This is a genomic window from Phenylobacterium sp., from assembly GCF_046290725.1.
Taxonomy (GTDB): domain Bacteria; phylum Pseudomonadota; class Alphaproteobacteria; order Caulobacterales; family Caulobacteraceae; genus Phenylobacterium.
Genome location: NZ_JBKBUH010000001.1, coordinates 1 through 109,956, shown reverse-complemented (window position 1 = coordinate 109,956; position 109,956 = coordinate 1). Strand labels below are relative to the sequence as shown.

Annotated in this window: 108 protein-coding genes, 3 tRNA genes, 1 rRNA gene and 2 pseudogenes (1 of these 114 only partly in view); 67 read left to right on the top strand and 47 right to left on the bottom strand. The window is 69.0% G+C overall.

The annotated features are described in order from the left end of the window. The 3 genes from ACK41C_RS00570 to ACK41C_RS00560 form a co-directional block, all read left to right on the top strand. Positions 1–263, top strand: the end of a protein-coding gene (locus ACK41C_RS00570; protein WP_409649066.1) for a response regulator. 838 nt of this gene lie to the left of the window's left edge; only the last 263 of its 1,101 coding nucleotides appear in the window; its start codon lies off the left edge, out of view; its stop codon occupies positions 261–263. Between the two features lie 64 nt (positions 264–327). Next, a complete protein-coding gene (locus ACK41C_RS00565; protein WP_409649063.1) occupies positions 328–951 on the top strand; it encodes a class I SAM-dependent methyltransferase in 624 nt (207 codons plus the stop codon). Positions 952–1,088: 137 nt separating this feature from the next. Next, positions 1,089–2,753, top strand: a complete 1,665-nt coding sequence (locus ACK41C_RS00560) for a M10 family metallopeptidase C-terminal domain-containing protein (protein WP_409649061.1) — start codon at positions 1,089–1,091, stop codon at positions 2,751–2,753. A gap of 261 nt (positions 2,754–3,014) precedes the next feature. Here ACK41C_RS00560 and ACK41C_RS00555 read toward each other — a convergent pair whose 3' ends face one another. Next, the gene (locus ACK41C_RS00555; RefSeq protein WP_409649058.1) at positions 3,015–3,230 is read right to left on the bottom strand and encodes a hypothetical protein; all 216 of its coding nucleotides are present in this window, start codon (positions 3,228–3,230) and stop codon (positions 3,015–3,017) included. A 355-nt stretch (positions 3,231–3,585) separates the two neighbouring features. Here ACK41C_RS00555 and ACK41C_RS00550 point away from each other — a divergent pair, with 355 nt between their 5' ends. Further along, positions 3,586–4,695: a hypothetical protein gene (locus tag ACK41C_RS00550; protein WP_409649056.1), complete on the top strand. Its 1,110-nt coding sequence runs from the start codon at positions 3,586–3,588 to the stop codon at positions 4,693–4,695. A gap of 107 nt (positions 4,696–4,802) precedes the next feature. Here the strand turns inward: ACK41C_RS00550 and ACK41C_RS00545 are convergent. Beyond that, positions 4,803–4,879: transfer RNA gene (locus ACK41C_RS00545), tRNA-Met, on the bottom strand. Positions 4,880–4,975: 96 nt separating this feature from the next. Here ACK41C_RS00545 and ACK41C_RS00540 point away from each other — a divergent pair. The 3 genes from ACK41C_RS00540 to ACK41C_RS00530 are packed head-to-tail and all read left to right on the top strand — an operon-like array spanning position 4,976 to position 8,987. Beyond that, entirely contained in the window at positions 4,976–6,004 is a 1,029-nt protein-coding gene (locus ACK41C_RS00540) for a glycosyltransferase (protein ID WP_409649053.1), read from the top strand. Continuing rightward, complete coding sequence (asnB, locus tag ACK41C_RS00535; RefSeq protein ID WP_409649050.1) at positions 6,004–7,698, top strand: asparagine synthase (glutamine-hydrolyzing); 1,695 nt, start codon at positions 6,004–6,006, stop codon at positions 7,696–7,698. The genes ACK41C_RS00540 and asnB overlap by 1 nt, the downstream gene beginning before the upstream one ends. 41 nt (positions 7,699–7,739) lie before the next feature. Next, the gene (locus tag ACK41C_RS00530; RefSeq protein WP_409649047.1) at positions 7,740–8,987 is read left to right on the top strand and encodes a PQQ-dependent sugar dehydrogenase; all 1,248 of its coding nucleotides are present in this window, start codon (positions 7,740–7,742) and stop codon (positions 8,985–8,987) included. Positions 8,988–9,006: 19 nt separating this feature from the next. Here ACK41C_RS00530 and ACK41C_RS00525 read toward each other — a convergent pair whose 3' ends face one another. The 4 genes from ACK41C_RS00525 to ACK41C_RS00510 form a co-directional block, all read right to left on the bottom strand. Next, positions 9,007–9,213, bottom strand: a complete 207-nt coding sequence (locus ACK41C_RS00525; protein ID WP_409649045.1) for an NF038104 family lipoprotein — start codon at positions 9,211–9,213, stop codon at positions 9,007–9,009. A 61-nt stretch (positions 9,214–9,274) separates the two neighbouring features. Further along, on the bottom strand, positions 9,275–9,781 hold the full coding sequence (locus ACK41C_RS00520; protein ID WP_409649043.1) for a response regulator: 507 nt from the start codon (positions 9,779–9,781) through the stop codon (positions 9,275–9,277). Between the two features lie 116 nt (positions 9,782–9,897). Continuing rightward, a complete protein-coding gene (gene aroC / locus ACK41C_RS00515; RefSeq protein WP_409649039.1) occupies positions 9,898–11,013 on the bottom strand; it encodes a chorismate synthase in 1,116 nt (371 codons plus the stop codon). 34 nt (positions 11,014–11,047) lie between these two features. Then, positions 11,048–11,737 carry a DnaJ domain-containing protein gene (locus tag ACK41C_RS00510; protein WP_409649036.1) on the bottom strand — a complete coding sequence of 230 codons (690 nt, stop codon included), beginning with the start codon at positions 11,735–11,737 and terminating at the stop codon, positions 11,048–11,050. A gap of 105 nt (positions 11,738–11,842) precedes the next feature. Between ACK41C_RS00510 and pdxH the strand changes: the two genes are divergently transcribed. The 6 genes from pdxH (at position 11,843) to ACK41C_RS00480 (ending at position 16,752) form a co-directional block, all read left to right on the top strand. Beyond that, positions 11,843–12,508 (top strand): pyridoxamine 5'-phosphate oxidase, encoded by a 666-nt coding sequence (gene pdxH / locus ACK41C_RS00505; RefSeq protein WP_409649033.1) that lies wholly within the window; start codon positions 11,843–11,845, stop codon positions 12,506–12,508. After that, complete coding sequence (locus tag ACK41C_RS00500; protein ID WP_409649030.1) at positions 12,505–13,998, top strand: AAA family ATPase; 1,494 nt, start codon at positions 12,505–12,507, stop codon at positions 13,996–13,998. Before pdxH ends, ACK41C_RS00500 begins: the two co-directional genes overlap by 4 nt. 22 nt (positions 13,999–14,020) lie before the next feature. Continuing rightward, positions 14,021–14,389, top strand: coding sequence for an EthD domain-containing protein (locus ACK41C_RS00495; protein WP_409649027.1), 369 nt, complete (start codon positions 14,021–14,023; stop codon positions 14,387–14,389). 115 nt (positions 14,390–14,504) lie between these two features. Continuing rightward, positions 14,505–16,202 (top strand): long-chain-fatty-acid--CoA ligase, encoded by a 1,698-nt coding sequence (locus tag ACK41C_RS00490; protein WP_409649024.1) that lies wholly within the window; start codon positions 14,505–14,507, stop codon positions 16,200–16,202. Continuing rightward, positions 16,199–16,576: a hypothetical protein gene (locus ACK41C_RS00485; RefSeq protein ID WP_409649021.1), complete on the top strand. Its 378-nt coding sequence runs from the start codon at positions 16,199–16,201 to the stop codon at positions 16,574–16,576. Before ACK41C_RS00490 ends, ACK41C_RS00485 begins: the two co-directional genes overlap by 4 nt. 41 nt (positions 16,577–16,617) lie before the next feature. Beyond that, positions 16,618–16,752 (top strand): hypothetical protein, encoded by a 135-nt coding sequence (locus ACK41C_RS00480; RefSeq protein ID WP_409649019.1) that lies wholly within the window; start codon positions 16,618–16,620, stop codon positions 16,750–16,752. Here ACK41C_RS00480 and ACK41C_RS00475 read toward each other — a convergent pair. Both ACK41C_RS00475 and ACK41C_RS00470 read right to left on the bottom strand, forming a co-directional pair. Next, positions 16,737–17,630 (bottom strand): MBL fold metallo-hydrolase, encoded by an 894-nt coding sequence (locus ACK41C_RS00475; RefSeq protein ID WP_409649016.1) that lies wholly within the window; start codon positions 17,628–17,630, stop codon positions 16,737–16,739. The genes ACK41C_RS00480 and ACK41C_RS00475 overlap by 16 nt on opposite strands. Before the next feature lie 218 nt (positions 17,631–17,848). After that, positions 17,849–18,259 carry a TIGR01244 family sulfur transferase gene (locus tag ACK41C_RS00470; protein WP_409649013.1) on the bottom strand — a complete coding sequence of 137 codons (411 nt, stop codon included), beginning with the start codon at positions 18,257–18,259 and terminating at the stop codon, positions 17,849–17,851. Between the two features lie 113 nt (positions 18,260–18,372). On the opposite strand from ACK41C_RS00470, the gene oppB reads away from it, so the two are divergent. Both oppB and ACK41C_RS00460 read left to right on the top strand, forming a co-directional pair. Next, on the top strand, positions 18,373–19,296 hold the full coding sequence (gene oppB / locus ACK41C_RS00465; protein ID WP_409649010.1) for an oligopeptide ABC transporter permease OppB: 924 nt from the start codon (positions 18,373–18,375) through the stop codon (positions 19,294–19,296). 44 nt (positions 19,297–19,340) lie between these two features. Beyond that, positions 19,341–20,201 (top strand): ABC transporter permease, encoded by an 861-nt coding sequence (locus ACK41C_RS00460; RefSeq protein WP_409649007.1) that lies wholly within the window; start codon positions 19,341–19,343, stop codon positions 20,199–20,201. Between the two features lie 20 nt (positions 20,202–20,221). Here ACK41C_RS00460 and ACK41C_RS00455 read toward each other — a convergent pair whose 3' ends face one another. Further along, positions 20,222–20,761, bottom strand: coding sequence for a hypothetical protein (locus ACK41C_RS00455; protein ID WP_409649005.1), 540 nt, complete (start codon positions 20,759–20,761; stop codon positions 20,222–20,224). Positions 20,762–20,771: 10 nt separating this feature from the next. Here ACK41C_RS00455 and ACK41C_RS00450 point away from each other — a divergent pair, with 10 nt between their 5' ends. Continuing rightward, positions 20,772–22,436, top strand: a complete 1,665-nt coding sequence (locus ACK41C_RS00450; protein ID WP_409649002.1) for a peptide ABC transporter substrate-binding protein — start codon at positions 20,772–20,774, stop codon at positions 22,434–22,436. A gap of 216 nt (positions 22,437–22,652) precedes the next feature. Beyond that, the gene (locus ACK41C_RS00445; protein WP_409648999.1) at positions 22,653–25,814 is read left to right on the top strand and encodes a TonB-dependent receptor domain-containing protein; all 3,162 of its coding nucleotides are present in this window, start codon (positions 22,653–22,655) and stop codon (positions 25,812–25,814) included. Positions 25,815–26,122: 308 nt separating this feature from the next. On the opposite strand, the gene ACK41C_RS00440 is transcribed toward ACK41C_RS00445, so the two are convergent. Both ACK41C_RS00440 and ACK41C_RS00435 read right to left on the bottom strand, forming a co-directional pair. Continuing rightward, complete coding sequence (locus ACK41C_RS00440) at positions 26,123–26,896, bottom strand: hypothetical protein (RefSeq protein WP_409648996.1); 774 nt, start codon at positions 26,894–26,896, stop codon at positions 26,123–26,125. A gap of 67 nt (positions 26,897–26,963) precedes the next feature. Then, the gene (locus ACK41C_RS00435) at positions 26,964–28,133 is read right to left on the bottom strand and encodes a 2OG-Fe(II) oxygenase (protein WP_409648993.1); all 1,170 of its coding nucleotides are present in this window, start codon (positions 28,131–28,133) and stop codon (positions 26,964–26,966) included. A 93-nt stretch (positions 28,134–28,226) separates the two neighbouring features. Between ACK41C_RS00435 and ACK41C_RS00430 the strand changes: the two genes are divergently transcribed. Next, positions 28,227–29,285: a retroviral-like aspartic protease family protein gene (locus tag ACK41C_RS00430; protein ID WP_409648990.1), complete on the top strand. Its 1,059-nt coding sequence runs from the start codon at positions 28,227–28,229 to the stop codon at positions 29,283–29,285. Here ACK41C_RS00430 and sppA read toward each other — a convergent pair whose 3' ends face one another. Both sppA and ACK41C_RS00420 read right to left on the bottom strand, forming a co-directional pair. Further along, the gene (gene sppA, locus ACK41C_RS00425) at positions 29,286–31,064 is read right to left on the bottom strand and encodes a signal peptide peptidase SppA (RefSeq protein WP_409648988.1); all 1,779 of its coding nucleotides are present in this window, start codon (positions 31,062–31,064) and stop codon (positions 29,286–29,288) included. Between the two features lie 82 nt (positions 31,065–31,146). Next, positions 31,147–32,193: a mechanosensitive ion channel family protein gene (locus ACK41C_RS00420; protein ID WP_409648985.1), complete on the bottom strand. Its 1,047-nt coding sequence runs from the start codon at positions 32,191–32,193 to the stop codon at positions 31,147–31,149. A gap of 139 nt (positions 32,194–32,332) precedes the next feature. Between ACK41C_RS00420 and ACK41C_RS00415 the strand changes: the two genes are divergently transcribed. Next, on the top strand, positions 32,333–33,385 hold the full coding sequence (locus tag ACK41C_RS00415) for a LacI family DNA-binding transcriptional regulator (protein ID WP_409648983.1): 1,053 nt from the start codon (positions 32,333–32,335) through the stop codon (positions 33,383–33,385). Positions 33,386–33,466: 81 nt separating this feature from the next. Here the strand turns inward: ACK41C_RS00415 and ACK41C_RS00410 are convergent, their stop codons facing one another. Continuing rightward, positions 33,467–34,750: an MFS transporter gene (locus tag ACK41C_RS00410; RefSeq protein ID WP_409648980.1), complete on the bottom strand. Its 1,284-nt coding sequence runs from the start codon at positions 34,748–34,750 to the stop codon at positions 33,467–33,469. Continuing rightward, positions 34,728–35,597, bottom strand: coding sequence for a 2-keto-4-pentenoate hydratase (locus ACK41C_RS00405; RefSeq protein ID WP_409648977.1), 870 nt, complete (start codon positions 35,595–35,597; stop codon positions 34,728–34,730). Before ACK41C_RS00405 ends, ACK41C_RS00410 begins: the two co-directional genes overlap by 23 nt. A gap of 140 nt (positions 35,598–35,737) precedes the next feature. Between ACK41C_RS00405 and ACK41C_RS00400 the strand changes: the two genes are divergently transcribed. Next, a complete protein-coding gene (locus ACK41C_RS00400) occupies positions 35,738–37,075 on the top strand; it encodes a polysaccharide lyase family 1 protein (protein WP_409648974.1) in 1,338 nt (445 codons plus the stop codon). 33 nt (positions 37,076–37,108) lie between these two features. Here ACK41C_RS00400 and ACK41C_RS00395 read toward each other — a convergent pair whose 3' ends face one another. Continuing rightward, positions 37,109–37,393, bottom strand: a complete 285-nt coding sequence (locus tag ACK41C_RS00395) for a helix-turn-helix domain-containing protein (RefSeq protein WP_409648971.1) — start codon at positions 37,391–37,393, stop codon at positions 37,109–37,111. 225 nt (positions 37,394–37,618) lie between these two features. Here ACK41C_RS00395 and kduI point away from each other — a divergent pair, with 225 nt between their 5' ends. The 5 genes from kduI to eda all read left to right on the top strand — a co-directional run bounded on the left by kduI (position 37,619) and on the right by eda (position 43,967). Continuing rightward, entirely contained in the window at positions 37,619–38,467 is an 849-nt protein-coding gene (gene kduI, locus ACK41C_RS00390; protein WP_409648968.1) for a 5-dehydro-4-deoxy-D-glucuronate isomerase, read from the top strand. 5 nt (positions 38,468–38,472) lie between these two features. Next, positions 38,473–39,231 (top strand): 2-dehydro-3-deoxy-D-gluconate 5-dehydrogenase KduD, encoded by a 759-nt coding sequence (gene kduD, locus ACK41C_RS00385; protein ID WP_409648965.1) that lies wholly within the window; start codon positions 38,473–38,475, stop codon positions 39,229–39,231. Between the two features lie 179 nt (positions 39,232–39,410). After that, on the top strand, positions 39,411–42,242 hold the full coding sequence (locus ACK41C_RS00380; protein ID WP_409648962.1) for a TonB-dependent receptor: 2,832 nt from the start codon (positions 39,411–39,413) through the stop codon (positions 42,240–42,242). Between the two features lie 79 nt (positions 42,243–42,321). Next, positions 42,322–43,341: a sugar kinase gene (locus ACK41C_RS00375; RefSeq protein WP_409648960.1), complete on the top strand. Its 1,020-nt coding sequence runs from the start codon at positions 42,322–42,324 to the stop codon at positions 43,339–43,341. Continuing rightward, a complete protein-coding gene (eda, locus tag ACK41C_RS00370; RefSeq protein ID WP_409648957.1) occupies positions 43,338–43,967 on the top strand; it encodes a bifunctional 4-hydroxy-2-oxoglutarate aldolase/2-dehydro-3-deoxy-phosphogluconate aldolase in 630 nt (209 codons plus the stop codon). The genes ACK41C_RS00375 and eda overlap by 4 nt, the downstream gene beginning before the upstream one ends. Before the next feature lie 44 nt (positions 43,968–44,011). Here eda and ACK41C_RS00365 read toward each other — a convergent pair whose 3' ends face one another. Continuing rightward, complete coding sequence (locus tag ACK41C_RS00365) at positions 44,012–45,580, bottom strand: carboxylesterase/lipase family protein (protein WP_409653844.1); 1,569 nt, start codon at positions 45,578–45,580, stop codon at positions 44,012–44,014. Between the two features lie 172 nt (positions 45,581–45,752). On the opposite strand from ACK41C_RS00365, the gene ppc reads away from it, so the two are divergent. Continuing rightward, entirely contained in the window at positions 45,753–48,407 is a 2,655-nt protein-coding gene (ppc, locus tag ACK41C_RS00360; RefSeq protein WP_409648955.1) for a phosphoenolpyruvate carboxylase, read from the top strand. Here ppc and ACK41C_RS00355 read toward each other — a convergent pair. The 3 genes from ACK41C_RS00355 to ACK41C_RS00345 all read right to left on the bottom strand — a co-directional run bounded on the left by ACK41C_RS00355 (position 48,404) and on the right by ACK41C_RS00345 (position 49,674). Further along, on the bottom strand, positions 48,404–48,793 hold the full coding sequence (locus ACK41C_RS00355) for a hypothetical protein (RefSeq protein ID WP_409648952.1): 390 nt from the start codon (positions 48,791–48,793) through the stop codon (positions 48,404–48,406). The two genes, ppc and ACK41C_RS00355, sit on opposite strands and share 4 nt — an antisense overlap. An 81-nt stretch (positions 48,794–48,874) precedes the next feature. Then, a complete protein-coding gene (locus ACK41C_RS00350; RefSeq protein WP_409648950.1) occupies positions 48,875–49,201 on the bottom strand; it encodes an RcnB family protein in 327 nt (108 codons plus the stop codon). A 53-nt stretch (positions 49,202–49,254) separates the two neighbouring features. Then, the gene (locus ACK41C_RS00345; RefSeq protein WP_409648947.1) at positions 49,255–49,674 is read right to left on the bottom strand and encodes an EVE domain-containing protein; all 420 of its coding nucleotides are present in this window, start codon (positions 49,672–49,674) and stop codon (positions 49,255–49,257) included. A 131-nt stretch (positions 49,675–49,805) separates the two neighbouring features. Here ACK41C_RS00345 and ACK41C_RS00340 point away from each other — a divergent pair, with 131 nt between their 5' ends. The 3 genes from ACK41C_RS00340 to ACK41C_RS00330 all read left to right on the top strand — a co-directional run bounded on the left by ACK41C_RS00340 (position 49,806) and on the right by ACK41C_RS00330 (position 51,679). Then, complete coding sequence (locus ACK41C_RS00340) at positions 49,806–49,964, top strand: hypothetical protein (RefSeq protein ID WP_409648944.1); 159 nt, start codon at positions 49,806–49,808, stop codon at positions 49,962–49,964. A gap of 171 nt (positions 49,965–50,135) precedes the next feature. Then, a complete protein-coding gene (locus ACK41C_RS00335; protein ID WP_409648941.1) occupies positions 50,136–51,257 on the top strand; it encodes a hypothetical protein in 1,122 nt (373 codons plus the stop codon). Next, positions 51,254–51,679: a hypothetical protein gene (locus tag ACK41C_RS00330; RefSeq protein WP_409648938.1), complete on the top strand. Its 426-nt coding sequence runs from the start codon at positions 51,254–51,256 to the stop codon at positions 51,677–51,679. Before ACK41C_RS00335 ends, ACK41C_RS00330 begins: the two co-directional genes overlap by 4 nt. An 86-nt stretch (positions 51,680–51,765) precedes the next feature. On the opposite strand, the gene ACK41C_RS00325 is transcribed toward ACK41C_RS00330, so the two are convergent. Then, a tRNA-Pro gene (locus ACK41C_RS00325) sits at positions 51,766–51,842 on the bottom strand. A 144-nt stretch (positions 51,843–51,986) separates the two neighbouring features. Here ACK41C_RS00325 and ACK41C_RS00320 point away from each other — a divergent pair. The 4 genes from ACK41C_RS00320 (at position 51,987) to ACK41C_RS00305 (ending at position 53,798) form a co-directional block, all read left to right on the top strand. Beyond that, positions 51,987–52,060 (top strand) — tRNA-Gln (locus tag ACK41C_RS00320). Between the two features lie 141 nt (positions 52,061–52,201). Further along, the gene (locus ACK41C_RS00315; RefSeq protein ID WP_409648936.1) at positions 52,202–52,807 is read left to right on the top strand and encodes a response regulator; all 606 of its coding nucleotides are present in this window, start codon (positions 52,202–52,204) and stop codon (positions 52,805–52,807) included. Continuing rightward, a complete protein-coding gene (locus ACK41C_RS00310) occupies positions 52,804–53,256 on the top strand; it encodes a hypothetical protein (RefSeq protein ID WP_409648934.1) in 453 nt (150 codons plus the stop codon). The genes ACK41C_RS00315 and ACK41C_RS00310 overlap by 4 nt, the downstream gene beginning before the upstream one ends. A gap of 80 nt (positions 53,257–53,336) precedes the next feature. Continuing rightward, positions 53,337–53,798 carry a hypothetical protein gene (locus ACK41C_RS00305; RefSeq protein WP_409648931.1) on the top strand — a complete coding sequence of 154 codons (462 nt, stop codon included), beginning with the start codon at positions 53,337–53,339 and terminating at the stop codon, positions 53,796–53,798. Between the two features lie 10 nt (positions 53,799–53,808). Here ACK41C_RS00305 and ACK41C_RS00300 read toward each other — a convergent pair. Together ACK41C_RS00300 and ACK41C_RS00295 are read right to left on the bottom strand one after the other, a co-directional pair. Then, a pseudogene (locus ACK41C_RS00300) lies at positions 53,809–54,345 on the bottom strand (N-acetyltransferase family protein). A 25-nt stretch (positions 54,346–54,370) separates the two neighbouring features. Then, on the bottom strand, positions 54,371–56,455 hold the full coding sequence (locus ACK41C_RS00295; RefSeq protein WP_409653841.1) for a S9 family peptidase: 2,085 nt from the start codon (positions 56,453–56,455) through the stop codon (positions 54,371–54,373). Positions 56,456–56,615: 160 nt separating this feature from the next. On the opposite strand from ACK41C_RS00295, the gene ACK41C_RS00290 reads away from it, so the two are divergent. From ACK41C_RS00290 to ACK41C_RS00280, 3 genes are all read left to right on the top strand, one after another. Further along, on the top strand, positions 56,616–57,443 hold the full coding sequence (locus ACK41C_RS00290) for a trypsin-like serine peptidase (RefSeq protein WP_409648928.1): 828 nt from the start codon (positions 56,616–56,618) through the stop codon (positions 57,441–57,443). Between the two features lie 78 nt (positions 57,444–57,521). Beyond that, entirely contained in the window at positions 57,522–57,959 is a 438-nt protein-coding gene (locus ACK41C_RS00285) for a CBS domain-containing protein (RefSeq protein ID WP_409648925.1), read from the top strand. Between the two features lie 167 nt (positions 57,960–58,126). After that, on the top strand, positions 58,127–58,345 hold the full coding sequence (locus ACK41C_RS00280) for a dodecin (RefSeq protein WP_409648923.1): 219 nt from the start codon (positions 58,127–58,129) through the stop codon (positions 58,343–58,345). 199 nt (positions 58,346–58,544) lie between these two features. Here the strand turns inward: ACK41C_RS00280 and ACK41C_RS00275 are convergent, their stop codons facing one another. Further along, positions 58,545–58,994: a MaoC family dehydratase gene (locus ACK41C_RS00275; RefSeq protein WP_409648920.1), complete on the bottom strand. Its 450-nt coding sequence runs from the start codon at positions 58,992–58,994 to the stop codon at positions 58,545–58,547. A gap of 105 nt (positions 58,995–59,099) precedes the next feature. On the opposite strand from ACK41C_RS00275, the gene proS reads away from it, so the two are divergent. Beyond that, positions 59,100–60,659 (top strand): proline--tRNA ligase, encoded by a 1,560-nt coding sequence (gene proS / locus ACK41C_RS00270; protein ID WP_409648917.1) that lies wholly within the window; start codon positions 59,100–59,102, stop codon positions 60,657–60,659. Between the two features lie 264 nt (positions 60,660–60,923). Here proS and ACK41C_RS00265 read toward each other — a convergent pair whose 3' ends face one another. Next, positions 60,924–61,343, bottom strand: a complete 420-nt coding sequence (locus ACK41C_RS00265) for a GFA family protein (RefSeq protein ID WP_409648914.1) — start codon at positions 61,341–61,343, stop codon at positions 60,924–60,926. An 88-nt stretch (positions 61,344–61,431) separates the two neighbouring features. Between ACK41C_RS00265 and ACK41C_RS00260 the strand changes: the two genes are divergently transcribed. The 3 genes from ACK41C_RS00260 to ACK41C_RS00250 all read left to right on the top strand — a co-directional run bounded on the left by ACK41C_RS00260 (position 61,432) and on the right by ACK41C_RS00250 (position 64,555). Next, positions 61,432–61,809 (top strand): winged helix-turn-helix transcriptional regulator, encoded by a 378-nt coding sequence (locus ACK41C_RS00260; protein ID WP_409648911.1) that lies wholly within the window; start codon positions 61,432–61,434, stop codon positions 61,807–61,809. A 28-nt stretch (positions 61,810–61,837) separates the two neighbouring features. Continuing rightward, on the top strand, positions 61,838–63,442 hold the full coding sequence (locus tag ACK41C_RS00255; protein ID WP_409648908.1) for an NAD(P)/FAD-dependent oxidoreductase: 1,605 nt from the start codon (positions 61,838–61,840) through the stop codon (positions 63,440–63,442). 84 nt (positions 63,443–63,526) lie between these two features. Then, positions 63,527–64,555: a saccharopine dehydrogenase family protein gene (locus ACK41C_RS00250; protein ID WP_409648905.1), complete on the top strand. Its 1,029-nt coding sequence runs from the start codon at positions 63,527–63,529 to the stop codon at positions 64,553–64,555. Here ACK41C_RS00250 and ACK41C_RS00245 read toward each other — a convergent pair. After that, entirely contained in the window at positions 64,552–66,090 is a 1,539-nt protein-coding gene (locus ACK41C_RS00245; RefSeq protein WP_409648903.1) for an acyl-CoA synthetase, read from the bottom strand. The two genes, ACK41C_RS00250 and ACK41C_RS00245, sit on opposite strands and share 4 nt — an antisense overlap. A gap of 130 nt (positions 66,091–66,220) precedes the next feature. On the opposite strand from ACK41C_RS00245, the gene ACK41C_RS00240 reads away from it, so the two are divergent. From ACK41C_RS00240 to ACK41C_RS00225, 4 genes are all read left to right on the top strand, one after another. Next, positions 66,221–67,105 carry a crotonase/enoyl-CoA hydratase family protein gene (locus tag ACK41C_RS00240; protein WP_409648900.1) on the top strand — a complete coding sequence of 295 codons (885 nt, stop codon included), beginning with the start codon at positions 66,221–66,223 and terminating at the stop codon, positions 67,103–67,105. Between the two features lie 80 nt (positions 67,106–67,185). Then, on the top strand, positions 67,186–68,418 hold the full coding sequence (locus tag ACK41C_RS00235) for a DUF2336 domain-containing protein (RefSeq protein WP_409648897.1): 1,233 nt from the start codon (positions 67,186–67,188) through the stop codon (positions 68,416–68,418). 222 nt (positions 68,419–68,640) lie between these two features. Continuing rightward, positions 68,641–69,066 carry a MucR family transcriptional regulator gene (locus ACK41C_RS00230; protein WP_409648894.1) on the top strand — a complete coding sequence of 142 codons (426 nt, stop codon included), beginning with the start codon at positions 68,641–68,643 and terminating at the stop codon, positions 69,064–69,066. A gap of 191 nt (positions 69,067–69,257) precedes the next feature. Beyond that, positions 69,258–69,749, top strand: coding sequence for a PAS domain-containing protein (locus ACK41C_RS00225; protein ID WP_409648891.1), 492 nt, complete (start codon positions 69,258–69,260; stop codon positions 69,747–69,749). 4 nt (positions 69,750–69,753) lie between these two features. Here the strand turns inward: ACK41C_RS00225 and ACK41C_RS00220 are convergent, their stop codons facing one another. Continuing rightward, on the bottom strand, positions 69,754–70,188 hold the full coding sequence (locus tag ACK41C_RS00220; RefSeq protein WP_409648888.1) for a SufE family protein: 435 nt from the start codon (positions 70,186–70,188) through the stop codon (positions 69,754–69,756). A gap of 44 nt (positions 70,189–70,232) precedes the next feature. Next, positions 70,233–71,018, bottom strand: a complete 786-nt coding sequence (locus tag ACK41C_RS00215) for a sensor histidine kinase (protein ID WP_409648885.1) — start codon at positions 71,016–71,018, stop codon at positions 70,233–70,235. Between the two features lie 195 nt (positions 71,019–71,213). Here ACK41C_RS00215 and ACK41C_RS00210 point away from each other — a divergent pair, with 195 nt between their 5' ends. After that, positions 71,214–72,836, top strand: coding sequence for a sensor histidine kinase (locus ACK41C_RS00210; protein ID WP_409648882.1), 1,623 nt, complete (start codon positions 71,214–71,216; stop codon positions 72,834–72,836). Here ACK41C_RS00210 and ACK41C_RS00205 read toward each other — a convergent pair. Continuing rightward, positions 72,833–73,735 (bottom strand): hypothetical protein, encoded by a 903-nt coding sequence (locus ACK41C_RS00205; protein ID WP_409648879.1) that lies wholly within the window; start codon positions 73,733–73,735, stop codon positions 72,833–72,835. The genes ACK41C_RS00210 and ACK41C_RS00205 overlap by 4 nt on opposite strands. 82 nt (positions 73,736–73,817) lie before the next feature. Here ACK41C_RS00205 and ACK41C_RS00200 point away from each other — a divergent pair, with 82 nt between their 5' ends. From ACK41C_RS00200 to ACK41C_RS00190, 3 genes are all read left to right on the top strand, one after another. Beyond that, the gene (locus ACK41C_RS00200) at positions 73,818–74,150 is read left to right on the top strand and encodes a DUF1491 family protein (protein ID WP_409648875.1); all 333 of its coding nucleotides are present in this window, start codon (positions 73,818–73,820) and stop codon (positions 74,148–74,150) included. 215 nt (positions 74,151–74,365) lie between these two features. Further along, the gene (locus ACK41C_RS00195; RefSeq protein WP_409648872.1) at positions 74,366–74,746 is read left to right on the top strand and encodes a hypothetical protein; all 381 of its coding nucleotides are present in this window, start codon (positions 74,366–74,368) and stop codon (positions 74,744–74,746) included. Between the two features lie 74 nt (positions 74,747–74,820). Beyond that, positions 74,821–76,023: a serine hydrolase domain-containing protein gene (locus ACK41C_RS00190; protein ID WP_409648869.1), complete on the top strand. Its 1,203-nt coding sequence runs from the start codon at positions 74,821–74,823 to the stop codon at positions 76,021–76,023. A gap of 6 nt (positions 76,024–76,029) precedes the next feature. Here the strand turns inward: ACK41C_RS00190 and ACK41C_RS00185 are convergent, their stop codons facing one another. The 6 genes and pseudogenes from ACK41C_RS00185 to sfsA form a co-directional block, all read right to left on the bottom strand. Then, the gene (locus ACK41C_RS00185; protein WP_409648866.1) at positions 76,030–76,824 is read right to left on the bottom strand and encodes a WecB/TagA/CpsF family glycosyltransferase; all 795 of its coding nucleotides are present in this window, start codon (positions 76,822–76,824) and stop codon (positions 76,030–76,032) included. Positions 76,825–76,943: 119 nt separating this feature from the next. Beyond that, positions 76,944–77,210, bottom strand: a complete 267-nt coding sequence (locus ACK41C_RS00180; protein ID WP_409648863.1) for a hypothetical protein — start codon at positions 77,208–77,210, stop codon at positions 76,944–76,946. Positions 77,211–77,372: 162 nt separating this feature from the next. Beyond that, positions 77,373–78,191 carry a type I methionyl aminopeptidase gene (map, locus tag ACK41C_RS00175; RefSeq protein ID WP_409648861.1) on the bottom strand — a complete coding sequence of 273 codons (819 nt, stop codon included), beginning with the start codon at positions 78,189–78,191 and terminating at the stop codon, positions 77,373–77,375. Further along, a pseudogene (locus ACK41C_RS00170) lies at positions 78,188–78,334 on the bottom strand (DNA/RNA nuclease SfsA); the annotation flags it as partial. The gene map and the pseudogene ACK41C_RS00170, both read right to left, overlap by 4 nt. A 24-nt stretch (positions 78,335–78,358) precedes the next feature. Then, positions 78,359–78,916, bottom strand: coding sequence for a hypothetical protein (locus ACK41C_RS00165; RefSeq protein WP_409648859.1), 558 nt, complete (start codon positions 78,914–78,916; stop codon positions 78,359–78,361). Positions 78,917–78,950: 34 nt separating this feature from the next. Further along, entirely contained in the window at positions 78,951–79,652 is a 702-nt protein-coding gene (gene sfsA, locus ACK41C_RS00160; RefSeq protein ID WP_409648856.1) for a DNA/RNA nuclease SfsA, read from the bottom strand. Between the two features lie 62 nt (positions 79,653–79,714). Here sfsA and ACK41C_RS00155 point away from each other — a divergent pair, with 62 nt between their 5' ends. After that, positions 79,715–80,494 carry a competence/damage-inducible protein A gene (locus tag ACK41C_RS00155; RefSeq protein WP_409648853.1) on the top strand — a complete coding sequence of 260 codons (780 nt, stop codon included), beginning with the start codon at positions 79,715–79,717 and terminating at the stop codon, positions 80,492–80,494. Between the two features lie 2 nt (positions 80,495–80,496). Here the strand turns inward: ACK41C_RS00155 and ACK41C_RS00150 are convergent, their stop codons facing one another. Then, on the bottom strand, positions 80,497–80,634 hold the full coding sequence (locus ACK41C_RS00150) for a hypothetical protein (protein WP_409648850.1): 138 nt from the start codon (positions 80,632–80,634) through the stop codon (positions 80,497–80,499). A 214-nt stretch (positions 80,635–80,848) separates the two neighbouring features. Between ACK41C_RS00150 and galE the strand changes: the two genes are divergently transcribed. Together galE and ACK41C_RS00140 are read left to right on the top strand one after the other, a co-directional pair. Continuing rightward, a complete protein-coding gene (galE, locus tag ACK41C_RS00145; RefSeq protein ID WP_409648847.1) occupies positions 80,849–81,844 on the top strand; it encodes a UDP-glucose 4-epimerase GalE in 996 nt (331 codons plus the stop codon). 10 nt (positions 81,845–81,854) lie between these two features. Next, positions 81,855–82,985 carry an AGE family epimerase/isomerase gene (locus ACK41C_RS00140; RefSeq protein WP_409648844.1) on the top strand — a complete coding sequence of 377 codons (1,131 nt, stop codon included), beginning with the start codon at positions 81,855–81,857 and terminating at the stop codon, positions 82,983–82,985. On the opposite strand, the gene ACK41C_RS00135 is transcribed toward ACK41C_RS00140, so the two are convergent. From ACK41C_RS00135 to ACK41C_RS00120, 4 genes are all read right to left on the bottom strand, one after another. Beyond that, the gene (locus ACK41C_RS00135; protein ID WP_409648841.1) at positions 82,964–83,986 is read right to left on the bottom strand and encodes an NAD-dependent epimerase; all 1,023 of its coding nucleotides are present in this window, start codon (positions 83,984–83,986) and stop codon (positions 82,964–82,966) included. The two genes, ACK41C_RS00140 and ACK41C_RS00135, sit on opposite strands and share 22 nt — an antisense overlap. Positions 83,987–83,995: 9 nt before the next feature. Next, on the bottom strand, positions 83,996–85,945 hold the full coding sequence (locus tag ACK41C_RS00130) for a polysaccharide biosynthesis protein (protein WP_409648839.1): 1,950 nt from the start codon (positions 85,943–85,945) through the stop codon (positions 83,996–83,998). Between the two features lie 227 nt (positions 85,946–86,172). Beyond that, positions 86,173–86,862, bottom strand: coding sequence for a TorF family putative porin (locus ACK41C_RS00125; RefSeq protein ID WP_409648836.1), 690 nt, complete (start codon positions 86,860–86,862; stop codon positions 86,173–86,175). Positions 86,863–87,061: 199 nt separating this feature from the next. Further along, a complete protein-coding gene (locus ACK41C_RS00120; protein WP_409648834.1) occupies positions 87,062–87,862 on the bottom strand; it encodes an SDR family NAD(P)-dependent oxidoreductase in 801 nt (266 codons plus the stop codon). A gap of 85 nt (positions 87,863–87,947) precedes the next feature. Between ACK41C_RS00120 and queF the strand changes: the two genes are divergently transcribed. Next, positions 87,948–88,403, top strand: a complete 456-nt coding sequence (queF, locus tag ACK41C_RS00115; RefSeq protein WP_409648830.1) for a preQ(1) synthase — start codon at positions 87,948–87,950, stop codon at positions 88,401–88,403. Positions 88,404–88,683: 280 nt separating this feature from the next. Here queF and ACK41C_RS00110 read toward each other — a convergent pair whose 3' ends face one another. Next, a complete protein-coding gene (locus tag ACK41C_RS00110; protein WP_409648827.1) occupies positions 88,684–89,304 on the bottom strand; it encodes a nitroreductase family protein in 621 nt (206 codons plus the stop codon). 83 nt (positions 89,305–89,387) lie between these two features. Here ACK41C_RS00110 and ACK41C_RS00105 point away from each other — a divergent pair, with 83 nt between their 5' ends. The 3 genes from ACK41C_RS00105 to ACK41C_RS00095 all read left to right on the top strand — a co-directional run bounded on the left by ACK41C_RS00105 (position 89,388) and on the right by ACK41C_RS00095 (position 91,136). Beyond that, positions 89,388–89,999 (top strand): NUDIX domain-containing protein, encoded by a 612-nt coding sequence (locus ACK41C_RS00105; RefSeq protein WP_409648824.1) that lies wholly within the window; start codon positions 89,388–89,390, stop codon positions 89,997–89,999. 28 nt (positions 90,000–90,027) lie between these two features. Then, positions 90,028–90,858 (top strand): serine O-acetyltransferase, encoded by an 831-nt coding sequence (cysE, locus tag ACK41C_RS00100; RefSeq protein ID WP_409648821.1) that lies wholly within the window; start codon positions 90,028–90,030, stop codon positions 90,856–90,858. Between the two features lie 71 nt (positions 90,859–90,929). After that, positions 90,930–91,136 (top strand): DUF3126 family protein, encoded by a 207-nt coding sequence (locus ACK41C_RS00095; protein ID WP_409648818.1) that lies wholly within the window; start codon positions 90,930–90,932, stop codon positions 91,134–91,136. A 115-nt stretch (positions 91,137–91,251) separates the two neighbouring features. Here the strand turns inward: ACK41C_RS00095 and ACK41C_RS00090 are convergent, their stop codons facing one another. Further along, the gene (locus tag ACK41C_RS00090) at positions 91,252–92,028 is read right to left on the bottom strand and encodes a PhoH family protein (protein ID WP_409648816.1); all 777 of its coding nucleotides are present in this window, start codon (positions 92,026–92,028) and stop codon (positions 91,252–91,254) included. A gap of 307 nt (positions 92,029–92,335) precedes the next feature. Here ACK41C_RS00090 and ACK41C_RS00085 point away from each other — a divergent pair, with 307 nt between their 5' ends. The 7 genes from ACK41C_RS00085 to ACK41C_RS00055 all read left to right on the top strand — a co-directional run bounded on the left by ACK41C_RS00085 (position 92,336) and on the right by ACK41C_RS00055 (position 98,920). Then, positions 92,336–92,866: a gamma carbonic anhydrase family protein gene (locus ACK41C_RS00085; protein WP_409648813.1), complete on the top strand. Its 531-nt coding sequence runs from the start codon at positions 92,336–92,338 to the stop codon at positions 92,864–92,866. Between the two features lie 43 nt (positions 92,867–92,909). Beyond that, entirely contained in the window at positions 92,910–93,581 is a 672-nt protein-coding gene (gene plsY / locus ACK41C_RS00080; RefSeq protein WP_409648810.1) for a glycerol-3-phosphate 1-O-acyltransferase PlsY, read from the top strand. A gap of 52 nt (positions 93,582–93,633) precedes the next feature. Then, positions 93,634–94,416: an enoyl-CoA hydratase-related protein gene (locus tag ACK41C_RS00075; RefSeq protein WP_409648807.1), complete on the top strand. Its 783-nt coding sequence runs from the start codon at positions 93,634–93,636 to the stop codon at positions 94,414–94,416. Positions 94,417–94,520: 104 nt separating this feature from the next. Then, the gene (locus ACK41C_RS00070) at positions 94,521–96,173 is read left to right on the top strand and encodes a choline dehydrogenase (protein WP_409648804.1); all 1,653 of its coding nucleotides are present in this window, start codon (positions 94,521–94,523) and stop codon (positions 96,171–96,173) included. A 72-nt stretch (positions 96,174–96,245) separates the two neighbouring features. Continuing rightward, positions 96,246–97,208 (top strand): aldo/keto reductase, encoded by a 963-nt coding sequence (locus tag ACK41C_RS00065; RefSeq protein WP_409648802.1) that lies wholly within the window; start codon positions 96,246–96,248, stop codon positions 97,206–97,208. Positions 97,209–97,256: 48 nt separating this feature from the next. Next, positions 97,257–98,045 (top strand): histidine phosphatase family protein, encoded by a 789-nt coding sequence (locus ACK41C_RS00060; protein WP_409648799.1) that lies wholly within the window; start codon positions 97,257–97,259, stop codon positions 98,043–98,045. Next, positions 98,042–98,920 (top strand): NAD(P)H-hydrate dehydratase, encoded by an 879-nt coding sequence (locus tag ACK41C_RS00055; protein ID WP_409648795.1) that lies wholly within the window; start codon positions 98,042–98,044, stop codon positions 98,918–98,920. The genes ACK41C_RS00060 and ACK41C_RS00055 overlap by 4 nt, the downstream gene beginning before the upstream one ends. Before the next feature lie 4 nt (positions 98,921–98,924). On the opposite strand, the gene ACK41C_RS00050 is transcribed toward ACK41C_RS00055, so the two are convergent. Next, a complete protein-coding gene (locus ACK41C_RS00050) occupies positions 98,925–99,470 on the bottom strand; it encodes a PAS domain-containing protein (RefSeq protein ID WP_409648792.1) in 546 nt (181 codons plus the stop codon). A 183-nt stretch (positions 99,471–99,653) separates the two neighbouring features. Here ACK41C_RS00050 and ACK41C_RS00045 point away from each other — a divergent pair, with 183 nt between their 5' ends. After that, on the top strand, positions 99,654–100,508 hold the full coding sequence (locus ACK41C_RS00045; protein ID WP_409648789.1) for a hypothetical protein: 855 nt from the start codon (positions 99,654–99,656) through the stop codon (positions 100,506–100,508). A gap of 48 nt (positions 100,509–100,556) precedes the next feature. Then, entirely contained in the window at positions 100,557–101,471 is a 915-nt protein-coding gene (locus tag ACK41C_RS00040) for a M28 family peptidase (RefSeq protein WP_409648786.1), read from the top strand. A gap of 4 nt (positions 101,472–101,475) precedes the next feature. On the opposite strand, the gene ACK41C_RS00035 is transcribed toward ACK41C_RS00040, so the two are convergent. The 4 genes from ACK41C_RS00035 to hfaA all read right to left on the bottom strand — a co-directional run bounded on the left by ACK41C_RS00035 (position 101,476) and on the right by hfaA (position 107,023). After that, on the bottom strand, positions 101,476–104,349 hold the full coding sequence (locus ACK41C_RS00035) for a M16 family metallopeptidase (RefSeq protein WP_409648783.1): 2,874 nt from the start codon (positions 104,347–104,349) through the stop codon (positions 101,476–101,478). An 83-nt stretch (positions 104,350–104,432) separates the two neighbouring features. Then, a complete protein-coding gene (hfaD, locus tag ACK41C_RS00030; protein WP_409648780.1) occupies positions 104,433–105,665 on the bottom strand; it encodes a holdfast anchor protein HfaD in 1,233 nt (410 codons plus the stop codon). Next, the gene (gene hfaB, locus ACK41C_RS00025; protein ID WP_409648777.1) at positions 105,595–106,593 is read right to left on the bottom strand and encodes a holdfast anchoring protein HfaB; all 999 of its coding nucleotides are present in this window, start codon (positions 106,591–106,593) and stop codon (positions 105,595–105,597) included. Before hfaB ends, hfaD begins: the two co-directional genes overlap by 71 nt. Continuing rightward, the gene (gene hfaA, locus ACK41C_RS00020) at positions 106,583–107,023 is read right to left on the bottom strand and encodes a holdfast anchoring protein HfaA (RefSeq protein ID WP_409648774.1); all 441 of its coding nucleotides are present in this window, start codon (positions 107,021–107,023) and stop codon (positions 106,583–106,585) included. The genes hfaB and hfaA overlap by 11 nt, the downstream gene beginning before the upstream one ends. 141 nt (positions 107,024–107,164) lie before the next feature. On the opposite strand from hfaA, the gene ACK41C_RS00015 reads away from it, so the two are divergent. The 3 genes from ACK41C_RS00015 to ACK41C_RS00005 form a co-directional block, all read left to right on the top strand. Beyond that, entirely contained in the window at positions 107,165–107,812 is a 648-nt protein-coding gene (locus tag ACK41C_RS00015) for a rhomboid family intramembrane serine protease (RefSeq protein WP_409648772.1), read from the top strand. A gap of 63 nt (positions 107,813–107,875) precedes the next feature. Then, entirely contained in the window at positions 107,876–108,304 is a 429-nt protein-coding gene (locus tag ACK41C_RS00010) for a CBS domain-containing protein (RefSeq protein ID WP_409648769.1), read from the top strand. 1,206 nt (positions 108,305–109,510) lie between these two features. Then, positions 109,511–109,956, top strand: a 16S ribosomal RNA gene (locus tag ACK41C_RS00005); the annotation flags it as partial.

Genomic DNA, 109,956 nt, shown 5'->3' with positions numbered 1-109,956 from the left:
GCTCCGGCCGCTTCGACCTGATCCTGATGGACATCAAGATGCCGCGCATGGACGGGGTGGCCGCCACGCGGGAGATCCGCGGCCTGCCCGGCCGCGCCGGCCGCGTGCCGATCATCGCGCTGACCGCCAACGCCGATCCAGAGGACGCCGCCGGCTATCTGAAGGCCGGCATGAACGGCGTGGTCGAAAAGCCCATGAAGCCGGAAAACCTGCTGCGCGCCCTGCAGGAGAACCTCAGCGCAGGGGCCGCCGCGGCCGCCTGACGGCGTTTGCCTCTGGCCGAACGCCGTTGTTTGCGGAATCCTCCGCCGCTCGAGGGAGGGTTCCATGGCCAGCTTCTATGAACGGCGCATCCTGCCGAAGCTTCTGAGCTGCGCCTGCTCGGCGCCGCCGATGATGAAGCAGCGCGCCAAGATCGTGCCCCAGGCGGAGGGCCGGGTGCTGGAGCTCGGCATCGGCATGGGCCTGAACCTGGCCTTCTACGATCCCGACCGCGTGACCTCGGTCAGCGGCGTCGACCCTTCGCCGGAATTGCGCGCATTGGCCCAGGGCGCGCCGCACGACCCGCGCCTGACGGTGGAGGTGGTGGAGGGCGCGGCCGAGGCCCTGCCGTTTCCGGACGCCAGCTTCGACTGCGTGGTCTGCACCTTCACTCTCTGCTCGGTCCAGGATCCGGCCCGCGCGCTTTCGGAATCGCGCCGTGTGCTGAAACCCGGCGGGCGGTTCCTGTTCTGCGAGCATGGCCTGGCCCCCGACCCGGGCGTCGCCCGCTGGCAGCGGCGGGTGGAGCCGGTCTGGAAGCGTCTGGCCGGCGGCTGCCATCTGACGAGGCCGGTCGCCGGCGCCGTCGCCCAGGCCGGGCTGACGGTGGAGCGGATGGACTCCATGTACCTGCCGCGCACGCCCCGGATCCTCGGCTGGAACGAGTGGGGCGCGGCGACGGCGGCCTGACGCCGAATCGCAACTTCCAGTAAAGGTTGACTGCGCATTATCGTCGCAGACGCCTCGCGTGGGCTTGCCGCCCGTGCGCCCCGACCCGACCTTGCGCCGGCCGGGGGGCTTTCGAAAACGCAGTTCTGTAGGCCGCCATGTGTATTGTCTGTCTCGCGAGCTCCTGGCCGGGCTCCCTGACCGCGGATCTCGGGGACGATGGCGTCTCCGCCAGCTACCTCAACGCCGATGCGCGCGGCGGGACCGCCTCCGGCAAGCCCAGCTACACCATCGATCAGGCGGCCTATCAGATCGTCCGGGGGGAGCCCGGCTGGTCTTCGGCGCTGGGTCAGCCCTTCACGGTGACCTACGCCTTCCGCTCGACGGCGCCGGCGACCATGCCCGACGACACCGGCGGCTTCTCGCGCTTCAACGAGGCCCAGATCGTCCAGGCCGAGCTGGCCCTGACCGCCTGGTCGGACGTGGCCAACATCACCTTCGTGCGCGTTGGGACGGGAACCTCGGGCGAGGGCGCCTATTCGAACAACGCCACGATGCTGTTCTCGAACTATTCGACGGGCTCGGAGGACTCCGTCGCCTTCGCCTACTATCCGGGCTCCACCGCCGCCTCCTCGCGGGCCGGCGACGTCTGGATCAACGTCACCCGCTCCAGCAACGCCACCCCCAGCGTCGGCAACTATGGCGGCCACGTGCTGGTGCACGAGATCGGCCACGCCATCGGCCTGGCCCATCCGTCGGACTACAACGCCGGCGCCTCGTCCCCGACCTACGCCGCAAGCGCGACCTATTACGAGGACACCCGCCAGTACACGGTGATGAGCTATTTCAGCGAGGCCAACACCGGGGCCAATTTCGGCGGCCGCTACAGCGCCGCCCCGCTGATCGACGACATCGCCGCGGCCCAGCTGGAATACGGGGCCAATATGACCACCCGCACGGGGAACACGGTCTACGGCTTCAACTCCAACGCCGATCGGCCGTGGTTCGAGGCGACCTCCAGCGCCACGCGCCTGGTCTTCGCCGTGTGGGACGCCGGCGGCGACGACACCTTCGACTTCTCCGGCTACGCCAACAACCAGACCATCGACCTGCGCGCCGGCCACTTCTCCGACGTGGGCGGGCTGATCGGCAATGTCGCCATCGCCAAGGGCGTGACGATCGAGAACGCCCGGGGCGGCTCGGGCGCCGACAGCATCATGGGCAACGCCGCGAACAACAGCATCTTCGGCGGCTCGGGGAACGACACCGTCTTCGGCGCCGAGGGGCGGGACTATCTGCGCGGCGACGCCGGGAACGACCTGATCTACGGCGGCGCCGACTTCGACGACATCAACGGCAATATGGGCAACGACACGGTCTACGCCGGCGACGGCGACGACTGGGCCGTGGGCGGCCAGGATCACGACCTGCTGTACGGCCAGGCCGGGAACGACATCGTCTATGGCAATATGGGCAACGACACGGTCGACGGCGACGTGGGGAACGACACCCTGCGCGGCGGCCAGGGCGAGGACTGGCTGCTGGGCCTGGCCGGGAACGACTGGCTCTCCGGCGACCGCGGGAACGACACCATCACCGGCGGATCGGGCGCCGACATCTTCCACCTGATCGCCGAATGCGACCTCGACTATGTGACCGACTTCAACAGCGCCGAAGGCGACCGGGTGCGGTTCGAGGTCCCGGGCACGCCCTACACCCTGCGCTTCGAAGGCAGCGACACCATCATCGACCTAGGGGGCGGGCACCGCATGGTGCTGGCCGGGGTGACCCAGAGCACGCTGGGCGACTGGCTGGCGACTTAAGGCCCTCATTCCCGCGCCCCTTCCTCTCCCGCGTGCGGGAGGGGATGCCCGCAGGGCAGGTGAGGGCGAGGCGAAGCCGAGGCCGCCGCCAGGCGGGCGTCGCGAAGCGGCGCAAGAACCTGCTGCGTCTGAAGTTGGCGCCTGCCGGCGCCAGCGGCTCCGCCGCCCTCGCAAGATTCGCCCGCTCGCCCTCACCGGGCCTTCGGCCGTCCTCTCCCGCAAGCGGGAGAAGTAGTCTTATTCGCTACAGCCCCACGCCATTCAGAGCTGGTTGTATTCCCCGCAGCGGCAGCGCACGACCACGTCGCGCACGTCGGCGCGCTCCTGGTCGGTCAGCATCACCTCTTCGCAGGCGCCGCAGACGAAGGCCGAACGCGCCTCGCCGGCCGCCAGGCCCTGCGGCGCCTCGACCGCGCAGATCACCTCGCGCCGCCCCACGAAAAGCCCCGGGAAAACCCGCATCGACGTCATGATCATGGGATACGCCTCGTTCTGACACAGACCAGCCTACGCGCTTACGCAGGTGCAAAAAGCGGGTAGCGCCTATTTGTTGCAATGCAACGAAAGAATGGTGTCGGGACGGGCAAAAGGCGCCGTTTTCGGAGGCGGGGAGGCATTGAGGCTATGATCGCGTGGTCGGCAGTTTCTGATGCATAACCAACCTGCGCTCAGCCCGGAATCTGGGTGGCGCGGTTCCTCCTTTCTACTCTTGATAGAGTTCCCATTGTCACCCAATTTTCGTCCCTAGCGTCAGGCGGTAGTTCTCCCTGATTGGGCGATCCGCCCAGCTCATTCCTTTGATCGGAGAACGAGCATAACCGCTGCGATGTACATGAGTCCGCACGTCGTTCCAGACGATCCGAACTCGCCGATTATGCCCGTGATCGTTGCCGACGCTTTGGTGACTCAGCGAGGCAACGATGAGCAATGGCTCACGCCGGCAACGCTCACTGTTGAGACCGTGGCCCGGCCGTTGCGCTGCCGCTTAGCAAGAAAGGTCCATCCCCTCGGGCGAGCGGCAATTGCGTTCGCCGGAAGTGGTGACCACATCGCCACCTGTTACCAGGATGTTCTCGGTCATCTGCCGACTTGGCTGGAGCAGGAGCGGCCGATGGCCTCGCTCGCGCAACACTCTAACCTCTACACCAATTTGTACGGACCGGGTGCCATCCAAACGCTAGGCTCTTGCCAAGTGCCCAACGGATTCAACACCTGCTACCCCCGGGCGCTGGTGGAGTTTGCACATATTCCTCAACTTGGGATGTGCACAGCCATCGGCAGTGGGCACGCTGATCTAATTGCTCGCGCTCGAGAGGGAGAGCGCGACCTTCAACAAATGGCAGAAGCCCCGCTGTTCGAACGGGTGCGGGGCTTCGTGGCCTCGTTGAATGGTCGCCGGCTGGCTGAGGAGATGTTTACAGAACGCAATCTTCCAAACGCCTGGGGCGGGTACCTTGAGTTCGTTTACTTTGACTTCCGCGTCGGACGTTGGGTGTTTGGTCCAAGCGCCCTCAACCTGTTCGCAATCCTCCATCAGGAACGCCTAGGGGTGAGAAGCCTTCGATTCTATTCGCGTGCCATCGGATATATGCCGGGGGACGAGCTCGGACGTGTTCTCACCCTCTCGTCCACGCCAGGCGGGGAGATTGGAGCGGATTGGACCGTTGCGCGGGGGCACTCGAGATTGACCGTCGGCGAAGCCTCCCTAGACCCCTGGCGGAATTGGATCCCCGAGACGTTTACCGTGACGATCTTGGTGCCAATGGACGACGGTTCGTTGCGCTTCATGATGAGGTCCAACAGCCCAGAGGAGTTGGAGGCGCTACGGTTCGCAATTGATGGAAGTAATGTGCACTATGGATTGAGTAACAAATTCGCTGCCGAGCTTGGTATGGCTGCTTGTAACGTCATCCAAGAGACTTTCATCCAAGTAGCGGACTGACAAGAACTTCAGGGGCGACTTAGCACTTATATGACAAACGGGCTCGCGATCTTGAAGGGGTGAGCCACCAGTCCGACGCCAGCCGTAGGGAAGGCTTCTGGATAAGCTGGTAGCTGGGGGCGGGATCGAACCGCCGACCTGTGGGTTATGAATCCACCGCTCTAACCATCTGAGCTACCCAGCCGCCGGGCCTTTCGGCGAGGGGCGGTTTATAGGGAAACGTCGGCGGCTCTTCAAGCCGCTTGGGCGCGGTGAAAAGCGCGGCTAGGTTGGGCCGCCCATGAGCGTGCTCCATCTCCTCGGAACGGCCGGCGAAGGCGGCGCGGAAACCTATTTCGTCGACCTCGTGGGCGCTCTGGCGCGGGCGGGCGTCGGCCAGGCCGCGGCGATCCGGCCGAACGCCAACCGCCAGGCGGCGCTGGCCGCCGCCGGCGTGCCGACCGAGACCTTCCGATTCGGCGGCCCGGTGGACATCCTCACCCGCCCGCGCGTCGGCGGCTTCGCCCGACGGTCGGAGACGAAGCTGGCGCTTGCCTGGATGAACCGCGCCGCCCGCCATACGCCGAAAGGGCCCTGGGCGCGGATCGGCCGGCTGGGGGGCTACTACAACCTCAAATACTATCGCGGCTTCGACGCCCTGGTGGCCAATACCGAGGACATCGCCGACTGGATCGTCGGCCAGGGCTGGCCGGCGGGGCGGGTGCGCTGCATCCCCAACTTCGCCGCCGCCCCGCCCGAGGTCGCGCCCGCCGACCGCGCCGCGCTCGACACCCCGGCGGACGCGCCCCTGCTGCTGGCGCTCGGCCGGTTGCACGAGGTCAAGGCCCACGATGTGGCCCTGGCGGCCCTGGCCCAGGTCCCCGAGGCCTATCTGTGGATCGCCGGCGCCGGCCCGCTGGAGGCCAAGCTGAAGGCCCTGGCCGCGGCGCTGGGCGTGGACGCCCGCGTGCGGTTCCTGGGCTGGCGCAACGACCCCTCGGCCCTCTATCGCGCCGCCGACGTCTGTGTCTTCCCGTCGCGCTACGAGCCGCTGGGCAATGTGGTGATCCAGGCCTGGGCGCACGGCCTGCCGGTGGTGGCCGCCGCATCCCAGGGCCCCGCGGCGCTGATCCGCGACGGGGAGGACGGCCTGCTGGTCCCGGTGGACGACGCAGACGCCCTGGCGGCTTCCGTCCGCCGCCTGCTCGCCGACCCCATGCTGCGCATCGGCCTCGTCCAGCGCGGCGCCGCGCGGGTGGAGGGCGAGTTCTCCGAAACCGCGGTGGTCGCCCAGTGGCGGCGGCTCTTCGAAGACTACGGCGGCGTCTGATGTGCGGGATCGCAGGCGTCATCGGGTCGGGCGGCTCGGCCCGGCCATTAATCGAGGCTCTCACCCATCGCGGTCCCGACGGAGTGCGGGTCGAGGAGGCTGACGGCCGCTCTCTCGCCCACGCCCGGCTGTCGATCATCGACCTCGAGGGCGGCTGGCAGCCCCTGCATGCGGCCGGATCGACGGTGATCGGCAATGGCGAGATCTACAACTATGTGGAGCTCGCCCGCGACTTCCAGCTCGGCGGCAAGCTTTCCACCGGCTCGGACTTCGAGCCCCTGCTGCACCTCTACGCCCAGGAGGGCGAGGCCGCCTTCGACCGGCTGCGGGGGATGTACGCCTTCTGCCTGATCGGCGCCGACGGCCGGGTGTGGCTTGCCCGCGACCCGTTCGGGATCAAGCCGCTCTACCTGCTGGAGCAGGACGGCGCAGTGGCCTTCGCCTCCGAACCCCGCGCCTTCCTGGCGGCGGGCCTTGTCGGCGCCGAGCTCTCCGAGGACCGGGCGCGCGAGCTGCTGGCCTTCAACTACACCCTGACTGACCAGACCATCTTCCAGGGCGTCCGCCGTCTGGCGCCGGGCGAGATCGTCGAGATCGTGGACGGGAAGATCGTTCCCCGCCGCCGCCGCGCGGCGATTTCCAAGGGCGCGAAGCCCGGCGCCGAAGCCGATGAGAAGGCCCTCATCGCGCGCCTCGATGCGGTGCTGGAAGACAGCGTGCGGGTCCATCAGCGCTCGGACGTGCCCTACGGCCTCTTCCTCTCGGGCGGGATCGATTCGGCGACCATCGCCACCCTGATGGCGCGGCTGAACGAACGGCCGGTGACCGCCTTCACCTGCGGCTTCGAGGCGCCCGGCGCCCGCGACGAACGCGCCCAGGCCGAGCGGGTGGCCCGGGCGCTCGATCTCGACTGGCGCGAGACCAGCTTCGGCGAAGAGGATTTCTGGCGGATCCTGCCGCAGATCGCCTGGGCCCACGACGACCCCACCGCCGACTACGCCACCCTGCCCACCTACAAGCTCGCCGAAGCCGCCAAGGGAACCCTGACCGTGGTGCTGACCGGGGAGGGGGGCGACGAGCTCTTCGCCGGCTACGGCCGCTATCGCCGGGCCCTGCGTCCGGCTTGGCTTGGCGGCCGCGCCGCCGAGCCGCGGGCCGAGGCCGCCGTCGTCGCCCGCTGGCGCGATCAGGCCGCCGCGCCCAAGGGCCTTTCGCCGCTGCAGGCCGCCCAGCACGCCGACATCGCCACCTGGCTGCCCAACGACCTGCTCCTGAAGCTCGACCGCTGCCTGATGGCCCATGGGCTGGAGGGCCGCACGCCGTTCCTCGATCCGGAGGTGGCGGCCTTCGCCTTTCCCTTGCCCGACCGGTTCAAGGTGCGGGGGCGCTATGGCAAGTGGCTCTTACGCAAGTGGCTGGAGGGCGCCTGCCCCGCCGCCGATCCGTGGGGCCGCAAGAAGGGTTTCACCGTGCCGGTCGACGCCTGGATCGCCCCCCGGGCCGCCGAGATCGCCGAGCGGGTCGCGCGCATCGAGGCGGTGCGCCGGGTGCGCTCGCCCGAGGCCGTCCGCGCGGCCTTCGCCAGCGAGGGCGGCGAGCGCTGGCCGCTGCTCTTCTTCGCCATCTGGGCGCTGATCCACTTGGACGGCGCGAGCCCCCACGAAGCCTTGACCGCCGCAGCCGGAACGATCTGAGCCCTGCGGGTTTTTCCCGGGAACTTTTCTTGGAGACACGAATGCGCCGGCCCGCCTTCACCGCCCTCGCCGCCGTCCTGCTCGCCGCCTGCGGCGGGGAAGGCGAGGCTCAGACCGACGCTGCGCCGCCCGCCGCCGCCGCGCCCGCCCCGCCGCTGGAGACGCGAGCGGCCAATGCTCCGGACCAGCGCGCGGCCTTCGAAGGCCAGACCCGCGCGCCGGCCGCGCCCTCCAACGTCGCCTTCGAGGTGGTGACGGTCGCCGAGGGGCTGGCCAAGCCCTGGGCCATCGCCTTCCTGCCGGACGGGCGGATGCTGGTCACCGAAAAGCCCGGCCGCCTGCGGATCGTCGGCGCCGACGGCCGGCTATCTGCGCCCGTGGCCGGCCTGCCGGAAGTGGACGCACGCAACCAGGGCGGCCTGCTGGCGCTGGCCGTCGATCCCGATTTCCGGTCCAACGGCCTGATCTACTGGTCTTATTCCGAGCTTCGGCCCGACGGGACCAACCACACCGCCGTGGCCCGCGGCAGGCTCGCCGCTGACAGCGCCCGCATTGAAAACGTGCAGGTGATCTTCCGCCAGACGCCGTCGCTGGCCTCCACCATGCACTACGGCTCGCGCCTGGTCTTCGCCCCGGACGGCAATCTCTACGTGGGTCTGGGAGAGCGCTCGATCCTGGCCGGCCGGGTCCAGTCCCAGCGGCTGGACGGAACGCTGGGCAAGGTGGTCCGGATCGCCTCGGACGGCTCGGTCCCGGGCGACAATCCCTTCGTCGGCCGGGAAGGCGCGCGGCCGGAGATCTTCTCCATCGGCCACCGCAACATCCAGTCGGCGGCCCTGCACCCGCGCACGAACAAGCTCTGGGTCGTCGAGCACGGCGCCCGCGGCGGCGACGAGATCAACATCGTCGAGGCCGGCAAGGACTATGGCTGGCCGACCATCGCCTACGGCCTGGAATATGACGGCCGCAAGATCGGCGAGGGCCTGACACAGCAGGCGGGCATGGAACAGCCGATCTACTACTGGGACCCGGTCATCGGACCCTCCGGCATGGCCTTCTACGAGGCCGAGCTGTTCCCGGCCTGGAGGGGCAGCCTGTTCGTCGGCGCCCTGCGCGACAAGCAGCTCGTCCGCCTGACCCTGGCCGGCGACCGGATCGCCGGCGAGGAGCGCCTGCTCGCCGACGTGGGCGAACGGATTCGCGACGTGGTGGTGGGGCCGGAGGGCGCGATCTATGTCGCCACCGATAACGAGAACGGCCGCATCCTGAAGCTCGTCCCGCGGAACTGAAGTCCGCCTCGCCGGAGGATCAGCGCTTCCGCTTCCGGTCGTCCTCGTCGTCGCCGTCCGGGATGACTGCGCCGGCGGCCATGCCGACGCCCTTGGCGGTGACGCCGACTGCGGCGCCGGCGACCCCGACCGCCGCGCCCCCCACCGCCATGGCCAGGCAGCCGGACAACGAGGCGGCGAGTGCGGCGGCGAGGCCCATGCGGGCGACGATGCGGACGGCGTTCATGCTGGAAATCCCCTGACTTTCCGCCAGTTACCAGCCAATCGTCGCCAAATGGTGGCGAAGCTCAGCCGCGGCGCAGGGCCTGCGGCCCGTCGCCCGCACGACGCCACGGACCTGCATAGGTCGGGTCGTTCCGCCGGCGCCGGTCCGGTCCGAAATAGTCGCCCGTGCGAATGAAGGCCCGGGGGTGATCGATGGCGAAATGCAGGCGCTCGATCACCGCGCGGGCGGTGATCGGCTTGGCCACGAACTCGCTGACCCCGGCGTCCCGGGCCTCGCCGATGCGCGAGCGGGTGAGCTGGCCGGTGATCATGATCACCGGCACCATGGGGTTTGCGCTGTCGGGCGCGTTGCGGACCAGGCGCACGAAGTCGATCCCGTCCATCGGCTCCATGATCAGGTCGGTGAAGACGATGTCGATGGCGTGGCTGCGCAGGAGCTCCAGGCCCTCGGCGCCGTCCATGGCCTCGAACACCTCGCGCACGCCGACCGCGCGCAGGATCTCCGCCAGCATGACGCGCATGTGCCGGTTGTCCTCGACGATCAGGATCTTCAAGAGCTCGAAGCGCACGGCGCGGCCGATGTCCTTCCCCCGCTGGCGTTGGCTTGTGATTCGCCGCCGACGCGCCGGATTAAAGGCGCCGGACGCCGGCGGTCAATCTGGCGAACCGGCGTTCGGCGACCAAACTAGCGGCTTGCCCCCGGCATGAAGGCGCCGCCGCCGGTCTGGGCGCGGTGGCGCAGGAAGGCGTCGGCCAGCACGCAGGCGGTCATGGCCTCCACCACCGGCACGGCGCGGATGCCGACGCAGGGGTCATGGCGGCCCTTGGTGCGCAGCTCGATCTCCTCGCCGGCCTCGTTCAGGCTCCGGCGCGGGGTCAGGATGGAGGAGGTGGGCTTGAAGGCCACCCGGGCCACCACCGGCTGGCCCGTGGAGATCCCGCCCAGGATCCCGCCGGCGCTGTTCGACAGGAAGAGCGGCCCCTCGTTCCCCATGCGCATCTCGTCGGCGTTCTCCTCGCCGGAGAAGGCCGCGGCGGCGAAGCCGGCCCCGATCTCCACGCCTTTGGCGGCGTTGATCGACATCAGCGCCGCGGCCAGCTCGGCGTCGAGCTTGCCATAGATCGGCGCGCCCCAGCCGGCGGGAACGCCCAGGGCCTCCACCTCGACGATCGCGCCGGTGGAAGAGCCCGCCTTGCGCACCTTCTCCAGGTGCTCTTCCCAGACCGGGACCGTCTGCGGATCAGGGCACCAGAAGGGGTTCTCCGTCCGCTGGTCCCAGTCGAAGCGCGTGCGGTCGACGGCGTGCGGGCCGATCTGCACGACCGCGGCGCGGATCGTCACGTCTTCCAGGATCCTGCGCGCTACGGCGCCGGCGGCCACACGCGCGGCGGTCTCACGCGCCGAGGCCCGGCCGCCTCCGCGATAGTCGCGCACCCCGTACTTGGCGAAATAGGCGTAGTCCGCATGGCCGGGGCGAAAGGCCGTGGCGATCTCGGAATAGTCGCGGCTGCGCTGGTCGACGTTCTCGATCAGCATGGAGATCGGCGTGCCGGTGGTGACCTGGCCGTCCGTCCGCTCGTCCTGGAAGACGCCGGAGAGGATCTTCACCGCATCCGGCTCCTGGCGCTGGGTCACGAACTTGCCCTGGCCCGGCCGGCGCTGGTCGAGCCAGACCTGCACGTCCTCGGCGGTGAGCTTGATCCCGGGCGGGCAGCCGTCGACCACGCAGCCCAGGGCCGGCCCGTGGCTTTCGCCCCAGGTGGTGACGCGGAACAGATGGCCGAAGCTGTTGTGCGACATGGCGGCGCTTTTAGCCCGCCGCCTTGGTCCGTGGCTAGGCCGCCCAGGCGGCGGCGAACCGGCGGAGCAGGGTCTGGGCGGCGGTGTCGGTCCTCGCCGGCTGCGGATGCAGGCGCAGGAAGAGGTGGCCCTGCCGATGCCGGCCGCGGGCCGGCAGCCCCTGGCCGACCAGCCGCACCAGGCCGCGTTCGGCGGCCTTGCGGGTGATCCAGACCACCCGGCGGCCCAGCGGGGTGTCGAGCGCAATGCGCCCGCCCTCGGCCAGCAGCTCGGGGGCCACGGCGACGGTGATCCAGAGATCGTCGCCGCGAACCATCGCCTGGCCGTCGCCGCGCACCGCGACCTCGAACTCGTGACGGCCGGCGCGGACCTTGTCGCCAGCGCGCACGCCGGGGGGCAGGGTGAGCGCGATCCGACGTCCGTCCGACAGGGCGTGCTCAAGCGATCCGCCGGTCAGGGCGATCAGCGGCGGGACGGAAAGGATGCGATCGGCCGCCGGCGCCGGGCGGGCGGGATGTGGCTGCGGCGCCGGGGCCGCTCGAGGGGCGCCGGGTTCCCGCTGCAGCAGGTGATAGGCCTCGACCACGGCGCGGAAGCGGGCCGCGTCGCCGCCCTTGCGGTCGGGATGGGCGAGCTTGGCGGCCTCGCGGAAAGCGCGGCGCAGCTCGGCCTGGCCGGCGCCGGGCGTTACGCCCAGAACCTCGCGCGCGCGCCGCGCGTCCATGCCTGTGGATGATCCCCTCGCCATCGAGGCCGAATCTCGGGCGCCGGGCGTCAATGCCGCGTTAAGCCCCTGCCCACGCGCGCACGCTCGCGCTATACGCCCGGCATGAGCGACAAGGCCGAAATCCCGCCCTCGCCGAGCGAGGACGACTATGTCCGCCAGGTCTCGCAGGCCGAGCCGCCGCCGCTGCTGGCGGCCGAAGACCCGTTCGACCTGTTCGCCGAGTGGCTGCGCGAAGCCGTCGCCAAGGAGCCCAACGACGCCAACGCCATGGCGCTCGCCACGGCCGACGAGGCGGGCCTGCCGGATGTGCGCATGGTGCTCCTGAAGGACGCGGGACCGGACGGCTTCGTGTTCTACACCAACCTCGAAAGCGCCAAGGGCCGGCAGCTGGCCGCCAACCCGCAAGCCGCCCTGCTGTTCCACTGGAAGTCCCTGCGCCGCCAGGTGCGGGTGCGCGGGACGGTGTCAGCCGTAAGCGAGGCCGAGGCCGACGCCTATTTCGCCACCCGCGCCCGGCCGGCCCAGATCGGGGCCTGGGCCTCGGCCCAGTCGCGCCTCCTGCCCGACCGCCTGGCCCTGGAAAGGAAGATCGCCGAGATCGGCCTGAAGTTCGGCATCGGCAAGGTGCCGCGGCCGCCGCACTGGTCGGGGTTTCGCGTGACGCCGGAGGTGCTGGAATTCTGGCGCGACCGCCCCTTCCGCCTGCACGAGCGGCTGGTTTTCCGCCGGGCCGGCGAAGGCTGGACGACGGAGCGGCTGTTCCCGTGACCGACGCCGAGGAGGCCGAGGTCCTGGCCTGGTTCGGCGCACGGGCCGAAAAGCGCATCGAGACCGGCTGCGCCCACGTCTTCCTGGCCGGGGACACCGCCTTCAAGGTCAAGAAGCGCGTCGATCTGGGCTTTCTCGACTACTCCACCCTGGAGTTGCGGCTCTGGGCTCTGGAGCGGGAGCTGAGGTTCAACCGGGCGGCGGCGTCCGACATCTACCGCTCCGTCCGCAAGGTGACCCGCGCGGCCGGCGGCGGGCTTGAGCTGGACGGGCCGGGGAGGGCGGTCGAATACGCCCTGGAGATGCGCCGCTTCGACGAAGACGCGGTGCTGTCCGCCCAGCCGTGGGCGGTTGACGGGCCGCTCGCCGAGGCCATGGGCCGGCTGATCGCCCGCACCCACGCGGGGGCGGAGATCCGGCCGCAGGGGGGCGGCGGCAAGGCGCTGAAATACACCATCGATTCCAACGCCAAGCTGCTGCGCGAACTGGCGCCGCGGCTGGGCGCGGAGCGGGTGGAGGCGGTGATCGCCGCCACCGATGCGGAATACTTCCGGCGCGAGACGCTACTGGACGCCCGCCGCGCCGCCGGTTTCGCCCGCCACTGCCACGCCGACCTGCACCTGGGGAACATCCTGCTGGAGGACGGCCGCCCGGTGCTCTTCGACTGCATCGAATTCAACGACGTGCTGTCGGAGATCGATATCCAGTACGACATAGCCTTCCTGCTGATGGACCTGGATTTCCGTCGCCGGCGCGACGCCGGGGTCCGCGTGTTGTCGGCCTATCTGGATGAGGCTTTGCGCAGTTTCGGGCCCGAGCTGTTGGAGGGGCTCGCCGCCATGCCGCTGATGCTGGCGGTCCGGGCCGGGGTGCGCGCCCACGTCTGGGCGCATAGCGGCGACGATCAGGCGGCCGGCGCCTATCTGGACGCAGCCCTGGAGCATCTTGCGCCGCCGCCGCCCAAGCTGGTGGCGGTCGGAGGGCTCTCAGGGTCCGGCAAGTCGACCTTCGCGCGGCTGATCGCGCCGGGCCTGGGGCCATCCCCAGGCGCCGTCGTCCTGCGCACCGACGAGATCCGCAAGCGGCTGATGGGCGTGGCCCCGGAAGCGCGCCTGCCGGCCAGCGTCTATTCGCCGGCCTTCTACGAGGACGTCTACGCCACCCTGATCGCCGAGGCCCGGGCCCTGCTCGCCGCCGGACGCGGCGTGGTGCTGGACGCCACCTTCATCCGGCCCGAGCTGCGCCGCCGAGTGGAAGAAGCCGCCCTGCTCGCTGGCGTGCCGTTCCACGGAGTCTGGCTGGACGCTTCGCCCCGGGTGCTGGCCCAGCGGATCGAGGGCCGGGAAGGGGACGCCTCGGACGCCACCGTCGCCACCCTCGCCATGCAGCTGGAGCGCGACGTCGGCCAGATCGGCTGGGACCGCATCGACGCCTCCGGCCCCGCACAGGACTCCGCCGAAGCCTGGTCGGCCAGATACGCCTCCGGTTAGGCTAAGGGCGGGAGGACCGCCGATGATCAAGCTCACCTTTGCGCTCACGCGGCTGCCGCACCTCAGCCGCGCTGAGTTTCAGGACTATTGGCTGAACACCCACGGCCCCCTAGTCGCCAGCGTACAGGCGCCGCTGGGCATACGGCGGTACGTCCAGACCCACAGTCTGCCTACGGAACTCTCCGAGGCCCTGCGCGCCAGCCGCGGGGCGCCGGCCGAGTACGACGGGGTGGCCGAGCTCTGGTACGACAGCCTGGAGGACTTGGCCCGCCGGCTGGAGGATCCCGCCGCCCGCGAGGCCGGCCGCCTGCTCCTGGAGGACGAACGCCGGTTCATCGACCACGCCCGCTCACCGCTCTGGTGGGGTCAGGAACAGGTGATCGTGGGTTGAAGATTGCGCGAAAAGCCCGATTTCGCTTGACCTGAAGGACGCTTCGTTGCGGAAAACCCGGAGCGTTACCAGCGTCTAATGCGCACCTCTAAAGAGGGCGGAGCGGGAGGAAGATATGCAGGGCTTGATGCAGGACTGGCCGCTGACGGTCGATCGGATCCTGGACCACGCCAAGGCCTGGCACGGGGAGCGCGAGATCGTCTCCCGCTCGGTGGAAGGGCCGATCGTCCGCACCACCTATGCCGAGGTCCATGCGCGAGCCAAACGCGTCTCCAACGCCCTGCTTGGCCTGGGGATCAAGCCCGGCGACCGGGTGGCGACTCTGGCCTGGAACACCGCCCGGCACATCGAGGCCTGGTACGGGATCATGGGGATCGGGGCGGTCTGCCACACCCTCAACCCCCGCCTCTTCGCCGAGCAGCTGGTCTACATCATCAACCACGCCGACGACCGGATCATCTTCACCGACCTCACCTTCCTGCCGATCCTGGCGGCCATCCGCGACCAGATCCCGAAGGTGGAGCACTTCGTCGTCCTTACGGACGACGCTCATATGACCGACGCCCTGCCGGGCGCGCTGGCCTATGAGAGCCTGATCGAGCAGGCCTCGGCCGACTGCACCTGGGGCGGCTTCGACGAGAACACCGCCGCCGGGCTCTGCTACACCTCGGGCACGACCGGAAATCCCAAGGGCGTGCTCTATTCGCATCGGTCGAACTTCCTTCACACGCTCACCACCATGAGCCGCGACGTGATGGGGATCGGGGCGACCGACGTCATCCTGCCGGTGGTGCCGATGTTCCACGCCAACGCCTGGGGCTTGGCCTTCTCCTGCCCGGCGGTGGGCGCCAAGCTGGTCATGCCCGGTCAGAAGCTCGACGGGGCCTCGGTCTACGAGCTGCTGGAGACCGAGGGCGTCACCTTCTCCGCCGCGGTGCCCACGGTTTGGCAGATGCTGCTGACGCATCTCCGGGAGACCAAGGCCAAGCTGACCACCTTGAAGCGCGTGGTGATCGGCGGCTCGGCGGTGCCCGAAGCCATCGTGCGCGGCTTCCGCGACGAGTTCGGGGTCGATGTGACCCACGCCTGGGGCATGACCGAAACCTCGCCGCTCGGCACACTCTCGGTGCCCAACGCCGCCGTGGCGGCGATGGACGAGGAGGCGCAGCTGCAGTTCAAGCTGAAGCAGGGGCGCGCGCCGCTGGGCATCGAGCTGAAGCTTACCGACGACGCCGGCGAGAGCCTGCCGCACGACGGAACCACCTTCGGCCGGCTGAAGGTGCGTGGCTCCTTCGTGGTCGGGGAGTATTTCAAGGGCGAGGGCGGCAAGATCCTCGACGAGGACGGCTTCTTCGACACCGGCGACGTGGCGACGGTGGACGAGTACGGCTACATGCAGATCACCGACCGCGCCAAGGACGTGATCAAGTCCGGCGGCGAGTGGATCTCCTCCATCGAGATCGAGAACCTGGCGGCCGGCCACCCGAAGGCGGCCATCGCCGCGGTGATCGGCGTGCCGCATCCCAAGTGGGACGAGCGGCCGCTGCTGCTGGTCAAGCTGCGCGAGGGCGAGAGCTCCACCAAGGAAGAGTTCCTGGGTTTCCTGGACGGCAAGATCGCCAAGTGGTGGATGCCCGACGATGTGGTATTCGTGGACGACATCCCGCTCGGCGCCACCGGCAAGATCGACAAGAAGGTGATCCGCCAGGCCTACGAGACCTATGTGCTGCCGAGCGCCAAGCCCGCCGGCGCGGCGGCGCAGGCCGCGGCGCGCGCCCCGAAGCTGACCGCGCCGGACGACGGCGAAGGGTGAGGCGCGGCCAGGCGCGCCCGGGCCTGCGGCGGCTGGCGGGGGGCTATTTCGTCCTGGCGCTGGCCGTGGCGCTCGCCCCCTCGGCGCTGATGACCGCGGCGTTCGCGGGCGTGCAGAGCGGCGCGGCCGACTGGCGCGGCTGGCCGGGGCGTGCGGCGATGGACTGGGCGCCGCCGCTGATCTATGCGGCGGTGCTCGTCGGAATCGGCGGGCTGGTCCTGGCCTTGCTGGCGGGCTTCCGGCGCTATTGGAAACCCGCCCTGGCGGTGCTGGGCCTGACGGCGGCGGCGCTCGCCTTCCACATCGCGCTCATCCAGGCGCCAGCGGCGCGCCAAGCCTTTGTGGAACAGGGTTTGACCTCGATCAAAGCGTGACCGTAAGGCTTTGCTAAGCATGCGGGCAAAGGAGATATCCGATGCCCGACCTTCCCCTCGCGCAACAGATCGTTCTCGGCGGCGTGGTCGTCGCCTTCACCACCTTCATGGTCGCCCTGGCGGGCACCCACATCTACGTGCTGCTGGGCGAGGCCCGGCGTCACGCCAAGCGGTAGGCGCTGTCCAGGCCCGGCTCGCCGTCGGCGACGACGAGTCCGCGCCGCGTGAGGTCGATCATGTGGCCCAGCACCGAGCGGGCCGCCGCCGGGTGCAGCCGCGGATCGACCTCGGCGTAGAGCGCAGGCACCATGTCCTTGATCCGGGTGTGGCCTTGGCTGAGCGCCTGCAGCACCTGGGCCTCGCGGGCGCGGCGATGGGCGATATAGGCCTCGATGAAGGGCGTGACGTCGCGCACCGGCGGACCGTGGGTGGGCCAGAGCACGTCGAAGCCGCGGGCCTTCACCATCTCCAGGCTTTCCATATAGGCGGTCATGTCGCCGTCGGGCGGCGAGACCACGGTGGTCGACCAGCCCATGATGTGGTCGCCGGAGAAGAGGGCGTTCTCCTCCTTCAGGGCGAAGCAGATGTGGTTGGAGGTGTGGCCCGGCGTGGCCACCGCCTCCAGCGTCCAGCCCGGTCCCTCGAACACTTGGCCGCCGCCGCAGATGTCGATGTCCGGGGCGAACCCCAGGTCGTGGCCGGCCTCCGTGATCACGCTGCGGTCGGCGTCGGGCGTCTTGACCGCGCAGCCATAGATCGGCGCGCCGGTCTTTTCCTTCAGCGGCCCGGCCAGGGGTGAATGGTCGGAGTGGTGATGGGTGACCAGGATGTGGGTCACGCGCTCGCCCGCCAGCGCGGCCATCAAAGCATCCAGGTGCTCGGGCAGGTCGGGGCCGGGGTCGATCACCGCCACCTCCCCGCGGCCGACGATGTAGGTCCCCGTGCCCAGATAGGTGAACGGGCCGGGGTTCTTCGCCACCACCCGGCGGATCAGGGGCGAGACCTGGTCGCAGGCCCCGTATTCGAAGGTCAGCTCGCGCACATAGGGGATCATGTTTCCTCGTCCGGTCCGGCGCCGTCCTTGCGCTGAGAGGCCTCGAAGCCTTTCTCCGAGGGTCCCGTCATGGCGGATGCGGCGATTTTTGTCTCAAAACGGCTCCAGCGGGCGGTCTTCGCGCTGATGTGTCTCGTCGCGGTCCAGCTCGTGCTCGCCGTGGCCAGCTGCGAACCCGAGCAGGTGGCCATGGGCTCGGCGCGGGTCGCCTCCGCCCGCTAGCGCGGCAGGACCTGGTCCAGATCGTAGCCGGCCTGGGTCCCCAGGGCGACCAACTCCTCTCGCCCCCGCGCGCCGGCCAGGGCCTCGCCGATCGACCAGGTGACGATGGATCGCGTGCCCGTGCGGCAGAAGGCCAGCACCGGCGCCTCCGCCGCCTGCAGGATCTCCCGTTCGGCCGCCACCTGGTCCGGCGTCGGCGACCCGCGGACCGGCACGTGGTGGTAGGCGAGCCCTCGGGCCCTGGCCGCCGCCTCCAGCTCGGCGTTCGAGGGCTGTCCCGGCTCCTCGCCGTCGGGCCGATTGTTGATGATCGTGCGGAACCCCTGCGCCGCGGCGGCGGCGACGTCCTCGACCGAAATCTGCGGGCTGACGGAAATCTCGTCGGTGACTTTGCGGAACGCGGCCATGGAAACCCTTGATCTTCCAGGAGAGCGGGGGAGCTTTCGTTGACATCATCGGGGGGCGGTGGAAGTTTCGCAACGCCCGGGCCTGCGAAAGCCCTCACCTTGAGCCAGGTTTCATGTTGCGTTTCATAGGCCGCCGCCTGCTGGTGGCCATACCCACACTCTTCCTGGTGATCACGCTCGCCTTCTTCATGATGCGCGCAGCGCCCGGCAGTCCCTTCGACACCGACCGGAAGCTCTCGCCCGAGATCGAGCGCAACGTCATGGCCAAGTACGGCATGGACCGGCCGCTGGGCGAGCAGTACGTCAACTACCTGGCCGGCGTCGTCCGCGGCGACTTCGGACCGTCGCTGAAATACCGCGACAAAACCGTGCTGCAGATCCTCAAGGAGAACTACAAGGTCAGCCTGACGCTCGGGGTCTCGGCCATCGTCATCGCCGGCGCCGTGGGGGTGACGCTGGGCGTGCTGGCGGCGCTGAAGCAGAACGGGCTCGTCGACTACGGGGTCATGACCATCGCCATCATAGGCGTCTGCATACCCACCTTCGTGACCGCGCCCTTGCTCGTCCTGCTGTTCGGCTCGACTCTGCAGATCCTGCCCTCGGGCGGATGGAACGGCGGGGCGCTGCCGAACCTGATCCTGCCGGTGACGGTGCTGGCCCTGCCGCAGATCGCCATCATCTCGCGCCTGACGCGGGCGGGCATGATCGAGGTCCTGAACTCCAACTATATCCGCACCGCCCGGGCCAAGGGCCTGCCGGCCCACCGGATCGTCGGCAAGCACGCCCTGCGCGCGGCGATCCTGCCGCTGGTCAGCTATCTGGGGCCGGCCTGCGCGGGCCTGCTGACCGGCTCGCTGGTGGTGGAGAAGATCTTCAACCTGCCGGGCCTGGGAAAGTTCTTCGTCATCTCCGCCCTGCAGCGGGACTACACCGTGGTGATGGGCATGGTGATCTTCTACGCCGCCCTGATCCTGATCCTGAACCTGATCGCCGACCTGCTCTATGCGGCGCTCGACCCGCGCGTGAGGCTGTCGTGAGCGGCCCGGTCCTGGCTCCCGGCTCGCGCGCCGGGGCGGCAACGATGGAACGCGCCGTCAAGGGACGCAGCCTGTGGGACGACGCCCGCCGGCGACTGTTCCGCAACGGGGCGGCGGTGACCGGCATGGTGGTGCTGGCCCTTCTGGTGCTGGTCGCGCTGATTGGGCCGTCTCTCGTCCCCTTCGGCTATGACCAGATCAACAAGGGCGACGTCTGGGCCCCGCCGCTGACCGGCGGCCACCTGCTGGGGACCGACTCCCTCGGCCGGGACCTGCTGGCCCGGCTGCTGATGGGGCTCCGGGTCTCGCTGGCCATCGGGCTGGTGGCGACGGTCGTGTCCCTGATCATCGGCATCGCCTGGGGGGCGGTCGCCGGCTATGTGGGCGGGGCGGTGGACGAGGCGATGATGCGCTTCGTCGATGTGCTCTATTCGCTGCCCTTCATCTTCTTCGTGATCCTGCTGATGGTGACCTTCGGGTCGAACATCATCCTGATCTTCCTCGCCATCGGCGCGGTGGAGTGGCTGACCATGAGCCGGATCGTGCGCGGCCAGACCCTGGCCCTGAAGCACAAGGAGTTCGTGGAGGCGGCCCGCGCCGCCGGCCTGACGCAAGGGGCGATCATCGCCCGCCACATCGTTCCGAACCTGCTGGGACCGGTGGTGGTCTATGTGACCCTGACAATCCCCGCCGTGATCCTGGCCGAAAGCTTCCTGTCCTTCCTGGGGCTGGGCGTGCAGCCGCCGATGGCCTCGCTCGGCACCCTGATCGCCGGCGGGGCGCAGGACATGGAGCTGGCGCCCTGGCTGCTGATCTTCCCCTCGATCACCATGGTGGTGACGCTGATGTGCTTCAACTTCATCGGCGACGGCCTGCGCGACGCCATCGATCCCAAGGATCGATGACCTCGGCCGGCTCCGAGGCCTCAGCGCACCCGCCGCGCGCGGATCGCCCGCTGGCCGTCGGAGTTGAGGAAGAAGCCGCCCATCGCCGCCTTGCGGATCTCGACGGTGGAGCCCCTACGGGGCCCGCGCATCAGCCGTTCGTTGTCGTTCTGGGCCCAGACCGCCCCGCCTTCCAGCTCGAAGACCCACTTGCCGTCGCCGCCCTGATAGGCGTTGACCACCTGGGCCGTCAGCCGGTCGGCCTCTTCGGCCTTCTCGGCGCGATTGAACACGTCGAGGGTGGGCAGGTTGAAACCGAAGGCCTGGCGGCGGGCGGCGCGGGCCATGTCGCGGTCGACCACCACGATGTCGCCCTTCTGCTCGGCCTCGCCCAGGCCGGCGGCGGCGGCGTCGTAGCAGGCCAGGCGCTCGGCGGGATCGGCCTTTGCGCGGCAGTCCAGCAGGCTCTGGAACACCGAGGCGCGGCCTTCCGCCGCCGGTTGCGCGTCCGCGGCCCCCGCCAGGCCGAGCCAGATCGCCAGGGCGGCGCCCAGCTTTGAGCGGGTGTCAAAGTATGTCATCGGTGACCCTATGAAATCGACGTCGCGCATTGATAAGGCCCTGGCGGCTCTCGGCAATACGGTCGTGCTGGGGCTGGCCCTCCTCACCCTGGCGGCCTGTGGCCAAGGCAAGGCGTCGCGGCCCCCGTGCCCGGCTGGCAAGGTCTGCATCCACGCCGGCAACGGCTCCGAGCCGGTCTCGCTCGACCCGCACAAGACCACCGGCACCTGGGAGGACCGGATCCTCTCCAGCCTGATGATGGGGCTCACCCAGAGCGCGCCGGACGGGACCGCGATCCCGGGGATGGCCGAGCGCTGGGAGACCACGCCCGACGGCTTGACCTGGACCTTCTATCTGCGCGAGGCCGCCTGGTCCGACGGCGCGCCGGTCACCGCCGACGATTTCGTCTTCTCGCTGCGGCGGATCCTCGATCCTCAGACGGCGGCGGAGTACGCCTCGCTGCTCTACTTCATCAAGAACGCCCTCCCGGTGAACGAGGGCAGCGCGCCGGTCGAGTCGCTGGGCGTGCGGGCCGTCTCGCCCCGCGTGCTGGAAATCTCCCTTGAGCATCCGGCGCCTTACCTGCCGGAAATCGCCAAGCACCAGACCATGTACCCCGTGCCCAAGCACGTGGTGGAGAAGGTGGGCGACGCCTGGGTCCGGCCGGCGAACTATGTGGGCAACGGCGCCTTCACGCTCGTCGACTGGCGCCTGGGCGACTATGTGAAGATCGCCAAGAACCCGCGCTTCTACGAGGCCGATCAGGTCTGTGTGGACGAGATCTATTTCTACCCCACCACCGACGCGATCATGGCCGAACGGCGGGTGGCCCGCGGCGAGCTCGACCTCAACACCGACATCCAGTCCAATCGCATCGCCCGTCTGCGCGAGACCATGCCGGGCTATGTGCGCACCCACACCTATCTCGGGGTGACCTACCTGGCGTTCAATTCCAACGTGCCGGCCTTGCAGGACAAGCGTGTGCGCAGGGCGCTGGCCATGGCCATCGACCGGGAGTTCATCGCCGAGAAGCTGCTGCGGGGCGGTCAGACGCCGGCCTACACCTTCGTGCCGCCGGGCGTGGCCAATTATCGGCCCGCCGAACCGCCGGCCTGGGCCGCCTGGCCGCTGGAGCGCCGCCACGCCGAGGCCCGGCGCCTGCTGGCGGAGGCAGGCTACGGCCCGGACAATCCCCTGCGAATCGAGATCAAGCACCGCAACTCGCCCGATCCGATGCTGTTCATGCCGGCCATCCAGGCGGAGTGGAAGGCGATCGGGGTCGACGCGCGGCTGGCCCAGAACGAGGCCCAGATCGCCTACGCCGCCTACCGCTCGCGCGATTTCGAGGTGGCCGACGCCGCCTGGATCGCCGACTTCAACGACGCTTTGAGCTTCCTCTATCTTCAACAATCCACGACGGGTTCGCAAAACTACGGCGACTACAAGAATCCAGCCTACGACGCTCTGATCGCCCGCGCCGACGCCGAGCCCGACGCACGGCGCCGGGCGGAGTATCTCCGCGAGGCCGAGCGGGTGATGCTGGACGATGCGCCGGTGGCGCCGATTTATTTCTACGTGAACAAGAACTTGGTCAGTCCGAGGATCACCGGCTGGGTCGACAACATCGTCGATCACCACCGCTCGCGATATTGGTGCGTGGAGGGGGGCGGCCCGCAGACGGCGTCAAAAGGGTAAATTCGTGCGCATCGCTCGGCGAGCGGCGTAATCTGTGACCAGAATGCGACAGGTTGGCGCCCTTCACGTTGCGCCCCAGGAATGAGCGTTGACCCCCTTGCGACAAGCCCCGTAACTCCAGCGTAACCGGATTCAGACCTGAGTCCGGGACCGACTTTTTGTGGGGAGCGGGCGTCGCGGGCCTTCGGGCCGGCGGACCGCTGGAGGATCTTGACCTTGAAAATCAACACCACGCGGGAACGCCTGCTGGCGTCTTCCATGATCTGCGGCGCGGCGTTCGCGGCCATCGCGACCGTGCCGGCTCAGGCCCAGGAGGCTGAAGTCTCTGAGGTCGTGGTCACCGGCTCTCGGATCGTGCGTCAGGACTATGTCGCCAACAGCCCGATCGCCACGGTCACCGGCGACGCCGCCGTCGCCAACGCCGACGTCACGCTCGACACCTATCTGAACACTCTGCCGCAGATTAACCCGGCGGGCACCACCACCTCGAACAACCCGGGCAACGGCGGTCAGTCGAACGTCGATCTGCGCGGCTTCGGCGCCAACCGCAACGTCGTCCTGATCGACGGCCGCCGGGCGATGGTCTCGGAGAACCGCCTGATCGTCGACCTGAACACCATCCCGCAGGCGATGATCGACTCGGTGGAAGTGATCACCGGCGGCGCGGGCGCCGCCTACGGCGCCGACGCCATCGCCGGTGCGGTGAACCTGAAGCTGAAGCGGAACTTCGAAGGCGTCGACCTGCGGGTCAACTATTCGAACTCCACCGAGCACTGGGACGCCGAAGAGTATCAGGTCTCGGCCGTTCTCGGCGGCAACTTCGCCGACGGCAAGGGCAACGCGATCATCGGCTTCGACCGGTCGGTCCGCCAGCAGCTGATCAAGTCGCAGCGCGCCTTCTCCCAGAACGCCACCTCGACCACCTCCTTCCTGCCGGAAGGCAACCTGTTCTGGGCCGGCACCAACGCCCCGACACTCGCCGCCCTGCAGGGCGTGTTCGCCGGCTACGGCGTGGCGCCGAACCAGGTCGCCCTGGGCTCCGGGACGCTCGGCTTCAACATGGACGGCACGCTGTTCTATCGCGGCGTGTTCAACAACCCGCTCGACGTTCAGAACTTCCGCTATCCGATCGATGGCGCCGTCAACCAGAACCTCTATCCCGACGTCTACAGCTACAACTTCGACTACGTGAACATCCTGGTCCTGCCGATGGACCGGTATTCGTTCATGTCGAAGATCAATTACGAGCTGGACAACGGCGTCGAGCTGTTCGCCCAGGTCGGCTGGACCGAGTACAACGCCGTGACGGCCCTGGCGCCGACGCCGTTCCCGACCGTGAACACGCGGAATATCAGCACCGCCCGGCCGCAGGACGTCATTTCCAGCCTGGTCACGCCGGGCCAGCAGATCGCCCAGCAACTGGTCATTCCCGCCTGGAACCCCTTCATCCCGACGGATCTGCGCACGCTGCTGAATTCTCGGACGGGTGATGACCCGGCCCTGGTCGGAACCGGCGCCGACGAGCCGTTCCGGATGCGTCAGCGCACGCTGGACATCGGTCTGCGGCAGTCGGTCTATGAAAACACCGTCGTCCAGTTCCTGGCCGGCGTCCGTGCGCCGATCGGCGATACGGGCCTGATCTTCGAAGCCTCGATCTCCGAAGGCCGCACCGAGGTCGACCAGACCCAGACGGGCAACATCAACACCCAGCGCATGCAGACTCTCGTCGAGGACTGCGCCGGCGGCGCCGGCGGGCTCTGCACCAACCCGCTGGCTCCGCAGGTGATCGCGGCGGGCGGACCCGTGCAGGTGCCGGTGATCTGCGAAGGCGGCTTCAACATCTTCGGCCGTCAACCGATCTCGGCGGCGTGCCGTGAGTACCTCGCGGTGTCGACGACCCTGTCGACCGAGATGAAGCAGCAGATCTTCCAGGCCTTCGTCACCGGCCCGATCTATGAACTGCCCGCCGGCGACCTCTCCTTCGTGCTCGGCGCCGAGTACCGCGGCTTCGAGTATGCCTTCGACCCGGGCGCGGCCTCGGGCCCGATCTCGGGCTTCAACAACCAGAACCCGGACCGCGGCACCAACTCGTTCCGCGACATCTTCGGTGAGTTGCTGATCCCGCTGGTGAAGGATCAGCCCTACATCCAGGCGCTGGAGCTGAACCTCGGCGCCCGTTATTCGGAAGCCGAGTTCGCGGATAAGATCTCCGGCCAGAAGGTCGATGCGCGCGGTTCCTGGGCCTACAAGGCCGAGCTGAACTGGACCATCAACGACATGCTGCGGGCGCGCGCGTCCTATCAGCGGTCGGTGCGTGAGCCGAACTTCTCCGAACTGTTCGCCGGCGGCGGCTCTGCGCCGCAGTACTTCGATCCCTGCTCGGTGACGTCCACGGCCCGCAACGGCCCGAACGCCGCCCAGCTGGCCCAGCTCTGCCAGACCGCCGGCTTCAATGGCGGCGTGGCGGCCAGCGCGATCAACAACTTCGTGCAGACCCCTGGCTCCCAGATCGGCGTCGACCTCGAGGGGAACCTCGACCTCGATCCGGAAATCGGCAAGACCTTCACGGTCGGCTTCGTCTGGCGTTCGCCCTGGGAAAACCAGTGGCTGTCGCGCCTGCAAGGTTCGATGGACTACTACAACATCAAGATCGACGACGCGATCCTGGTGCCCACCCCGAACCAGATCGTGGCGGCCTGCTACAACTACTACGGCACGAACCCGAACTACGATCCGAACAACGTCAACTGCGACGGTATCCTGCGGGTCGGCGGCGACATCCTCTGGATCTACAATCCGGCCACCGGCTATGACGTGTTCATCAACAGCAACGACGGCAAGCAGAAGTCCAGCGGCATCGACTTCCAGGTCGACTGGGGCTTCGACATGTCCTGGCTCGGCGCTTCCGAGCGCTGGGGTTCGGTCCGCCTGAACGCGATGGTCACCCACGTGATCGAGTTCAAGCAGCAGGATCCGATCTCGGGCGTGCCGGAACTCGACTTTGCGGGCACCGTCTCCTACTTCGGCGCCGGCCTCGGCACGAGCTTCCCGAAGTGGAAGGCGACCATCAACGGCGAGTGGAGCCTGTTCGACGACTTCCGCATCAACGCCCGGGGCCGCTACATCGGCAAGATGGACAACCGCCTGGGCGTCGAGTTCCCCGGCGAGCAGTCGTTCACCGGCACCGACGCCGTCTGGTACTGGGACTTCGCCGGCACGTGGAACGTGACCGACAACGTGGAGCTGCGTCTGGGCGTGAACAACGCCTTCGACAAGGAGCCCGAGGTCTACGCCCCGAACGTGCAGTCGGGCACCGACCCGTCCACCTACGACGTGATCGGGCGTCGGGTGTTCGGCGGCATCAAGCTGCGCTTCTAAGGCTCGGCTAGATCCAGGAATTGGGGCGGCGGACTTCGGTTCGCCGCCCTTTTTCTTTCCGTTGTCCACAAAACCTCCTCTCCCGTTTGCGGGAGAGGACAGGCCGAAGGCCAGGTGAGGGCTCGCGGCGGAAAGTCGCGACGGCGGCGAAGCCGCTGGCGCCGCAGGCGCCGACACTTTCAAGCGCTGGAGGTTCTTGCGCCGCTTCGCCGCCCGCCTGAAGGCGGCCTCGGCTGCGCCTCGCCCTCACCCGTCCTTCATGCTCTCCCGCCTAGCGGGAGAGGGACGGGGGGAAGCCGTGCCAGACGTCAGGCGTAGCCGAGCAGCTCGCGCAGGCCCGGCGCCATGTGATCGACAAGCTGCTTCTGCACGTCCGGAAGCTCATCGGGCAGGGTGACGCCCGACAGATGCTCGCGCGCCGTCGAGCTGTGCTTGCGGTCGGCGCCGATTCGCACCCGCTCACGCCAGTCCGACGGCAGGTCGATGCCGAACCGGCCCAGCAGATCGCCGAAGAAGGCCTCCGCCTCGGGCGCATCCAGCGCCTTCAGGTGCGCGACGATGTCCTCGTAGCGGACGATGTGCGCGCCGGTCCCCATCCAGGCCACGGCGTGGAACAGGAAGACCTCCCGCAGGGCCGGCCCGCGGCCCGGTATCCCGAAGATCATCATGTTCAGCATCTGCTCGACCGTTACGGCGCCGCCCTTCAGGTGGTTGAGCTGCGGATGGTCGAACTGGTCCGACAGATGGAAACGAGCGCGGGCCAGCACATAGTCGTACGGGTCGCGCACCAGGATCACCTGGCGCGCGTGCTTCAGCCCCATCAGGGAGATGTCGGCGAACAGCAGGTGGCCGACGCTGAACTGCGGCCGGCGCGGATCCAGCGCCCCGCGATGCTGCTCGAAATTGGGGATCTGCAGGAACTCGCGGTCGTAGTGCTGCTCGGGCGCCACGAACATTCGCACGATGTTGCGCAACAGGTGGGTGCCGCACTTGGGCACGCTGTTCAGGAACGCCGTCTGGCGCAGCGGCGCGTGAGCAAACCGCCGAATCTCCGGGCCCAGGGTGTCGGGCCTGCTCGTCACTCTCGCCGCCAGCATCGCACGTCCTTCGAAACAGAGGCCCCAGCCATAGCGCGCGGGGGCGATCTTGTCAGGCCGGCGGCGGCCGCAGGGCCTTGGTGCGGAACCACTTGGAAATCACCCACTTCTCGCCGCGGGTGGGCGGCGCGCCAGTGTGCAGGGTCATGGGATCGGGCGCGCCTTCCGCGTCGACGCTGTCGAAGACCAGGGCCGACCCGCGCGGCGGCCTGTAGGCGAGCTCGAGCCGCGGGAATTCCGTCGCCCCGCCTTCGAACCCCTCGTTCAGATAGACCAACAGCGTCCGCACCCGTTGCCCGCGCTGCGCCAGCTGCGGCGCGTTGGCGGGCGTGTCGGCGATATAGTCCACGTGCGGGCGATAGCGCTCCCCCACCGCATAGTGCAGCACGCCCAACCCCTCGGCGTTCTCCGGCGGCATTTCCGCGGCCGCGGCGAGCCGGTTGTTGATCAGTTCCAGCACCACGTCGCTGTCAGCCAGGCCGAAGTTCATCACCCGATTGGAGCGCTCGTCGCGCACCGCCTCGCCGCCGGTCTCGTCGTCGACCACCTTGGCGCGGACCAGGGCGGGCTCCGCCAGGCTCATCACGTAGTCGCACGCCCAGTCCGGCAGCAGGTCGGAGATCATTCGCACGCGCGGCGATTCCCGCTCGACGCGCCGTTCGATGGGGCCTTCGAAGGGCGAAAGGTCCACCGCCGCCGCAGCGGCGGTCCAGTCCACCGGGGTCGCCCGCGGCGGCTTTCGGCCCAGGATCCGCACCGCCGGCGCATAGCCGGCGGCGGCGGCTTGGGAGAGGGCGGCGCGGGCGAGGTCCAAGCGCGGGCCGCGCAAGCCGATCAGCAGGCCGATCTGGCACGCCGCCGAAGCATCGCCCCCCGCGGCCAGCCTGGCCAGCCACTGCACGGCGCGGGCCGGGTCCCGCGGCGTACCCACGCCCCCGGCGTCCAGAATACCGGCCAGGTTCAGGCCGAACGGATCGCCGGCCCCGGCGGCGGCCAGGATGCGGGCTACGCCGTCGGCCGGGGCCTGGGCGACCCCGAATCCGACCACTTGCCACAAGCCCAGCCGCGCATGCGCCGAAGGCAGGCCGGCCTTCGCGGCGCGGGCCAGCCAGGCGACCGCCTCGTCGACCTGGCCGGACTGCTCGAAGACTTGGGCCATCAGCTCCTGGGCCGCCGGGTCTCCCGCCATGGCCTGGGCGCGCACCTGATCGAAGGTCTGCATAGGTCGGTTCTAGAGCCTGGCCGGCCGCCGCGAAAGCCCGTCGCCGGAGCGAAAGGCCCCGCCTATGCTGGCCGCAACGACTCGGGGAGGACCATGGCCAGGCTTTCGCGAAGGACGCTTCTGCTCGGCGTCGCGGCGCAGCCGCTGGCCGCCTGCGCCACGCTGCCCGGCTCCCCCGTCCCGATGATGCAGCTCAACCTTGCCGAGGGGCCGCAGCTCTCGCCGCCGCCGGCCGGGGTGGAGCCGCCGCCGGACCCCGAGGCCGATCTCCAGGCCGGTTTCGATCCGGTCCTGCGAATGACGGTGCCGGTGATGATCGAGAAGACCGGCCCGTTCGTCTTCGTGGTCGATACAGGTGCGAACCACACGGCCATCGCCACCGAGGTGGCGCAAGGCCTCGACCTGCCTTCCGGCGGCCGGGCGCTGGTGCACGGCATCGCCGGCGCCGAGCCGGCGGAGACGGCCAGCGTCCGCTCGCTCGGCATCGGCCCCACCGTCACCCGGCGGTTCAGGGCGCCGCTGCTGCCCCGGGCGGCGCTGGGGGCCGATGGCCTGCTGGGCGTCGACCTCCTCGAGCGGCGGCACGTCTCGCTGGATTTCGAGAACAACCGCTTCAACATCGCTGCGGCCGACGACACCTTCGAACGCTCGCTGCGCATGGGCGGCGGCGGACGGCTGCAGAGCGCCGAGGTCGACCCTTCGGTGGTGGTGGTGCCGGCGCGCTACCGCTTCGGCCAGCTCACCATCGTCGACGCCGAGGTGGGAACAGGGCTTCCCGTGACCGCCTTCCTGGACTCCGGCGCCCAGTCGACGGTGGGGAATCTCGCCCTGCGCCGGGCGGCCTACGCCCAGGACATCGGGCTTGCCCTGCGCACCACCCGCGTTCAGCTGGTCGGCGCCACCGGCCAGACCATTTCCGGCGATCTGGCGCGCCTGCCGTCGCTCAGGCTGGGAGGGCTGCGCATCGGCAACCTCTCCTGCGTCTTCGCCGACCTGCACACCTTCAAGATCTGGGACCTGCTGGATACCCCGGCCATCCTGATCGGCATGGACGTGATGCGGCATTTCCGGTCCATCGACCTCGATTTCGCCCGCCGACGGGTGATCTTCCGCACCCCGCGGGCGGCGACGGAGATCACCCAGGCGCGCTGATCAGTCGACCGCCCGCGGCGCCAGCACCGTCGCGCCCGACGCGCGCAGGCGGGCGTCGGCGATCTCGTCCATCACCGCCTGGGCGCGCGGGTCGCCCATCAGCCAGGCGGCGGCGGCCAGGGTGCGGACCGAGGTCGCCGAGACCCCGAGCGCGCTCTCCAGCGCCTGGAAGGGCGAAACCTGCGGCGTCATGCGCCTCAGCCGCACGTCGCCGGTGACGCCGGCCAGGGCCTTGGCCTTGTCAACCGCGGCGTAGAAGCCGCCGACCTCGTCCACCAAGCCGATCTCGCGGGCCTGGGCGCCGGTCCAGACGCGGCCCTTGGCGATCTCGCGCACGCGCTCGGGCGGAAGCTTGCGGCCCTTCGCCACCCGCTCGATGAAGTTGTCGTAGATCCGGTTCATCCAGCCGGCGAAGGCGGCCTTCTGGGCCGGCGTGAACTCCTCGCCCAGGCCGAAGGCGCCGGCGTATTCGCCGCCGACGGCGGTCTCCCGCACGTCGATCCCGAACCGGGCGAGGGCGGGGCCCAGGGCCAGCTTGCCGCCGAACACGCCGATGGAGCCGGTCAGGGTGGTGGGGTGGGCGACGATGGCCGAGGCTTCGCTCGCCACCCAGTAGCCGCCGGAGGCCGCATAGGTGCCCATGGAGACCACCACCGGCTTGTCGGCCGCCTTGGCCGCGCGCACCGCGGCCAGGATCTGTTCCGAAGCGGTGTCGGAGCCGCCAGGCGAGGAAACGCGGAAGACGATGGCCTTCACGTCCTTGTCGTCGATGGCCTTGTAGAGCGCTTCGGCGACGTCGTCGGAATACATGGTCGGCCCGCCGGAGAAGGGATTGGCGACCCCGTCGTGGCCGGTGACGATCGGGCCTTCGCCTTCGACCACCGCGATCACCGGGCCCGAACCCAGGCCGCCCCGGTCGCGGCGCGCGCGGGCGTACTTGGCCAGGTCCACGAGCTCGGCGCCGTCTCCGGCCCGCTTCAGGGCGGCGCGTTCGGCCTCCCGCACCTGGCCGATCTTGTCGATCAGGCGAAGCTCCAGCGCCTGCTCGGCGAGGTAGGGTCCAGCCTCGATGGTCCGCACCAGGGCGGCCGGCTCGACCTTGCGGTCGGTGGCCGCCGCGGCCAGGGCCGAGCGGTAGACCGAGCCCATCCAGGAGAGCTGGGCCTCTTTGTGCGCCGGCGTGTAGTCGCTGTAGAGGAACGGATTGACCGCGTTCTTGTACTCGTAGCGCTGCTCGTAGTCGGCCTCGATCCCGTAGCGGTCGAGGAAGCGCTTGAAGAACAGGTCCTCGCCCGCCAGGCCGACGGCCTGGAACGAGGCTCCCGGCTGCATCCAGAACTCGTCGGCGGCCGCGCCAAGCATGTAGGTGGAGGTCGTCACCCCGGCCGCGTAAAGCCCCTGGCTGTGGGCGAACACCGGCTTTCCGGCCGCACGGAACTTCTTGAAGGCCAGACGCAGCTCGTCGGCGGCCGCAGGCTCCAGTCCCGCCTCGGGCAGGCGCACCAGCAGCGCCTTGACCCGTCCGTCCCGCCCGGCTCGGTCCAGGGTCTCGATCACCGACATCACCGACTGCGACCGCCGCCCGAAGCTGGCCAACGGGTTGTTCGGGTCCTGATCGGTCAAGGGATCGCGCAGGTCGAGCTGCAGCACCGTCACCGACGGCGGCGGCGCGGGCCGCGCGGCGCCGGCGGCCAGGACGATCAGCAGGAAGGGCACGCCGATCAGGAACAGCACCAGGCCCGCGAAAACGCCGGCCATGGTGGTCAGGAACTGCTTCATGGGATCTCGTGGAGAGGAGGTTCGCCGCGCAAGCTATATCGCCCCGCGTTGCGATCAAATGAAGACCTGTCCATCCGCGGCTTCAAGCGTCGCGCGAGATCGGCGGGTCGAGCGGCGCGCGCCCCTCCGGATCGTACTCCTCGGGCGCGTGCTGGAGGTCTTCCAAGGCGTCGTTGGGGGCGGCGGCGCGCGGTGCGCGAGCGGCGGGTGGAGGCGGCGGGCTGCGGGCCTTGAGCGCTTCCAGGGCGTCGCCGTTTTCGCGGCCGAACAGGGCGCGCAGGCGCACGTCCAGCTGCGGGAACGGGATCTCGATATCCGCCTCGCGCAAGGCGTCGTCGATCGCCCAGGTGTAGGCGGCGCGCATCGCCGCCGGGCGTCGGGCCGCGTCGGCGTTGGGCCAGACGACCAGTTCGAAATTCAGGGAGGAGTCGCCAAATCCCACCAGCCAGACCTGGCTGCGGCGCGCCTCGGTTTCCGGCAGGGTGAAAGGCACCTTGGCCGCCGCCGCCAGAACCGCCTCGCGCACCTTGGCCTTGTCCGCGCCGTAAGCGACGGCGAAGGGGATGTGCATCCGCCGGGTCTCGCCCCGCAGGGTCCAGTTGGTGACCTGGCTGTCGATCAGCTTGGAATTGGGCAGCACCACATCCAGGGCGTCATTGGTGCGGATGCGGGTGGCGCGTGGGCCGACCTCGACGATCTCACCGCGCACGCCGTTCTCCAGCTCCACGAAGTCGCCTACATGTACGTTCTGGTCGAAGATCACCACCAGGCCGGAGACGAACTCGCGCACCACGCCCTGCAGGCCAAGGCCGAGCCCCACGCCCAGCGCGCCGGCGAAGACGGCAAGCGAGGTCAGGTTGATCCCTGCGGTGGAAAGCGCAACGAACAGGCCGGCCGAGATCAGGCCGTAAATGCTCAGCTTCTGGATGATGTAGAAGGACGGCGCGGAGAGGCGCGTGCGCCGCTTCATCCGCTCCAGCCCCGCCCGGGCGAGCTTGGCCAGGAACAGGGCTACGGCGAAGACTGCGAAAGCCACGACAAACTGGACCAGCAACGGCAGCCACCCGTCGGCGAGCGCCTGGCGGGTCAACAGCAGCTGGTCGATCGCAGGTGCGGCGGCCTCTGTCATTCTGCGGCAACGGCCAAGCCGCAACGCTGGTTGCCTTGAGGACGCGGTAACCGGTATCCAGGCTACAGCAAGGTGGGCTGTTCAGGATCACGACGCAGTTTATGAACAAGCCGAACCGGCATGGCGGCGTGGAGCGGACGTGAAGCCACCCAGAACCCAGGGCGCGAGCGGCGAAGGCCTTGAGCGGCGCCGCCCGACGATCAACGACGTGGCGCGCCTGGCCGGCGTGTCGAAGAAGACCGTGTCGCGGGTCATCAACGGGTCGCCCTTCGTCCGCGCCGATACGCGCGAGCGGATCGAGGCGGTGATCGCCGAGACAGGCTACGCGCCCGATCCTCAGGCCCGCGGTCTCGCTTTCCGCCGCTCGTTTCTGATCGGCCTGATCTACGACAACCCCAATCCGCAGTATGTCGTGAACATGCAAAACGGCCTGCTGGACGGCATGCGCGGCTCGGGCTTCGAGCTGGTGGTGCACCCGTGCGAGCGGGGCGATCCCAACGTCCTGCCGGAGATCCGCGCCTTCATCGAACGCCAGAAGCTGTTCGGCGTGGTGCTGACGCCCTCGGTCTCGGAGGATGACCGGATCGCCGAGCTGATGGACGAGATCGGCTGCGAATACGTCCGCGTCGCCTCGGTGCCGCTGGACGAGCCGGAGCACATGATCGAGACCAAGGACCGGCTCGGGGGGCTGGAGGCGGCTCGGCACCTGATCGCCCTGGGCCACCGGCGGTTGGCGTTCATCTCGGGCCCTCCGACCTTCCGGTCCTCGCACGAGCGGCTGGGCGGTTTCGAGGACGGGCTCGCCGAGGCCGGCCTCGCCCTCGACCCGCGCCATGTGGCGGAAGGCGCCTACACCTTCGAGTCCGGGATCGCTGCGGCGCGAGCGCTGTTGGCGCTGGACCGGCGGCCCACCGCCATCTTCGCCGGCAACGATGAAATGGCTGCGGGCGTGTTGCAGGCCGCCCGGGAGGCGGGGCTCTCCGTGCCCGGCGACCTGTCGGTAGTGGGCTTCGACGACTTCCAGATCGCCTCACGCATCTGGCCCGCGCTCACCACCATCCGCACGCCCACGCGCGAGATCGGGCGCCTCGCCGCCGAGAAGCTGATGGGCCGCGAGGACGAGCGACGGGATCCTAAACAGCGCCTGCCCAGCCTGGTCGTGCGCGAGTCTTCAGGCCCGGTTCCGAAATAGGCCGACACGACAAAGGCGCGGCTGCAAAGCCGCGCCTCGTCCTTGACCCCGCTCGGATCTGGGAGAGGGACCTTCCCTCCGTCAGATCTTCGCCGGCTCCATGCGCGGGCTGAGCAGGTGCACCACCAGCAGGGCCAGCAGATAGGCCGAGCCGGCGACCACGAAGATCGGGGTGTAGGTGCCGATCTGGTCGAGGACGTAGCCGGCGTACTTGGCCATGGCCATGCCGCCGATGGCGCCCACCATGCCGCCGATACCGACGACGGAGCCGACCGCGGCCCGCGGAAAGACGTCGGAGGGCAGGGTGTAGAGATTGGCCGAGAAGCCCTGGTGAGCCGCCGTCGCCAGGCCGATGATCAGCACCGCCACCCAGAGGTTGGAGGCGAAGGCGGCGAAGGCCACCGGCACGGCGCAAAGCGCGCAGATCAGCATGGTGGTCTTGCGTGCGGCGTTGATGCTCCAGCCCATCTTCATGAAGCGGGAGGAGAGCCAGCCGCCGCCGACGCTGCCGACGTCGGACAGCAGATAGATGGCGATCAGCGGCGGCCCGAAGGTCTTCAGGTCGAGTCCGTGCCGCTTGCCCAGGAAATCCGGCAACCAGAACAGGAACATCCACCAGATCGGGTCGATCAGGAACTTGCCGATGGCGTAGGCCCAGGTCTCCTTGACCGTCAGCAGGCGCCGCCAGGCGATCTTCTCCACCGGGTCCGGCGGGTCGCTCTCGATGTGGGCCAGCTCCGCCGCGGTGACCTTGGAGTGTTCGCGCGGGCGGCGATAGACGATCAGCCAGATCGGCAGCCAGACAAGGCCGACAAGGCCGGTGACGATGAACGCCATCTGCCAGCCCCAGGCCAGCGTGATCGCGGGGATGACCAGCGGCGTGACGATGGCGCCGATATTGGTGCCGGCGTTGAAGATGCCGGTGGCGAAGGCGCGCTCCTTCTTCGGGAACCACTCGGCCACGGCCTTGATGCCGCCGGGGAAGCCGCCGCCCTCGCCGACGCCGAGCGCAACGCGGGCGAAGATGAAGCCGGTCAGGCCGCGCGCGCCGGCGTGGGCGATGTGGGCGACCTGCCAGATCAGGAAGGCGATCCCGAAGCCCCAGCGCGCCCCGATGCGGTCGACGATGCGGCCGAAGGCGAGGTAGGCGACGGCGTAGGAGGCTTGGAACCAGAAGACCAGGTCCGCATAGTCGTTCTCGCTCCAGCCGAACTCCTGCGAGAGCTCGCCCTTCAGCAGGCCGATGGTCTGGCGGTCGACATAGTTGATCACCATGGCGGTGAACAGCAGGGCGACGATCACCCAGCGGAAGTTGCCGACCTTGGCTCCGGCCTCGGCGAAATCAGGCCTTGTCGTCGTGCTCATCGTTTCCTCCCGAGCTTGCGGCCGCGGGATCGGGCTGTGCGACGCACAGGATCTCTCCGAACTCGCCGAAGCTGATGCGGGCCGTTTGGCCGGCCCTGATGTCGTGAATCCCCGTGGCGGCGCCGGTGGTCACCAGGCATCCCCGCCGGAGCGGCCGCCCGCGGCGGGCGGTGTTGTTCAGCAGGAAGGCCAGCGAGGCCGCCGGCCCGCCCGCCAATGACGCGGCGGAGCCTTCGCCGACCGTGACGCCGTCGATCTCGGTGGCGCAGATCAGGCTCTCGTCGGTCCGGTCGCGCCAGCCGACCAGTTCCGGCCCCAGGATCAGGCCGTCGTTGTTGCCGAAATCCGAGGCGACGGCGAGCGGGCCCAGGATGTTGATGGCGGCCAGCGGGCTGGCGGCGATCTCCACGCCCATGTGCAGGCCGTCGACCAGGCTCAGGGCTTCGGCGGGCGTCCAGTCGGTCTTGTCGGCCGGGGCGTCGGCGGCGAGCCGATAGACGAACTCGGCCTCCACGGCCGTGAACCCGCCCTGGAAAACGGGAAAGGCTGTGGGCCCGGCGCCGGAGGCGATCTGCACGCGCCGGCTGAAGATCGGGCCGCACAGCCGCTCGGCGCCCAGGCTTTCCTGAAGTTCGGTCGGGATCCGCCCCACCTTCCAGCCGGCGACCTCGTCGGGCCACAGGTCGATGGCGAGGTCCTGGGCGGCGTAGCTGACGGCGAGCTCCGGAGGCAGGGCGCCGCCGGGAAATTCACTCAGCGGCCTGCGGTCGAGTCGCGCGCGAACCAGGCGCTCGGCGATCTCGGCAGGCTCCAAAGAAGTCGCGGCCTGAGCCGGCGATAAGGTCACGCGCCTTGTCCTCCCCGAAAAATGCGCTCGGCGTCTTTAAGTCCGGTTGTGCTTATAGGAAACCGGTGTCATTTTCAAACCCAATGCGACGGACCACGGTTCTCGCGCTTAAATCGGCTCGTTGGGAGGAGACCTACGGCATGCGGCTATTCGGGGCGTGCGCCCTTGTTCTTTCGGCCTGCCTGGCGCTCGGCCTGGAGGGGCCCGCGGCGGCGCAGGGCGCGCTGGCTTTCCCTGGCGCGCAGGGCTGGGCGGCTCAGACTCCCGGCGGCCGCGGCGGCCAGATCATCCGTGTCACCACCCTGGACGCGGAGGGGCCGGGCTCATTCCGCGAGGCCGTGGAGACCAAGGGGCCGCGGACCGTGGTCTTCGAGGTCGGCGGGGTGATCGATCTGGGCGGCAAGACCCTCACCATCCGCGAGCCGTTCCTGACCATCGCCGGCCAGACCGCGCCGTCGCCGGGGGTGACCTTCATCCGCGGCGGCATCGACATCGCCACCCACGACGTGATCGTCCGTCACATCCGCGTGCGGCCCGGCGAGGCGGGCTTCCCCAAGAAGAGCGGGCACGACTTCGATTCGATCTCCACCCAGGGGATCTCCTACAACGTCATCGTCGACCACAATTCGCTGACCTGGGGCACGGACGAGAACCTCTCGGCCTCCGGACCGCGGTTCGTGGGGAACACGCCGGACGAATGGCGCGTCGGCACCAGCCGCAACATCACCTTCTCGAACAACATCATCGCCGAGAGCCTGTCCTATTCGACCCACGCCAAGGTCGAGCATTCCAAGGGCAGCCTGATCCACGACAACATCACCAACATCCTGATCGTCGGAAACCTCTACGCCCACAACTACGAGCGCAATCCGCTGTTCAAGGGCGGGGTGCGCGGCGTGCTGGCCAACAACCTGATCTTCAATCCCGGCCAGCGGGCGGTGCACTACAACCTGATGGCCCAGGAGTGGGGTGACCAGCCCTTCCAGACCGGGCAGTTGGTCGCGGTCGGCAACGTCCTGCGGGGGGGCCAGGACACGGTGGAGGGATTGCCGTTCCTGACCCTGGGCGGAGACGGCGACCTGGAATTCTTCGGGCGCGACAACATCGCCGTCGACAAGTTCGGCAAGCCGCTGCCGATGTTCGGCCGCTACACCACCGGGCCTGCGAAGATCATCGAGCTCAAGCGCCCGCCCCTGTGGCCGGAGGGGCTGGAGGCGCTGCCGGCGGTGGACGTCCAGCGCCACGTCCTGGCCAACGCCGGCGCCCGGCCCTGGGACCGGGACGCCGACGATGTTCGCCTGATCGCCGACGTGGCCGAGGGCCGCGGTGAAATCATCGACAGCGAGGAGGACCTGCAGGGCTATCCCAAGCACAAGCCCACCCGCCGCCCGTTCAACCCCGACGACTGGAACCTCGACGACATGAGCCCCAAGCGGCCGGAGGTTCTGGACTCCGGGGCGAAGTCGCGGGGGACCTGAGGTCGGCGGGCCGCCGGGCTTCCCCTCTGGCGGCTAAGCCACCCGGCGCAGCGGCGGGGCGGGATGTTCGGCCTTGCGGATCTTCTCCAGAACGCGGACGAACAGGGCTTCGGGCTCCACCCGCAGCGCCGCGGCGATGCGGCAGAACTCGACGATCTCGACCCGGCGCTGGCGCTTCTCGATCATGCAGACGTGGCTCTGGGAGCGGTTCAGGCGCCGCGCCAGCTGGCGCTGGCTGAGGCCGGCGTCGGTCCGGGCCGCGATCAGGGTGTCGATAAGGGCGCCGTACTCGTCGCCGAAGATCGGATTTGTCACCATGTCCTCCCGCGTCGAGGGGACCAATGCCTCACGAGGTAACCGGTGTCAATTTGCAATTTTCCAGGTTTTTGAGGAATGTCCCGGCCTCGCCGACACGGCCGAGCGATTGGCGGCCGGCATTTTCCGGCGGACGCCAAAGCCGACGGATTTGATTTGCGCCCAGGCATGACACCGGTTACCAGATCGACAAACCGCTCCGCGACTACAGATCCCGGGAGGACGCCCGTGTACAGGAAGACCTATCACGCCACGCATCCGGACATGATGGAGGGCGTCGACAACGACCAGCTGCGCGACCGCTATCTGATCGGCGACCTGTTTGCGCCAGGGCAGGTGGTGCTGAACTACACTCACTACGAGCGCTTCGTGATCGGCGGCGCCATGCCGGGTGCGGAGCCCGTGCGCCTGCCCGACCAGACCGAACCTGAGTCCGCCAAGGGGCGCCCGTTCCTGGAGCGCCGCGAGCTCGGCGTCGTCAACGTCTCCGACGCCGTGGGCGTGGTCACGGTCGACGGCCAGGCCTACACGCTGAACCCCAAGGACGGGCTCTATGTGGCCATGGAGTCGAAGGAGGTCGTGTTCGCCGCCGCCGACCCGACTAGTCCCGCCAAGTTCTACCTAGTCTCCACGCCCGCCCATGCGCGGTTCGAGACCAAGCACATCTCCATCGCCGACGCCGTGCCCCTGGAGCGCGGCGCGCTCGAGACCTCCAATGAACGGACCATCTATCAGTACATCGTGCCGGCCACCTGCCGTTCGGCCCAGCTGCTGCTGGGCCTGACGATCCTCAAGACCGGCAGCGTCTGGAACACCATGCCGCCGCACCTGCACGACCGCCGGTCGGAGGTCTATTTCTACTTCGGCCTCTCGGAGAACGACCGGGTGTTCCACTTCATGGGCGAGCCGGACAAGGCCCGCCACGTCGTCATGGCCAATGACGAGGCGGTGGTTTCGCCCCCGTGGTCGATCCACATGGGTTCGGGCACCAGCAACTACACCTTTATCTGGGCCATGGGCGGCGAGAACCTCGACTACACCGACATGCACGTCCTCGACATCTGCCAGCTGAAGTGAGCGCGATGACCGACAATCCGTTCAGCCTGGAGGGCCGGGTGGCTGTGGTCACCGGCGCCAATACGGGCCTCGGGCAGGGGATCGCGGTGGCGCTCGCCAAGGCCGGTGCCGACGTCGCCGCCGTCGGCCGCAGCCCGGCCGAGGAGACCGGTCGTCAGGTCGAGGCGGCCGGCCGCCGCTTCACCTTCGTCGAGGCCGACCTTTCCTCCATCGAGCCGGTGGAGCGGGTGGTGCGGACCACGGTGGAGCGGCTGGGCGGCCTGGACATCCTGGTCAACAACGCCGGCATCATCCGCCGCGCCGACGCCATCGACTTCACCGAGGCCGACTGGGACGCGGTGATGGACACCAACCTGAAGACCGCGTTCTTCCTTTCCCAGGCCGCGGCCCGGGAGATGCTGAAGGCCGGCGGCGGCAAGATCGTCAACATCGTCTCGATGCTGTCCTTCCAGGGCGGCATCCGGGTGCCGTCCTACACCGCCTCAAAGAGCGGTTTGGCGGGGCTGACCAAGCTCCTGGCCAATGAATGGGCGGCCAAGGGAATCAACGTCAACGCCATTGCGCCGGGCTATTTCGAGACCAACAACACCGAGGCCCTGCGCGCCGACGAGGGGCGTAGCCGGGAGATCCTAGGACGCATCCCCGCCGGACGCTGGGGGCGGCCGGAGGACCTGGGCGGCGCGGCGGTTTTCCTGGCTTCGCGCGCGGCCGACTACATGCACGGCGCCGTGGTGCCGGTGGACGGCGGCTGGCTGGCGCGCTGACGCAAGGCCTGTTCACCGGCTTGTCATAAGGCTTAGTTGGAGTTAAACAGGATTTTGCTACCGGTGTCAGAACGGCTGGTCGCTCGCTGACACCGGTGTCAATTTGGGGAACGCGTCCTCGGGCGCACCGGTGTCGTCAGGAGGAAGCATCCGCCGGCGGCCCGCAGGGAGGAGTTACAATGGCAGCTATCCAACATCCGCGTCGCCGGACGCACGCCCTGCTGTGCGGGGCCGCGGTCTCGGCCTTCGCTTTCGCGGGGCTCGGCGCGTCGGCCGCCCAGGCCCAGGACAGCGAAGTCGAGGAAATCGTCGTCACCGGATTCCGCAGCAGCCTGCAGCAGGCGTTGAACGTGAAGCGCGACTCGGCTGTCGCCGCCGACGCCATCCTGGCCGAGGACATCGGCAAGTTCCCGGACCTGAACCTCTCGGAGTCGATCCAGCGGATCTCCGGCGTGGCCATCACCCGCGAGGGCGGGGAGGGGCGCCAGATCTCGGTGCGGGGCCTGGGGCCGCAGTTCACCCGCGTGCGCATCAACGGCATGGAGGCCCTGACCACGGCGGGCGGCACCGACGCCAACGGCGGCACCAACCGCGGCCGCGGCTTCGATTTCAACATCTTCGCCTCGGACCTGTTCAACGCCATCACCGTCCAGAAGACGGCGGCGGCGGAGACCGAGGAGGGCTCGCTGGGCGCGACGGTGGACCTGCGCACCGCGCGGCCGCTGGACTACGCCCGCGACTTCACCTTCACCGCCTCGGCCCAGGCCAGCTACAACGACCTGTCCGAAGAGACGAGCCCGCGTATGGCGGCCCTGATCTCCAAGACCTGGGGCGACGGGACCTTCGGGGCCCTGGTCTCGGTGGCCTACGCCAAGCGCAAGCTGCTGGACGAAGGCACCTCCACGGTGCGCTGGGCGCGGGGCACGGCCTTCGCGCCGGGCTTCGAGAGCGCCCCGGCCGGCGGCCCGACCCTCGCCCAGGTGAATGCAGCCTACCACCCGCGTTTCCCGCGCTTCGACAAGTACGAGCAGGAGATGGAGCGCCTGGGCGCCACCCTCTCCCTGCAGTGGAAGCCCACCGACGTCACCCTGCTGACCTTCGACGCCCTCTACGCCAAGCTCGACGGCACGCGGGAGGAGATGTTCCTGGAGGCCCCGTCCTTCAGCGTCGGCGGCGCCTGCACCGCGGCCAACCGGCCCACCACCTGCGGCATCGCCGACACCGATGTGCTGGCGGGCGTGATCGACGCCAACAACACCCTGATCTCGGGGACGTTCAACGACGTCGACCTTAGGGTGGAAGACCGGTTCGACGAGCTGACCACCACCTTCACCCAGTACTCGCTGGACCTGACCCACGAGTTCTCCGACCGCCTGCGGATGCGGGCCTTGGCCGGGCACTCGAAGTCGGATCACGACAACCCGGTCCAGACCACCCTGATCTGGGATCAGTTCAACGTCGATGGCTACAGCTACGACTACAGCCGCGGCCGGGTGCCGCTGATCACCTATGGCAACGCCAACCTCACCGACCCGAACGCCTGGCGCCTGACCCAGGTGCGGATGCGGCCCCAGACGGCGGTCAACACCTACGACACCGTCCAGGCCGAGGTGCAGTACGACCTCACCGACATCCTGAAGGTGAAGGCCGGCCTGTCGTGGAAGCGGTACGAGTTCGAAACCACCGAATTCCGCCGTTCCAACGGCACCACCACCAACCAGGAGCCTGTGGTTCCCGCCGCTGTCGCGGCGATCCCGCTGTCCTCCTACGCCAAGCTGGTGAACTTCCCGGGCAGCGGCCTGGACATGCCGGCCGGCAACGCCACCAGCTGGGTGGTGCCGGACTATCAGATCGCCAAGGGCCTGTTCTCGCTGGGCGATCCCACCGCCTTCGGCGGCGCCTGGCGGCTGGGCCCGGAGCCTTCGCTCGGCAACAATCGCGGCGTGAAGGAAACCGACAAGGGCGGGTTCGTGCAGGTCGACTTCGCGACCGAGCTCGGCTCCATGCCCTTCCGCGGCAATTTCGGCGTCCGCTACGTGAAGACCGAACAGTCGGCCCGCGGCTTCACCGCCATCTCCGGCACGCCGCTGGCGGTGACGGTGGACCGCACCTATGACGACACCCTGCCGTCGATGAACCTGGTGCTGGAGCCGTTCGAAGGCTTCCTGATCCGCTTCGGCGCGGCCAAGACCATGTCGCGGCCGGACCTCGGCAACCTGACGCCCGGGGCCACCATCAATGTTTCGGGCGCCAACCGCACGGTCAATGCGGGCAATCCGAACCTCGATCCGTTCCGGGCCAACGCCTTCGACCTGTCCTTCGAGTGGTACTATGCGCCCGAGGCCCTGGTCAGCCTGGCCCTGTTCAAGAAGGACGTCGACTCCTTCGTGCAGACCCAGCGGACCACGACCAGCTTCTCGAACAACCCGTTCGGCCTGCCCGACAGCGTGGCGGTCGCCGCCTGCGGGACGACGCCGGGCTGCAGTCCCTCGTCCGACTGGGTGTTCTCGACCCCGCGCAACACGCCCGGCGGCACCCTGGAAGGCTATGAGATCAGCTTCCAGCAGCCGCTGAGCTTCCTGCCGGGCCTGTTCGCCAATCTCGGCGTGCTGGCCAACTACACCTATGTGAAGTCGGAGATTAACTATCTCGACGCCGCGGGCGCGGTGCTGGCGACCAACGACATCACCGGCCTCTCGCGCAAGTCCTACAACGCGACCGTCTATTACGAGGACGACAAATGGTCGGCCCGCGTCTCGGCGGCCTATCGCGACCGCTACCTGACCCGCGTGCCGGGCCAGGAGGCCGGGACCGACTTCGACGGGACGAACGAGACCTTCAATGTCGACGCTTCGCTGACCTACACCTGGAACGACAACATCAAGTTCTCGATCGAAGGGGTGAACCTGACCGACGAGTTCTCCGACCAGTTCGTCGACTCCAGCAACCGCGTTCAGTTCTACCACCACACCGGCCGGGAGATCCTGGTTGGCGTCCGATACACCTTCTGAACCTCCCCTTAGAGGGTGTATTTTCCTTGCGGCGCGCCGGGCCCCCGGCGCGCCGTCCTGTTAGACGAAGAGGAAGTCCGTGAGCCCTGGCCGCATCGTCTGTTTCGGAGAGGTCCTGCTGCGGCTCTCCGCGCCGGGGGCGGGGCGGCTCCTGCAGTCGCCGCAGCTCGACGTCTGCGTGGGCGGGGCGGAGGCCAATGTCGCGGTCTCCCTGGCCCGCTTCGGGCGCGAGGCGGCGGTGGTCAGCCTGCTGCCCGACAACGCGCTGGGCCGAGCCGCGCGCGATGAGCTGCGCCGGCATGGGGTCGACACCTCCGGCGTGCGCTTCGCGCCTGGGCGGATGGGGCTCTATTTCCTGAGCCCGGGAGCGGTGCTCAGGCCCTCGGAGGTCACCTACGACCGCGCCGGCTCCGCCTTCGCCGTGGCCGATCCGGGGGCGGTGGACTGGGAGACGCGGCTTTCCGGCGCCGCCTGGCTGCATCTCTCCGGGGTGACGCCCGCCATCGGCGCCGGCGCGGCGGAGGCGGCGGTGCGCGCCGCGCGCGAGGCCCGGCGGCTGGGGGTGAAGGTCTCCTTCGACGGCAATTTCCGCGCCACCATGTGGGCGGCCTGGCAGGGCGATGCGCCGGCCATCCTGCGGGCGATCTTCGAATGCGCCGACGTGGCCTTCGCCGACGAGCGCGACATCGGCCTGGTGCTGGGCGGCGACTATTCCAGAGGCTCGGTGGAGGAGCGCCGCCGCCGGGCGGCCGAGGCGGCCTTCGCCGCCTTCCCGAACCTGCAGCGCCTGGCCGCGACGGTCCGCACCCATCACGGCGTCGACCGGCAGGACCTTTCGGCGACGCTGGCGACCCGCGAGGCGTGGATCACGACCAAGGCCTATCCGTTGGGGGGCATCGTCGACCGGATCGGGGCCGGAGACGCCTTCGCCGCCGGCGTGCTGCACGGCCTTCTGGGCGGCGAGAGCGACCGGGCGAGCCTGGAGTTCGGCCTGGCCGCGGCGGTGCTGAAGCACTCCATCCCTGGTGATTTCAATCTGGTGCAGGAGGCCGAGGTGCGGGCGCTGGTCGCCGGCGACGGCCTGGACGTGAAGCGATGAGCCCCGATCCCATCCTCGAATACATGACCGCCGCCCCGGTGATCGCAGTGGTGACGATCTCCGATCCCGCGAAAGCCGCGCCCCTGGCCCGCGCCCTGGTGGCGGGCGGCGTCCCGAGCGTCGAGATCACCCTGCGCACGCCGGCCGCGCTGGAAGCGATCGCCCAGGCCGCAACGGTTCCCGGCGCCCTGGTCGGGGCGGGCACGGTGCTGTCGGAGCGCGACCTCGCCGCCGCCGCCGATGCAGGGGCGAAGTTCGCCGTCTCGCCCGGGGCGACGCCGAGCCTGCTGGACGCGGGGCGGCGGGCGACCATCCCGCTGTTGCCCGGCGTCGCATCGGCCTCCGAACTGATGATGGGGCTGGAGGCGGGGTATCGCGCCTTCAAGCTGTTCCCGGCGGAGGCGGTGGGCGGCGTCGCCCTGCTGCGCGGGTTCGCCGGGCCGTTCCCCCAGGCGCGGTTCTGCCCGACGGGCGGGGTGAGCCCCAAGAACGCCCGCGACTACCTGGCCCTGCCCAATGTGGTCTGCGTCGGCGGCTCCTGGCTGGCGCCCGAGGCCCTGGTCGCGGCCGGCGACTGGGCGGCGATCGAGGCCCTGGCGCGCGAAGCCGCGGCGCTGCGGGGATAGGGGGCCTCGTTTCCACCCCCCGCTTCGCAGCGGAGAAAGTGGCGTCACGTCCCGGGCTGGATGTATGGGACCTTGGCGAAGAGTTCGCGTTCGGCGCCGCGGGGGTCGTCGGCCAGACGCGGGGACGTATCGAAGATCATGGTCTGGCGCCGGTCGAGGCCGTAGGGCTCCCAGGGCGGCAGGCCGGCGTGGTTCGGGTCGCCGGTGCGGGCGAAGGCGAGGAAGGCTTCGCTCATCAGGTCGGCCACGCGCTGGGCTTGCGGGCTCGAGCCGGTGCGCGATCCCGGGGCGGCGACATTGTCGAAGACCAGCGGGATGTCGAGAGTGTGGAAGGCGCCCATGCGGCCGCCCTTTTCCGGGGCGCGGAAGTCGAGCTGATAGACGAAGGCCGGCGATCCCCGGCGAGCGCGGGCTTCGGCCTCGATGATCGCCGCCCGCCAGGAGCGGCCCGCCGTGGTGGCGGAGAAGAACACGTCGCTCGGCGAATAGTGCGGATAGAGCCGGCGATAGGTCTCCACCACGAGCTCGGGGCTGATGTCGACCCGCATCTCGGGGGCGAGCCTGGCCGGAACCTCATCCCAGGTCAGATGGAAATTCGCCTCGTCCCCGCCGAGGAAGGCCCGGGTCTCGTCGTGGGTGTTGCCGATGATCATGGGGATGTGCGCCGACTGGGCCGGGGCGTCGGGGTAGAAGGGGTGGCGCGTCAGGCTGCGTTCGTCCAGCACCGGCCCGAAATAGATCCCTCCGAACGGCAGGATCGGATCGCGGGCGGACTGGGCTTCCACCAGGCTTTGGGCGGGCAGGGTCAGGAGCTCTCCCGCCTGGTCGGGCCGCAGCTTCAGCGCCTCCAGCCAGGCCTCGGCGCGGCGGGTGGCGTTGAGGGGGCCTGAGGCGGTCACCTGCTGGCCGCTCATGGTGGCGGCGCGATGGAAAAGGCCGGCGGCCGCGGGCATGGCCATCAGGGTGGCGATCTTCGCTCCGCCGCCGGACTGGCCGAACAGCGTCACATTGCCCGGATCGCCGCCGAACTCGGCGATGTTGTCGCGCACCCAGCGCAGGGCGAGCACGATGTCGAGCTGGCCGACATTGCCCGAGTCGGCGAGCTCCGGCCGGCCGAAACGGGCCAGATAGGCGTAGCCGAAGGCGTTCAGCCTGTGGTTCACCGTGACGACCACCACATCGCCCCGCCGGGCCAGGCGGGTTCCGTCATAGAGCGGGCTGGAGCCGGAGCCGGTCGCATAGGCGCCGCCGTGCAGATAGACCATCACCGGCCGCCGGCCGCGGTCGCGCACTGCCGGCGTCCAGACGTTGAGGAACAGGCAGTCCTCGCTCCGCGGCGCCTCGCGGCCGCCCTGCGGCGAGGCGGGGCCGTAGTCGAAGGCCTCAGCTGGGGTCCGCCAGGGCGCGGGCGGCGCAGGCGGCCGAAAGCGGCGCGGGGCGGTGTCGGCGCCGTAGCGCACGCCCTTGAACACGCAGATCGCGTCCTGGACGTCGCCGCGCACCGGCCCGTGGCGGGTGGTCGCGAGCACGCTCGGGGCCTGGGCGAACACCGCCTTGGGCGCGGCGGCGAGCAGGGCGCCGGCGGCCAGCGCCGTTCGCCGGCTCGGGACCAGCAGACTTTCCTTCGACAAGCGCGCACCTCCCCAGGCGGCGTCAACTATGACACCGGTAACATTTGTATCCAGAAAAGGGAAAGCTCGGCGCGCGGGGCGGCGTGGATTCTTGAGCGAACGCTGCGATCCCGGGTTGGAATTATCGGCGGCGTCTGGCTTTAGATGCCGCGCGATGATGGCCTCTCCCACCAGCCGAGACGTGCGGCAGAACGTGCGAATGCTCGACGACCTGCTCGCGCAGGTGATCGCCTATCTCGACGGCCTTGAAGCCGCGGCCCTGGTGGAGCGCGCCCGCGCCGCGGCCGGCCACGAGGACGAAAGCCCGCTGGAGAGCCTGTTCGACACGCTCACCAATGAGGAGGCGCTGTTTCTGGCCCGCGCCTTCACCTGCCACTCGGTGCTGGCCAATATCGCGGAGGACGTCACCGGTCGCCGCCGCCATGCGGAGGCCGACGGCGATTCAAACCGCCCGCGCAGCCTGCCGGCCGCGGTGGAGGCCCTGCGCCGCGAGGGCGTCGGCGAGGACGAGCTGAAGGGGCTGCTGGCGGGGCTGGACGTCTCGCCGGTGCTGACCGCCCATCCGACCGAGGTGCGCCGCCGGGCGGTGGTGGACCGGGAGGCCGAGATCTCCCGCCTCATGGCCCTGCGCCGGCACCACCTGCCCACGACGCTGGATACGCGGCTGCAGGACGACCTCTTCCGCGAGGTGGCCCTGCTCTGGCGCACCCGCTTCCACCGGCCCGATCGGATCGCCCCGGCCGACGAGATCCGCAACGCCATGTCGGTGGTGCGCAAGTCGATCCTGCCGGCCCTGGTCGAGCTCTACGACCAGTGGGGGGACGCCGGGCTCTCGGCGATCCCTCTGAAGCTCGGCTCGTGGCTCGGCGGCGACCGCGACGGCCATCCGGGCGTGACCGGCGAGACCCTGAGGCTGGCCCTGCGCTCTCAGGCCAAGCTCGCCCTCAACTTCTATTCCGACGAGGTGCGGCGGCTGTGGTTCGACATGGCCGTCTCCTCCGAGCTCGCCCCGGTCAGCGAGGGCCTGAAGGCGATCGCCGCCGCCTCGCCGGAGAATTCGGTTCACCGCCAGGACGAGCCCTATCGCCTCGCGCTCGAGCAGATCTGGGAGCGGCTGTCGGCCACCGCCAACGAACTGGCGGGCGGCTCCTACCCCGCCCGCTCGCCCGCCTATGACAGCGCCGCAGCGTTCATCGGCGACCTGGAGACGGTGCGGGACTCCATCGCCGGAAACCTGGGCGAGCGGCTGGTGGGGGCGCGACTGCGAACCCTGCTGCAGGTGGCGCGCGCCTGCGGCTTCCATCTGCTGGCCATCGACCTGCGCCAGAACGCCGACGTGCACGAGGCGGTGCTGGCCGAGCTGTTCGCCCGGGCGGGCGAGGGGCCGGACTATCTGTCGCTGGACGAGCCCGAGCGGGTGAAGCTGTTGCTGGCCGAGCTCTCCCACGAACGGCCGCTGCGCTCGCCCTTCGCGGACTATTCCGAGGTCACGGCGCGGGAGCTCGGGGTGTACGACGCCGCGGCGGAGGCGGCGCGGCGCTACGGCGCGGCGGCGCTGGGCGCCTATGTGATCTCCAAGTCGGCGACGGTCTCGGACATCCTGGAACCCCTGGTGCTGCTGAAGCAGGCGGGCCTGGTGACGGGCGGCGCCCGGTCGAGCTCGAAGGTCCGCGTGGCGCCGCTGTTCGAGACCATCGGCGACCTGGAGCGGGGCGCGCAGGTGATCTCCGACTGGCTCGCCCTGCCGCAGGCGCGCTCCCTGCTGGGGCCTGAGGCCGTGCAGGAGGTGATGCTCGGCTATTCCGACTCCAACAAGGACGGCGGCTATGTGACCTCGCGCCGGGCTGTGGCGCGGGCGGCGAGCGAACTCGCCCAGGCCTGTGAGGCCGCCGGCGTGGGCTTGCAGCTCTTCCACGGCCGCGGCGGTTCGGTGGGGCGCGGCGGCGGGCCGGCCGCCGAGGCGGTGCTGGCCCAGCCGGCCGGCACCGTGCAGGGCCGGCTGCGCATGACCGAGCAGGGCGAGATGATCGCCCGCCGCTATGGCGAGCAGCCGACGGCGCGGCGCAATCTCGACAGCCTGGTGGCCGCTGTGGTGCTGGCCAGCCGCAAGGGCGCAGCGGTGCAAGACGGCCGCAGCCCGGCGCTGGACCGGCTGGCGGAGGCGTCCTTCGCCGCCTATCGCGAGCTGGTCTACGAGACCCCGGGCTTCGAGGACTTCTTCTGGTCGGCCACGCCGATCGCCGAGATCGTGCACCTGAACATCGGCTCGCGCCCGGCCTCGCGCACCCAGAGCCGGCGGATCGAGGACCTACGGGCGATCCCGTGGGTGTTCTCCTGGTCGCAGGCGCGGTTCATGCTGCCGGGCTGGTACGGCTTCGCCGGCGGGGTGCGCCGGGCGGGGCTGTCGGCCTCGGAGCTGGCGGACCTGGCCGGGGCCGACGACCTGTTCGGCTCGCTGCTTTCCAACATGGAGCTGGCGCTCGCCCAGGCGGACATGGAGATCGCCGGCAAGTACGCGGAGCTGACGCCCGACCCGGCCCTGGCGCAGAAGATCCTCGATCCGATCCGGCGGGAATACGAGGCCGCGCGCGAGCTGGCGCTCTCGATCCGCGGCGGGACCGAGCTTCTGGAGATCCAGCCGGAATTGGCCGAGTCCGTCGCCCTGGCGGCGCGCGCGGTCGATCCGCTGAACCACCTGCAGGTGGAGCTGCTCAGCCGTCGGCGCGCCGGCGACGAGAGCGCCGCCGTGCGCCTGGCCATCCAGCTGACCGTGGCCGGCGTCGCCGCCGGCCTGCGCAACACCGGTTAGGCGGCCGCGGCCGTCTTGTGGCCGGCCAGCAGCACCGAGACGCCGAACAGCGCCATGCCGGCGACGATCAGGATCTCGCCGGCGACCAGCACCGGCGCGATCGGCGGCTGGCCGCTGCTGATCTTGTAGACCATGGCGAGCGTCAGCAGGTTGCCGAGATTGGAAACGGCGAACACCGTCCAGGCCAGGCGGCTGGAAGCGCGCGCGCCGGCGATGCCGTAGAAGGCGCCCATGATCGCCAGGCCCGCCCAGCCGAGCAGGTTGATGTGCGCGTGCAGCGGCCGCATGGCGAAGTCCTGGCTTGCGCCCATGACCATGCCCAGCACCATGCCAGCGATCGCATAGAGCACCGCCACGCCGAAAAAGGCGGTCGAAATCCGAGACATATTGAAAACCCCCGTCGTCTTCTCCCCGCGGGAGAAGACCAGAGACGGGGGTTTCCTGCAATCTAGACCCGTAAGGGTCGCTTAGCGGATGAGATTGGCCACGACGTTGGCGACCACATCGGCCACGAGACCCGTATCGCGGCGGACCAGATAGGCGTCGTCCTCCACCAGCACCCAGCGATAGCCGGGCGGCGGCGCACGCAGCTGATAGCGGGCCGGCTCGACAATGTAGTAGGTCCGTTCGGTGTAGTAGGCGCGCGGGATGCGTTCGCCCGAGCGCCACATCTTCTTGGCCTGGCCAGGCGGCATGCCGTGCGGATGGCCGCCCGGCGGCCCGGGCTTGGCGGCGGCGGTCGCGCCGGAGCCGACGAGCGCGGCGGCGGAAAGCAGAATGACAAGGGGCTTCATTCGGTCGCTCCAGACGTCCCTCGACGACAGAACGGCTGCGTCGCGCCTCGGGTTCAAAGCTTCGCGCCGACCTGGCGGCAGATGTGCCTCCACTCCGCCTCGGTCACCGGCTGGACCGACAGGCGGAACGAGGTCACCAGCGACATGGCGGCGAGCGCCGGGTCGGCCTTGGCCTCGGCCAGGGTGAAGGGGCGGGGCAGGGGCGCCAGCGCCCGGACGTCGACGCAGACGAACACGCCCTTGGGATCGGTGGGGTCGGGATAGTGCTCGGAGATCACCTCGGCGACGCCGACGATCTCCTTGCCGGCCTGGGAGTGGTAGTAGAAGGCGCGGTCGCCGACCTTCATGGCCATCAGGTTCAGCTTGGCGGTGTGGTTGCGTACGCCCGTCCAGGGCTCGCCCGCCTCGCCGCGCGCGACGAGGTCGTCCCAGGAAAAGGCGTCGGGTTCGGACTTCAGCAGCCAGTAGGCCATGGGCGCAGGTCTCCGTCTTCGAGGCGGCGCATGCTACGGGCGCCGGGGGCGAACGGCCAAGGTGGAAGGCGCGCCCGCGCCGAAACCGAGCCGGCGCGCCGCCGGTTGGGGCTGAACGCAAGGAGCCGGCCATGAACCTCGCCATCTGGATCGCGCTGGGCGTCGGCCTGGGGGCCGCCGTCGGCGCAGCTTTCGACAATGCGCCCATCGGCATCGCCGTCGGGATCGCCCTGGCCGCCGTGATCGGCGGAGCGGTCGGACGCTGGCGGAGCCGCCGAGACGGGCGCTAGGCCTCCGCCTCCGGTCGGTCCTGGCGGGCTCCCCATTTGTTCTTGATTTGTTCTTGACCTGTCGCTTAGGTCAGGTACACTCAAGCTGTGCTGGGCGGATTGGGCGAGGCCGGCAGGTTTCAGAGATCACGGGGGCGGTGCTGACGCATGGGCGAGAGTATTGGGCAATTCATGGATCGTCAGAAGCGAAGGGTCGCCCGCTTCGGCCGTGAAGCCGAGGCGGCCGCGCATGAGGCGTACGGAAAGGCGATCCGCGCAGGTGAGGATCTCAAGCTGCCCTCACCTCGAGAGGTCGTAGAGCACGGTGCGAGGCTCATTCAAAAGTATGAGGAGCGCGCTGCGAATGCGGTCTCGCAGGGCACACGGAAGGCCAAGGTCCAACTCGCAGATGTGGTGGAGCGTGTAGGCCAGAGTCCCACGGCCAGAGTCGTCGCCGTCGATGCCGTGCGCGGCGCAGGAAACGCCATCGGCGTCGTCAGAGGAGGCGTGCACGCGGTGCAAGGGCTGGTCGACGGCGCAGCTTTCGCCAGTCGGCTGGCGAATCCCCTCGATGTCTTGATGAGTCCACCGGGTGAATCCGCGGTCGAACAGCTTCACCGGGCCAGCAGGAACTTCAGCTCGGCGACCGCCGACTACGTGCAAAAGGCGACCGCCAACCCTAGAAGCGTCGTGACGGATGTAACGGAGACGGCGAAGCAATGGCGGCGTGATCTCGATCCGACCGCGACGCCGGCGGCGCCCACCTTCGCCGGAGAGCTGCGTCGAAACTTCGATATCGCCCAAAACCAGGGTGAACTTCTTTTCGACGTGGGGTCGCTGTTTGTCGGCGGACCCGCGGCGAAGGCGGTGAAGGGGCTCCCCCGCGCCGCCAATGTCGGCAATACGGAGAAGTATCTGGCTCAGGGATTCAGCCCGAGGGCCGCCGCGCATCTCTCTGATCCGTATCCGTCATCGAATATGGGTAGCCACTTCATCCCGAGGCGTACGAGGCTGCCGGATTTTCTCGGCGGAGGGCCTTTGCCAAAGGACTACATGGACGGCCCGTTCAACAGGCTGGTCCCGCCCGGTATCAGTCGCGGCGACTTCTACGAACTCCATTATGAAGTCGATCCACGTTTCTATGGTACAGGCGTTCGAGGCGAGCGCTGGAGCGGAAGAGACCTCGGGCTCGAGAGGCGCGGCCCGGTGGGGCGGTTTTGGTATGGCAGTCCCGCGCCACTCAAGGCGCGTGTGGGCGGCCTCGGCGCAGCGGTCGGCGGCGGCCTATATGATCTGAATTGGGGCGAACAATGACGAAGCCGAGAGGGAGCGTGGAGTTCCTCGCCGAATTCCCCGACGACACCGTCTATGACGCGGCGGGCGACGAGGTCCAGTTCGCCGGGGCGAATGTCGCCCGGGCCATCGGCGCGCTGCTGACCAAGCAGGGCTACGAAGTGGCCGCGCCGGAGAACTGCCAGGAACTTGGCTGGGAGTTCGATGTTCGGCGCGACCGCTCCAGGTTCTGGCTACGCCTCACCAAGATCCAGGAGTTCGTGCTGGTCACCCAGGACATGACGTTTCGCCTGTGGCCCAAGCCCGGCCCTTATGTGCAATTCCTGCAGGATCTTCACGCCCAACTCGCCGGCGATCCGCGTTTCAGCCGGATCAGGTGGTTCCAGGACGTCTTGCCCGCGGACGGCGGCGCGTGGTTCCCGGCGCCGGTGGATGCGCCTTAGAGCACGCGAGACGGCGCCGCTCGTCTGCGGGCCTGACACGGTAGGTTTTCGGGAGAATCGAGACCCCGCCTCAGCGGGGAAATGAATGGTCGGAGTGGCAGGATTTGAACCTGCGACCCCCGCGTCCCGAACGCGGTGCTCTACCAGACTGAGCCACACTCCGACTTGGGAGCGGGCCTTATAGAGGAGCCGCAGGCGCCCCGCAAGCGACCTTGAAAAGCTCTCGTGAGAGGGCGTTGCATCGTCGAAGCGGTTGGGCTATTTCCACGCCCTCGCCGCGGGGCGCAGCCCCCGTCGCCGTTCCTGCTGGGGAATGGTGTAATGGTAACACTGCGGTTTTTGGTACCGTCATTCTAGGTTCGAGTCCTAGTTCCCCAGCCACATCCCTCACTGCGACATCCTGCCCGCGCGCGTCAGCGCCCTGTTAACGAGCTTTGCCTTAAAGGTTCGCTCGGCAGTTGTTTCAGGCCCGGCGCCGACGGGCTTCGCGCGTTCCAGGGCGGGCTCTCGCACGAACTTCGCATGGCTCTGATCGCGCAGCCGCTTTCCCGCTTCAACCTGCAGGATACGCAGATCCTGCTGCTGCAGCCGGCTGTGACGGAAGCCGACATCTATGTGCAGATGCTCACCGGTTTCGGCGCCAAGTCGCTGCATCGGGCGCTCACCCAGGCCGAGGCCATGGAGATGCTGGCCCAGACGGTGATGGACCTGATCATCGTGGATGCGCGCCTGCCCGACGGCGAGGGCGACGGCTACGACTTCGTCTCCGCCCTGCGGCGTGCTCCGCGCCATCCCAACAGCTTCGCACCCGTCCTGATCCTGGCCGGCCATACGCCGCGGTCGAAGGTGGAGCGGGGTCGCGACTGCGGCGCGCATTTCGTGATCGGCAAGCCGGCCAGCCCCTCGGTGCTGCTGGAGCGGATCCTGTGGATCGCGCGCGAGACGCGGCCGTTCGTGGAGTGCGCGGCCTATGTCGGGCCAGAGCGCCGCTTCAAGTACGAGCCGCCGCCGGACGGCGTCTGGCGCCGGCAGGGCGACCTCTCCATGGAGGTGGGAAGCGCGCTCGAGCCCAATCTGGACCAGTCCGAGGTCGACCAGCTCCTCCAGCCCAAGAAAGTCAGCTCGTGACCGTCAAGTACCACCGCCCCAGATACGCCATGGCGCAGAAGCTGCGCCGCGGGCCGGGCGTGGCCGTGCCCGAGGCGGTCCGTCGCGCCGAGGCCAATGTCGAAGCCATGCGCGAGGAGCTGCTGGCCGAACTCGGCGCCGGGATCGACGCCCTGGAGACGCTCCTGCGCCCGCCGGGGCAGGGACCCGGCCTGATCCAGGCCGCCTATGACCAGACCCAACTGCTGATCGCCGTGGCCGGCGCGTGCGGGCTGGACGGCGCGGCCTCGGCGGCGCACGGGCTCTGCGAACTGCTGGACCGCATGTCGCGCGGGCGGTTCGAGGCCGAGCCCATCGCCGTGCACGTGCGCGCCCTGCGCCTGCTCGGCCAGCCCGGCGCGGTCTCCGAGGAGGAGGGGGCGCAGATCCTGCAAGGGCTGGAGAAGGTCTGCTCGCGCTACGGGGATTGAACCCAAGGCCAAGCTTGATGGGGATCAAGGCCCGACGGTCGTGACCGTGGGAGCGGGAGGAGACCGCGGAGCCGCAAGTCATGCCCCATGTCCCCACCGCCGTCCTGGCCCTGGTGATCGGCCTGGCCTTGACCGCCTGCGCCACGACCTCAAGATCAACCGGCGCGCCGCCGGCTGCGGATCGCGGCGAAGGCCTGCTGACCGGCGCCACCGATATCCCGCCGGCCCTGGCCGCCGCCAAGGACGGGCCCTACGTGCTGGCCCAACCCGCCGCCTGCGCGACGATCGAGATCGATATTTCCGCCCTGGACGTCGAGCTGGGTCCCGATCTGGACGCGTCGGACGCCGAGGGCGATCCGAACGTGGTGGAACGCGCCATGACTGGGGCGATCCGCGGCGCCATTCCCTATCGCTGGGCGCTCAGATGGATGATCGGCGCGGAACGGAAGGAGCGGGCGTTCCAGGAGGCGGTCCTGGCCGGAACGGCGCGACGGGGGTTTCTGAAAGGAGTGGCGCGAGCGATGGGATGTCCGGGCCGTTGAAGGCGTAGGGCTAAAGTCTCAGGCCCTCGCCCGAAGGCGCCGTCGCATCGCCGCCGTTCAGCGCCTTCTGCATCTAGACGATGTCGACCCAGCGACCGTGCTTGAAGCCGAAGCCCTTGCCGACGCCCGCATGGCTGAAGCCGAGGGCGGTGTGCAGGCCGATGGAGCCGGCGTTGGCGGAATCGCCGATCACCGCCACCACCTGGCGGACGCCGAACGTCTCGCAGGCGCCGATCACCGCCGACAACACCGCCCGACCGACGCCGCGTCCCTGGGCCTCGGGGGCGACATAGACGCTGTCCTCGACCGTGTAGCGGTAGGCGGCCCGCGGCCGGAACGGGCCGGCATAGGCGAAGCCCAGCACCCGCCCTTCGCTCTCGGCGACCAGATAGGGCAGGCCGCGCTCGAGGACGGCGCGGCGGCGGGCGTCCATTTCCTGCGCCGTCGGCGGGACCTCTTCGAAGGTGCCGAAGCCGTGCAGCACGTGGTGGCCGTAGATGGCGGCGAGGGCCTGCGCGTCGGCCTCGGTCGCAGGGCGTATCAGCATGGCTTTCCTCCCGACCCCGCCGGCCTCAGCGCGCCCACGCCCGGTCCACCGCCCAGATGGCGAAGGCGTAGTCCAGGGCGATCTCCTTCAGGAAGTCGAACCGGCCCGAAGCGCCGCCGTGGCCCGCCTCCATGTTGATCTTGAGCAGGATGGGGGCCTCGCCTGTCGAGTATTGGCGCAGCTTCGCCACCCACTTCTGCGGCTCCCAATAGGTGACGCGCGGGTCAGAGAGGCCGCCGGTGGCCAGGATCGCCGGATAGGGCTGGGCCGTCACATTGTCATAGGGGCTGTAGGACGCGATGCGGTCGTAAGCCTCGGCGTCCTCCAGCGGGTTGCCCCACTCGGGCCATTCGGGCGGGGTGAGCGGCAAGGTGGTGTCGCTCATGGTGTTGAGCACGTCGACGAACGGCACGGCGGCGATGATCCCGGCCCAGAGGTCGGGCCGCATATTGGCCACCGCCCCCATCAGCATGCCGCCGGCCGAGCCGCCATAGGCCACCATCTTCCCCTTCGCGCCGTAGCCGCTCTCGGCCAGGTGCTCGGCGCAGGCGATGAAGTCTATGAACGTGTTGGTCTTCTTCTCCTTGCGACCCTCGAGGAACCAGCCCCAGCCCTTGTCGGAGCCGCCGCGGATGTGGGCCACGGCCCAGATCCATCCACGGTCCACGAGCGATAGATTGCGGATCGAGAAGGCCGGCTCCATGGCATGGCCGTAGGAGCCGTAGCCGTAGAGCAGCAGGCGCGCCGAGCCGTCCAGCGGCGTGTCCTTCAGCATCAGGACGGTGATCGGCACCTCCGCCCCGTCGGGGGCCGTGGCGTAGAGGCGCCGGGCGACATAGCGGGCGGGATCGTGGCCGGACGGCACTTCCTGGGTCTTGCGCAGAGTGCGCTCGCGGGTGGCCATGTCGTAATCGAACCACTGCCGCGGCGTGGTCGGCGACTGGTAGACGAAGCGGGTGAGGGTGGTCTCGTACTCGTAGCCGCCCTCGAGGGAGAGGGCGTAGGCCTCCTCTTCGAAGGCGATCGCGTGCTCGTCGCCACTGCGGGCCATGACCACCAGGCGATCCAGGGCGTTCACCCGCTCGGCCCGCACAAGATGGCCGGCGAAGGCTGCGAAGCCGGTGATGTAGCGGCCGGGCTCATGGGCGACGAACTCCGCCCAGGTCGCCTTGGCGGGGACGGCGGCGGTCGAGGTCATGAGCTTGAAGTCCACCGCCCCGTCGGCGTTGGTGCGGATCACCCAGCGGTCGGTCCAGTGGTCGAGGTCGTATTTCACGCCGACCTGACGCGGCTCGGCCGCCACCGGCTCGGCGGTCGGCTCGGCGGCCGGGATCAGCCGGATCTCGGTGGTCTCCTGGTTGCCGATGTGGATCAGGATGTGGCTGCGGTCGGACGCGACGCCGACGCCCAGGAACATGCCGTCGTCCGGCTCCTCATAGACCAGCACGTCCTCGCCGCCGCGGGCCGGACGGCGGAAGATTTTGGCGGGCCGCGCGTTCTCGTCGCGCCAGATCCAGAACAGCCATCGGCTGTCGGGCGAGAAGGCGAAGTCGCCATAGGCGCTCTCGACCGCCTGGGGCAGGGTGTCGCCGGTGGCGAGATCCTTGACGCGGATCGTGTAGTACTCCGAGCCCTGCTCGTCTGCGGCCCAGGCGTAGAGGGCGTGATCGGGGCTGTGGTGGGCCGCGCCGACCTGGAAGAAGGCCTTGCCCTTCGACAGGGCTTCCTCGTCCAGCAGGATCTGCTCGCCGTGGGACTCGCCCCGGCGGCGGCGGCCATGGATCGGGTGCTCGGCGCCGATCTCGTAGCGCACATAGTAGTCCCACGGGCCGTCGGGGGCGGGGACGGAGCTGTCGTCCTCCTTGATGCGGCCCTTCATCTCGGCGAACAGCTGGGCTTGCAGGGCCTCGGTCTGCGCCAGCATCGCCTTGGTGTAGGCGTTCTCCGCCTCCAGGTGCTCGCGGATGTCGGCCCGCAGGGCCTTGGGGTCGCGCAGCACCTCGCGCCAGTTGTCGTCCTTCATCCAGGCGTAGTCATCGGCGCGCGTGCGCCCGAGCTGCTCGATGGTCTTCGGATCGCGGCGCGCGGCCGGGGGCTTGGGCAGGGTCATGGAGGCTAGATGCGGCGCCCCGCGCCGGTCCTCAAGCTCGGACGCCGGCGCGGCGATCCGGCGCATCCGATTCACGCGATTTTTGCTTCCCGTTAACCAGGCGATTAACCAACAAGGCCGATAGTCCTTCGCATACTTATTTCCGGGTTTGGGGGCGTCCATGGTCATGGACCTGTCAGTGGAGCTGATCCACGCCACCGTGCAGCTTGAGCAGCCGCTCGGCGACGGCACCCGAACCGTCGGCACCGGATTCCTCATCCAGTCGACGGCGCCCGACGGCGCGCCCCGCACCGTGCTGGTCACCGCCAACCACGTGCTGGCCAAGATGCCCGGCAAGGACGCCCGCATCGGCTATCGCATCGCCAACGCCGACGGCAGCTGGAGCTATTCGCCCCAGACCCTGCGCATCCGCGACGAGGGCGGGGGCGCTCTGTGGACGCGGCATCCCTCGCGCGACGTGGCCGCCATCTCGATCACCGCGCCGGCCGAATTCGCCAAGGCGGCGATCCCGCTGAACTGGCTGGCCGAGGACGACACCTTCCAGGCCAACAAGGTCGGCGCCGGCGACGAGATGATGGCGCTCGGCTTCCCGCGCGGCCTGGCGGCCAACCAGGCGGGCTTCCCGATCCTGCGCGCCGGGCGCGTGGCCTCGTTCCCGGTGGCTCCGGCCCAGGTGTTCCCGACCTTCCTGCTCGACTTCACGGTGTTCCCCGGCAATTCCGGCGGCCCGGTGTTCATGTCGCAGGCCGCGCGCAAGCGGGTGGGGGCGGCCGAACCGCAGGAGGTGCAGTTCATCGCCGGTCTCTTGACCCAGCAGGTGGAGCTGAACAACGAGCGGCTGGAGATCGGCATCGTCACCCACGCCAAGTTCATCCGCGAGACGCTCGCCCTGATGGACAACCCCCTGGCGCCCGTCACGGTGGCGCGGTCGGAACCTGTGGTCGGCGCCAAGGCGGCCTCGGCCGAAGAAGCCGTCGCCCGGGATTAGGGCCCCCCCGGAACTCCCGTCGTCGCGCGCCGGTTTCCCAACCGGGGCGGCGCGGGGCAGGAACCGACGGAGGCTCGAATGAAGATTTCGGAATGCATGACGCGCGACGTCCGGCTGGCCAGCCCGGACATGACGCTGCGCGAAGCCGCGCGGCTGATGGGCGAGTGCGACGCGGGCGTCCTGCCGGTGGGCGAGAACGACCGGCTGGTGGGCATGCTCACCGACCGCGACATCGCCATCCGCGGCATCGCCGAGGGCAAGGGCCCGGACGCCAAGGTGCGCGAGGCGATGACCGAGGAAGTCCGTTGGTGCTTCGAGGACGACGACGCCGACGAGGCGCTGCAGACCATGGCCGACGAGCAGATCCGCCGGATGCCGGTGCTGAGCCGTCAGAAGCGGCTGGTGGGCATCGTCTCCCTGGGCGATCTGACCGAGGCCTGCCGACCGCAGGAGACCGGCCAGACGCTGTCGGCCATCTCACGCGCCGGCGGGCAGCACAACCAGTCGATCCACTAGCAGGCTCTCGAGCCGCCGAGGCTGTCGTTTAGGCCGAGAGCCAAGCTCTTTTCCTCCCCCCTCCCGCTCAGCGGGAGAGGCGGGCTTTCAGGTGATCGGCCTCTTCACGGAACGGGTTCGGCGCGGCCGTGTTCACCCCTCATCGGACGACAACGAGGAGGAGCGCCATGCCGACGCCCGAGGACCATGTCTATAAGGTGGTGGAGTTGGTGGGCTCCTCCGAGGCGTCCATCGAGGACGCGGTCCAGACGGCGATCGGCCGGGCTGGCGAGACCCTGCGCAACGTCCGCTGGTTCGAGGTCGTCGAGACCCGCGGGCACGTGGAGAACGGGCAGGTGGCGCACTATCAGGTGCGGCTGAAGGTGGGCTTCACCCTCGACAGCTGAGCGTTCCGCGGGCGGATTTTTTTCGCGGAGACGGGAACCCCAAAGCCGCTTGAAGGTTGGAACGTCGGATCAAAGAGCGAAAGCTGTCTGATCGAGGTCGGCTCCTCGATCTGGAAACGGAAACGAGACCGATCAAAGAAAGCCCGGCGCGCACCCTGAACAAGGGCAACGCCGGGCTTTCGTTTGTCCGGCGCTATCCTCAGGCCCCGTAGACGATGGAGATGGTCTCGGCCACGCAGGCGGGGCGCTCTTCGCCCTCGATCTCGATGGTGCACTCGTTCTTCAGCTGGACGCCGCCCGACTTGGGCTCGGCGCCGATCAGCTTCTGGCGCAGGCGGATGCGCTTGCCCACGCGGACCATGTTGGTGAAGCGGACCTTGTCGGAACCGTAGTTGATGCCGCGGGTGACGCCCTTCACCGGCATCAGGCCCTGCGACAGGAACGGGATCAGCGAGAGCGTCAGGTAGCCGTGGGCGATCGGGCCGCCGATCTCGCGGGTGGCGCGCTCCACGTCCACGTGGATCCATTGATGGTCGCCGGTGGCTTCGGCGAACTGGTTGACGCGCTCCTGGGTGATCTCGACCCAGTCCGACACGCCGACTTCCTGGCCGACCAGGCCGGGCAGGTCCTTGAACTCCACCGGGTTCATCGTTTGCTCCCTCGAGGCTTTGAAACAGGTGTTCGACCTCTAGAGCGGTTTCGGGCGAAGTGGAAGCGGATGACAGCGCAGGGGCGATGCTTCTAAACAGCGGCCATGCAACGCGCTCTCTCCGTCAGCCGGACGACCGGCAACAAATCGACCTTCCCCGACTGGTACCAGGCGGTCGTCCGCGAGGCCGACATGGCCGAGGTCTCGCCGGTGCGCGGCTCCATGATTATCAAGCCGTGGGGCTACGGCGTCTGGGAGCGCATCCAGCAGACCCTCGACCGCCGCATCCGCGAAAGCGGCCACGACAACTGCTACTTCCCGCTGTTCATCCCGCTGTCCTTCTTCGCCAAGGAGGCCGAGCATGTGGAGGGCTTCGCCAAGGAGATGGCGGTGGTCACCCACCACCGGCTGAAGAACATCGACGGCAAGCTCGCGCCCGATCCGGACGCCAAGCTCGAAGAGCCGCTGATCGTGCGGCCGACCTCGGAGACCATCATCGGCGACGCCTTCTCGCGCTGGGTGAAGAGCCACCGTGACCTGCCGCTGAAGATCAACCAGTGGGCCAATGTGGTGCGCTGGGAGATGCGCACGCGGCTGTTCCTGCGCACTTCGGAATTCCTCTGGCAGGAGGGCCACACCGCCCACGCCGACCGCGAGGACGCGCGCAAGGAGACGCTGGATATCCTGGAGATGTACCGGGAGTTCGCCGAGACGGTGCTGGCCCTGCCGGTGATCGCCGGCGAGAAGCCGGAGAACGAGCGGTTCCCCGGCGCCGACAACACCTATTCGATCGAAGCCATGATGCAGGACGGCAAGGCCCTGCAGGCCGGGACCTCGCACTATCTGGGGACGAGCTTCGCCCACGCCCAGAACATCCGCTTCCAGAACGACGAAGGGCAGCTGGAATACTGCCATACGACCAGCTGGGGCGTCTCCACCCGGCTGATCGGCGGGGTGATCATGACCCACGGCGACGACGACGGCCTGCGCCTGCCCCCGGCCATCGCGCCGCGCCAGGTGGTGATCGTGCCCATGCTGCGCGACAAGCCCGAGGACGCCGAGGTGCTGGCCTTCGCCGAGGCCCTCGTGAAGGACCTGAACGCGCAGTTCGCCCTGGGCGAGCCGGTGCGGGCCCTGCTCGACACCCGCGCCCAGCGCTCGGCCGACAAGCGCTGGAACTGGGTGCGCCGTGGCGCGCCGATCATCGTCGAACTCGGTCCGCGCGACGCGGCGAGCGGCCAGGTGACCTTCATGCGCCGCGACGCCCTGCGCGACGGCGACAAGGTGAAAAGCCAGGCCATGGCGCGCGACGAGTTCGTGGCCGCCGTCCCCGGCCTGCTCGCCGAAATCCAGCAGGCGCTCTACGACGAGGCCAAGGCGCGGCTGGTCGCCAACATCCGCTCGGACCTGACCACCTTCGACCAGGTGGCCGACTATTTCGGCGCCCTCTCCGACGAGGAAGAAGAAGCCTCGGCCTTCAGGGGCTGGGTCCGCGCGCCCTGGTCGCGTCCGAGCGGAGCGGCCCTGGAGGCGGTGGAGGAGCGGCTGAAGGCTCTGAAGCTCACCCTGCGCAACGCGCCGATGGACCAGCCCCAGACCTTCGGCTCCTGCATCTTCACCGGCGAGCCGGGTGTGGAGGAGATCCTGATCGGGCGGGCCTACTAGAGCGCGTTCCGCAAAAGTGGGCCCCGGTTTTGCGATCAGAACGCGCTCAAACTTTTGAATCTAAAGCACGATTCAACGATCAGACGATTCCGTCTGATCGCATCGTGCTCTAGGCGCGAGTTTCACTCCATGTCATCCCGGAAAGCGCGGAGCGCTTGTTCGGGACCCATGCATACTAAGTGCCCCGGATGTGCTTGAATCCTCGGCGTTCATGGGTCCCGGTCTTGCTTCGCAAACCGGGATGACACCTGGGACGCGGGCCGCTCAAACCGGCGGGCCGCCGGGCGGCATTTCATGGAAGGTGGGCAGTCCGCCTTCAATCCGGTCCCAGGACGGCGCGCGGCTGGCGTAGACCACCATGGTGGGCGTGAAGACCTCCGGGTCGTCCAGGCTGGAGGCCCTCAGGAAGATCTGGCCCGGCATGGCCGCATTGGTGGAATAGACCGGCGCGCCGCAGGTGGGGCAGAAGGCGCGGCTGACCAGATTGCCGCTGTCGGCCGGCGAGACATAGGTGGCGACCGCGCCCTCGATCTTCACGCTGTCGGCCGGCACGACCAGGTGCGAGCAGTGGCCAGAGCCGCTGGACTTGCGGCAATCGACGCAATGGCAGTGGCCGCCCATCAGCGGCTCTCCCTCGCAGGTGTAACGGACCTTGCCGCACAGGCACCCGCCGCTGAACGCCATGACTTCCTCCACCTCAGTGACTTGGAAATTGCAAGTGACATTAGGGGGGAAACTTGCATTCCGCAAGCGACCGTCCCAGCTTCCGCGGATGAAGCCCGCCCAAATTCCCGAGCCGCGCTCCGGCTGCCCCATCGCCACCACCCTGGATCTGGTGGGGGACCGCTGGTCCCTGGTGATCGTGCGCGACATGCTGAACGGCAAGAGCCGCTATGGGGAGTTCCTGGATTCGCCGGAAGGCGTGACCACCAGCGTGCTGGCCGACCGGCTGGCGCGGCTGGAGGCGGCGGGGCTGGTGGCCAAGCGCGCCTACCAGACCAACCCCGTGCGTCACGAGTACCGCCTGACCGAAATGGGCGAGGGGCTGCTGCCGGTGTTGCAGGAAATCTGCCGTTGGGCGAACCGGCGCCTGCCGGAGACCTGGCGCGCGCCGGAGGCGTTCATGCAGCGGCGCGTCGCGCAGCCCTGACGCCGCCAATCGTGCTAGAGCCCCGGTCATGCTCCGCATCACCGAACTGAAGCTGCCGCTCGGCCATCCGCCGGAGGCCCTGCGCGAGGCGATCCTGGCGCGGCTGGGGATCGCCGAGGCTGACCTGATCGACTTCACCGTGGCCCGCCGGGCCAATGATGCGCGGCGCAAGAGCGCGATCCTGATGGTCTATTCGGTGGACGTGCAGGTGCGCGGCGAGGCCGCGGTGCTGAAGCGCTTCGCCGACGATCCCAAGGTCGGACCGACGCCGGACACCACCTATCGCCATGTCTCGCGCGCGCCGGCCGGCGCGCCGCGGCCGGTGGTGATCGGGGCGGGCCCTTGCGGCCTCTTCGCCATGCTGGTCCTGGCGGAGATGGGCTTTCGGCCCATCCTGCTGGAGCGCGGCAAGGTGGTGCGGGAGCGCACCAAGGACACCTGGGGCCTGTGGCGGAAGAGCGAGCTGAACCCCGAATCCAACGTCCAGTTCGGGGAGGGCGGGGCCGGCACCTTCTCCGACGGCAAGCTCTACAGCCAGATCAAGGACCCGCGCTTCCTGGGCCGCAAGGTGCTGACCGAGTTCGTGGAGGCCGGCGCGCCGGAGGAGATCCTCACCGAGGCCCATCCCCACATCGGCACCTTCCGGCTTGTGACCATGGTCGAGAGCCTGCGGGCGAAGATCGAGGCCCTGGGCGGCGAGTACCGGTTCCAGAGCAAGGTCACAGACTTCGATATCGACGCCGACCGGCGCCTGCGCGGGGTGGTGCTGGAGAGCGGCGAGCGGATCGCGGCCAGCCATGTGGTGCTGGCTCTGGGCCACAGCTCGCGCGACACCTTCGCGAAGCTCTACGAGCGCGGCGTGTTCGTCGAAGCCAAGCCCTTCTCCATCGGCTTCCGGATCGAGCATCCGCAGAGCTGGATCGACCGCGCGCGCTTTGGCCCAAGCGCCGGCCACAAGGACCTGGGCGCGGCCGCCTACAGCTTGGCGCACCACTGTTCGAACGGGCGCAGCGTCTATTCCTTCTGCATGTGTCCAGGCGGAACGGTGGTGGCGGCGGCCTCGGAGCCCGGCCGCGTCGTCACCAACGGCATGAGCCAGTATTCGCGCAACGAGCGCAACGCCAATGCCGGCATCGTGGTCGGGATCACGCCGGCCGACTATCCGAGCGCCCATCCCCTGGCCGGGATCGAGCTGCAGCGCCACTGGGAGGAACAGGCGTTCCACGCCGGCGGCGGGACCTATGCCGCGCCGGGCCAGCGGGTGGGGGACTTCCTGGCGGGCGTCGCGTCGACCGCCCTGGGGGAGGTGGTTCCGTCCTATCGACCCGGCGTGACGCCGGCCGATCTTTCCGCCGTACTGCCGGACTACGCTATCGCCGCCATCCGCGAGGCCCTGCCGGCCTTCGCACGCCAGATCCCCGGCTTCGACCATCCGGACGCGGTGCTGACCGGGGTGGAGACCCGCACCTCCTCGCCAGTGCGGATCGCCCGCGGCGCCGACTTCCAGAGCCTGAACACCCGCGGCCTGTTCCCGGCGGGCGAGGGCGCGGGCTACGCCGGCGGGATCTATTCCGCCGCCGTCGACGGCATCAAGGTCGCGGAAGCCGTGGCGCGGGACATGGTCGGCGAATGACGACGTCCGATAGCCGCCAGCCCTGAGCCGCGGCGCGTGCGATCAAGGCCGCCGTTTCCGCCGTCGGCGAATCTGGAGGTTCCGATGTCTGCGCCCGGCCTTCCGGTTCTTGTCTACGGGGCCTCCGGTCATACCGGGCGGTTCGTGGTGGCGGAGCTGATCAAGCGCGGTCACCGGCCGATCCTCGCCGGCCGAGACCCGAACCGGCTGAAGGAGGTCGCCGGGGGCGAGATCCGAGTGGCGCCGCTCGACGCCTCGGAAGCCCTGGACGCTGCGCTTGAGGGCTGCGCCGCCGTCATCAACTGCGCGGGGCCGTTTCTCGATACGGCTGAGCCGCTGATCGAGGCGGCGCTCCGGGCGCGGATCCCCTATCTCGATGTCGCCGCCGAACAGGCCTATGCGCTCGACGCCTTCAGTCGGTTCGGGGATGCGGCTCGCCAGGCGGAAACGCCGGTTCTGCCGGCCGTGGCCTTCTATGGCGGCTTGGGCGATCTCCTGGCGACGGTCACGCTGGGCGACTGGACCTCGGCGGACCGGATAGAGATCGCCATCGCCCTGAGCAGCTGGCGCCCTACCGCCGGCACGCGCCTGACCGGCCAGCGGAACACCGCGCCGCGGTTGATGGTGCGGGAACAAACGCTGCAACCGATCGAGACGCCCGCGCCTCAGCGGCGCTGGGCCTTTCCGGCCCCATTCGGCGATCAGGAGGTCGTCGAGCTGTCGTTCACCGAGATGGCCCTTATTCCGCGTCATCTGCAGAGCCGAGAGGTTCGAAGCTATTTCTCGACCAAGCCGCTCGCGGAGCTGCGGGATCCAGACACTCCGGCGCCGACCGCCGTCGACGCGAAGGGGCGATCAGACCAGGTCTTTCTCCTGGAGTGCGTCGTCACCCGAGGCGGGGCCCGCCGGCGCGGCTGGCTGACGGGGCAGGACATCTACGCCGTGACCGCGCCTTTGGTGGTGTCGGCGGCCGAGCGTGCGGCGGAGCTGAAAGTCGGCGGCGTCTTCGCTCCAGGGGAGATCTTTGACGCCTACGAGTTCCTCTCGAGCCTGTCGCCCGAGCCGTTCCGCCTCCACCTGGAGGAGCCGAGGTCAGAGCCGGCGCGTCGCTAGACGATCTTCGACCCCTCCCGGCCCCAGTAGGCGTCGCGGATCAGGCGCTTGTAGAGCTTGCCCGTCGGGTGGCGGGGGAGTTCCTGCATGAAGTCGATCACCCGCGGCGACTTCACGTGGCTGAGGTTGGCCCGGCAGAAGGCGGCCAGTTCGGCCTTCAGGTCGTCGCCGGCCGAATCCCAGTCGGCGGGCTGGATCACCGCCACCACCTTCTCGCCCATCTCCTCGTCGGGCGCGCCGACCACGGCGGCGTCGGCGACCTTGGGATGGGTGATGAGCAGGTTCTCCAGCTCCTGCGGATAGATGTTCACACCGCCCGAGATGATCATGAAGCTCTTGCGGTCGGTGAGGTAGAGGAAGCCCTCTTCGTCGAGCCAGCCCACGTCGCCGAGCGTGGTCCAGCCGTACTTGTTGGTGTTCTCGGCGATCTTGTCGGGCGCGTTATGATAGGTCAGCGGCGCCCCGTTCGCGAAATAGACCACGCCTTCGGTGCGCGGCGGCAGGGGCTCGCCGTCCTCGCCGCAGATCTTCACCTCGGCGGTCATGCCGCGGCCGACGGAGCCCTTGTGGGCCAACCAGTCGTGCGGGCCGATGTAGCAGAAGCCGTTGCCTTCCGAGCCGGCGTAGTACTCGTGGATCACCGGGCCCCACCATTCCATCATCTGCTCCTTCACCGGGATGGGGCAGGGCGCGGCGGCGTGGACGGCCGAACGCATGGAGGAGACGTCGTACTTGGCGCGCACCTCCGGGGGCAGCTTCAGCATCCGCACGAAATGGGTCGGCACGAACTGGCCGACGTCGATCCTGTATTTCTCGATCAGGCGCAGGGCCTCTTCCGGATCGAACTTCTCCATCACCACCACCGTGCCGCCGAGGCGCTGCACGCTCATGCACCAGCGCAGGGGCGCGGCGTGATAGAGCGGGGCGGGGGAGAGATAGACGCTGTCGTTCCTGAAGCCGAACAGCGCCTGGGCCATCATCGCCAACGGGCTGGGTTCGTCGATTCTGGCGCCCGTCAGGGGCGGCTTGATGCCCTTGGGGCGGCCGGTGGTGCCGGAGGAATAGAGCATGTCCGAGCCCGCGCTCTCGTCGGGGATCGGCGTCTTGAGCATGGCGTCGCGGGCGGCTTCGTAGCTCTCGTACGGCGACCGGGTCTCGCCCACCATGTAGAGCTTCACGCCGGGCAGCAACGGCGGCAGTTCGTCCACCACCGGCCCGACGCCGGGCGAGACGATCAGCGCCTTCGCCTCGCAGTCCTGCATGATGTACTCGATCTCGCCCGCGGTGAGCTTGGACGAGATGCAGGTGAAGTAGAGGCCCGAGCGCTGAGCCGCCCAGGCGATCTCGAAATAGCGGGGATGGTTGTCCATCAGGATGGCGATGACATCGCCCGCCTTCAGGCCGAGCGAGCGGAAGAGCTGGGCGCCCTGGTTCGACCGCTCATCGAGCTCCTTGTAGGTCACGGTCTCGCCCGTGCCCGCCATGATGTAGGCGGCGCGATCGGGGTGTTCCTTGGCGTGGACGGACGGATGCATGGACGCTGTGCTGCCCGGGCGGATGGGCCCGCCCGGCCTCCCTGACTTATCGTTGTTCAGGCGTATTAGCGGGACTTGACGGACCGTCCGTCAAGCGCGGCGAGATCGGGAAAATCACCGGAGGAACGATATGGCCGCGCCCAGCTTCGAAACCCTGCTCTACGATGTGGAAGACGGGATCGCGACGATCACCCTCAATCGGCCCGACCGGCTGAACGCCTTCAACACCCAGATGATGAAGGACATCATCGCCGCCTTCGACGCCACCGACGCCGACGATGCGGTCAAGGCGGTGATCGTGACCGGGGCGGGCCGCGGCTTCTGCGCCGGGGCGGACCTGGCCGGCGGCGCCCAGACCTTCGACTACAAGGCTCAAGGCGGCGAGGCGCTGTCCGCCCGCAGCCAGAGCGGCGTGCAGCGGGACGGCGGCGGGCTAACCACTCTGCGCATCTTCGAGAGCCTCAAGCCGGTCATCGCCGCGGTGAACGGCCCGGCCGTGGGCGTGGGCGTGACCATGCAGCTGCCGATGGACATCCGGCTGGCCTCCACCGAGGCGCGGTTCGGCTTCGTCTTCGCCCGGCGTGGCCTCAATCCGGAGGCGGCTTCCTCCTGGTTCCTGCCAAGGCTCGTGGGCGTCCAGACGGCGCTGGAGTGGTGCTATACCGGCCGGGTGTTCGGCGCGCAGGAGGCGCTGGACAAGGGGCTGGTGCGCTCCCTGCATGCCCCGGACGAGCTGCTGCCAGCCGCCCGCGCCCTGGCGCGGGAGATCATCGACAACACCGCGCCGGTCTCCATCGCCATCACCCGCCAGCTGATCTGGCGCATGGCCGGCGCCGCCCACCCGATGGACGCCCACATGGCCGACAGCCGCGCCATCGCCATCCGCGGGGCCATGGGCGATGCGCGGGAAGGCGTGACTTCCTTCCTGGAGAAGCGGCCGCCGAACTATCCCGACAAGGTCTCCAGCGACCTGCCGGACATCTGGGATCATTGGGAGGCGCCGAAGTTTCGGTAGGGGGAAGACGCGGCTTCCCATAGGAAACGACCGGTTAACGGCGGTGTGGTTCGATTCCCGGGCCGTTCCGCCGGGATCCGATGAGCCAGCCTGCGCCCCACACCGAGTTCGACACGCCTGAGGCGGACGAGGCGCCTGCGCCGCAGTTCCGCTCGCGCGGGGCGCTGCTGAGGCGACTGGCCGACGTGGTCTGCCTGCCGTCGTCGCGGGTGAACGCCTTCGAGCGGGCCATGACCGCCGACCTGCTGGTGGACATGCTGCGCGAGGCGAGCCCGGCCGAGCGCAAGAAGGTGGCCCACCGGCTGGCCGGCCTGACCGAGATTCCTGCCAGCCTCGTACGCCTGCTGCTGCGCGACGAGGTGGACGTGGCCGAGGAACTGCTGGTCCACTGCGCCTCGCTTTCCGACGCCGACCTGCTGGACTGCGCGCGGATGACCCATCTGGAGCACCGCCGGCTGATCGCCTTGCGCCGCGGGGTCAGCGAAGTGGTCAGCGACACCTTGATTGAGTTCGGCGAGATCGTCGTGCTGGAATGTCTGCTGCGCAACGAGACCGCGCGGCTTTCCAACGCCGGGGTGGAGGCCATCGTCGCCTCCACACGAGGCGACTCGCGGATCACCGCCACCCTCCTGCGACGTCCGGAACTGCGCCCAGCCCACGCCTATGTGCTGTTCTGGTGGGCCGACACCGACACCCGCAAGGCCATCCTTCAGCGCTTCGCCGTCAGCCGCGAGGTGCTGCAGGAGGCGGCCAGCGATATCTTCCCCCTCGCCGCGGCTGAGGACTGGCAGGATCCGTTGACCCGCAAGGCCTTGCAGTTCATCGAGCGGCGCCAGCGCAACCGCGCGGCTCTGGCGCGCAGCCCCTTCGCAAGCCTCGAGGAAGCCGTCGCCGCCGGCCAGTCGGAACTGACGCGCGAGATCGCCGAGGAGATCTCCTATCTCTCCGGCCTGAAGCCGATGACCGGCGCCAAGATCTTCACCGATCCGGGTGGAGAGCCCATCGCCATCCTCTGCAAGGCCACCGGCCTGCCGCGCCAGGCGGTCCGCGCGCTCTGGCGCGGGCTGAAGCGCAGCGAGACGGAACGGTCGGGGGAGCCGTCCGAAGCCCTGCAGCGGGTGCTGGAGACCTATGACAGCATCGCCGTCGACCGGGCGCAGACGGTGCTGCGCTACTGGAACTGGGCGCTCACCTCGGCCTTGACGCCGGCCCTGTTGCGCGCGATCCGAGATGGAGACGAAGACTCGCTCGACGAGTACTCCGCTCCGCAAAGAGCCGCCATGCTGGCGTTTTCCAAGGAATTTGGGCGCTAGACGCCAAAGCCTGGATCGGGCTTCGCCGGGCAGCTTACTGCGATGCGGCGTGGCCGCATGATGCGATGCAGCAGTTCTTCTTTAGATTGAGCTTGTTCCCCTGAGACGAACCTGTTTTGCGGGCTTGTGCCCCTTGCGACTTCGGTATAATGACCCACTACTGATGTCGTGAATCAGTCATCCCCCAGAATTGCCGCGAAGGCGCTCACGGAACCTCGGAAAATGGACGAAAAGTCAGAAGTTATCGAGATGACCGCGGATATTGTCTCCGCATATGTCGGAAACAATTCCGTCGCCGCCGCGGATCTGCCCAATCTGATCCAGAGCGTGCATCGCGCCTTGGCCGGGATTTCGGCCGGTGCCGAGGTGCAGGAAGCCGCGCCGAAGGAGCCGGCGGTTCCGGTTCGGCGTTCGATCACGCCGGACTACCTCGTCTGCCTCGAGGACGGCCGCAAGTTCAAGTCGCTGAAGCGGCACTTGCGCACCAAGTACAATATGAGCCCGGAGGAATACCGGGCGAAGTGGGGCCTGCCCAAGGACTATCCCATGGTGGCGCCGAACTACGCTAAGGCCCGCTCGGACCTCGCCAAGCAAATGGGCCTCGGCCAGGGCGGCCGCCAGGCGCCCCGCAAACGCGGCGCGAAGTAAGGCCCTCCCACACGTTTCCGGAACGCCCGCCGAAAGGCGGGCGTTTTCGTTTGCGAAGGGCGGATGAGGCGCTTTCGCCACCTTTTCGCCGGATTTGACGTCGCACCCGCCGATTTGCCCTTGCCGCCGAATCGCGCATCGGGCGATATGTGATTCGTCGTGATTCCAAGGGGTTGTTAAGGAATCTGAATATGGCGGCACAGATCGGAGCATCGGCGGCGGCCGCCCGCGCCCACGAGGAGCTGTACAGCTACTGGTCGGGGCTGCGGCATGGTCCGCGCCTGCCTGGACGGGGCGACATTCACCCGGAAGCCTTCAAGCGCCTGTTGCCCACGGTCAGCCTGATCGACGTGATCGGCGATCCGCCCGAGTTCCGCCTGCGGCTGGCCGGAACGGGGCTCTATGGCGTCTATGGCCGCGAGATCACCGGCCGGAAGCTGAGCGAGATCTACAACACTGCCGCGGCCGACTACTGGCGCTCGGAGCTGACCAAGGTGGTGGCCGATCGCCGCCCGGCGGTGGGCGTGCACAGCCTGGCCTGGCGCGGCGCGGCGCACCTGTCGATTCTGTGGCTGCGCCTACCGCTCGCCTCCAACGGCAAGGACGTGGACATGATCCTGGGCTACGACGCCGTGGTCGGCCTGCAAGGCGACACCGGCGCCAGCGGCATCCGGGCGGCTTGAGGCTTCAGGCGGCGGCGAGAGCTTCGGCGTCGCGCTTGATCCGGGCCACCATCGAGGCCAGACCGTTGGACCGCTGGGCCGAAAGCGCGCCGGCCAGGCCCAACTTGTCGAGCGCGGCCTTGGCGTCGTAGCCGGCGATGGCGTCCGGCCGGCGGCCGGAGAACAGGCGCAGCAGCACCGCGATGAGCCCGCGCACGATGTGGGCGTCGGAATCGCCGCGGAAGCGCACCGTCCCGTCGGCCTGCGGCTCGGTCACTAGCCAGACCTGGCTGGCGCAGCCGCGGACCTTGTTGGCTTCGCTACGCTCCGGATCGGCGAGTGGCGCAAGCTCGCGGCCGAGCTCGATCACATAGCGGTAGCGTTCCTCCCAGTCGCCCAGCAGGTCGAATTCCTCCGCGAGGTCGGCGAGAGCGCCGTCGATGGTGTCGGAGCCGGTCATCACGCCCGCGACTTAAGGTCGGCGGGGCCCCGGCGCAATGCGGCTCATGCCGCGGGCAGGCGGACGAGCGCGGTAAGACCCCGGCCGGGCTCCGAGGTCAGCCGCAGCCGGCCGCCCATGGCGGTGCAGAGGAGTTCGACGATCGGCAAGCCGAGGCCCGCGCCTTCGCTGCGCCGGATCAAGGCGTTCTCCCCCTGCTCGAAAGGCCGCAGCAGGCGGGGAATGTCGGCCGGGTCGACGCCCGGGCCTTCGTCGGCGATGGCGATGTCGACGAACTCCGCATGGCGTTCCGTTTTGATCCACACGGTGGACCCCTCCGGCGCGAAGGCGACCGCGTTCTGCACCAGATTGGTCAGGATGCTGCGCAGGCCGCGCGGATCGGCGACCACCGAGGGCAGGGCGCCCTGGCTCTCGACCGCCATCCGCAGGCCGCGCGCCCGGATTTCGTCGGAAAGCCCGTCGAAAACATCGTCCAGCGCGTGATCCAGGGCCTCGGCGCGCAGGTCGAGGTCCACCGCGCGGCCCTCCAGACGGGCGATCTCGAGGATCTGGTTCACCAGTTTGAGCAGCCGCATCCCGCTGGCCCGGATGATTCCGGCATATTCCTTGTATTGGGGAGACCCCAGAGGCCCGTAGAGCTCCGAGGCGATGATCTCGGAGAAGCCCAGAATGGAGTTCAGCGGCGTGCGCAGTTCATGGCTGACCATGCGCAGGAAGGAACGCTTGGTCTCGTCGAGCGCCAGCTCGCGCCGCCCGCGCGCCCGCACGGCGGGGCCCTCGGCCGCAGGCTCCGGCGTCGTCTCGACATGGGCGTGGACCGCCTTGACCATGGACGATACGGACCGCCTCGCCAGGATTGGAAGCTGCGAGCCTAAGGCGGACGCGCTTACGATTTCGTTTCCCGGCCCAGGCCGGAGCGAGGACGGCGCGGGATCGCGCGCTGGGCGAGCCGCCTCGTCGGAGGCTTCTGTGCCGGCTAAGGTCGCCGGCCGTCCCGGCTTGGCCGGAACTCCGAGAATCGAGCCGTGACCGAGACCCTGCCCTATACCAGCGCCCTGAAGCCGGCGAGCCGCCTCGCCCGCGTCGAAGGCGTGGTCTGGTGGAATCTCGCCTGGCTGGGCGCCCTGGCCGTGGCCGCGCTGGCGCTCGCCTTCACGGTGGGGCTCGAAGGCCCGCCGGCCGCGGCGCTCGCGCTCGGCGCCGCCCCGGCCTTGCTCTTCGTCAGCCGCCTCGCCGGACGCTGGAGCCGGCGGATCAGCCTGTTCGCCTGGGGGATCTGCGTCACCGCCGCCATCGTCCTCACCGGCGGCGTGGCCGGCCCGCTCTCGGCCTGGCACCTGGCGCCGCTGGCGGCGGCCGCGGCCATGGGGCAGGTGCGGCGGCTGGCGCTCGGCGCCGCGGTCTCCATCGCCTCGGTCGGCGCCTCAGCGGTGGCCGGCGCCACGCTCGACATGTTCATCCCCGATCCCGGCGTGTCGCTGGCGCTGGGGCTGACGGCGGCGGCCACCACGGCGCTCGGCCTTTCGGCGGCTCTGATCATGCTGCAGCGGCACGTGCTGGAGGAGGAGCGCGCCCGCAACCAGGCCGACGCCCGGCTGCAGCGGGTGCTGGCCACCCAGCCGCACGCCCTGGCGGCCATCTATCCCGGCGGACGCATCGCCTCGGCCTGGGGGCTCCGGCCGCCGGGCGTGGAATGCGACCTGGCCGCCAACCGCCAGATCGCCGACGTCGCGGCCGAGGGCGACCGAGCGCGCATCCAGGAGGCCCTGCGCGAGGCGATGGAGGCCGGCCGCGCCGAGGTGGGCTTCGTTCCCGTCAATGCGCCCGACGCCTGGCTGGTGCTCAGCCTGCGCCGCACCGGCTCCAGCGGGCTGGTGGGCGCCCTGCGCGACGCCACCGCCGACCGCGACCGCGAGCGCGAACTGGAAGCCGCCCGCGAGGCCGCCGAGGCCCGCAGCGCCGGCAAATCGCGCTTCCTGGCCGGCATGAGCCACGAGCTGCGCACCCCGCTCAACGCCATCATGGGCTTTTCCGACATCATGCGGCAGCGGCTGTTCGGCCCGATGCCCGACCGCTACGGCGAATATGCCGACCTGATCCACGACAGCGGGGCGCACCTGCTGGACCTGATCAACGACATCCTCGACATGTCGAAGATTGAGGCGGAGCGGTTCGAGCTGAACCGCGAGCGCTTCGACGCCCGCGAAGCGGTCTCCGGCGTGCTGCGGCTGATGCGCGGCCAGGCCGACCGGGCCGGCGTGCAGCTGCGAGGCGAACTGCCGAAGGAGCCGCTTCTCGTCGACGCCGATCGGCGGGCCCTGAAGCAGATCGTGCTGAACCTCGTCTCCAACGCCGTGAAGTTCACGCCGCAGGGCGGCGGGGTCAGCGTCATCGCCCGCGCGGCGGGCCAGGACCTGCAGATCGTGGTCGCCGACACCGGCGCCGGCATCGCACCGGAAGACCTGCAGCGGATCGGCCGCCCCTTCGAACAGGCCGGGGACCCGGAGAAGAAGGCAGCGGGGACGGGGCTCGGCCTCTCGCTGGTGCGGGCCTTCGCCGAACTGCACGGCGGCGACATGACCCTCGAGAGCCGGCTGGGCGAGGGCACGGTGGTGCGGGTGCGCCTGCCGGTGGTGCTGACGTCCTAACGCGAGGCGGCGAGGAAGGCGCGGGCGGCGGCGAAGTCGCCCACTTCCAGATAGGCGCGGCGGACCTGATCGCCGGCGAACAGGAACTCCACCGCCACGGCTTCGCGCGGGTCGAGCCCGGCCAGGGCCCCGGCGGCCTCGGCCGGGAAACGGAAGGCCCAGCCCGATTTCATGTCGCGCGGCAGGAGCTCGACGCCGGCCGGGCTGCGGGCCTCGGCTGTGTAGGCGCGCCGCGCAGACGGCGGCGGCAGGCGCCGCGTCAGCGGCAGGTCGGCCAGGGCTTGGCCCCGGGTGTCGAGATAGGGACCGCGGGTGGCGTCGCGATTGCGCAGCACCAGGCGCGCGGCATAGGGCTGGCGGCCGTCGGCGAACTCGCCCACCGCCAGGAGGGCGTCGAGGCCCTCGCGGCCGGCGAGACCGAAGATCATCCGATCCGGACCGAAGCGTGCGCTCTGCTGCAGGCGCCAACGCACCGCGCGGCCGGCGCCGCGGTCGGCGCGCCATTCGGCGACGTCGCCGGGATAGGTCATGCGTTCGATCCGCGCGAAGCCGGCGAACGCTTCGCGGATGCGCGCGGCTTCGCGCGCCAGCTCCGGCGAGGCGCAAGGCAAGGCCGCGGCCTGGCGGCGCGCGCGCGCCTCGGCTTCGGTGAGCGCCCCGGCGTCTGCGCCGGCGCGCAGGGCCGCGCCGCGCGCCTGGACGCGGCCGGCGGCGAGCGCGTCGCGGACGCCGGGCTCGAAAAGGCCGCAGCGCGCGTCGGCGGCGCTCATCACCGTGCGTTCGTAGAAGAGGTCCAGCGCCTGGGCCGCCGCCGCCGCTGGGAGCGCGGCCAGGGCCGCGCCCGCGAACACCCCCGCCCATCGACACGCCGGCCGCGCTGGTCGGCGCTGGCTCGTCATGTTCCTGTCTTTTCTCGTATAGGTTCCAGACCTGTGGCCGAAGCTTGGACGATCGGCCTTTCCGTTCGGTTATCGAGGCCGCATGCTGCTTTCCACCGACATCTGGGTCGCCGCCTTGATCCGCCGCGTGGAACTGGGCGGCGGCTTCGCCGTGGTGGCCCGCAAGGGCGACGCCCGGGCCGGCAGCGTACTGATCAAGGTGCTGAACCGGGGACAGGGGACCACCCGCCTCTACGCCGAGGCCACCCGCGGGGACGGCGAGCGGGTGTGGATGCAGCCCTCGCTTTCGGAGACCGAAGCCGATCTCGACCGCTATATCGAGCGCGCCCTGCGCATCGATCCGGACCTGTGGGTGGTGGAGATCGAAGACCGCGAGGGGCGGCACTTCCTGGTCGAGCCGGTCGAGCAGGGCTGAAGGCCCAGAGCACGATGTGGTCGGAGGGAATCATCTGACCGCGTCATGCTCTAATTCAAAGACTTGAGCGCATTCTGATCGCGAAATCGGGCTCCACTTTTGCGGAACGCGCTCCAAGAGCACGGTGAACGCGCCGTTCACCGCCTTTTTCAACCTGAGCGAAAGCGCCGCAGCGGCATAACGGGCGTCCCCCGAAAGCGTCCGGCGTACCCTGCATGCTCTTCCTGATGAACGACGCGGTCCTGAACCTCGATTCGATCAAGCTGTCCCCCAAGATGGCCGGCCGGCGCTTTCAGGCGCTGACCCTGCCGGCGGTGCGGCGGCTGGGGCAGGAGCTCTATGCCGACGATCCCCTGCTGCACCTGCGCAAGCCTGAGCGCGCCAAGCGGCTGGCCACCCTGATCATCGCCAAGTCGCCGGCGATCAACGCCGCGCTGTTCACCGCGCCCGCCTTCGCCTGTCGGCCCGACGACGTGGCCGTGCGCTTCGCCAGCGTCGACTTCGAGGTGATGGCGAACCTGCATCGCCGCCAGGACGAGGGTTTGCTCGACACGGTCTGGACCGACCGGCAGGTCTGGCGGCGCCTGGCGGCCTGAGCGGGCGGGATTTCGTCGCCGATCTGTGATCTGATCGCCCAAAGGCGCCCGCAGCGGCCCCGAGGGGAGGGATCATGGTTTCGCTCGACGTGGCGTCGGAAGCGGCGAGCTTCTCATCATTCGAGGCCGAACTCGCCGCGGCCGTCGCAGCTGGCGCTGTCGCTGGGGCCGTCGCCCTTGTGACCGACGGCGAGGGCGTGGTCTTCGAAACCGCGGCTGGCGTCCGCTCGTTCGGGAGCCCTACGCCGATGGACGCCGCCACCGTCTTCTGGTTGGCTTCCATGACCAAGGCGGTGGTTTCGGTCGCCGCCCTGCAACAAGTGGAGCGCGGGGGCCTGAGCCTCGACGGCAATCTCGCCGGGCTCCTGCCCGAATTCGCGGATTTGAAGGTCCTGGACGGTTTCGAAACCGACGGCGCGCCGCGGCTGCGCCCGGCGCGGCGGCCAGTCACCCTGCGGCATCTGCTCACCCACACCTCTGGGTTCGGCTACGACTTCACGAGCCGCGAGCTTGCGCGCTGGGCGGAGACCGCTGGCGCGCCCAGCGTGGTAACCGGCCTGCGCGCGGCCCATGTGCAGCCGCTGCTCTTCGATCCGGGGGAGCGCTGGGCCTATGGGATCGGTGTCGACTGGGCCGGCCTGGCGGTCGAAGCGGCCAGCGGACGAAGGCTCGACGTTTATCTCGCGGAGAACGTTCTTGGGCCGCTCGGGATGGCCGAAACCAGCTTCCGGCCTTCGCCGGAGCAGGTTGGACGCCTCGCCGGGGCGCATCTGCGAACGCCGGACGGCAAGGTGGCTCCGATACCTTCACCTGCGCCGATCCTGGAGGATCCCGAGGTGTTCTCGGGCGGCGGGGGGCTTTATGGCACGGCGGGCGACTACGGACGGTTTCTGCGGATGCTGTTGAACGACGGAACGCTGGAGGGGCGGCAGGTGCTGGCGCCAGAGACGGTCGCCCTTCTGTTCCAGCCGCAGACCGGATCGGTCCGCGCTGGAGCGTTCCAGTCGGCGAATCCGATGCTGACCCACGATTTCGATCTCTTCCCCGATCAGCCGACCGGCTGGGGCCTGGCGGCCATGATCTCGCCCCAGGCTGGACCGAACGGGCGTGGGCCCGGCTCTCTGAGCTGGGGCGGGCTCTTCAACACCTATTATTGGGCCGACCGGGCGGCGGGGCGGGCGGGGGTGCTGATGACCCAGTTGCTGCCGTTCGGAGACCCCGCGGTGCTGAAGCTGGCCGGTTCTTTGGAGCGAGCCGCTTCCGCCCTCGACCGGTAGGCTGGCTCAGGCCTCGACGCTCTGCGGGCGGGCCGCCGGAGGTTTGCGAAGCAGGCGCCCCGCGGCGAAAGCTTCGAACAGGTCCCGCGTCGCCGGTCCGATCAGGAACCACGGTTCGATGCAGTAGCGGCGGAACAGCCGGCGGGGGTCGACCGCCAAGCGGAACATCCACTCCAGGCCGGCGCGGCCCATCCAGCGTGGCGCGGCGCGCTGAACGCCCGCCTCATAGTCGAACGCCGCGCCGACCGAGAAGGTGACGCAGGGCGGCAGGCGACCGCGATGATCGAGGATCCACTGCTCCTGGCGCGGCATGCCCATGCCGACGAACAGGATGTCGGGCCGGTAGGCGGCGATCTCGGCCAGCAGGTCGGCGTTGGCGTCCGAACCGGGCGCGGCGTCGAAATAGCCGTGGCGGGTGGCGATCTGCGCCCGGGGATAGCGCGCGGTGAGGCTCGCCTTGGCCTTCTCGGCCACGCCGGGCGCGCCGCCGAGGTAGAAGATTCGCCATCCCTTGCGGTTGGCCAGGCTCCAGAAGTGGTCGCGCCAGTCGAGGTAGGTGCAGCGGTGGAACTGCCGCGAATGCAGGCCCAAGAGCTTGGTGAAGAAGATCAGCGGGGTGGAGTCCACCTCGACGAGGTCGGCCTGGTCGAAGAAACGCCCCAGCCCCGGATCGCGGCGGGTGAGGTAAAGGCTGTGGAGATTGTGGTTGGCCACCAGAAAGGGCGTCCGGGAGCCGACCGCCGCCTCCACGTGGTGCATCACCTCCTCGGGCCGCACGAGATCGACGTCGGCGCCGAGCACGCGCACGCGCTCCAGGCCGTGTCGTCTCTGCCGTCGGAACGGCGTGCGGGGAGTTCTTCGGCGTTCCAAAGTCTGGTGTGCCCGGGCCCGATCGTTCGCGCCAGACTAGGCTTTGGGCGTTAAATTTCTCTGGCGGGCGCCCGTTCGGGCGAGGCTGAAGGGGTCTTGGCGGGCTGGGGCCGCCGCAGGGCGCCCAGGGCGAGGGCGAACAGGAAGGCGCTGCCGGCGCCGACCACCGTGGCCGGCCACCAGCCGAGCGCGCCGCCCCACCAGCCGAAGTTGACGACGAAATAGCCCCACGCCACCGCAAAGACCGACAGGCCGACGAAGCCGACGAACAGGGTGGCGATGCGGGACAGCGGGCGCGTTTGCGGAACGTGCGGCATCGGGGGCCTTTCGAAAAGGCCAAGCCCAGCTTGGCTTGGCGCGCTTCTGACGGTGACGTCCCCCGGGCGCGGAATATGGCGAGGCGCGCGAATCTTGCGAACCCCCAAAATGTGGTTCAGCTGCAAATTTCCGGGGTTGACGCCCAGGCGGGCGCCGCACGGTCAGGCGGCGATCACCGGCGGCCGGAAGAGGCCTGCGGGCGAGGCGGTGAAGATCTCGCAGCCGGTCTCGGTGACGCCGATGGAATGCTCGCACTGCGCCGAAAGCGACTTGTCGCGGGTCACCGCCGTCCAGCCGTCGGCCAGCAGCTTCACCGACGGCTTGCCGAGATTCACCATGGGCTCGATGGTGAAGAACATGCCGGCTTTAAGCACCTCGCCCGCGCCGCGCTGACCGAAGTGCAGGATGTTGGGGGCGTCGTGGAACACCCGCCCCAGGCCGTGACCGCAGAAGTCGCGCACCACCGAGCAGCGCATGCTCTCCACATAGGATTGGATGGCCTGGCCGATGTCGCCGGTGGTGGCGCCGGGCTTGACCACGTCGATGCCGCGCTGCAGCGACTCGTAGGTGACGTCGATCAGGCGCTTGGCCCGCGGGGCGACGGGGCCGACGCCGTACATGCGGCTGGTGTCGCCGTGCCAGCCGTCGACGATGACCGTGACGTCGATATTGACGATGTCGCCCTCGCGCAGGGTCCGCTCGCCCGGGATGCCGTGGCAGACGACGTGGTTGGGCGAGATGCAGGTGGTCTTGCCGTAGCCGCGATAGAACAGGCAGGCCGGGATCGCCCCGTGGTCCAGGATGAATTCCCGGGCCAGGTCGTCCAGCGCCTCGGTGACCGCGCCGGGTTTCACGTGCGGGGTCAGCATGTCCAGGCACTCGGCGGCCAGGCGGCCGGCCTTGCGCATGCCTTCGAAGCCTTCCGCGCCGTGGAGGCGGATCTGGCCGGTGCGGTTCTCGGCGGCGAGGACGTCGTTCATGGGCTTTCCTTGCGGTCCGCGTCGCGCCAGGGGATCGGGCGGGCGAGGCGGACGCCTGTCGGGCTTATGTCGCAATCATAGCACAGGACTTCAACGCCCCGCGCCGCCGCAGCGTTCAGGCCCGCGGCGTATTTCGGGTCGAGATCGGCGCAGGCGCTTGCCTCAGCTTAATCTCCCAGCGCGTCAACCTCGACGATGTCGCCCCCCTTGAGATCGAAATGCCGCCACTCCGCCTTGCGCGGACGACGCACCTCGATCCGCGCGGGCTTGAAGCTCCGCATCCAGTCTCTTCCGTATCGAAGCCGATCGCTGAGGTCCTGATCGGCCTCGACGCTTAGCGAGCCGCACCATTGTCCGCCGCCATTGAAATAGATGGCGGTAAACATGCGTCCCGAGAGCCAATCCTCCACCAGATCTCGAGCTTCTGCAGAGGCGATCTTGTCGTCATCTTCCCCCGACCAGCCTGGTGCAGGAAGGTGCGTTTCCCAGAATCCGAAGGTGACCGTCAGCTCTTCGTCAGCAGTGTAGATCTGTATGGGCTCAACTTCGGTTCCATTGTCAGAGGTGATCGTCATCAGCAGATAGCCCGGCTCCCAGCGTTCCCACTTCCCCTCGCGCGAGGCGGCCCAGTCTCTGAGGTGATCGTAAATCGCTCGGGACCACTCACTCACCTCGTGGATATCAGGCCTGTAGGGAACGCCGGTAACAGCGTCTGGACTGGTCATCAGCAATCCATGGTCGGCAGAGGAGTGTGCCCGGTCATCGGCGCCATTCTATTCGGCGACCAATCCTCACGCTGTCCACAGTCAGATCGCAGCCGTAGACGAGTACTTCCACCCCCGCCACGGCCGCTTGATCCAAACCAAGGGCGAATGCACGGTCGAGATCCTGGCATGCACTGAATTCGCCGCAATCCGCTCGCTGAACCACAAATAGAACCACAGCGCGGTTACCGTTGGCCACCATCGTCTCAAGCTCGCGTAGATGTTTGAGCGATCTCGCGGCAACGCAGTCGGGAAATTCCGCGAGCCCCGGCGTTCTCATGAGGTGGACGTTCTTCACCTCCAGCCAGCAGGGCGGGCGGTCGGGATGCTCCAGCAGGAAGTCGATGCGGGAGTTTACGCCGTACTTCACTTCGCGCCGGTGGCTGACATAGCCGGCGACCTCGGGGATGGCGTCCGCCGCCAGGGCCTCGGCCACCAGGCGATTGGGGTGCAGGGTGTTGATGCCGACCAGCCCGCCGTCGGCCTCCATCAGCTCCAGGGTGTGGGCGAGCTTGCGCTTCGGGTCGTCGGACCGCGAAAGCCAGCAGCGCAGGCCCGGCGTGTTCAGGCCCAGCATCGCCCCAGGATTGGGGCAGTGGGCGGTGAGCTCGGTCCCGTCGTCCAGCGCCACGTCGGCGAAGAAGCGCTTGTAGCGCTGGAGGAGCCGAGCGGGGATCAGCGGTTGCGGGAAGTCCATGGGCGGGGTTAGTCCGGAAGGCGTAAGGGTGCGAAGGGCGCATCTAGGCCAAGGAGCGGCGAATGGGGAGTCCGGCGGGCGCGGACCGGGTGACGGCGGGCGTGCTGATCATCGGCGACGAGATCCTCTCGGGCCGCACGCAGGACACCAACCTGCGCGATATCGCCCTCTATCTGGGCGTTCACGGGGTGGATCTGGCCGAAGCCCGCACCGTGCCGGACGTGCTGGAGGAGATCGTGGCGGCGCTGGATGCGCTGCGGAGCCGCTACGACTACGTCATCACCACCGGCGGGATCGGCCCGACCCACGACGACATCACCGCCGATGCGGTCGCCGCCGCCTTCGGGGTGGAGCTCTACGAGCACCCCGACATCCTGGCCATGATGCAGGCCCGCTGGGGAAGCGAGCTGAACGCCGCGCGCCGGCGCATGGCGCGGGTGCCGGTGGGCGGGGAGCTGGTGAAGAACCCGGTGCAGGGGCCGCCCGGCTTCACCATCGGCAATGTCTTCGTCCTGGCCGGCGTGCCGATGATCATGCGCGGCATGCTGGAGGACGTGGGCTGGCGGCTGCGCAGCGGGGCGGTGGTGATCTCGCGCACGGTGCGGGTGGAGGGCTCCGGCGAAGGGGCCATCGCCGCGCCGCTGGAGGCGGTGGCGCGCAACCATCCGCAGATGTCCCTGGGCAGCTACCCCTTCTTCGGCGACGGGGGCTACGGCTCCAACCTTGTGCTGCGCGGGCGCGACCCGGCGGAAGTGGAGGCGACGGTGGCCGAGCTGATCGGCGCCCTGAAGGCCGCCGGCGTGGAGACTCTGCGCGAGGTGGAGGCGCCGCCCGGCGCCTAGCGTCAAGAGAAGCGGGCGACGAGCTTGACGATGATCGCCCAGGCCAAGGCGTTGGCCGCCAGAAGGAAAACGACGTCCCAGTTCACCGAGATCGGCCGCCGGCGCGTGGAAAGGCGCTCGGCTTGGGAAAGAAAGGCCATGGGCGTTTCCCTTTTCCTTGAGCCTCTGAGGGGCTCTTCAAGCTTCAGTATTGCAACGGCGATTGCGGCTGTCACGTGCGACTCACGCGGGCGGCCCACACGTTGTGGTGAGGCCATGGGCGGTTTCCGTCTCTTGCGACGGGAATTCGTCGCCGGACCTTTGCGGAGGCCGTGCTATGGGTGATTCGGCGGGGCTCCACTTCCTGGAGGCGTAATGCAGACCGTTCTCGTGGCCGGCGGCGCCGGCTATGTCGGCGCCCACACGTGCCTGAGGCTGGCCGAGGCCGGGTTCCGGCCGGTGACCCTGGACAATCTTTCCAACGGCCATGCTGCCTTCGTTCAGTGGGGCCCGCTGGAGGTGGGCGACATCCGCGATCCCGTTCGGCTGGACGAGGTGTTCGCCAAGCACCGGCCCGCGGCGGTGCTGCATTTCGCGGCCCTGATCGAGGTCGGGGAGTCGGTGAAGAACCCCGGCGGCTTCTATGAGAACAATGTGGCCGGCGCGCTCGGCCTGATCCAGGCGGCCCGGCGGGCGGGCGTGGACGCCTTCGTCTTCTCCTCCACCTGCGCCACCTACGGCGCTCCGGTGCGCACGCCGATGGACGAGAGCCATCCGCAGGCCCCGCTGAACCCCTATGGCCGCTCCAAGCTGATGGTCGAGGAGATGCTGCGGGACCTCGACCGTCACGCCGGCTTCCGCTCCATCGCCCTGCGCTATTTCAACGCCGCCGGGGCCGATCCTGAAGGCCGCATCGGCGAGCGGCACGAGCCGGAGACCCACGCCATCCCGCTGGCTATCCGCGCGGCGATGGATTCGGCCCACGGCTTCAAGATCTTCGGCCAGGACTATCCGACGCCCGACGGCACGGCGATCCGCGACTATGTACACGTTCTGGACCTGGCCGACGCGCACGTGTTGGCCCTGCGGCGGCTGCTGGCCGGCGGCGGCTCGGACGTCTTCAACCTGGGGACCGGGCAGGGGACCAGCGTGAAGGAGTTGCTGGAAGCGGTGCATTGGGCGTCCGGCTCGAATTTCGAGGCGGAGATCGCGCCCCGGCGCGAGGGCGACGCTCCGGTGCTGGTGGCCGACAACCGCAAGGCCCGCCAGGTGCTCGGCTGGTCGCCCAGGCACGACCTGAAATCCATCGTCAAGAGCGCCTGGAACTGGCATCAGGCGGAGGCCGCACGAACGCGAGAGGCGGCGGAATAGGAACGTCGGCTTGCGATTCAAGGGCTTGGGTGAGGCGGCGGCCTGGTACAGGGACTGGCTGAGGGCGGCCGCCTTCCCGCTCTGGGCCGCGGCGGGCGTCGATGCGGCGGGTGGCTTCCGCGACGCCCTGACCCTGGCCGGCGCGCCGCTGCCCCGGCCGCGGCGGGGGCGAACCCAGGGGCGGCAGGTCTACTGCTTCGCCGAGAGCGGCGGCGCGGGCTGGTCGGGACCGGGCGTGGAGATCGCCCGGCGGGGGCTGGAGGTCTTCCTTGGGCGGCACCTACGGCCGGACGCCCTGCTACGGACCCTGACCGACGAGGACGGGACGCCGATCGACGAGACCCCCTGGATCTACGACCAGGCCTTCGCCCTGTTGGGGATGGCGAGCCTGCACCGCGTGGCGCCGGGCGCGGGCGACCTGCCGGCGAGCGCCGCGCGCCTGCGGGCGGCTCTGGAGACCCTGCGGCATCCGGCGGGCCTGTTCCGGGAGGCGGGGCCGCAACCGTTCCAGGCCAACTGCCATATGCACCTCCTGGAGGCGGCCCTGGCCTGGGAGGAATTGGGCGAACCCGGCTGGGCGGGTCTGGCGGATGAGATGGCAACCTTCGCCCTCGCGCGGTTCATCGATCCGGACGTCGGCTTCCTGCGGGAGTTCTTCGACGCCGAATGGCGGCCCGCGGCCGGCGACGACGGGCGGCTGGTGGAGCCGGGGCACCAGTTCGAATGGGCCTGGCTGCTAACGCGGTGGGGCCGGGCGCGGGCGGATGAGGGCGCGCTCTCCGCGGCGCGCACGCTCTACGACTGCGGCCTCCGCGGGGTCGATCCCGCACGTGGCGTGGCGGTCGGCGCCCTTTGGGAGGATCTGAGCGTACGCGAGGCCGGAACCCAGATCTGGCCGCAGACCGAATTCCTGAAGGCGGCCCTGATCATGGGCGATGCGCCGCGGGCGCTGGAAGCCGCCAACGCCCTGCGCCTGTTCCTGGCGACGCCGACGCCAGGCCTGTGGTTCGACCGGATGGACGCCGAAGGGCGGCTGGTGGAGGAGCCGGTGCGGGCGACCGCGCTCTATCACATCCTCTGCGCCTGCCTGAAGCTGTTCGAGGCGGAGCCCCTGACCGCTCAGTTGCGGCCCACGCGGTAATAGTCGAGATACCAGTCGACGAAGCGGCCGACGCCGACCTCGATGGGCGTGTCCGGCGCATAGTCGAGGGCGGCCATGGTCTCGGCGACATCGGCTTCCGTGCGGACCACGTCGCCCGGCTGCATGGGCATCATGTTGAGCTCCGCCTTGCGGCCGATCTTCTCCTCCAGGACCTGGATGTAGCGCATCAGCTCGACCGGCCGGCTGGCGCCGAGGTTGAGGATCCGCCACGGGGCGACGCCGCTGGTCGCCGGGTCGGGGGCTTGCGGGTCCCAGGCGGGATCGGCCTGCGGCGGGCGATCGAGGGCGGCCACGACCCCGGCGGCGATGTCGTCGATATAGGTGAAGTCGCGCTGCATCTTGCCCTGGCCGTAGACGTCGATGGGCCGCCCTTCGAGGATCGCCTGGGTGAACTTGAAGAGCGCCATGTCCGGCCGGCCCCAGGGGCCGTAGACCGTAAAGAAGCGCAGGCCCGTGGCCGGGATCCCGAACAGGTGGGCGTAGGAATGGGCCATCGCCTCGTTGGCGATCTTGGTGGCTGCATAGAGGGTGATCGGGTGCTGGGCGGAGTCGTGGACCGAGAACGGCAGCTTGCCGTTGGCGCCGTAGACCGAGCTGGTCGAGGCGTAGACCAGGTGCGAGGGGGCGACGGCGCGGCAGCCTTCCAGGATCGACAGGAAACCCACCAGGTTTGAGTCCACATAGGCCGCCGGCTGCTCGAGACTGTAGCGGACGCCCGCCTGGGCGGCGAGGTGGACGACGCCTTGCGGCCGCGCCTCGGCAAAGAGCCGCGCCATGGATTCGCGGTCGGCGAGATCGACGACGGCGTGGCGATAGCCGGGGCGGGTCTCCAGTCGCGCCAGCCGCGCCTGCTTCAGCGCCGGATCGTAATAGGTGTTGAGGTTGTCGAGGCCCAGCACCTCGTCGCCGCGATCCAGCAGGCGGTGGGCGACGTGCGATCCGATGAAGCCGGCCGCGCCGGTGACGAGGATGAGCGCCATGCGCTCCGATTAGCCGCTCGCGCGCGCGCCGTCACCGCCCGCGACGACCCGCAGGTTGGGCGCGGGGGTGGGCTTCTCGCCGCGGATCTGGGCCACCAGGTCGAACAGGCCGGCGCGCACGGCGTCGACCTCGCCCCGCTGGGCGAGGGCTTCCAGCTCCATCAGGTGGGCGGCGGTGACGCGCAGGGCCGAGGCGGAGACCACCTCCATCACCTTCGGCGCGCAGGGAATCGAGCGCTCCGTCTCATCGAGCAGGGACTCGGTCAGCTTCTCGCCGGGGCGCAGGCCGGTGATCTCGATCTCGATGTCCTTGCCGGGCGCACGGCCGGAAAGCGCGATCATCTGGCGGGCCAGGTCCATGATCCGCACGGGCTTGCCCATCTCCAGCAGGAACAGGCGCGCATTGCCCTGGTCGCCCTCGGCGCTGGTGGCCGTGGCGTGCAGCACGAGCTGGGCGGCCTCCGGAATGGTCATGAAGAACCGTTCCATCTTCTCGTGCGTGATGGTGACCGGGCCGCCGCGGTCGATCTGCGATTTGAAGATCGGCACCACCGACCCGGCCGAGCCCAGGACGTTGCCGAACCGCACGGCCGCGAAGCGGGTGGCGCCGGGGCTCCACTGCTGGGCCTGGATGACGGCCTCGGCCAGCCGCTTGGTCGCGCCCATGACGTTGGAAGGGTCCACGGCCTTGTCGGTGGAGATCAGCACCATCTGGGCCGCGCCGCAGGCCTTGGCCGCCTCGGCCACGTTCCAGGTGCCGACGACGTTGGTCAGCACGCCCTCGCACGGATGGTTCTCAACCATGGAGACGTGCTTGAGCGCCGCAGCGTGGAAGACGATGTCCGGCCGCTCAGTGGCAAAGGCCTGCTCCAGGCGAGTGGGATTGCGCACGTCGCAGAGCACGGCGGCGCGCGACAGCGCCGGCCAGGTTTCGGCCAGCTCCCGGTTGATCTCGAAGAGCGAGGTTTCGGAGAAGTCCAGCAGGCTCAGGTGGCCCGCCTCGAAGCTGGCCACCTGACGGCAGAGCTCGGCGCCGATGGAGCCGCCGGCGCCGGTGATCAGCACGCGCCGGCCGCGGATCAGGGCGCCGACCGCCTCGCGGTCAAGCTCGATCGGCTCGCGGGCCAGGAGCTCCTCGACGCTGATGTCGCGCATCGGAACCAGGTTCATGCCGCCTTGGTGGGCCAGTTCGACAATGGAGGGCAGGCGCAAGAGGCGGATCCCGTCATTCTTCAGGCGGCCGAGTTGATCGGCGGTGAGCCCGCGCAGGCGGCCCGGCTCCTCCAGGAACAGGACGGCGCGCGGATAGCGGTTCCAGCGGCGCAGGTCGGCCAGGGCTTCGTCGAGCTTGGCCATGGATTCGATCACGCAGACGCCGCGCATCTGCTGGCCGACGTCGCGTGGGTCGGGGCTGACGATGCCGACCGGGGTCCAGGGCCGGTCGGGCCGCCGGCCGGCGTCGCGCAGATAGGTGTCGGCCAGGGCCGGCGGGCCGATCAGCAGCAGGGACGGCGCCTGGGAGGCGCGGTCGTGGGCGCCCTTCAGGGGCGCGAACGTCTCCAGCGCATGCTCGTGCAGCGCCCGGCGGGCGATCCGCGCGCCCATCGACCCCACCATCTGGAAGACCACCGCCATGGCCAGGACGGAACGGGGCAGGCCCTCCGCCCGGTCGATCACGAAGGCGGCGAGCAGGAAGACCCCGGCGGTGAGGATGGCCGTGCGGGCCAGCACCAGGGCGTCGGGTATCGAGACATAACGCCAGGGCGAAAGCTCGCGACGGAAGATGATGGAGAAGGTGGCGGCGAGGCCAGTATAGATGATCGCGTGCTGAGCCATTTTCAGGTCGGCGACGCTGTCGCCTCCGGCCTCGACCCGGGCCGAAGACAGCAGATAGGCGAGAACGAAAGCGCCCGAAGCGATCAGAGTATCCGCGACGATGGTCTGGGCTCGATGGGCCATCTGCTCCATGAGTCGCGTGCTCCGCTCACTGTCCGGCTGCAACATAGACGGCGCGAAGGCGCCGTCCAACGAATCTGCAAGGCGCGAGGTTCTAAACCCACACTTGGCCATTTTTTGGCGACGGTGGGAACTTTCTGCGAATTCCTTCAAAAGCTTATAACGGTTAGAATGAAGAAAGCCGCCCCGTCGCCGGGGCGGCTTTCGTACGTGCCGGAATGGCCCGTGCTTTAGAATTCGGCCTTCAGGCTCAGCACCACGCGGCTTTCATAGATGTCGCCGAAGGAGTGCTCGTCGGTGTCGTGGTAACGCAGGTCGAAGCCGACGATGTCGTTCAGGGCGTAGGAGACGCCCAGGTTCCAGGTGTTGTAGTCGCCCGGGCCCTTGATCTGCTGGCGGCCTACGGCGCCCGAGATGCTGACCTTCTCGGCCACCGGAACCTCGCCGTTGAGCTCGACATAGTTGGCCGGGCCCGTGGCGCCGAAGAAGTCGTCGGAATAGTAGAACGCCGCGCCGACCGTGGCCGGGCCGACCGGAACCGAGCCCGCGACCTTCCACTCGATGAAGTCGTAATGGGAGCCGGAGGGCTGGTTCATGTAGCCGTAGTAGATGACGCCGAGGTCGAGGCTGACAGGGCCGACCTGGGGCGTGACGCCGGCGTAGAGGTCGTATTCGCCCTTGGTGCCATCGTCGAAGTCGACGTTGGAGACCCAGACGCCGGCATAGCCGACGCCCCAGAGCGTGGTGTCGATCCCGCCGAACACCTGGAAGTTTTCGTCGGTCTGGCTGACGCCGCGGAAGGCGTAGTCGGTGGCCGCGCCGAGGTTGAACGAGAAGTCGAACACTTCCTGCGCGGAAGCGGCGCCGGTCATGGCCACAGAGGCGGCGGCGGCGAGAAGACTGATTTTCAAGGCTTTCATTTCGTTTATCCCCATTTTCTCCGATCAGGCTCGGCCGACCGACGTCCGGACATCGCCATGGCGGCGTCCGGCAGATCAATCCGAGCCGAACCTGCGGTGGGGCGTAGCTACGCCGTGTTCGAACTTTGTGCGTTAACGGAGCGCGGCGCCCCGTTTTTAGGCGCCGACCTGTGCCTTCCGCGCAACGGCCAAGCTTGGCTCAGCGAGGGCCTGCTCCATTGTTCAGGTGAGTCCCGGCGTCCACCAGCAGGGTTTCGCCGGTCACATGCCGTGAGGCCGGCGAGGCGAGGAACACGGCCGCAGCGGCCACGTCCTCGGCCGTGGAGGCGACCTTGAGGGGCGCGCCGGCAGCCGCGCTCGCCCGCACCCGCGCCGCGCCGTCCTCGCCGGCCCCTTTCACGAACCAGGGCGTGTCGATGAAGCCGGGGCAGATCGCATTGACCCGGATCTTCGGCGCCAGCGCGCGGGCGAGCGAGAGGGTGAGGATGTTCATCGCTCCTTTCGAGGCCGCATAGGGCACCGAGGAGCCGATGCCGAGGATGCCGGCGATGGAGGAGGTGTTAACCACCGCGCCCGGCTGCGGCGCAGCCTCGAGCAGGGGCCGCAAGGCGCGGATCATCTGGAAGGCGCCGACCACGTTGACGCCGTAGATGCGCAGGAAATCCTCGGCCGCCACCGCCTCCAGATCGGCATGGTTGGGCGCGAACTTTGTGACTCCGGCGTTGTTGAACAGCGCGTCGACCCGGCCGAAGGGCTCGGCCGCCCTGGCGACGGCGCGGCAGTCTGCGTCGGAGGCGACGTCGCCCTGGGCCAGCACCGTCTTGGCGCCCTTCGCCTCCACGAGTCGGGCGGTCTCCTCGGCCTCCTGGGCGCTGCGGGCGTAGTTGACGATCACCGCGGCCGCCCCGCGGCTTGCGACTTCGATGGCGATCGCCCGCCCCAGACCGGTGGACGCCCCGGTCACCGCCACGACGTAGTTCTCGAAATCCCTGCCGCTCACACCCGTCTCCTCCGCTTCGATTTGCGGCGATTGATAGCGGCTGGCGCAAGTTGCCGCAAAGCCGCCTGGCGGCTATGGCCACGGAATGGACGAAACCCAACTGACCCAGCTCGGCCGTGAAGTCCGCGGCTTTTCGAGCCCCGAAGAAGCGGTCCTGGAACGGGTTCCCAACCCGCAGAAGGACAGCCTCTACCTGGCGCGGTTCACCGCGCCGGAGTTCACCTCCCTCTGCCCCGTGACCGGGCAGCCGGATTTCGCGCACCTGGTGATCGACTATGCGCCGGGCGATTGGCTGATCGAATCGAAGTCGCTGAAGCTCTATCTGAGCGCTTTCCGAAACCACGGCGCGTTCCACGAGGACTGCACGGTGGCGATCGGCCGCAGAATCGTCGAGGTCGCGCAGCCCCGCTGGCTGCGGATCGGCGGTTACTGGTTCCCGCGGGGCGGCATACCGATCGACGTCTTCTGGCAGACCGGCCCAGCGCCCGAAGGCCTGTGGATTCCGGATCAGGGCGTGGCGCCTTACAGAGGTCGCGGCTAAGGCGCGCGGCGCTATTCTGCTTTCGAAAGGGCAGCGAGGGCAAATGGCCGCGCGTCAGGTGGAAGCGCCCAAGTATTCACATCGAAAGCGATGCGGATCGTTCCGCGGGGCGCCGGATCACGCTCGCGTGATGGTGGCGGCGGACAGCAGGCCGCAGGGCCGTCGACTAGTCGACCCCGGCCATATGTGTTAATAACCTTGTCGCCCAACTCTCCTCGGGCGTGTCACTATCAGGCCGGGCGGCGGAGACGTCGCCCGGCCGTCGTGTTTTTCGAAGGGCTCAGGCCCGCCAGGTGCTGATCAGGGCCGCAGAATCGGGGCGTTCGCGCTCGAGCGGCGGCTCGGCGGGCGTTCCGAGCAGCATGAACGCCGCCACCCGTTCCTCCGGCTCCAGGCCGAGGATGGCGCGGGCCTCGGCGTCATAGGCGTACCAGTCGGTGATCCAATTGGCCCCATAACCCATGGCCTGGGCGGCGAAGAGCAGGGTCGTCGCCACTGCGCCGGCGGACAGGATCTGCTCCCACTCGGGGATTTCGTGTGGCCGCGGGCGGGCGACCACGGCCACGGCGAAGGGCGGGACCTTGAGCTTGGCGAGCTTGGCGGCGGCCTTGGTCTCGCCGCGGGCCAGCGCCAGGGCCTCCAGGCGGGCGGCGAAGGCGGCCTTCTCCTCGGCCGGCAGCAGCACGAACCGCCAGGGCGCCAGCTTGCCGTGGTCGGGGACCCGGACGGCCAGCCGGAGCATGGCGGCGACCTCCTCCGCATTGGGGCCAGGCGCCTGCAGGGTGAGCGCCGGGGTCGAACGCCGGCGGGCCAGGAACTGCAGCACCTCCGGGCAAGGCGCCTGCTCGACGGGAGCGCCGAAGGCGGGGGGCGGCGGGAGAAGATCGGTTGCGGCGGTCAAGGGCGTGGCCCTTTCTTTAGGAAAGAGGTCAGGGGTCGCTGTTATCGGGGCGTCGAGGCCGTTTCGCAAGGCTAGTTGAGAATATGTCGCAAAAACCGGACTGGCTGGCGCCGCACGGGCGGCCCTGGACGCGTGGCGAAGTCCGGTGCGTCTACGACAACCCCTGGATCCGCGTGACGGAGGAGACGGCGCTCGCCCCGACCGGCCAGCCGGCGCTCTACGGCGTGGTGTCGTTCAAGAACCGGGCCCTGGCCGTACTGCCCCTGCACGACGACGGGTCGGTGGTGCTGGTCGGCCAGCAGCGCTTGCCGCTCGGCGACTACAGCTGGGAGATCCCGGAGGGCGGCGGGCCCATGGCCGAGGATCCCCTGGACGGGGCGAAGCGGGAACTGCTCGAAGAGACGGGGCTTGCGGCCTCCGAGTGGCGTGAGGTGTTGCGGATGCAGCTTTCCAATTCCGTGACGGACGAGGTGGCCGTGGGCTTCCTGGCGCTGGGCCTGGCCCAGGCGGCCGAACCGGAAGGCGACGGAACGGAGGATCTGGCCGTCGTGCGCGTCCCGTTCCGCGAGGCGTTGGATGCGGCCATGGCCGGACACATTCAGGACTCGCTGACGGTGGCGATGTTGTTGCGGGGCTACCATATGGCCCGTGAAGGGCTTTTGCCGGACGCTCTGGCGCGCGGCATGATAGGATGAGGGAGCCGCCATGGGACGGGAGGAGCCTGTGAGCCAACGCCTTGAAGTCATCGATCCGGCCGTCCCGCCGCCGGTATGGGCGAGTCTGCGCATGGAGGCCGAACGGGCGGCGAAGGCCGAGCCGGCGCTCGCCTCGCTGCTCAATGCGGTGATTCTGAGCCACGAGGACCTGGGGGCGGCCCTGTCCTACCAGCTCGCCCGCAAGCTGGGCGACCAGGAGCTTCGGGCGATGAGCCTGCGCGAGCTGGCCGACGCGGCCTATCGCGCCGATCCCCGACTGGTGAGCGTGGCCGAGGCCGACCTGAAGGCGGTGTTCGAGCGCGACCCGGCCTGCAAGGGCTATGTGCAGCCCTTCCTGTTCTTCAAGGGGTTCCAGGCGCTGCAGACCCAACGGGTGGCCCATTGGCTGTGGAACCAGGGGCGCGAGACCATCGCGCTTTATCTGCAAAGCCGGATGAGCGAGGTGTTCCAGGTGGACATCCACCCCGCCACCCGGATCGGCTCAGGCGTCTTCATCGACCATGGCACCGGCATCGTCATCGGCGAGACGGCGGTGATCGGCGACGACGTCTCGCTGCTGCAGGGCGTGACCCTGGGCGGCACGGGGGCCGAGCGCGGCGACCGCCACCCGAAGATCGGCAGGGGCGTGCTGCTGGGCGCGGGCGCCAAGGTTCTCGGCAATATCGTGATCGGCGACTACGCCAAGGTGGCCTCGGGTTCGGTAGTTCTGAAGCCCGTGCCGGCGCACTGCACGGCGGCTGGCGTGCCGGCGCGGCTGGTCAACTGCCCGACCTGCGACGAGCCGGCGCGGAAGATGGACCACACCCTGGCCGATGCGGTCTACGACTACGTCATTTGACGCCATCTGACGGTTTCCTCGGGCGTCCCGAGCCGCTAGGTTCGCGCGCCTGTTGAATCGAGGAGCCGGCCGTGGACGAAAAGACCATCCGCAAGATCGAAGGCTACCTCCGCGGCGCCTTCGCCAACGCGCGGATCACCCTGGCCCCGCGGCCCAAGCAGAAGGATTCCGCCGAGGTCTATATCGGCGAGGAGTTCATCGGCGTCGTCTATCAGGACGAGGACGAGGACGGCTCCTTCATGTTCGAGATGGCGATCCTCGCCGAGGACCTGCCTTAGCCCTCGAGCCCGTCGCCGCCCGATCCGCGATCTTCAAGACGCCTGAAGCCCAAGAAAAAGCCCGGCTCCGAGGCGGTTTGCGGAGCCGGGCGCGAGTTCGACTGGAGACCCGCGTTCAGAGGACGCCGAGCATTTCGGCGACCAGGGGGTGGCGGACGATATCGCGGTCGGCCAAGCGGACGACGGCGATGTTGTCGACGGCTTCGAACTTCTCGGCCACGGTCGCCAGGCCCGAGAGCTCCGGCAGCAGGTCGGACTGGGCCGGGTCGCCGGTGACCACCATGGTTGAGTGCCAGCCCAGGCGGGTCAGCAGCATCTTGAGCTGCACATAGGTGCAGTTCTGCGCCTCATCGATCACGACGAAAGCGTTGTTGAGAGTGCGGCCGCGCATGAAACCCACCGGCGCGATCTCGATGGCGCCCTCGGCCATCAGGGCGCGCACCCGCTTCATCGACAGGCGGTCGGACAGGGCGTCGTAGAGCGGGCGCAGATAGGGCGCGAGCTTGTCCTCCATCTCGCCCGGCAGGAAGCCGATGGATTCGCCGGCCTCCACCGCCGGTCGGGAGAGCACGATGCGCCCGACGCGGCCGGCCTCCAGCGCCTCCACGGCCTTGGCGATGGCCAGATAGGTCTTGCCGGTGCCGGCCGGGCCGAGGGCCAGGACGAGATTCTTCGCGTCGATCGCCTCGATCAGGGCCTGCTGGCCCTGCGACTTGGCCTTGATGGTCTTCATATAGGCCTGGTCGCGGTCGTCATTGTAATGGGGCAGGGGGGACCAGGCGCGATCCACAGGCAGACGGCGCACTTTTCCGTCGTCCTCGAACTGGCGGGCGTCGAACGCGCCTTCGCGCAGTTGCCGCTTCAGAGCTCGCTTGGTCATGAAGGCCTCCATCGGGGCAAGAAAAAAGGGCGAGGCCGGAATGGCTCGCCCTTGAGGGTCGGCAAATTCTGGAGGGGGCGGCGGTCTCGCGCGCGGCGGCCCGGCGGTCCGCTGTTCGGAACTGATCCAGGCGGGGGACCCCGCCGAGGCCAACGCGACAACCCCAAACTCCGTCACACGGCAGGCCGGACGCCGATGATCGACGCCTGGCGGGACGCAGGAAGGCTTTCGCCCCCTCGAATCGCCCGACTAGAATGATGCTAGTCGTGCTTTATGAACGGTTAAATGCGGCATTCGCTGCAAGAAACGGGGTGTGCGGATGAGTGTGTATAACTTGGGCGATGTGGCGCCCGAGCTGCCTGGAGAAGACGAATACTGGATCGCGCCGACGGCCGCCGTGATGGGCCGCGTGATTCTGAAGAAGAACGCTTCGGTCTGGTGGGGCGCCACGCTTCGCGGCGACAACGATCCCATCGTGGTTGGCGAGAACTCCAATGTCCAGGACGGCAGCGTGCTGCACACCGACTCCGGCTCGCCGCTCACCATCGGCGCCAACGTCACCATCGGCCACATGGTGATGCTGCATGGCTGCACCATCGGCGACGGCTCGCTGGTGGGGATCGGCTCGATCGTTCTGAACGGGGCGAAGATCGGGAAGAATTGCCTGATCGGCGCCAACTGTCTGATCACCGAGGGCAAGGAGATCCCCGACAATTCCCTGGTCATGGGCGCGCCGGGCAAGGTGGTTCGCGAGCTCTCGCCGGAACAGGCCCGCATCATGGCCGCCGGCGCCATGCACTATGTGGAGAACTGGAAGCGCTACCGGCGCGAACTGAGGCCGGCGGGCTAGGCGCGCCGGAAACCCGGAGCAGGACGGGGGGGGGGGCATACGGATGATCTTCTGGATGGCGGGCGCGGCGGGACTGGCCGTCGCCTATCTCCTGGGCTCCACGCCCACCGGCTATCTGACCGGGAAGCTGCTCAAGGGAATCGACATTCGCGAGGTGGGCTCCAGGTCCACCGGTGCGACCAACGTGTTGCGCACGCTCGGCATGTGGCCCGCCTTGGCGGTGCTGCTGGTGGACCTGCTGAAGGGCGCGGCTGCGGTGGGGTTTGCGGGCTGGTTCTATCCGTGGCTCTACACCCTCGGCGCCCCCGCGCCCCCGGTAGGACTGGACGCGCAGACGCTGACGCCCTGGGCCGTGGCCCTGGCGGGGCTCGCCGCCCTGGTCGGGCACGCCCGCTCGATCTGGCTGGGCTTCACCGGCGGCAAGTCGGCGGCGACGGGGTTGGGCGTGCTGCTGGCGATGTCCTGGCCCGTCGGCCTGGGCGCTGCGGCGGTGTTCGGCGCGGTGGTGGCGACGTTCCGGATCGTGTCCCTGGGCTCGATCCTGGGCCCCTTGGCGGCCATCGCGCTGATCTGCATCCTGGACCACCCGACGCCCTACCGGCTGCTGGTGATCGGCGGCGGCCTCTACGTGATCGTCCGTCATCGCGCCAATATCGGACGGCTGCTGGCCGGGGTGGAGCCGCGCCTGGGGCGAAGCGGACCCGGCCCAGCTTGACGGACGTAGCGGCGCCTCGCCAGCGTCCCGCGGACAACGATGGGAGGACGCCATGGGCTACGAGTTCATCAAGGTGGAGCGCGAAGGGCCGGTCACCGTCTTCACGCTGAATCGGCCGGACGTGATGAACGCCCTGCACTCGCCGGCCCACTTCGAGCTGCACGAGGCGTTCGACGCCTTCGCCGCCGACCCGGACCAGTGGGTGGGGATCGTCACCGGCGCGGGCGAGCGGGCCTTTTCGGCCGGCAACGACCTGAAGCATCAGGCGATGGGCGGCTCGATGACCTCCCCGCCGTCGGGTTTCGCGGGGCTGACCTCGCGGTTCGACCTGACGAAGCCGCTGATCGCCGCGGTGAACGGCGTGGCCATGGGCGGTGGATTCGAGATCGCGCTTGCCTGCGACATCATCATCGCTTCTGAGACCGCCACCTTCGCCCTGCCAGAGCCGCGGGTGGGCCTGGCGGCGCTGGCCGGCGGTCTGCACCGGCTGCCGCGGGCCATCGGGACCAAGCGGGCGCTGGGCATGATCCTGACCGGCCGCCGGGTTTCGGCGCAGGAAGGCTACGAACTCGGCTTCGTGAACGAGGTGGCGGCGCCGGGCGAGCTGATGGCGGCGGCCCGCCGGTGGGCCGCGCAGATCGCCGAGCTTTCCCCGATGTCGATCCGAGCCTCCAAGGAGGCGGTCTACAAGGGCCTCGACGAGCCGACCCTGGAGGCCGCGATCAAGGGCCAGAACCGCTATCCGGCGGTCGCCGCACTCTTCAAGTCCGAGGATTTCGTGGAGGGGCCGATGGCCTTCGCCCAGAAGCGCGCCCCGCAGTGGAAAGGCCGGTAGGGCGTCTACAAAGATGACGCCGGCGTCATTCTTGCGCTTGATTTATGTCAGGCGATCCGGCCAGTGTTCGGACAACTAAACAGCGTTCAGGGGACGGCGACGCCATGGCTCAGTACGACTATGTGATCATCGGGGCGGGTTCCGCCGGGTGCGTGCTGGCCAACCGGCTGACCGAGGATCCGAACGTCCGGGTGCTGCTGCTCGAGGCCGGCGGCAAGGATTCCTCCATCCTGGTGAAGATGCCGGCCGGCGTCGGCGCCCTGATCGGCAAGCAAGGCCCCTACAACTGGGGCTTCTGGACGGAAGAAGAGCCCAACCTCGACAACCGCAAGCTCTGGTGGCCGCGGGGCAAGGGGTGGGGCGGGTCCTCGTCGATCAACGGCATGATCTATATCCGCGGCCATGCGCGGGACTACGACCAGTGGCGGCAGATGGGCCTAGCCGGCTGGTCCTATCGGGACGTGCTGCCCTATTTCAAACGCTCGGAGACCTTCGAAGGCGGCGCCGACGACTGGCACGGCGGCGAGGGACCGCTCTACGTCTCCAAGGCCTCGACGCCCAACCCGATCTATTTCGCCACAGTCGAGGCGGGGAAGCAGGCGGGGCACCCTGTCACCGCGGACTTCAACGGCTTCCAGCAGGAGGGCTGGGGCCCATATCAGCTCACCATCCGCGACGGCCAGCGCTGGAGCGCGGCGCGGGCCTACCTGCATCCGGCCCTTACCCGACCGAACCTCACCTGCCTCACCGGCGCGCGCACCAGCCGCATCGTGGTGGAGGACGGCCGTGCGACCGGCGTCGAATATGTGGACGCGAAGACCGGCCAGAAGACGGTGGTCGCGGCCGGTCGCGAGGTCCTGCTCTGCGCCGGGGCCGTGCAGTCGCCGCACATCCTGCAGCTGTCGGGGATTGGCGATCCGGAGGAGCTGCAGAAGCACGGCGTTCCGGTGGTCCAGGCGCTGAAGGGCGTCGGCGCCAACCTGCAGGACCACCTCGACGTGACCATGTCCTGGGAGTGCCCCCAGCCGATCACCGCCTATTCCCTGCGCAGGGGCCTCGTGAAGACCCTGCTGATCGGCATGAACTACGCCTTCTTCGGCAAGGGCATGGGGCGCCAGCAGTTCCTGGAGTCCGGCGCCTTCCTGAAATCGCGCCCCGATCTCGATCGGCCGGACCTGCAGATCCACACCGTGCTGGCGGTGATGCAGGATCACGGCAAGGTCCAGGTGGAGAAGGACGGCTTCACCTTCCACGTCTGCCAGCTGCGCCCCGAAAGCCGCGGGCGGGTGGGTTTGAAGTCGGCCGATCCGACCGCCGACCCGGCGATCTTCGCCAACTACCTCTCGGCCGAGGAAGATCGCCGCGCCCTGCGCGAAGGCGTGAAGATGATGCGCAAGGTGGCGGCCCAGCCGGCGCTCGACCCCTATCGCTCCGAAGAGCTGTTCCCGGGCAAGGACGTGGAAAGCGACGAGCAGATCGACGCCTGGATCCGCAAGCACGCCGAGACGATCTACCACCCGGTCGGCACCTGCAAGATGGGGACGGACGAGATGGCCGTGGTCGACGCCGAGCTGAAGGTGCGCGGGATCGCCGGCCTGCGCGTGGTGGACGCCTCGGTCATGCCGACCCTGGTGGGCGGCAACACCAACGCCCCGACCATCATGATCGCCGAGAAGGCCGCCGACATGATCCGCGGCCGCGCGGCGCTGCCGGCGGAGGACGCTCCGGTGCACGAGGACGCGCAGCAAGCGGCCTGACCGGCTTTCCATTGCGGCTCCTCCCGATCGGTGCTCCGCTGGGGCATTGATTAGAGAGATTGGGAGAACGCCATGGAAATGCGCAGGCTCGGACGTTCGGAGCTACGGATCGCGCCCCTGGTGCTGGGCGGCAATGTGTTCGGCTGGACGGCGGACGAGAAGACCTCTTTCGCCATCCTCGACGCCTTCGTGGATGCGGGCCTCAACGCGGTCGACACGGCGGACGTCTATTCGCGCTGGGCTCCGGCGGGGGGCGGCGCGTCCGAGACGGTGATCGGCAATTGGCTGAAGGCGACCGGCAAGCGCGATCGGATCGTGCTGATGACCAAGGTCGGTTCGGAGATGGGCGAGGGGATGAAGGGCCTCTCGGCCAAGTATATCGGAGAAGCGGTGGAGGCTTCGCTGAAGCGCCTGCAGACCGATGTCATCGATCTCTACCAGTCGCACAGGGACGATCCCGACACTCCCCAAGAAGAGACGCTGGAGGCCTATGACCGCCTGATCAAGGCGGGAAAGGTGCGGGCGATCGGCTCTTCCAACTTCACGTCCGACCGTTTGAAATCGGCGCTGGAGACCAGCGAACGGCTGGGCGTGGCCCGCTACAACTCCGAGCAGCCGCTCTACAACCTCTATGATCGCGCCGGCTTCGAGGGCGGGCTGCAGCAGGTCTGCATCGAGAACGAGGTCGGGGTGATCCCCTATTACGGCCTCGCCTCCGGCTTCCTGACCGGCAAGTACCGGTCGGAGGCGGACCTGACGAAGAGCCCGCGAGGACGCGGGGTGAAGCGCTATCTCGACGACCGCGGGCTGCGCATCTTGAAAGCGCTCGACCAGGTTTCTTCCGCCAGGGGCGCCACGCCGGCCCAGGTCGCCCTGGCCTGGGTGATGGCCCAGCCGGGCCTCACCGGCCCCATCGCCTCGGCGACCAGCGTGGCGCAGCTGCAGGAGCTTGCCGGCGCGGCGCGGCTCGTGCTGTCGGGCGACGACCTGAAGACGCTCGACGAGGCGTCTGCGCCGGCTCCCGCAGCGGCGTAGCCGGAGCCAGGCCGCCATGCGCCGCGTTAGGAGCGGCGGAGGTTCGGCATGGTGTTTGGCAAGGGAGCCGACGGGGCCCTGAACTGGCCTGCTCGGCTCTGGATCGTTCGTCATGGGGAGAGTGCGGGCAACGTCGCGCGCGACGCGGCGCGGGCGGCGGGGCTGGCGCGGATCGAGATCGAGGCGCGGGACGTCGACGTGCCGCTCAGCCCCCTGGGGGAGCAGCAGGCGCAGGCTCTGGGGCGATGGTTCGCCGACCTGCCCGAGAGCGAACGTCCGGAAGTGGCGCTGTCGTCGCCCTACGTGCGGGCGAAGCAGACGACGATGGCTGTGGCGAGGGCCGGCGGACTGGCGCCTGGCGCCTCGATCCACTGCGTCGACGAGCGGCTGCGGGAACGGGAATTCGGCATCCTCGATCGCCTGACGACGCTTGGCATTCGCGAGCACCATCCCGACCAGGCCGAGTTCCGGGCGGTTCTGGGCAAGTTCTATCATCGGCCCCCCGGCGGGGAGAGCTGGTGCGACGTCATCCTTCGGCTGCGAAGCGCGTTGGACACCATCGGCCTGCACCACGGCGGCCGGCGGGTGCTGATCGTCGCGCACCAGGTGGTGGTGCTCTGCTTCCGATATCTTCTGGAGAACCTCTCCGAGGCGGAAATCCTGAAGATCGACGCCGAAGGCGACGTCGCCAACTGCGGAGTCACGGAATACGTCTTCGACCGGGACGAGGGGCTGGACGGCGCGCTGCGTCTGATCCGCTACAACTACGTCGCGCCGCTACGGGCCGCGGGGGCCGCGATCACGGCCGAGCCGGATGCGCCGGTGGCCGCCCGATGAGCCAGACGGTCGACGCCGACCTTCTCCGCACCATGCCCCTGCCGAGCCTCGGCCCGCGCGGCGACAAGGATACTCGAGGGCGGGTCCTGGTGGTCGCCGGCGGGGCGGAGGTGCCGGGCGCAGCCTTGCTGACGGGCGAAGCGGCGCTCCGCGTAGGCGCCGGAAAGTTGCAGTTCGCCGCGACGGAGCGCTTCGCCCTGGCGCTGGCCATGGCGATGCCCGAGGCACGGGTCCTGACCGTGGCGGGTGAAGGCGACTTCTCGCCCGAGGCCGCCGAAGCCTTGACCGAGGCGGCCCGCCGCTGCGACGCGGTTCTGATCGGGCCGGGCATGATCGATGATGCGGCTGCGGGCGCCCTGACGGCCCGAATAATGGAAGGGGCGCCGGACAGCGCCTATTTGCTCGACGCCGCCGCAATGACGGCGCTGCGCCAAGATGGGCGGGCGGCCCGCGCCGCTGGGCGCCTGGTGTTGACGCCGCACCCGGGCGAAATGGCCGCGCTGAGCGGCGCCCGCCTGGAGGATGTGCTCGCCGATCCGGCGGCGGCGGCGCGCGCGGCGGCGGCGCGCTTCCAGGCAGTGGTGGCGCTCAAGAGCCGGGACACCTGGATCGTCACGCCGGATGGACGCGCCTGGATCCATCGTGGCGGCGCCGTCGGGCTGGGGACCGGCGGGTCGGGCGATGTGCTGGCGGGCGCGATCGGCGGTCTTATGGCGCGGGGCGCGGCTCCCGTGGAAGCCGCCCTGTGGGGCGTTTGGCTGCACGGGCAGGCCGGCGAGCGCCTGGGCGAGCGCATCGGCCCGATGGGCTTCCTGGCCCGCGAGATCCTGGGCGAGCTGCCACGCGTGCTGGCGGAGACAGGTCCCCCACCCTAAGGCGTCAAGCCACCCGTCGACCGCCCAGGGTGGCCAGGCGCAGGCGCGGCGTCTCTTCGTTGGCGGGGCCGACCCCCTGCAAGGCCCCCAGGGCGAATTCGCGGATCGGCCGCTCGTCCAGGCGCGAGACCATGGCCAGCGGCTGATAGAGGCCGAAGAACCGCTCCGGCTCGCCGGCCAGCGGCGCGAACAGCAGCTCCAGCGGAAGGGCCGCGCCGTCCTCCGTGACGGCCTGGACGGTCGCCACGACCGGCTCGGGCCGGCGGCGCGCGGTCTCCAGCGCGGTCTGCAGGAGGAAGCGGTCGCGCTCGCGGAACAGCGACAGCAGGTTGCGGCCGCGCAGCGGATCGGCGTGCAACTCGGTCACCAGACCGCCGGCCAAGCGTACCGGATACAGACCCGGCGCAATGCGGCCCAGCATGAAGACCTGCGGCGCGAGGCGCGCGAAATGCGACGGATCGACGGCCTCGCGGCGCGGCGGACGGCTATCGGCGCCTAGCTCCCGCCAGTAGTCGATCAGCCTCTGAGTGTTCGAATGGAACCGCGTCATCCCATTCAAGCTCCGGTTATGGGCCAGGGGCGGCCCGCATCCAGCTTGCAGGGAAATCGGCGCCAGCGGGCCGATGTGCCGGAACGGCACGCGCTTAAGCTTAGAGAATCTTAAGCCGGGCCGGCTCTACTGACGCAGAATCCGGCGGCGAAATCCGCCCGAAGGCCTTTGGAGGGGCCGCCCATGAAGACGCGTCCAAGCCTTTTGGGGCTGTTGCTCGGCTTCGGCCTCCTGATCCTGGCCGGCGCCGCGCCGGAGCCGGCCGCAGCCCAGTGCTGCGCGCCGCCGCCTCCGCCGCCGTGCTGCCAGCCGCCGACGCCCCCCTGCTGCCAGCCGCCTCCGCCGCCCCCTCCGCCCTCGCCGCCGTGCTGCGAGGCGCCGCGGCCGCCCAGCGTGAACGTGCACGTCTCCAACGTCAGCATCGCGGTCGCCAATGCACGCGCCGGATCCGGAGCCGGGGCGGGCGCCAGCGCGGTCTTCTACGGCGGCGGCGGCGGCGGCGGCGGCTATGTGCCGCCCATGGCCACCGGCGTTGTGCAGCTGAACGTCGAAGGGCCCAAGCGCATGAAGCGGGTGGCCTATCAGGCGACCCGCACGCGCACCAAGCGGATCGTCATCCAGGCCGTCTGCATCGATGCGCGCCAGGTGCCGCACCCGGCTTCGCAGATCAGCCCCGACCGCGACATCGCCGAAGGCTTCGAAGGCGAGCTCTATCGCTGCATGTCCGGCACCTGGCTGCAGGCGACGCTGGCCGAATACGACGGCAAGATCGAGTTCTCCGGCGGCAAGACGCTGGCCTGCCGCAAGGGCGATGCGCTCTATCGCGGGCGCGACGGCCAAGTCTCCTGCCGGCCGGCGACGCCGCAGCGGAATTGCTTCGAGCGGTCGCTGCTGCGCCGGTTCGGTGCGGGCGTGAAGATCCTGACCATCGTCGAGACCGAGACCTACACCGCCTACCGCGAGGAGGAGGAACGCTCGGAGAGCACGGTCGTCACCAGCATGAGCCTGGACGGCGGGGTCGGCGGCACGGTCTACTAGGGATCGGCGCCGGTCCCGCGGCGCGATCTCAGCGTCGGAATTTCCGTGATGCGTTTTTGCCATGCGGCTTGCGCGGCGATCCTCGTCCTCCTTGCCGGCTGCGCCCATGGGGAGCCGCCGGCCCTAAGAGATCTGCGCATCCTGGCCGCCGACGACATGGCGGGGCGGGCGACCGGAACGGAAGGCGCAGCCAAGGCGCGCGCCTATCTGCTTGGCAGATTGCAGGCCCTGGGGCTGGAGCCCGCCCATGAGCGCTTCGAGCATCCCTTCGTTTTCGAACGGGAGGGGCGGCCGCACACCGGGATCAATCTCGTCGCCAAGGTCGAGGGAACCGGCCGAAGCGATAGGGTGCAGGTGATCACGGCGCACTACGATCATCTGGGCGTGCGAGACGGGGAGGTGTTCAACGGCGCCGACGACAACGCTTCGGGCGTGGCGGCGCTGCTGGCTGTGGCCGAGGAGTTCAAGCGCCGGCCTCCGGTCCACACCACCGTCTTCGCCCTGCTGGACGCCGAGGAGGTCGGGCAACGCGGGGCCCACAGCTTTGTGGCCCAACCGCCGGTCGCGCTGGCGCGGATCGCCATCAACCTCAACCTCGATATGGTCAGCAAGAGCGACAAGGGTGAACTCTACGTCGCCGGCGGCCATCACTTCCCCTGGATGAAGCCACGGCTGGACCGGCTGGCTCGGAGGGCGGCGGTCACCCTGCGCCAGGGCCATGACGGGCCTCCGTGGCAGGGCCAGGACGACTGGACCACCCAGTCGGACCACTTCGCGTTCCACCAGGCGGGCGTCCCGTGGATCTATCTCGGCGTCGAGGACCATCCGCAGTACCACCGCCCGACGGACGACTTCGAAACCGTGCCGCAGGACTTCTTCCTACGGTCCGTCGCCACGGTGGTCGCCGCAGCCCGGCTGTTCGACAGCGAATTGGACGCCATCGCCCGGGAGGCCGGGCGCTAGGGCGTTATCTCTCCGGCCGCACCTCGAACATCCACATGTTGTCGTCACGCAGCACGCGTTCTGCCGCGCGGCGGACGTCGGCCGGGGTGATGCGGGCGACGCCGGGGATCAGGGCCCGGATGGCGTCGAGCCGGCGAGGATCGGCCTGGGCGCCCGAAAGCTCCGCCAGCCAGTAGCCGTTGGTCTCGCGCGCCTTCTCCAGCTGCTCCAGGCGAGGTTGCTTGGCGCGACCGAGCTCGTCCTCCGAGATTTCCCGGGTCCGGAGATCGGCCGCGATCTTGCGTACATCGGCGAAGAACTCCGGCAGCTTGGCCGGCGGCACCTCGACGGCGGCCGCCAGATACCCCCAGCCGGGCCAGACCAGGCTGTGGTTCGAACCGGCGCTCGGGGCGTAGGTGGCGCCCTGACCTTCGCGCAGCTCCTCGATCAGGCGCAGGTTCAGCACCTGGGCCAGGACGGAATTGTCCCGCGCCAGCTGTGGGTCGGCGTAGAAGTCGGCGGCGCGCCAGACCACGTAGCCCGCCGCCTGGTCGGGACGGCCCTTGTGAGTGCGCACCACCGGCGTCGCGGAAGGCTTGGGCAGGTCGACCTGCAGCGCCTCCGGCGGGGCGGGCGGGGCCTGCGGTCGCGGGGGCAGGGCGCCGAACGTGGCGGCGACCGCGGCGGTCGCCTTCTCCACCGTGGTGTCGCCGACGATCACGACTTCAATCTCGCCCTGCGTCAGGCGAGGGGCGAGATCGTCGCGGAAGGCTTCCAGGCGGGCCCCGGCGATGTCTTCGCGGCTTGGGGCGGCCCAGCGGGGATCGCCGCCGTGCAGCAGGCCGGAAAGGTCTCGGGCGACGACGCCGCCGACCGTGGCCTCGTACTGGTCGTGCAGGGTGGTGCGCGCGTTCTTCTGCCGCTGGAAGGCTTCCGCACCCCAGGCCGGTTCGGAGGCGTAGGCCGCCAGCACCTGCATCTGCACCTCCAGATCCTCCGGGCGGGTGTAGCCGGAGAGCACGAAGGCGTCGTCGGCCACGCCAAAATTGGCGCCATAGACCCGCGAGGCTAGCACGCGCTCGCGGTCCTCGGCGCTGATCTGCTGGAGGCCGCCCTCGATGAAGGCGTTGCCCGCCCAGGTCAGGTTGGGCCGGCCCGTCGGCAGGTCGATGCGGCCGCGGCCGATGTTCACCCGCACCAGGACCTCGTCGTCCTTGAAGCGGGTGGGCTTCACCGTCAGGCGGACGCCGTTGCCGAAGCGGACGAAGACGGCGTCGAGGTCGGCGATCTCCCGCGTCTCCGCCACCGCGCCGGGCGGACCGAAGCTGTCATAGGGCCAGGCGACTTCCGAGGGGGCCGCCGGAGGGGTCACCTCGACTTTGCGGGAGGTCTCGAAGGCGGCGAGCAGCGCCGCCTCGCCGCCGGCGATCGGCCTGGGAGCCGCCATGAAGATCAACGGCCCCTCGCCGTCGAAAGCCTTGGACAGGGCGGCCGAGACATCCTGCGCCTTCAGATCCTTCACGATCTCTTCGAACCGGGCGAGCTGCTGCGCGGGGCTGGTGACCACCCGATCGTCCACCAGGGAATTGACGATCTCGCCGGCCAGGGCCGCGGGCGTCCGCGTCGCCGCTCCGGCCGCCTGGGCTTGCAGGGCGGTGCGGTATTCGGCGATCTCCCGGTCCAGCTCATCTTGGCGCACGCCGTGCCGTACCGCGCGGCGCTGTTCCTGTTCGATGGCGGTGAGCGCCTCGCGCCAACGCTCCGGCTCGGTATTGACCACCACACTGGCGATCTCTGCGGCGGCGAACTGATCGCCCTTGAAGGCCACGGCCGAAAGGAAGGGCGGCTCCTGGCCGCGGGCCAGCCGCTGCATGCGCCGGTTCAGCACCGCGTAGCCCAGCCGCTCGACCACCTCGCGCCGACGCTTGGCGAAGGTGTCGAAGCTCCGGTCGGGCGGCCGGACCCAGGCGATCTGGAGCGAAACCGGCGCGCCCGGTTCTATGGCGATCTTCGCTTCGGCTCCGCGCCGCGCGACGGCGCCCAGGTCCGGGTCGGGGCCGGGCGGCGCGGCCACGGACCAGTCCCCGAAGCGGGCCTTGATCTTGGCTTCCATGGCGTCGAGGTCGAAGTCGCCGACGGCGACCAGCACGGCGCGCTCGGGGCGGTAGTATTTCTCGTAGAAGTCGCGGAACCGGGGGGCTGGCGCGGTCTGAAGCACCTCCACCTGGCCGATGGGATAGCGCTTGGGCGGCAACTGGCCCTTCAGGAAGAACTCCAGCCGCTGCTGATAGATGCGGTAGGCTGGGGTGTCGCGGGTGCGCTCCTCGGACAGCACGACGCCGCGCTCGCGGTCGATGGCGCCCTGGTCCAGCGTGAGATTTCCCGCAGTCTCCCGCATCAGCATGAGGGCGGTGTCGACCGTCTGCTCATCTGTGCGGGGCAGGTCGAGCTTGTAGATGGTCTCGTCAAAGCTGGTGGAGGCGTTGGTGTCGGCGCCGAAGGCCAAGCCCAGCCGCTCGAGGATCTTGATCATCTCGCCTTCCGGCACCGCGGCCGAGCCGTTGAAGGCCATATGCTCGAGGAAGTGGGCGAGGCCCTGCTGGTCATCGGCCTCCATCAGGGACCCGGCGTCGAAGCGCAGGCGGATCGCCGCCTGGTGCGGCGGGATCGTCTGGCGGCGGATGGCGTAGCGCATTCCGTTGGGCAAGGCGCCGAACCGGACGTCCGGATCGGGGGCGAGGTCGCTGCGGGCCTGGGGCCACTCGCCGGGCTGCAGCGCCGCGGCGGCGGCCGGCGCGCGGTCGATGGTGGGGAGCTTGGGAAGCGAAATCCCCGAGGCGCAGCTGGAAAGCGCCAGGGCGGCGACGAGCGCGGCAAGCGCGCCGAGACGGCGGATCATTCAACGGCCTGGGTTCGAAATGGTCGGCCAAGATGCGCCGCCGCCCGTGGCGTCGGCAAGGCGCGATTCCGGCGAAGCTTGGCCTATTCCGGGCGGGTCACATAGTAGGTGGCGCTGTTGCCCACCGCGGTCGAGACGCTCTGCACCGATCGGCCGGAGCCGGCGATCTCCACCGTGCTCTGGGCGCCGACGTCGGAATAGTTGGTCTGGCTGTTGCCGACCGTCATGCGGCCGCCGCAGTCGGAACAGGCGTAGCCGGTGATGGAGTTGCCCATCGCCGTGGCGCTGGTGCGGGCGTCGTAGCCTTCGGTTCCGGAGAAGGCCGCCAGGGCCTCGACCCCACCGCCGTCGTTGATCTGAACGGTGTCGAGCACGAGTTCGCCGCCGACCGCGCCGGCAGACAGGCTGTTGCCGACGCCGTAGGCCGAAGCCGTCGCCGCGCCGAACAAATAAGCCGCGCCGGAGCTCTGGGCGCGGACGTAAGACTGGTTCGTCTGCTGCGAGGCCACGTCGAGCAGCGGACCCTCGTTGTGGGCGGTGACGTTGTTCCCCGCCACGGTGGCGCCGGTGACGCTCTCCTGGACATTCCCGAAGGCGGTGAACTGAGCGGCCTGGGTCAAGGCGGCGGCGTTGGTCTGGGAGACGGCCATGCGCGCCGCCGACAGGTTTTCGCCCGAGAGCGAGACGTCGTTGCCTGAGGTGGTCGCCGTAAAGCTGGCGATCCCCGAGACGTAGCCGTAGACGCCGCCGCCGTCGGAGGTGACGGACGCCTCATTGGTCTGGTTGGCGCGGACGCCGGCCGAGGCGTAGCCCAGGCCGAAAGACTGGCTGTTGCCGACCGCCTGGACCACCGAATCGACATTGCCCGCCGAGCCGGAGGGGGCCTCGACATGGCTGTGCGCGGAGACCGAGGTCTGACCGGTGATCTGGGTGTAGACGCCGGTCATGGTGGCGCCGTAGGCGCCGGCGTGGCCGGTGTTGCCGGAAGCCGCGGTGGTCAGCACCACGGCGTCGCCGGAATAGCCGGTGACGTTCACCCGGGTGTCGGCCGCCACATTGCCCTGCAGCGACTGGTTCGAGCGCATGTCGGCGTCGTTGAGCTCGGCGTTCGCCTGAAAGGCGTTGCCGGTGGCCGTGGTCGTGGCCACGGTCTGGTCGCTGACGTCAACGACGTTCAGGGTCTGCTGGGAGAAGACGTCGCCGAGCTGGACCTGGTTGTTCAGGACCCAACTCGGATCGGTCTGACTAATAGCGGCCCCGGACGGCAGAATCGCGGCGAGCGTTCCAACGAGAAGGATCTGCGCGGGTCTGGCCATTGTTCGTACCCAGGTTGTCGTAGGCCGGCACGTAGCCGCCGGTCAGGCCCACGGTCCCGCCGAGGGGATCGGAGGTGAGGCAGCCCTGCGGGCCGGGCATGCCGTAGAGGTTGGCGGTCATCTCGACCACGGCGCGCTCCACCAGGCTGCGCACGGCGAGCTGCATGGGCTCCAGCGCGCCGGCGCCGGCGGAGACGTCGAAGACGTTGCCGTTCAGGAAGTCGAAGAAGCCGACGCCGACTTCACGGCCGATCACCTGCTTCTGGTAGGAGATGACGTCCACCACCTCCAGCGTGCGGGTGTTGATGAGCCGCAGGTCCAGGCCGATGTTCATGATGAACAGTCGCCCGCGGAACGAGCCCTTGGCGTCCTGAGGATCGGGGTCGCCCGCCGCCAGGTCGAAGCCGGAGGAGCGGATGTTGTAGTTCAGCTCGGTGACGCCGCCGGCGACGTAGAAGTCCGAGCCCGGCACCTGGCCGGCGAGGATGCGGCGGTAATCGGCGGGCTGATCAGGCGCTGGGTTCGGCGTGTCCGAGATCAGCTTGTTGTTCGCGTACTTCAGTTCCAGTTCGGAGACCGAGGTGTCGAACCGCTCCACGAGCGGCATGCCCGCCTTGGCGAAGGCCGACATGGCCATCAGCGAGGCGCCCTGGGTGATCTTGCGGCCCGAGCCGTCGGATTCGGCCTTGCCGGTGTAGTCGGCGATGCGGCCGACAGCGATGCGCGGGGCCACCAGGCGGGCGTTGCGCGCATAGCCGGCCATGCAGACGAGCGCCTGGGAGTAGGGGGTGGGATTGGCGGTCACCGGCGCATTGCCGATGGTCCGCGCATAGTTGCCGCCGGGGCCCGCCGTCGGCGTTGCGCACGCCGACAAGGCGAGCGCCGAGGCGCCGAGCAGCGCCCCGATGCGGAAAGTCCTATTGGTCATCGTCCCCGACGCCCCCGTTGACCTTGCCGCCGGCCGTCACGTTCCCGTTGTTGATCTGGGTCGAATTGACGATGACGGTGTTGTAGCTGCCCTGCGTGACCACCACGAGGCTGTTGCCGATGGCGGTCGATCCGCCGCCCGAGGCGCCCACGCCCGAGAAGGAATCCCCCGCGCCCCAGGCTCGGGCGAAGCTGGACTGGTCTTCGCCGGTCTGGATGATGCCGTCGATGATCACCCGATTGCCGTTGGCGTCGCGGGTGCTGACGTCGACCGCCCGATTCTCCTGGCCGGAGATGCGGCCGTAGCCGGCGTTGAACTCGGCGGAGTTCGTCGACATGTATTGGGCGCACGCCGGCTGGGCGGCGAGCCCGGCCGCGGCGGCTGCGGCGGCCCAGATTGCGCGTCGTGCCGCAAAGGGAGCTGCGACCATGGTCCTCGTGACTCCGCATGAAGGCCCGGCGCGCCGCCTGTGCGGGGCCGTGCCAGAATTGGACAGAGTCATTTAAGGCCCAGACCCTCGCGAATTGGTTAAGGCGCATTGGGATATGTCGCCTTGGAACGGAGACTGCCCTTGAGCGCCGAGCGCCAACCGATCTTCAACGCCCCCTGGACCTCGCTGATGCTGGCGGCGGTGATCGTGGGCGGCTACGCTCTGCAGCGGACGACGGACCAGGAAGCGCTGATCGGCGCCTTCGCCTTCGCGCCGCAGGACATCGCCGCCGGGCGATGGGAGACGGCGATCACCTCGCTGTTCCTGCACGGGGCTTGGGCGCACGCGCTGCTGAACGCGGCCGGCGCGCTGGCCTTCGGTACGCCGGTGGCGCGGTATTTCGGCCTGCGCCCACGGGGCGTGGCGTTCTTCTTTCTTTTTTACTTGGCGTGCGGCGCGCTCGCGAGCCTCGGCTATGGCTGGCTGCATGCGGCCGGCGGCGTGCTGCTGATCGGGGCCTCCGGCGCGGTCTCGGGCCTGATGGGGGCGGCGGTGCGGATTCTGGGCGGCCGCGGCGTTCCGGGCGGCTTCCTCACTCCGCCGGTGATCGGCATGACGCTCGCCTGGGTGGGGGTGAACCTGCTGCTCGGCATATTGGGGATCGCGCCGGGCATGGGTGAGGCCTCCATCGCCTGGGAGGCGCATCTCATCGGCTATGCGGCGGGGCTCTTCCTGATCGACCTGTTCGGCTGGATGGCCGGCGCCCGCCGGAGTGCGCAATCCTACTAGGACATTGATTCCCTGGCCGTCCTGAGCGACCCTTCCTCTCGGGGATAAGGGAGAAGGCGTTTCATGCTGGTGTCTCAAATCCTGAAGACGAAGGGCGACCTGGTCTTCACCGCCTCGCCGGCGGAGACCGTCGGCGCGGTCTGCGCCCTGCTGCATTCCCGCCGGGTGGGCGCCATGGTGGTGATGGATGGCGACCGGGTGGTGGGCATCGTCTCCGAGCGCGACGTGATCCGCGCGGTGGCGGAGGCCGGCGCCCAGGCCCTGAACCAGCCCGTCTCTTCCTGCATGACCCGGGACGTGGTGTTCGCCGACCCCGGGGAAGTCGTCGACGCCCTGCTGGGCCGCATGACCGACCGCCGGATCCGCCATCTGCCCGTCTGCGAAGGCGACCGTCTGGTGGGCATCGTCTCCATCGGCGACCTGGTGAAGTGGAAGATCACCGAGGTCGAAGCCGAGGCCGACGGGCTGAAGGCCTATATCGCCACGGGCTGAGGCGCACGGCGCTCTTCTATAGCTGCCCACGGCTCAGGCGACCTGGGCGGCGGAGGGGCCCGAGGCTCGGCGCAGCCGAGCCCGCTCGCTCGCTATGAGGCGCCGCCTCCCGGCTCGACACAGGTCCGAAGCCAAGTTCTCCACAGGCCGCACACAGAGAAGGTCGCCAAACTGTCGCAAGGGGGTTGCCGAGGGCGGAGGGCGCGGATATATGCCGCCCCTCGCTCGCGGCCGGAACGGTGCGGGACGGAGATCCGGGGCTACAAGCCCTTGTTTTCGTTTCGAATCTCTGGGCGCAGCGATGATCGGACTCCTGCCGTGAGCCCGGAGACGCAAGTCTCCCGCGCAGACCGGCTGGAGCGTTTCCGAGGTGAGGGCGGAGCGATCCGCCGGCGGCTCGGAAAAAGCTCGAAAGAGCCGATTGACTCCCAGGAAGGCGGCCACTAGATACGCCGCTCCTCTTCGGGGGGCAGGGCCGGAAGGCCTCGGTGGCAAGGGCGTAAGCTCTTGAAATCGTTCTTTGAAATACTAAATGGGTGAGGGTCGCTCGATCCGCCTCCAAGATCCCCGGGGAGCAGGCTTTCCGGCGTCGAGGTCGCGAGGTTCGAAGCCTTCCGGAGCAATCCGGAACTTCGGACGAAAGCTCGAAAGAGCCGATTGACTCTCCGAGGAACGGCGACTAGATACGCCGCTCTTCATCGGGGCCCGCGCCGCCGGCGAGACGAATGAAAGCCTTGAAAAAGGCTCTTGATCTTCTCGAAGATGGCGGGTAGGTTCCCGAGCCTCAATCGAATCGCTACGGACTTTGAGGGAAGCCCCTCGGCAGCCCGCGGTGATTTTTGTGCTCGAAACCGGCTCCGCCGGCCGGCGCAAAAAAAGTCCGAAAGGACCGATTGACACCCAAGAGGACGGCCACTAGATAGCCGCCTCCGCCGGCCACCGGCGCTAAACAGTGGGGCTGGCGATAGCCGGTCACGGTCTTTGACATCGTTGAATTGGAAAGAGAAACGCAGGCGGCGGCGCTCTAGCGATGGTCCTAACCAGACCATCTCGACGCTGACGTAATCTGCGGTCTCTTGAAGACAATACCATGAACAATCGGTCCTCTCGGGGATCGGTCGTTATGGGAACTCGTCAAGAACTACGTAGACCAATGCCAGTCGGTTCCTGCCCGGAACCGACAAAGCAATGGAGTCAATGTCAACTCAACCTGAGAGTTTGATCCTGGCTCAGAGCGAACGCTGGCGGCAGGCCTAATACATGCAAGTCGAACGCACCTTCGGGTGAGTGGCGGACGGGTGAGTAACGCGTGGGAACGTGCCCTTTGGTACGGAACAACTGAGGGAAACTTCAGCTAATACCGTATGTGCCCTTCGGGGGAAAGATTCATCGCCATTGGAGCGGCCCGCGTTGGATTAGCTAGTTGGTGGGGTAATGGCCCACCAAGGCGACGATCCATAGCTGGTCTGAGAGGATGATCAGCCACACTGGGACTGAGACACGGCCCAGACTCCTACGGGAGGCAGCAGTAGGGAATCTTGCGCAATGGGCGAAAGCCTGACGCAGCCATGCCGCGTGAATGATGAAGGTCTTAGGATTGTAAAATTCTTTCACCGGGGACGATAATGACGGTACCCGGAGAAGAAGCCCCG

Coding starts and splice junctions, on each gene's coding strand:
- ACK41C_RS00335 (WP_409648941.1), top strand. CDS start 50,136: ATGGATCGTCAGAAGCGAAGGGTCGCCCGCTTCGGCCGTGAAGCCGAG.
- ACK41C_RS00085 (WP_409648813.1), top strand. CDS start 92,336: ATGAGTGTGTATAACTTGGGCGATGTGGCGCCCGAGCTGCCTGGAGAA.
- sfsA (WP_409648856.1), bottom strand. CDS start 79,652: ATGGACTTCCCGCAACCGCTGATCCCCGCTCGGCTCCTCCAGCGCTAC.
- map (WP_409648861.1), bottom strand. CDS start 78,191: ATGAACGACGTCCTCGCCGCCGAGAACCGCACCGGCCAGATCCGCCTC.
- ACK41C_RS00225 (WP_409648891.1), top strand. CDS start 69,258: ATGGCGGCACAGATCGGAGCATCGGCGGCGGCCGCCCGCGCCCACGAG.
- ppc (WP_409648955.1), top strand. CDS start 45,753: ATGATGGCCTCTCCCACCAGCCGAGACGTGCGGCAGAACGTGCGAATG.
- galE (WP_409648847.1), top strand. CDS start 80,849: ATGCAGACCGTTCTCGTGGCCGGCGGCGCCGGCTATGTCGGCGCCCAC.
- ACK41C_RS00525 (WP_409649045.1), bottom strand. CDS start 9,213: ATGAACGCCGTCCGCATCGTCGCCCGCATGGGCCTCGCCGCCGCACTC.
- ACK41C_RS00090 (WP_409648816.1), bottom strand. CDS start 92,028: ATGGAGGCCTTCATGACCAAGCGAGCTCTGAAGCGGCAACTGCGCGAA.
- ACK41C_RS00255 (WP_409648908.1), top strand. CDS start 61,838: ATGCTCCGCATCACCGAACTGAAGCTGCCGCTCGGCCATCCGCCGGAG.
- ACK41C_RS00530 (WP_409649047.1), top strand. CDS start 7,740: ATGCGCCGGCCCGCCTTCACCGCCCTCGCCGCCGTCCTGCTCGCCGCC.
- ACK41C_RS00235 (WP_409648897.1), top strand. CDS start 67,186: ATGAGCCAGCCTGCGCCCCACACCGAGTTCGACACGCCTGAGGCGGAC.
- ACK41C_RS00470 (WP_409649013.1), bottom strand. CDS start 18,259: ATGGCCGCGTTCCGCAAAGTCACCGACGAGATTTCCGTCAGCCCGCAG.
- ACK41C_RS00495 (WP_409649027.1), top strand. CDS start 14,021: ATGATCAAGCTCACCTTTGCGCTCACGCGGCTGCCGCACCTCAGCCGC.
- ACK41C_RS00420 (WP_409648985.1), bottom strand. CDS start 32,193: ATGACAGAGGCCGCCGCACCTGCGATCGACCAGCTGCTGTTGACCCGC.
- ACK41C_RS00195 (WP_409648872.1), top strand. CDS start 74,366: ATGCTCTTCCTGATGAACGACGCGGTCCTGAACCTCGATTCGATCAAG.
- ACK41C_RS00240 (WP_409648900.1), top strand. CDS start 66,221: ATGGCCGCGCCCAGCTTCGAAACCCTGCTCTACGATGTGGAAGACGGG.
- ACK41C_RS00355 (WP_409648952.1), bottom strand. CDS start 48,793: ATGTCTCGGATTTCGACCGCCTTTTTCGGCGTGGCGGTGCTCTATGCG.
- kduD (WP_409648965.1), top strand. CDS start 38,473: ATGACCGACAATCCGTTCAGCCTGGAGGGCCGGGTGGCTGTGGTCACC.
- aroC (WP_409649039.1), bottom strand. CDS start 11,013: ATGTCGCACAACAGCTTCGGCCATCTGTTCCGCGTCACCACCTGGGGC.
- ACK41C_RS00180 (WP_409648863.1), bottom strand. CDS start 77,210: ATGCCGCACGTTCCGCAAACGCGCCCGCTGTCCCGCATCGCCACCCTG.
- ACK41C_RS00345 (WP_409648947.1), bottom strand. CDS start 49,674: ATGGCCTACTGGCTGCTGAAGTCCGAACCCGACGCCTTTTCCTGGGAC.
- ACK41C_RS00010 (WP_409648769.1), top strand. CDS start 107,876: ATGCTGGTGTCTCAAATCCTGAAGACGAAGGGCGACCTGGTCTTCACC.
- ACK41C_RS00350 (WP_409648950.1), bottom strand. CDS start 49,201: ATGAAGCCCCTTGTCATTCTGCTTTCCGCCGCCGCGCTCGTCGGCTCC.
- queF (WP_409648830.1), top strand. CDS start 87,948: ATGGACGAAACCCAACTGACCCAGCTCGGCCGTGAAGTCCGCGGCTTT.
- asnB (WP_409649050.1), top strand. CDS start 6,004: ATGTGCGGGATCGCAGGCGTCATCGGGTCGGGCGGCTCGGCCCGGCCA.
- hfaB (WP_409648777.1), bottom strand. CDS start 106,593: ATGACCAATAGGACTTTCCGCATCGGGGCGCTGCTCGGCGCCTCGGCG.
- ACK41C_RS00435 (WP_409648993.1), bottom strand. CDS start 28,133: ATGCAGACCTTCGATCAGGTGCGCGCCCAGGCCATGGCGGGAGACCCG.
- ACK41C_RS00055 (WP_409648795.1), top strand. CDS start 98,042: ATGAGCCAGACGGTCGACGCCGACCTTCTCCGCACCATGCCCCTGCCG.
- proS (WP_409648917.1), top strand. CDS start 59,100: ATGCAACGCGCTCTCTCCGTCAGCCGGACGACCGGCAACAAATCGACC.
- ACK41C_RS00060 (WP_409648799.1), top strand. CDS start 97,257: ATGGTGTTTGGCAAGGGAGCCGACGGGGCCCTGAACTGGCCTGCTCGG.
- ACK41C_RS00200 (WP_409648875.1), top strand. CDS start 73,818: ATGCTGCTTTCCACCGACATCTGGGTCGCCGCCTTGATCCGCCGCGTG.
- ACK41C_RS00250 (WP_409648905.1), top strand. CDS start 63,527: ATGTCTGCGCCCGGCCTTCCGGTTCTTGTCTACGGGGCCTCCGGTCAT.
- ACK41C_RS00455 (WP_409649005.1), bottom strand. CDS start 20,761: ATGACATACTTTGACACCCGCTCAAAGCTGGGCGCCGCCCTGGCGATC.
- eda (WP_409648957.1), top strand. CDS start 43,338: ATGAGCCCCGATCCCATCCTCGAATACATGACCGCCGCCCCGGTGATC.
- ACK41C_RS00130 (WP_409648839.1), bottom strand. CDS start 85,945: ATGGCCCATCGAGCCCAGACCATCGTCGCGGATACTCTGATCGCTTCG.
- plsY (WP_409648810.1), top strand. CDS start 92,910: ATGATCTTCTGGATGGCGGGCGCGGCGGGACTGGCCGTCGCCTATCTC.
- ACK41C_RS00165 (WP_409648859.1), bottom strand. CDS start 78,916: ATGACCAGTCCAGACGCTGTTACCGGCGTTCCCTACAGGCCTGATATC.
- ACK41C_RS00315 (WP_409648936.1), top strand. CDS start 52,202: ATGGCTCTGATCGCGCAGCCGCTTTCCCGCTTCAACCTGCAGGATACG.
- ACK41C_RS00105 (WP_409648824.1), top strand. CDS start 89,388: ATGTCGCAAAAACCGGACTGGCTGGCGCCGCACGGGCGGCCCTGGACG.
- ACK41C_RS00150 (WP_409648850.1), bottom strand. CDS start 80,634: ATGGCCTTTCTTTCCCAAGCCGAGCGCCTTTCCACGCGCCGGCGGCCG.
- ACK41C_RS00290 (WP_409648928.1), top strand. CDS start 56,616: ATGGTCATGGACCTGTCAGTGGAGCTGATCCACGCCACCGTGCAGCTT.
- ACK41C_RS00265 (WP_409648914.1), bottom strand. CDS start 61,343: ATGGCGTTCAGCGGCGGGTGCCTGTGCGGCAAGGTCCGTTACACCTGC.
- ACK41C_RS00410 (WP_409648980.1), bottom strand. CDS start 34,750: ATGAGCACGACGACAAGGCCTGATTTCGCCGAGGCCGGAGCCAAGGTC.
- ACK41C_RS00280 (WP_409648923.1), top strand. CDS start 58,127: ATGCCGACGCCCGAGGACCATGTCTATAAGGTGGTGGAGTTGGTGGGC.
- ACK41C_RS00450 (WP_409649002.1), top strand. CDS start 20,772: ATGAAATCGACGTCGCGCATTGATAAGGCCCTGGCGGCTCTCGGCAAT.
- ACK41C_RS00295 (WP_409653841.1), bottom strand. CDS start 56,455: ATGACCCTGCCCAAGCCCCCGGCCGCGCGCCGCGATCCGAAGACCATC.
- ACK41C_RS00395 (WP_409648971.1), bottom strand. CDS start 37,393: ATGGTGACAAATCCGATCTTCGGCGACGAGTACGGCGCCCTTATCGAC.
- ACK41C_RS00380 (WP_409648962.1), top strand. CDS start 39,411: ATGGCAGCTATCCAACATCCGCGTCGCCGGACGCACGCCCTGCTGTGC.
- ACK41C_RS00040 (WP_409648786.1), top strand. CDS start 100,557: ATGCGTTTTTGCCATGCGGCTTGCGCGGCGATCCTCGTCCTCCTTGCC.
- ACK41C_RS00260 (WP_409648911.1), top strand. CDS start 61,432: ATGAAGCCCGCCCAAATTCCCGAGCCGCGCTCCGGCTGCCCCATCGCC.
- ACK41C_RS00430 (WP_409648990.1), top strand. CDS start 28,227: ATGGCCAGGCTTTCGCGAAGGACGCTTCTGCTCGGCGTCGCGGCGCAG.
- ACK41C_RS00475 (WP_409649016.1), bottom strand. CDS start 17,630: ATGATCCCCTATGTGCGCGAGCTGACCTTCGAATACGGGGCCTGCGAC.
- ACK41C_RS00230 (WP_409648894.1), top strand. CDS start 68,641: ATGGACGAAAAGTCAGAAGTTATCGAGATGACCGCGGATATTGTCTCC.
- ACK41C_RS00155 (WP_409648853.1), top strand. CDS start 79,715: ATGGGGAGTCCGGCGGGCGCGGACCGGGTGACGGCGGGCGTGCTGATC.
- oppB (WP_409649010.1), top strand. CDS start 18,373: ATGTTGCGTTTCATAGGCCGCCGCCTGCTGGTGGCCATACCCACACTC.
- ACK41C_RS00045 (WP_409648789.1), top strand. CDS start 99,654: ATGAAGACGCGTCCAAGCCTTTTGGGGCTGTTGCTCGGCTTCGGCCTC.
- ACK41C_RS00305 (WP_409648931.1), top strand. CDS start 53,337: ATGCCCCATGTCCCCACCGCCGTCCTGGCCCTGGTGATCGGCCTGGCC.
- pdxH (WP_409649033.1), top strand. CDS start 11,843: ATGAGCGACAAGGCCGAAATCCCGCCCTCGCCGAGCGAGGACGACTAT.
- ACK41C_RS00400 (WP_409648974.1), top strand. CDS start 35,738: ATGCGGCTATTCGGGGCGTGCGCCCTTGTTCTTTCGGCCTGCCTGGCG.
- ACK41C_RS00220 (WP_409648888.1), bottom strand. CDS start 70,188: ATGACCGGCTCCGACACCATCGACGGCGCTCTCGCCGACCTCGCGGAG.
- ACK41C_RS00480 (WP_409649019.1), top strand. CDS start 16,618: ATGCCCGACCTTCCCCTCGCGCAACAGATCGTTCTCGGCGGCGTGGTC.
- ACK41C_RS00205 (WP_409648879.1), bottom strand. CDS start 73,735: ATGACGAGCCAGCGCCGACCAGCGCGGCCGGCGTGTCGATGGGCGGGG.
- ACK41C_RS00550 (WP_409649056.1), top strand. CDS start 3,586: ATGAGTCCGCACGTCGTTCCAGACGATCCGAACTCGCCGATTATGCCC.
- ACK41C_RS00070 (WP_409648804.1), top strand. CDS start 94,521: ATGGCTCAGTACGACTATGTGATCATCGGGGCGGGTTCCGCCGGGTGC.
- ACK41C_RS00285 (WP_409648925.1), top strand. CDS start 57,522: ATGAAGATTTCGGAATGCATGACGCGCGACGTCCGGCTGGCCAGCCCG.
- ACK41C_RS00340 (WP_409648944.1), top strand. CDS start 49,806: ATGAACCTCGCCATCTGGATCGCGCTGGGCGTCGGCCTGGGGGCCGCC.
- ACK41C_RS00555 (WP_409649058.1), bottom strand. CDS start 3,230: ATGATCATGACGTCGATGCGGGTTTTCCCGGGGCTTTTCGTGGGGCGG.
- ACK41C_RS00050 (WP_409648792.1), bottom strand. CDS start 99,470: ATGACGCGGTTCCATTCGAACACTCAGAGGCTGATCGACTACTGGCGG.
- ACK41C_RS00460 (WP_409649007.1), top strand. CDS start 19,341: ATGGAACGCGCCGTCAAGGGACGCAGCCTGTGGGACGACGCCCGCCGG.
- ACK41C_RS00540 (WP_409649053.1), top strand. CDS start 4,976: ATGAGCGTGCTCCATCTCCTCGGAACGGCCGGCGAAGGCGGCGCGGAA.
- ACK41C_RS00135 (WP_409648841.1), bottom strand. CDS start 83,986: ATGGCGCTCATCCTCGTCACCGGCGCGGCCGGCTTCATCGGATCGCAC.
- hfaD (WP_409648780.1), bottom strand. CDS start 105,665: ATGGCCAGACCCGCGCAGATCCTTCTCGTTGGAACGCTCGCCGCGATT.
- ACK41C_RS00190 (WP_409648869.1), top strand. CDS start 74,821: ATGGTTTCGCTCGACGTGGCGTCGGAAGCGGCGAGCTTCTCATCATTC.
- ACK41C_RS00215 (WP_409648885.1), bottom strand. CDS start 71,018: ATGGTCAAGGCGGTCCACGCCCATGTCGAGACGACGCCGGAGCCTGCG.
- ACK41C_RS00330 (WP_409648938.1), top strand. CDS start 51,254: ATGACGAAGCCGAGAGGGAGCGTGGAGTTCCTCGCCGAATTCCCCGAC.
- ACK41C_RS00245 (WP_409648903.1), bottom strand. CDS start 66,090: ATGCATCCGTCCGTCCACGCCAAGGAACACCCCGATCGCGCCGCCTAC.
- sppA (WP_409648988.1), bottom strand. CDS start 31,064: ATGAAGCAGTTCCTGACCACCATGGCCGGCGTTTTCGCGGGCCTGGTG.
- ACK41C_RS00560 (WP_409649061.1), top strand. CDS start 1,089: ATGTGTATTGTCTGTCTCGCGAGCTCCTGGCCGGGCTCCCTGACCGCG.
- ACK41C_RS00125 (WP_409648836.1), bottom strand. CDS start 86,862: ATGAAAGCCTTGAAAATCAGTCTTCTCGCCGCCGCCGCCTCTGTGGCC.
- ACK41C_RS00065 (WP_409648802.1), top strand. CDS start 96,246: ATGGAAATGCGCAGGCTCGGACGTTCGGAGCTACGGATCGCGCCCCTG.
- ACK41C_RS00035 (WP_409648783.1), bottom strand. CDS start 104,349: ATGATCCGCCGTCTCGGCGCGCTTGCCGCGCTCGTCGCCGCCCTGGCG.
- ACK41C_RS00075 (WP_409648807.1), top strand. CDS start 93,634: ATGGGCTACGAGTTCATCAAGGTGGAGCGCGAAGGGCCGGTCACCGTC.
- hfaA (WP_409648774.1), bottom strand. CDS start 107,023: ATGGTCGCAGCTCCCTTTGCGGCACGACGCGCAATCTGGGCCGCCGCA.
- ACK41C_RS00565 (WP_409649063.1), top strand. CDS start 328: ATGGCCAGCTTCTATGAACGGCGCATCCTGCCGAAGCTTCTGAGCTGC.
- ACK41C_RS00510 (WP_409649036.1), bottom strand. CDS start 11,737: ATGGACGCGCGGCGCGCGCGCGAGGTTCTGGGCGTAACGCCCGGCGCC.
- ACK41C_RS00275 (WP_409648920.1), bottom strand. CDS start 58,994: ATGAACCCGGTGGAGTTCAAGGACCTGCCCGGCCTGGTCGGCCAGGAA.
- ACK41C_RS00490 (WP_409649024.1), top strand. CDS start 14,505: ATGCAGGGCTTGATGCAGGACTGGCCGCTGACGGTCGATCGGATCCTG.